Annotated in this window: 93 protein-coding genes and 1 pseudogene; 58 read left to right on the plus strand and 36 right to left on the minus strand. The window is 67.0% G+C overall.

The genetic code is table 11. From position 1 onward, the window contains the following. Nucleotides 1-49: 49 nt before the first annotated feature. The 3 genes and pseudogenes from QRN53_RS20270 to QRN53_RS20280 all read right to left on the minus strand — a co-directional run. Nucleotides 50-751 (minus strand): annotated as a pseudogene (locus QRN53_RS20270) (aminotransferase class I/II-fold pyridoxal phosphate-dependent enzyme); the annotation flags it as partial. 96 nt (nucleotides 752-847) lie between these two features. Further along, the gene (locus QRN53_RS20275; protein ID WP_285245608.1) at nucleotides 848-1,819 is read right to left on the minus strand and encodes a hypothetical protein; all 972 of its coding nucleotides are present in this window, start codon (nucleotides 1,817-1,819) and stop codon (nucleotides 848-850) included. 119 nt (nucleotides 1,820-1,938) lie between these two features. After that, entirely contained in the window at nucleotides 1,939-2,295 is a 357-nt protein-coding gene (locus tag QRN53_RS20280) for a hypothetical protein (protein WP_285245609.1), read from the minus strand. A 198-nt stretch (nucleotides 2,296-2,493) separates the two neighbouring features. Between QRN53_RS20280 and QRN53_RS20285 the strand changes: the two genes are divergently transcribed. Together QRN53_RS20285 and QRN53_RS20290 are read left to right on the plus strand one after the other, a co-directional pair. Beyond that, nucleotides 2,494-3,417 carry an AEC family transporter gene (locus tag QRN53_RS20285; RefSeq protein WP_285245610.1) on the plus strand — a complete coding sequence of 308 codons (924 nt, stop codon included), beginning with the start codon at nucleotides 2,494-2,496 and terminating at the stop codon, nucleotides 3,415-3,417. Nucleotides 3,418-3,466: 49 nt separating this feature from the next. Beyond that, entirely contained in the window at nucleotides 3,467-4,552 is a 1,086-nt protein-coding gene (locus tag QRN53_RS20290; RefSeq protein ID WP_285245611.1) for an ATP-dependent DNA ligase, read from the plus strand. A gap of 112 nt (nucleotides 4,553-4,664) precedes the next feature. On the opposite strand, the gene QRN53_RS20295 is transcribed toward QRN53_RS20290, so the two are convergent. Continuing rightward, nucleotides 4,665-5,984, minus strand: a complete 1,320-nt coding sequence (locus tag QRN53_RS20295; RefSeq protein ID WP_285245612.1) for an MFS transporter — start codon at nucleotides 5,982-5,984, stop codon at nucleotides 4,665-4,667. A 301-nt stretch (nucleotides 5,985-6,285) separates the two neighbouring features. Between QRN53_RS20295 and QRN53_RS20300 the strand changes: the two genes are divergently transcribed. From QRN53_RS20300 to QRN53_RS20375, 16 genes are all read left to right on the plus strand, one after another. Next, nucleotides 6,286-7,092: an IclR family transcriptional regulator gene (locus tag QRN53_RS20300; RefSeq protein WP_285245696.1), complete on the plus strand. Its 807-nt coding sequence runs from the start codon at nucleotides 6,286-6,288 to the stop codon at nucleotides 7,090-7,092. Nucleotides 7,093-7,260: 168 nt separating this feature from the next. Then, a complete protein-coding gene (locus tag QRN53_RS20305) occupies nucleotides 7,261-8,142 on the plus strand; it encodes a shikimate dehydrogenase (protein ID WP_285245613.1) in 882 nt (293 codons plus the stop codon). Further along, nucleotides 8,142-10,010 carry a bifunctional sugar phosphate isomerase/epimerase/4-hydroxyphenylpyruvate dioxygenase family protein gene (locus QRN53_RS20310; protein WP_285245614.1) on the plus strand — a complete coding sequence of 623 codons (1,869 nt, stop codon included), beginning with the start codon at nucleotides 8,142-8,144 and terminating at the stop codon, nucleotides 10,008-10,010. The genes QRN53_RS20305 and QRN53_RS20310 overlap by 1 nt, the downstream gene beginning before the upstream one ends. A gap of 53 nt (nucleotides 10,011-10,063) precedes the next feature. Continuing rightward, nucleotides 10,064-10,936: a protocatechuate 3,4-dioxygenase subunit beta gene (pcaH, locus tag QRN53_RS20315; protein ID WP_285245615.1), complete on the plus strand. Its 873-nt coding sequence runs from the start codon at nucleotides 10,064-10,066 to the stop codon at nucleotides 10,934-10,936. Between the two features lie 4 nt (nucleotides 10,937-10,940). Then, nucleotides 10,941-11,498 (plus strand): protocatechuate 3,4-dioxygenase subunit alpha, encoded by a 558-nt coding sequence (pcaG, locus tag QRN53_RS20320; RefSeq protein WP_285245616.1) that lies wholly within the window; start codon nucleotides 10,941-10,943, stop codon nucleotides 11,496-11,498. Continuing rightward, a complete protein-coding gene (locus QRN53_RS20325) occupies nucleotides 11,495-12,973 on the plus strand; it encodes a lyase family protein (RefSeq protein ID WP_285245617.1) in 1,479 nt (492 codons plus the stop codon). Before pcaG ends, QRN53_RS20325 begins: the two co-directional genes overlap by 4 nt. Further along, the gene (locus QRN53_RS20330; protein ID WP_285245618.1) at nucleotides 12,966-13,784 is read left to right on the plus strand and encodes an alpha/beta fold hydrolase; all 819 of its coding nucleotides are present in this window, start codon (nucleotides 12,966-12,968) and stop codon (nucleotides 13,782-13,784) included. The genes QRN53_RS20325 and QRN53_RS20330 overlap by 8 nt, the downstream gene beginning before the upstream one ends. Then, nucleotides 13,781-14,224, plus strand: coding sequence for a 4-carboxymuconolactone decarboxylase (pcaC, locus tag QRN53_RS20335; RefSeq protein ID WP_285245619.1), 444 nt, complete (start codon nucleotides 13,781-13,783; stop codon nucleotides 14,222-14,224). Before QRN53_RS20330 ends, pcaC begins: the two co-directional genes overlap by 4 nt. Further along, the gene (locus QRN53_RS20340; protein WP_285245620.1) at nucleotides 14,221-15,423 is read left to right on the plus strand and encodes a thiolase family protein; all 1,203 of its coding nucleotides are present in this window, start codon (nucleotides 14,221-14,223) and stop codon (nucleotides 15,421-15,423) included. Before pcaC ends, QRN53_RS20340 begins: the two co-directional genes overlap by 4 nt. A 3-nt stretch (nucleotides 15,424-15,426) precedes the next feature. Then, nucleotides 15,427-16,116, plus strand: coding sequence for a 3-oxoacid CoA-transferase subunit A (locus QRN53_RS20345; RefSeq protein WP_285245621.1), 690 nt, complete (start codon nucleotides 15,427-15,429; stop codon nucleotides 16,114-16,116). A gap of 1 nt (nucleotide 16,117) precedes the next feature. Continuing rightward, nucleotides 16,118-16,801 carry a 3-oxoacid CoA-transferase subunit B gene (locus tag QRN53_RS20350; RefSeq protein ID WP_285245622.1) on the plus strand — a complete coding sequence of 228 codons (684 nt, stop codon included), beginning with the start codon at nucleotides 16,118-16,120 and terminating at the stop codon, nucleotides 16,799-16,801. A 25-nt stretch (nucleotides 16,802-16,826) separates the two neighbouring features. Further along, complete coding sequence (locus tag QRN53_RS20355) at nucleotides 16,827-17,639, plus strand: IclR family transcriptional regulator domain-containing protein (RefSeq protein WP_285245623.1); 813 nt, start codon at nucleotides 16,827-16,829, stop codon at nucleotides 17,637-17,639. A 110-nt stretch (nucleotides 17,640-17,749) separates the two neighbouring features. Then, on the plus strand, nucleotides 17,750-19,282 hold the full coding sequence (locus QRN53_RS20360) for an efflux RND transporter periplasmic adaptor subunit (protein ID WP_285245624.1): 1,533 nt from the start codon (nucleotides 17,750-17,752) through the stop codon (nucleotides 19,280-19,282). After that, on the plus strand, nucleotides 19,279-20,004 hold the full coding sequence (locus QRN53_RS20365) for an ABC transporter ATP-binding protein (protein ID WP_285245625.1): 726 nt from the start codon (nucleotides 19,279-19,281) through the stop codon (nucleotides 20,002-20,004). Before QRN53_RS20360 ends, QRN53_RS20365 begins: the two co-directional genes overlap by 4 nt. Then, nucleotides 20,001-21,242 carry an ABC transporter permease gene (locus QRN53_RS20370; RefSeq protein WP_285245626.1) on the plus strand — a complete coding sequence of 414 codons (1,242 nt, stop codon included), beginning with the start codon at nucleotides 20,001-20,003 and terminating at the stop codon, nucleotides 21,240-21,242. The genes QRN53_RS20365 and QRN53_RS20370 overlap by 4 nt, the downstream gene beginning before the upstream one ends. A gap of 7 nt (nucleotides 21,243-21,249) precedes the next feature. After that, a complete protein-coding gene (locus QRN53_RS20375; protein WP_285245627.1) occupies nucleotides 21,250-21,678 on the plus strand; it encodes a hypothetical protein in 429 nt (142 codons plus the stop codon). 79 nt (nucleotides 21,679-21,757) lie between these two features. Here QRN53_RS20375 and QRN53_RS20380 read toward each other — a convergent pair whose 3' ends face one another. Continuing rightward, nucleotides 21,758-23,095: an MFS transporter gene (locus QRN53_RS20380; RefSeq protein WP_285245628.1), complete on the minus strand. Its 1,338-nt coding sequence runs from the start codon at nucleotides 23,093-23,095 to the stop codon at nucleotides 21,758-21,760. 134 nt (nucleotides 23,096-23,229) lie between these two features. Between QRN53_RS20380 and QRN53_RS20385 the strand changes: the two genes are divergently transcribed. The 6 genes from QRN53_RS20385 (at nucleotide 23,230) to QRN53_RS20410 (ending at nucleotide 28,915) form a co-directional block, all read left to right on the plus strand. Beyond that, the gene (locus QRN53_RS20385) at nucleotides 23,230-24,069 is read left to right on the plus strand and encodes a shikimate dehydrogenase family protein (RefSeq protein ID WP_285245629.1); all 840 of its coding nucleotides are present in this window, start codon (nucleotides 23,230-23,232) and stop codon (nucleotides 24,067-24,069) included. Nucleotides 24,070-24,158: 89 nt separating this feature from the next. Beyond that, nucleotides 24,159-24,932, plus strand: coding sequence for an IclR family transcriptional regulator domain-containing protein (locus QRN53_RS20390; RefSeq protein WP_285245630.1), 774 nt, complete (start codon nucleotides 24,159-24,161; stop codon nucleotides 24,930-24,932). Between the two features lie 116 nt (nucleotides 24,933-25,048). Further along, a complete protein-coding gene (locus QRN53_RS20395; RefSeq protein WP_285245631.1) occupies nucleotides 25,049-26,230 on the plus strand; it encodes a Re/Si-specific NAD(P)(+) transhydrogenase subunit alpha in 1,182 nt (393 codons plus the stop codon). Beyond that, on the plus strand, nucleotides 26,230-26,550 hold the full coding sequence (locus QRN53_RS20400) for an NAD(P) transhydrogenase subunit alpha part 2 (protein WP_285245632.1): 321 nt from the start codon (nucleotides 26,230-26,232) through the stop codon (nucleotides 26,548-26,550). The genes QRN53_RS20395 and QRN53_RS20400 overlap by 1 nt, the downstream gene beginning before the upstream one ends. Continuing rightward, nucleotides 26,547-27,920: an NAD(P)(+) transhydrogenase (Re/Si-specific) subunit beta gene (locus QRN53_RS20405; RefSeq protein ID WP_285245633.1), complete on the plus strand. Its 1,374-nt coding sequence runs from the start codon at nucleotides 26,547-26,549 to the stop codon at nucleotides 27,918-27,920. The genes QRN53_RS20400 and QRN53_RS20405 overlap by 4 nt, the downstream gene beginning before the upstream one ends. A gap of 74 nt (nucleotides 27,921-27,994) precedes the next feature. Continuing rightward, the gene (locus tag QRN53_RS20410) at nucleotides 27,995-28,915 is read left to right on the plus strand and encodes a diacylglycerol/lipid kinase family protein (RefSeq protein ID WP_285245634.1); all 921 of its coding nucleotides are present in this window, start codon (nucleotides 27,995-27,997) and stop codon (nucleotides 28,913-28,915) included. Nucleotides 28,916-28,936: 21 nt separating this feature from the next. Here QRN53_RS20410 and QRN53_RS20415 read toward each other — a convergent pair whose 3' ends face one another. From QRN53_RS20415 to QRN53_RS20440, 6 genes are all read right to left on the minus strand, one after another. Beyond that, on the minus strand, nucleotides 28,937-29,662 hold the full coding sequence (locus QRN53_RS20415) for a maleate cis-trans isomerase family protein (RefSeq protein WP_285245635.1): 726 nt from the start codon (nucleotides 29,660-29,662) through the stop codon (nucleotides 28,937-28,939). An 8-nt stretch (nucleotides 29,663-29,670) separates the two neighbouring features. Further along, nucleotides 29,671-31,095, minus strand: coding sequence for an amidohydrolase family protein (locus QRN53_RS20420; protein WP_285245636.1), 1,425 nt, complete (start codon nucleotides 31,093-31,095; stop codon nucleotides 29,671-29,673). A 28-nt stretch (nucleotides 31,096-31,123) separates the two neighbouring features. Further along, nucleotides 31,124-31,912 (minus strand): aspartate/glutamate racemase family protein, encoded by a 789-nt coding sequence (locus QRN53_RS20425; RefSeq protein ID WP_285245637.1) that lies wholly within the window; start codon nucleotides 31,910-31,912, stop codon nucleotides 31,124-31,126. Continuing rightward, nucleotides 31,909-32,592, minus strand: a complete 684-nt coding sequence (locus QRN53_RS20430) for a GntR family transcriptional regulator (RefSeq protein WP_285245638.1) — start codon at nucleotides 32,590-32,592, stop codon at nucleotides 31,909-31,911. Before QRN53_RS20430 ends, QRN53_RS20425 begins: the two co-directional genes overlap by 4 nt. An 82-nt stretch (nucleotides 32,593-32,674) precedes the next feature. Further along, nucleotides 32,675-34,033, minus strand: coding sequence for an MFS transporter (locus QRN53_RS20435; RefSeq protein WP_285245639.1), 1,359 nt, complete (start codon nucleotides 34,031-34,033; stop codon nucleotides 32,675-32,677). A gap of 266 nt (nucleotides 34,034-34,299) precedes the next feature. Next, nucleotides 34,300-35,133 carry an ACT domain-containing protein gene (locus tag QRN53_RS20440; protein ID WP_285245640.1) on the minus strand — a complete coding sequence of 278 codons (834 nt, stop codon included), beginning with the start codon at nucleotides 35,131-35,133 and terminating at the stop codon, nucleotides 34,300-34,302. A 156-nt stretch (nucleotides 35,134-35,289) separates the two neighbouring features. On the opposite strand from QRN53_RS20440, the gene QRN53_RS20445 reads away from it, so the two are divergent. From QRN53_RS20445 to QRN53_RS20455, 3 genes are all read left to right on the plus strand, one after another. Then, complete coding sequence (locus tag QRN53_RS20445) at nucleotides 35,290-36,354, plus strand: FUSC family protein (RefSeq protein WP_285245641.1); 1,065 nt, start codon at nucleotides 35,290-35,292, stop codon at nucleotides 36,352-36,354. Between the two features lie 68 nt (nucleotides 36,355-36,422). Then, nucleotides 36,423-37,166 carry an IclR family transcriptional regulator gene (locus QRN53_RS20450; RefSeq protein ID WP_285245642.1) on the plus strand — a complete coding sequence of 248 codons (744 nt, stop codon included), beginning with the start codon at nucleotides 36,423-36,425 and terminating at the stop codon, nucleotides 37,164-37,166. Between the two features lie 124 nt (nucleotides 37,167-37,290). Next, nucleotides 37,291-38,478, plus strand: a complete 1,188-nt coding sequence (locus tag QRN53_RS20455; RefSeq protein WP_285245643.1) for a 4-hydroxybenzoate 3-monooxygenase — start codon at nucleotides 37,291-37,293, stop codon at nucleotides 38,476-38,478. 56 nt (nucleotides 38,479-38,534) lie between these two features. Here QRN53_RS20455 and QRN53_RS20460 read toward each other — a convergent pair whose 3' ends face one another. Continuing rightward, nucleotides 38,535-39,074, minus strand: a complete 540-nt coding sequence (locus tag QRN53_RS20460) for a TetR/AcrR family transcriptional regulator (protein ID WP_285245644.1) — start codon at nucleotides 39,072-39,074, stop codon at nucleotides 38,535-38,537. 55 nt (nucleotides 39,075-39,129) lie between these two features. Between QRN53_RS20460 and QRN53_RS20465 the strand changes: the two genes are divergently transcribed. Then, nucleotides 39,130-40,170 carry an FAD-dependent monooxygenase gene (locus QRN53_RS20465; RefSeq protein WP_285245645.1) on the plus strand — a complete coding sequence of 347 codons (1,041 nt, stop codon included), beginning with the start codon at nucleotides 39,130-39,132 and terminating at the stop codon, nucleotides 40,168-40,170. 27 nt (nucleotides 40,171-40,197) lie between these two features. On the opposite strand, the gene QRN53_RS20470 is transcribed toward QRN53_RS20465, so the two are convergent. Then, complete coding sequence (locus tag QRN53_RS20470; protein WP_285245646.1) at nucleotides 40,198-40,701, minus strand: GNAT family N-acetyltransferase; 504 nt, start codon at nucleotides 40,699-40,701, stop codon at nucleotides 40,198-40,200. Between the two features lie 155 nt (nucleotides 40,702-40,856). Between QRN53_RS20470 and QRN53_RS20475 the strand changes: the two genes are divergently transcribed. Both QRN53_RS20475 and QRN53_RS20480 read left to right on the plus strand, forming a co-directional pair. After that, entirely contained in the window at nucleotides 40,857-41,372 is a 516-nt protein-coding gene (locus QRN53_RS20475; protein ID WP_285245647.1) for a MarR family winged helix-turn-helix transcriptional regulator, read from the plus strand. A 415-nt stretch (nucleotides 41,373-41,787) separates the two neighbouring features. Then, nucleotides 41,788-42,720 carry a serine/threonine-protein kinase gene (locus tag QRN53_RS20480; RefSeq protein ID WP_285245648.1) on the plus strand — a complete coding sequence of 311 codons (933 nt, stop codon included), beginning with the start codon at nucleotides 41,788-41,790 and terminating at the stop codon, nucleotides 42,718-42,720. Here QRN53_RS20480 and QRN53_RS20485 read toward each other — a convergent pair. Then, the gene (locus tag QRN53_RS20485) at nucleotides 42,717-43,394 is read right to left on the minus strand and encodes a histidine phosphatase family protein (RefSeq protein ID WP_285245649.1); all 678 of its coding nucleotides are present in this window, start codon (nucleotides 43,392-43,394) and stop codon (nucleotides 42,717-42,719) included. The genes QRN53_RS20480 and QRN53_RS20485 overlap by 4 nt on opposite strands. Nucleotides 43,395-43,534: 140 nt before the next feature. After that, nucleotides 43,535-44,977: an adenylosuccinate lyase gene (gene purB / locus QRN53_RS20490; RefSeq protein ID WP_285245650.1), complete on the minus strand. Its 1,443-nt coding sequence runs from the start codon at nucleotides 44,975-44,977 to the stop codon at nucleotides 43,535-43,537. A gap of 468 nt (nucleotides 44,978-45,445) precedes the next feature. Here purB and QRN53_RS20495 point away from each other — a divergent pair, with 468 nt between their 5' ends. After that, nucleotides 45,446-46,819: a hypothetical protein gene (locus tag QRN53_RS20495; RefSeq protein WP_285245651.1), complete on the plus strand. Its 1,374-nt coding sequence runs from the start codon at nucleotides 45,446-45,448 to the stop codon at nucleotides 46,817-46,819. 1 nt (nucleotide 46,820) lies between these two features. Here QRN53_RS20495 and QRN53_RS20500 read toward each other — a convergent pair whose 3' ends face one another. Next, nucleotides 46,821-47,732 (minus strand): glycoside hydrolase family 25 domain-containing protein, encoded by a 912-nt coding sequence (locus QRN53_RS20500; protein WP_285245652.1) that lies wholly within the window; start codon nucleotides 47,730-47,732, stop codon nucleotides 46,821-46,823. 195 nt (nucleotides 47,733-47,927) lie between these two features. Then, on the minus strand, nucleotides 47,928-48,353 hold the full coding sequence (locus tag QRN53_RS20505; protein WP_285245653.1) for a phage holin family protein: 426 nt from the start codon (nucleotides 48,351-48,353) through the stop codon (nucleotides 47,928-47,930). A gap of 113 nt (nucleotides 48,354-48,466) precedes the next feature. On the opposite strand from QRN53_RS20505, the gene QRN53_RS20510 reads away from it, so the two are divergent. From QRN53_RS20510 to QRN53_RS20530, 5 genes are all read left to right on the plus strand, one after another. Next, on the plus strand, nucleotides 48,467-49,585 hold the full coding sequence (locus QRN53_RS20510; protein WP_285245654.1) for a histidinol-phosphate transaminase: 1,119 nt from the start codon (nucleotides 48,467-48,469) through the stop codon (nucleotides 49,583-49,585). A 150-nt stretch (nucleotides 49,586-49,735) separates the two neighbouring features. Next, nucleotides 49,736-50,968, plus strand: coding sequence for a pyruvate dehydrogenase (acetyl-transferring) E1 component subunit alpha (pdhA, locus tag QRN53_RS20515; protein WP_285245655.1), 1,233 nt, complete (start codon nucleotides 49,736-49,738; stop codon nucleotides 50,966-50,968). After that, a complete protein-coding gene (locus QRN53_RS20520) occupies nucleotides 50,968-51,948 on the plus strand; it encodes an alpha-ketoacid dehydrogenase subunit beta (RefSeq protein ID WP_285245656.1) in 981 nt (326 codons plus the stop codon). The genes pdhA and QRN53_RS20520 overlap by 1 nt, the downstream gene beginning before the upstream one ends. Before the next feature lie 7 nt (nucleotides 51,949-51,955). Beyond that, complete coding sequence (locus QRN53_RS20525) at nucleotides 51,956-53,419, plus strand: dihydrolipoamide acetyltransferase family protein (protein ID WP_285245657.1); 1,464 nt, start codon at nucleotides 51,956-51,958, stop codon at nucleotides 53,417-53,419. 3 nt (nucleotides 53,420-53,422) lie between these two features. Continuing rightward, nucleotides 53,423-54,040 (plus strand): phosphatase PAP2 family protein, encoded by a 618-nt coding sequence (locus tag QRN53_RS20530; RefSeq protein ID WP_285245658.1) that lies wholly within the window; start codon nucleotides 53,423-53,425, stop codon nucleotides 54,038-54,040. A 30-nt stretch (nucleotides 54,041-54,070) separates the two neighbouring features. Here the strand turns inward: QRN53_RS20530 and QRN53_RS20535 are convergent, their stop codons facing one another. From QRN53_RS20535 to QRN53_RS20550, 4 genes are all read right to left on the minus strand, one after another. After that, entirely contained in the window at nucleotides 54,071-54,406 is a 336-nt protein-coding gene (locus tag QRN53_RS20535) for a hypothetical protein (RefSeq protein WP_285245659.1), read from the minus strand. A gap of 159 nt (nucleotides 54,407-54,565) precedes the next feature. Beyond that, nucleotides 54,566-54,994 (minus strand): universal stress protein, encoded by a 429-nt coding sequence (locus QRN53_RS20540; RefSeq protein ID WP_285245660.1) that lies wholly within the window; start codon nucleotides 54,992-54,994, stop codon nucleotides 54,566-54,568. A 44-nt stretch (nucleotides 54,995-55,038) separates the two neighbouring features. Next, nucleotides 55,039-56,331, minus strand: a complete 1,293-nt coding sequence (locus QRN53_RS20545) for an aminotransferase-like domain-containing protein (RefSeq protein ID WP_285245661.1) — start codon at nucleotides 56,329-56,331, stop codon at nucleotides 55,039-55,041. 137 nt (nucleotides 56,332-56,468) lie between these two features. Beyond that, a complete protein-coding gene (locus QRN53_RS20550; RefSeq protein WP_285245662.1) occupies nucleotides 56,469-57,026 on the minus strand; it encodes an NAD(P)H-dependent oxidoreductase in 558 nt (185 codons plus the stop codon). Between the two features lie 120 nt (nucleotides 57,027-57,146). On the opposite strand from QRN53_RS20550, the gene QRN53_RS20555 reads away from it, so the two are divergent. The 6 genes from QRN53_RS20555 to QRN53_RS20580 all read left to right on the plus strand — a co-directional run bounded on the left by QRN53_RS20555 (nucleotide 57,147) and on the right by QRN53_RS20580 (nucleotide 65,271). Then, entirely contained in the window at nucleotides 57,147-57,758 is a 612-nt protein-coding gene (locus tag QRN53_RS20555; RefSeq protein WP_502934868.1) for a TetR/AcrR family transcriptional regulator, read from the plus strand. Between the two features lie 356 nt (nucleotides 57,759-58,114). After that, nucleotides 58,115-59,098 carry an ABC transporter permease gene (locus tag QRN53_RS20560; protein WP_018763683.1) on the plus strand — a complete coding sequence of 328 codons (984 nt, stop codon included), beginning with the start codon at nucleotides 58,115-58,117 and terminating at the stop codon, nucleotides 59,096-59,098. A gap of 2 nt (nucleotides 59,099-59,100) precedes the next feature. Beyond that, a complete protein-coding gene (locus tag QRN53_RS20565) occupies nucleotides 59,101-60,090 on the plus strand; it encodes an ABC transporter permease (RefSeq protein ID WP_285245663.1) in 990 nt (329 codons plus the stop codon). After that, nucleotides 60,087-62,324, plus strand: coding sequence for an ABC transporter ATP-binding protein (locus QRN53_RS20570; protein ID WP_285245664.1), 2,238 nt, complete (start codon nucleotides 60,087-60,089; stop codon nucleotides 62,322-62,324). Before QRN53_RS20565 ends, QRN53_RS20570 begins: the two co-directional genes overlap by 4 nt. 52 nt (nucleotides 62,325-62,376) lie before the next feature. Then, nucleotides 62,377-64,092, plus strand: a complete 1,716-nt coding sequence (locus QRN53_RS20575) for an ABC transporter family substrate-binding protein (protein WP_285245665.1) — start codon at nucleotides 62,377-62,379, stop codon at nucleotides 64,090-64,092. Nucleotides 64,093-64,188: 96 nt separating this feature from the next. Further along, on the plus strand, nucleotides 64,189-65,271 hold the full coding sequence (locus tag QRN53_RS20580; protein WP_285245666.1) for a Gfo/Idh/MocA family protein: 1,083 nt from the start codon (nucleotides 64,189-64,191) through the stop codon (nucleotides 65,269-65,271). Nucleotides 65,272-65,324: 53 nt separating this feature from the next. Here the strand turns inward: QRN53_RS20580 and ald are convergent, their stop codons facing one another. Continuing rightward, nucleotides 65,325-66,443: an alanine dehydrogenase gene (ald, locus tag QRN53_RS20585; RefSeq protein ID WP_285245667.1), complete on the minus strand. Its 1,119-nt coding sequence runs from the start codon at nucleotides 66,441-66,443 to the stop codon at nucleotides 65,325-65,327. Between the two features lie 234 nt (nucleotides 66,444-66,677). Between ald and QRN53_RS20590 the strand changes: the two genes are divergently transcribed. After that, nucleotides 66,678-67,898: a PucR family transcriptional regulator gene (locus QRN53_RS20590; protein WP_285245668.1), complete on the plus strand. Its 1,221-nt coding sequence runs from the start codon at nucleotides 66,678-66,680 to the stop codon at nucleotides 67,896-67,898. Nucleotides 67,899-67,915: 17 nt separating this feature from the next. Here QRN53_RS20590 and QRN53_RS20595 read toward each other — a convergent pair whose 3' ends face one another. From QRN53_RS20595 to ptsP, 3 genes are read right to left on the minus strand one after another with little or no spacing between them, the layout of a single operon-like run. Further along, on the minus strand, nucleotides 67,916-68,734 hold the full coding sequence (locus tag QRN53_RS20595) for an alpha/beta fold hydrolase (RefSeq protein WP_285245669.1): 819 nt from the start codon (nucleotides 68,732-68,734) through the stop codon (nucleotides 67,916-67,918). After that, entirely contained in the window at nucleotides 68,734-69,156 is a 423-nt protein-coding gene (locus QRN53_RS20600) for a helix-turn-helix domain-containing protein (RefSeq protein ID WP_285245670.1), read from the minus strand. The genes QRN53_RS20595 and QRN53_RS20600 overlap by 1 nt, the downstream gene beginning before the upstream one ends. A 56-nt stretch (nucleotides 69,157-69,212) precedes the next feature. Further along, nucleotides 69,213-70,898 carry a phosphoenolpyruvate--protein phosphotransferase gene (gene ptsP, locus QRN53_RS20605; protein WP_285245671.1) on the minus strand — a complete coding sequence of 562 codons (1,686 nt, stop codon included), beginning with the start codon at nucleotides 70,896-70,898 and terminating at the stop codon, nucleotides 69,213-69,215. 161 nt (nucleotides 70,899-71,059) lie between these two features. Here ptsP and QRN53_RS20610 point away from each other — a divergent pair, with 161 nt between their 5' ends. The 6 genes from QRN53_RS20610 to QRN53_RS20635 all read left to right on the plus strand — a co-directional run bounded on the left by QRN53_RS20610 (nucleotide 71,060) and on the right by QRN53_RS20635 (nucleotide 77,500). Continuing rightward, nucleotides 71,060-71,788 (plus strand): TetR/AcrR family transcriptional regulator, encoded by a 729-nt coding sequence (locus tag QRN53_RS20610; protein ID WP_285245672.1) that lies wholly within the window; start codon nucleotides 71,060-71,062, stop codon nucleotides 71,786-71,788. An 87-nt stretch (nucleotides 71,789-71,875) separates the two neighbouring features. Beyond that, nucleotides 71,876-73,939 (plus strand): PTS mannitol transporter subunit IICBA, encoded by a 2,064-nt coding sequence (locus QRN53_RS20615; RefSeq protein ID WP_285245673.1) that lies wholly within the window; start codon nucleotides 71,876-71,878, stop codon nucleotides 73,937-73,939. Next, on the plus strand, nucleotides 73,939-75,102 hold the full coding sequence (locus QRN53_RS20620; RefSeq protein WP_285245674.1) for a mannitol-1-phosphate 5-dehydrogenase: 1,164 nt from the start codon (nucleotides 73,939-73,941) through the stop codon (nucleotides 75,100-75,102). Before QRN53_RS20615 ends, QRN53_RS20620 begins: the two co-directional genes overlap by 1 nt. 175 nt (nucleotides 75,103-75,277) lie before the next feature. After that, complete coding sequence (locus QRN53_RS20625) at nucleotides 75,278-75,769, plus strand: GNAT family N-acetyltransferase (protein ID WP_285245698.1); 492 nt, start codon at nucleotides 75,278-75,280, stop codon at nucleotides 75,767-75,769. 41 nt (nucleotides 75,770-75,810) lie between these two features. Continuing rightward, on the plus strand, nucleotides 75,811-76,248 hold the full coding sequence (locus tag QRN53_RS20630) for a MarR family winged helix-turn-helix transcriptional regulator (protein WP_285245675.1): 438 nt from the start codon (nucleotides 75,811-75,813) through the stop codon (nucleotides 76,246-76,248). Nucleotides 76,249-76,276: 28 nt separating this feature from the next. Next, complete coding sequence (locus QRN53_RS20635; RefSeq protein WP_285245676.1) at nucleotides 76,277-77,500, plus strand: MFS transporter; 1,224 nt, start codon at nucleotides 76,277-76,279, stop codon at nucleotides 77,498-77,500. 113 nt (nucleotides 77,501-77,613) lie between these two features. Here the strand turns inward: QRN53_RS20635 and QRN53_RS20640 are convergent, their stop codons facing one another. The 3 genes from QRN53_RS20640 to rraA all read right to left on the minus strand — a co-directional run bounded on the left by QRN53_RS20640 (nucleotide 77,614) and on the right by rraA (nucleotide 81,538). Next, on the minus strand, nucleotides 77,614-79,053 hold the full coding sequence (locus tag QRN53_RS20640) for a sugar porter family MFS transporter (protein WP_285245677.1): 1,440 nt from the start codon (nucleotides 79,051-79,053) through the stop codon (nucleotides 77,614-77,616). A gap of 198 nt (nucleotides 79,054-79,251) precedes the next feature. Continuing rightward, nucleotides 79,252-80,916, minus strand: a complete 1,665-nt coding sequence (locus tag QRN53_RS20645) for an MDR family MFS transporter (RefSeq protein ID WP_285245678.1) — start codon at nucleotides 80,914-80,916, stop codon at nucleotides 79,252-79,254. A gap of 127 nt (nucleotides 80,917-81,043) precedes the next feature. Continuing rightward, on the minus strand, nucleotides 81,044-81,538 hold the full coding sequence (gene rraA / locus QRN53_RS20650) for a ribonuclease E activity regulator RraA (protein WP_285245679.1): 495 nt from the start codon (nucleotides 81,536-81,538) through the stop codon (nucleotides 81,044-81,046). A gap of 116 nt (nucleotides 81,539-81,654) precedes the next feature. Between rraA and QRN53_RS20655 the strand changes: the two genes are divergently transcribed. From QRN53_RS20655 to QRN53_RS20675, 5 genes are all read left to right on the plus strand, one after another. Beyond that, nucleotides 81,655-82,929 carry an MFS transporter gene (locus tag QRN53_RS20655; RefSeq protein ID WP_285245680.1) on the plus strand — a complete coding sequence of 425 codons (1,275 nt, stop codon included), beginning with the start codon at nucleotides 81,655-81,657 and terminating at the stop codon, nucleotides 82,927-82,929. A 137-nt stretch (nucleotides 82,930-83,066) separates the two neighbouring features. Continuing rightward, nucleotides 83,067-83,675 carry a TetR/AcrR family transcriptional regulator gene (locus tag QRN53_RS20660; RefSeq protein WP_285245681.1) on the plus strand — a complete coding sequence of 203 codons (609 nt, stop codon included), beginning with the start codon at nucleotides 83,067-83,069 and terminating at the stop codon, nucleotides 83,673-83,675. Nucleotides 83,676-83,962: 287 nt separating this feature from the next. Further along, a complete protein-coding gene (locus tag QRN53_RS20665; protein ID WP_285245682.1) occupies nucleotides 83,963-85,162 on the plus strand; it encodes an NAD(P)-dependent malic enzyme in 1,200 nt (399 codons plus the stop codon). A 93-nt stretch (nucleotides 85,163-85,255) separates the two neighbouring features. Then, nucleotides 85,256-85,759 (plus strand): DUF456 domain-containing protein, encoded by a 504-nt coding sequence (locus QRN53_RS20670; RefSeq protein WP_285245683.1) that lies wholly within the window; start codon nucleotides 85,256-85,258, stop codon nucleotides 85,757-85,759. Nucleotides 85,760-85,800: 41 nt separating this feature from the next. Beyond that, nucleotides 85,801-86,778 carry a tetratricopeptide repeat protein gene (locus tag QRN53_RS20675; protein ID WP_285245684.1) on the plus strand — a complete coding sequence of 326 codons (978 nt, stop codon included), beginning with the start codon at nucleotides 85,801-85,803 and terminating at the stop codon, nucleotides 86,776-86,778. Here the strand turns inward: QRN53_RS20675 and QRN53_RS20680 are convergent. After that, nucleotides 86,775-87,416 carry a LysE family translocator gene (locus tag QRN53_RS20680; RefSeq protein WP_285245685.1) on the minus strand — a complete coding sequence of 214 codons (642 nt, stop codon included), beginning with the start codon at nucleotides 87,414-87,416 and terminating at the stop codon, nucleotides 86,775-86,777. The two genes, QRN53_RS20675 and QRN53_RS20680, sit on opposite strands and share 4 nt — an antisense overlap. Nucleotides 87,417-87,522: 106 nt before the next feature. On the opposite strand from QRN53_RS20680, the gene QRN53_RS20685 reads away from it, so the two are divergent. Continuing rightward, nucleotides 87,523-87,978, plus strand: coding sequence for an Lrp/AsnC family transcriptional regulator (locus tag QRN53_RS20685; protein ID WP_285245686.1), 456 nt, complete (start codon nucleotides 87,523-87,525; stop codon nucleotides 87,976-87,978). 7 nt (nucleotides 87,979-87,985) lie between these two features. On the opposite strand, the gene QRN53_RS20690 is transcribed toward QRN53_RS20685, so the two are convergent. From QRN53_RS20690 to QRN53_RS20710, 5 genes are all read right to left on the minus strand, one after another. Beyond that, on the minus strand, nucleotides 87,986-88,135 hold the full coding sequence (locus tag QRN53_RS20690) for a hypothetical protein (protein ID WP_285245687.1): 150 nt from the start codon (nucleotides 88,133-88,135) through the stop codon (nucleotides 87,986-87,988). 63 nt (nucleotides 88,136-88,198) lie between these two features. Further along, nucleotides 88,199-88,639 carry a hypothetical protein gene (locus QRN53_RS20695; RefSeq protein ID WP_285245688.1) on the minus strand — a complete coding sequence of 147 codons (441 nt, stop codon included), beginning with the start codon at nucleotides 88,637-88,639 and terminating at the stop codon, nucleotides 88,199-88,201. 14 nt (nucleotides 88,640-88,653) lie between these two features. After that, nucleotides 88,654-89,166: a hypothetical protein gene (locus QRN53_RS20700; protein WP_350224191.1), complete on the minus strand. Its 513-nt coding sequence runs from the start codon at nucleotides 89,164-89,166 to the stop codon at nucleotides 88,654-88,656. A 170-nt stretch (nucleotides 89,167-89,336) separates the two neighbouring features. Then, nucleotides 89,337-90,827, minus strand: coding sequence for a WXG100 family type VII secretion target (locus tag QRN53_RS20705; RefSeq protein WP_285245689.1), 1,491 nt, complete (start codon nucleotides 90,825-90,827; stop codon nucleotides 89,337-89,339). A 64-nt stretch (nucleotides 90,828-90,891) separates the two neighbouring features. Next, nucleotides 90,892-91,350, minus strand: a complete 459-nt coding sequence (locus tag QRN53_RS20710) for an Lrp/AsnC family transcriptional regulator (RefSeq protein WP_285245690.1) — start codon at nucleotides 91,348-91,350, stop codon at nucleotides 90,892-90,894. A 326-nt stretch (nucleotides 91,351-91,676) separates the two neighbouring features. Between QRN53_RS20710 and gluQRS the strand changes: the two genes are divergently transcribed. Both gluQRS and QRN53_RS20720 read left to right on the plus strand, forming a co-directional pair. Beyond that, nucleotides 91,677-92,567, plus strand: coding sequence for a tRNA glutamyl-Q(34) synthetase GluQRS (gluQRS, locus tag QRN53_RS20715; RefSeq protein WP_285245691.1), 891 nt, complete (start codon nucleotides 91,677-91,679; stop codon nucleotides 92,565-92,567). Between the two features lie 9 nt (nucleotides 92,568-92,576). Further along, nucleotides 92,577-93,179 carry a phosphohydrolase gene (locus QRN53_RS20720; RefSeq protein ID WP_285245692.1) on the plus strand — a complete coding sequence of 201 codons (603 nt, stop codon included), beginning with the start codon at nucleotides 92,577-92,579 and terminating at the stop codon, nucleotides 93,177-93,179. Here QRN53_RS20720 and QRN53_RS20725 read toward each other — a convergent pair. Beyond that, on the minus strand, nucleotides 93,176-94,492 hold the full coding sequence (locus QRN53_RS20725; protein WP_285245693.1) for an ATP-binding protein: 1,317 nt from the start codon (nucleotides 94,490-94,492) through the stop codon (nucleotides 93,176-93,178). The genes QRN53_RS20720 and QRN53_RS20725 overlap by 4 nt on opposite strands. Nucleotides 94,493-94,615: 123 nt before the next feature. Continuing rightward, the gene (locus QRN53_RS20730) at nucleotides 94,616-95,563 is read right to left on the minus strand and encodes an L-lactate dehydrogenase (protein WP_285245694.1); all 948 of its coding nucleotides are present in this window, start codon (nucleotides 95,561-95,563) and stop codon (nucleotides 94,616-94,618) included. An 89-nt stretch (nucleotides 95,564-95,652) separates the two neighbouring features. Between QRN53_RS20730 and ggt the strand changes: the two genes are divergently transcribed. Then, nucleotides 95,653-97,485, plus strand: coding sequence for a gamma-glutamyltransferase (gene ggt, locus QRN53_RS20735; RefSeq protein WP_285245695.1), 1,833 nt, complete (start codon nucleotides 95,653-95,655; stop codon nucleotides 97,483-97,485). The last annotated feature ends 183 nt before the right edge of the window (nucleotides 97,486-97,668 follow it).

A 97,668-nucleotide genomic window follows, 5' to 3' on the forward strand; every position in this document is an offset into this window, starting at 1 on the left:
CAGTCAGAACCCAGAGTCACACCGCAGCACGAGCCAATTCCATCATTACTGTCAGGCAGCAGATGTCTTCGGCCACGGCCGCGGTATGGATGTGCTGGGCGTCCGCGTACAGCACTTTCTCATAGATCTCATCGGAGAACAGGACCAGGTTGTGCTTCCGGGCCAGGGCCGCGAACTGTTCCAGGATGTGGCGCGGGTAGACGGCGCCGGTGGGGTTGTTCGGGTTGATGATCACGATGCCCTTGGTTCGGCGGGTGATCTTCGCTTCGACATCGGCCATGTCCGGCCACCAGTTCTCCGCTTCGTCGCAGAGGTAGTGCACCGGCTTGCCGCCGGTCAGTGTCACCGCGGCCGTCCACAGGGGATAGTCCGGTGCCGGGACCAGTATTTCGTCGCCGTCCTCCAGGAACGCCTGAAGGCACATGTTGATCAGTTCGCTGACGCCATTGCCGATCACGATGTCCTCGACGCCGATATTCATCAGGCCCCGGGTCTGGTAGTACTGCGAGATGGCGGTCCGCGCCGTGAAGATGCCCTTGGAATCGCTGTAGCCCTGGGCGCCGCGGAGGTGGTGGATCATGTCAACCACCACGGACTCCGGCGCCTCCAGCCCGAAAGGTGCCGTGTCCCCGAGGTTCATCTTGAGAATCCGGTGGCCCTCGGCCTCCATGTTCTTGGCCGCCTGCAGGATCGGTCCCCGGAGTTCGTACCGGACGTTCTGGAGCTTGCTGGAGTGTTGCATGGCGCGCATGGTTGATCTTTTCACAGTGCGGGCCTGCGGGTTACCTGTTGGCGGGCGGCAACCTTCTGGGGCGTCACTCAGGCTTGGGGGCGCGTGGGCCGGAAGTCAGTTCCGGGTGCCTTCGCTGGCCGCATGAAACCCACTTGGCCCTTTCTCAAGAACCTGGCAGGGGACTTCTATTCGGGCAAACTTCCACAGGGCGGGCGCCGCCGTCACGGTATCCGAGGCCGGGGAAGAACCCGACCGGCAGTTCTCCCGCGCTTCGGCCACAGCAGGGGACCATCGTGGCCCGTCTTCCCTGAGCGTTGTGGCCGGGAAGAAGCTGACCAGGATGAGCAACGCAAAAATTCCCGACGATACACCTTGGAGCCTCGCAAAGAAATGGGAGTTCCGAGTGGCCGGCATCTCATGGAGAACCGACAATGCGACGGGAATGAGTGCCAGGAGGAACATTCCCGGCGCTGCCGCATAGCGGCTGTAATCGAACATGGTCTGCCAGTCTTCGGCGGTGAAGCGGGCGTAGTCGAACATCGGGTTGGCATTGATAAGCACAGACGCGGACCAGCAGGAGAACGCCGCTGCAACGAGGCAAATGGCACCGGCCTTCCAGCGCTGATGGCCAAATTTCAGGACCATGACGGTGAGGACCGCCAACAAGGCGGAGGGGAAGAGAACAGCCAAACCCCCGAAATTATTGAGATTGGAGATCAGTGTACGGCTGTCCGTCTGCCAGAGCGCCGCGACAGGCTGGACAAAAAATCCTATGAGGACGGACGCGGGCTCGACGCTGTTTTCCACCCGAAGTGATGCGGGGCGGGGATTGAACATAGTGGTCAGAATCTGAAGGGCAACGCCCGCCACCAGGCCAAGAGGGGCGAAATATGACTTGCGTTTCCATGCCATCCACAGGGCGAGGGGCAGGAACATGCCCGCTATGACCTCGCTCAGCGCCACGGCAAAGGATGCTGCAAATGTTGCCAGGCGGCCGCCCAGGCTCGCAGGCTTTGACAACACCAGCCGCGGTGCCAGCCACAACAGATACCAATGGAGGTTGGCCGCATTCCCCAGGGTTTCCATAGGCCCCACCGGGAGGAAGACCGGTATGGCTGCCAGGCACGCCCTGATCCAGGCAACCGGGAACAAGGGTTTTGTGAGGAAAAACACCGCGACGCAAATGCCTGCCACCACGGCGCAGCTCAGCAATGACGCGGCAATAGCGAAAAATCAATGGGAAAAGCGTTATATGCGATGCCGACAACGATCCGTGGAATGACATGCAGATAGCCGTCATACGGTTTCAGGATCGTCGCCAAGGCGCCGTCGGAGAGAATGTCCCGCAAGAAGACGCCGCCATCTTCAGCCCACACCGTTTGTTTCGTTGTTTGTGGCAGCCTGGACCACGTCAACAGCGTCAGAAGTCCCCAAACGGGCACGATCAGAACGGGCAGATACGATTTTGAACGCCGGAGCACGCTAAGTATCAATGTGCCATTTCCCCCATCAAAAGCAGAACCGAGACCAGCGGCAGCGCGGCCCGGAATATCGGCAGACATTGAATGGAACGGTCGCGGCGCAGCAGGGAAGGAGTGCGATGGCGCAAATAGTCCAGAGAATCCCCCGAAATGGGATCCTACCGCACAGGTGGCCGGTAATTGAGCTGCTTATCTTATAAGTTGGGTACCTGTAAAACTGCCGAGGACGGGGGTCTTGCACCGGGCATGAATTCCCGACGGGAAAGGGAAGTACCTCCTATGGGCGGAGTGCTTATTGGCCTCGCCGTGATCGGCGTCGTCATCGCCGTGGGCTACCTCGCCGCACGCTGCGGCCTGGGCGACGAACCCACCATCATGGCCCTGACCCGTACCGCTTTCTTCATCACCAACCCCGTGCTGCTCTTTACAGTGGTGCTGAAATCGGACCTGTCAGTGGTTTTCTCCGCCTACGTTCCGCTGGCCATGATCACGGCCGCCGCCACTGCGCTGCTGTATGTGGCCGCCAGCCGAATCTGGTTTCCGCGGCCGCTCGCCGAAACCGCCGTCGGCGCCATGGCGGGCTCCTATGTCAACGCCAACAACATCGGTATCCCCATCACGCTCTATGCGCTGGGGGACGCCACGCCCGTGGCCCCCGTGCTCCTGGTCCAGCTGCTCCTGTTCGCCCCGCTGGTCCTCACCTTGCTCGACCTGTCCGCCGCCGGCCGGTTCTCGCCCCGGCTGATGCTCACCCAGCCCTTCCGGAATCCCATGATCATCGCCTCGCTCCTGGGTGTGGTCCTGGCCGCGCTGCACGTGGAGCTCCCGGCCCCGGTGATGGCCCCGCTGACGCTCCTGGGCGGGGCCGCCGTTCCGGTGGTGCTGCTGGCGTTCGGGATGTCGCTGCGGGGAACCACGATGCTCCGCAGCGGTGGGCACACAGCGGAAATCCTCACCGCCGCGGCACTGAAGTCCGCCGTGATGCCGGCGGTGGCGTTCGTCGTCGGACGCTTCCTGTTCAACCTTGACCACCACATGCTCCTGGGCGTGGTGCTCATGGCAGCGCTTCCCTCCGCGCAGAACGTGTTCCTGTTCGCCAGCAAGTACGGCCGCGGTGTGGCGGTGGCGCGGGAAACCATCCTGCTCTCCACTGCCGCCGCGGCACCTGTGCTGGTACTGATCGTCTGGCTTTTGGCCGCCTGAAACCCCGACGCCCTACCGTCCTGGGCCCCGGCCGGGCAAGAATGGGCACATGGACCTTCCCGTGATGCCGCCCGTCCCGCCCATGCTCGCCAAGGCCGTCAGCGGCATCGACGGCATTCCAGCGGGAGGGGACCTCAGCTACGAGCCCAAGTGGGACGGCTTCCGCTCCATCATCTTCCGGGACGGCGATGACCTGGAGATCGGCAGCCGCAACGAAAAGCCCATGACCCGGTACTTCCCGGAACTGGTGGCCGCCCTCAAGGAGAACCTGCCGCCCCGCTGCGTGGTGGACGGCGAGATTATCCTGGTAGGCGCCTCCGGAGACCGTCTCGATTTCGATACCCTGCAGCAGCGCATCCACCCCGCCGCCAGCCGGGTGAAGATGCTGGCCCAGCAGACGCCCGCCTCCTTCGTGGCGTTCGATCTCCTGGCCCTGGGCGATGACGACTACACCGGAAGGCCGTTCTCGGAGCGGCGGGCAGCCCTGGAGAAGGCGCTCGCAGGCAGCAGCGCCCCCGTCCACCTGACGGCCGCCACCACCGACAAGGACACCGCAGCGCAGTGGTTTGAGCAGTTCGAGGGGGCCGGCCTGGACGGCCTCGTGGCCAAGCGGCTGGAGGGCAGGTACGAACCTGACAAGCGGGTGATGTTCAAGGTTAAGCACGAGCGGACCGCGGACTGCGTGGTGGCAGGCTACCGGCTCCATAAGAGCGGTCCGGACACCATCGGTTCGCTGCTCTTGGGCCTGTACAAGGACGACGGCGGCCTGGCCAGCGTGGGCGTGATCGGTGCCTTCCCGATGAAGCGGCGCAAGGAATTGTTCGACGAGCTCCAGCCGCTGGTGACAGACTTCGATCACCACCCGTGGGCCTGGGCCAGGCAGGAGGAGGGCGAACGGACCCCGCGGAATGCCGAAGGCAGCAGGTGGAGCGCCGGGAAAGACCTGTCCTTCGTCCCGTTGCGGCCCGAATTGGTGGTGGAGGTCCGCTACGACCATATGGAAGGCGAGAGGTTCCGCCACACGGCCCAGTTCAACCGCTGGCGCCCGGACCGGGACCCGGAATCCTGCACCTATGGGCAACTTGAGGAGCCGGTTAACTTCGACCTCGCCTCGGTGCTGGAGACCGGCAGGTAACCGCGGTGCGTCCTGACAGACTGGCCCAGTTTTAACGGGGGAGAGCCCGCCATTTGGGGGAATGGCGGGCTCTCCGGCCTGAAAACCGGGCCAGTCTGTCAGCTCCAGGCTGTTACTTCAGCCCGAGTTCCCTGGTGGGGGTCCGGAAGGACTCCTTGGCAGTCAGGGCGGACACCGCTGCAACGGCGCAGATAATGCCGGTGAAGATGCTGATCTGGACCCAGCCGCCGGCCTGGATGCCGCCCATGGCCGCGACGATGGCCGGGGCGAAACCTGCCATCAGGAAGCCGAGCTGCGTGCCGATGGCCAGGCCGGAGAAGCGGACCTTGGTGCTGAACATTTCGGCGTAGAAGGAGGGCCAGACGGCGTTGGCTGCCGCGTAGCCTCCGGAGAAGTAGCCGATCGCGGCCAGGAACATCAGCGGGATGCTGTGGGACTCCAGGCTGAGCAGGAAGACGGGCGTGAGGATTGCGCTGGATACCGCGCCGTAGATGAAGACGGGCTTGCGGCCGATCTTGTCAGCCAGCATCCCGAAGAGCGGCTGCGTGCCCAGCGCCACCAGGTTTGCGCCTACGACGAGCCACAAGGTGGTGGTGCCGTCGACGCCGGCCACGGTCTTGGCGTAGCTGATGGCCAGTGTGCCGAACACGGTGGACACGGCGGCGATGAACGCGCAGCAGATCACGCGGAGGACGTCGCGCCAGTGGCCCTTGAGCAGGTCGGCGACGGGCAGCTTAGCGATTTGGGCGGTCTTGCGGGCTTCTTCGAAGGCGGGCGGCTCGTGCAGGGTGCGGCGGATCAGGAACGCCACAATCACCACAACGGCGCTGAGCCAGAACGGGATGCGCCAGCCGATGCCGAACTTGATCTCGTCCGGCAGGGCCAGGACGGGGATGAAGACGAGGGCAGCGAGGATCTGGCCGCCCTGCGTGCCGGTGAGGGTCCATGAGGTGAAGAAGGAGCGGCGGTTGTCCGGGGCGTGCTCGAGCGTCATGGAGGACGCGCCGGCTTGCTCGCCTGCGGCCGAGAGCCCCTGGCAGAGGCGGGCAAGCACCAGCAGGACGGGAGCCCACCAGCCCACGGTCTTGAAGTCCGGCAGGCAGCCGATCACGAAGGTGGAGGCGCCCATCAGCAACAGCGTGAACATCAGGACCTTGCGGCGGCCCACACGGTCGCCGAAGTGGCCCAGGATGATGGCGCCCACCGGCCGGGCCACGTATGCGAAGCCGAACGTGGCGAAGGACATGATCGCCGCGTTGGTGTCTGCGTCGGGGAAGAAGACCTTGGGGAAGATCAGTGCGGCCGCGGAGCCGAAGATGAAGAAGTCGTAATACTCGACGGCGCTGCCGAGGAAGCTGGCAAGGGCTGCCTTCTTGGGCGTCCCGCCGGAGGTGAGGGCACCCGCCCCGGCGGACGGAAGTGTCTGGCTCATGGTGTTCCTTTGTGTGACGACATTGTCGCGGATGGATCTGGGGGTCGCAGCCGCCGCTGCCTGGGTGCGGGCGGGCGCGATGCGGCTGGAGTCCGGAAAAAGACCCGGCAATTTGTAGCCACATGGTGAGAGCTACTTTTGCGATACAGAAACTATGACTGTGAGGGCAGTCACTTGTCAAGAAAATACTCACGATCTAGAAATAGCTCTCACATTGTGGCAACATCGAGATATGAGTGTGAACCAAACCACAGTGGCTGACGACGAATCCACTGTTCCCGGCCCGGCTGTTCCCGGCGCGATGCCCGTGAATGCCCTGCCTCCCGAACCCAAGGCCGCCACCAAGGCCGCCGAGCGCCCGGACATGGTGGGCAAGGCCCTCAGCCTGCTGGTCCTCCTGGGGGATGAACCCCGGGGGGCAAGCGCCGCCGAAATCTCGCGGCGCGCGGAGCTGCCGTTCAGCACCACGTACAGGCTGCTGGGGTCGCTGGCGCGCGACGGCTTCGTTGATTATGAGCCGGAGGGCCGCCGCTACCACCTGGGCCTGCGGATCTTCCAGCTCGGCCAGCGGGTCTCCAACCATCACGGCTTCGCCGGCACCTCCCTGCCCATCCTGCGGCGGGTGACCGAGAGGACGGGGGAGGCCACCATCCTCAGCGTCCGTGACGGCCTCCACCACCTCACGGTCAGCAAGGTGGACGGCCCGCAGATCTTCCGCGTCACCAGCGACCCCGGCCACCTGGGCTCACTCTCCACCACTGCCGTGGGAAAGGCCCTGGTGGCCTTCGCCGACGATGCGGAGCGGGAGCGCCTGCTTTCGGAGCTTCCGTTGGAGGCCCTCACCGAACGTTCCATTACGGACCGGGACGCCTTCCGCGCGGAAATCGACGAGGTGCGCCGCCGTGGTTACGCCGTCATGGACGAGGAGAACGAGGCCGGCATGCGCGCCGTGGCCGTTCCGCTGCTCAACAGCCAGGGGCACGCCTTCGCCTCGCTGGCGACGGCGGTCCCCGTGTTCCGCCTCAGCCTCGAGGAGCTGGTTGCCCACGTTCCGGTCCTCCAGGAGGCGGCCGCGGAGCTGGCTGACCGCCTGCCGCAGCGCGGCTGACCACCTCGAGCCGCGCCAACAAACCCGGGCAATCCATCAAGATTGTTCGTACCCCGAACTAGAGTGCGCAAAGTGAACAAATGCTGTACTGTAATCCCTATCACCGGCCCAGCCGCTCCCCCCGCGTGGACGCAGCTTTCCGGTGCCGTTACCAAAGGAGCTGCACGGATGAGTTATCGAACTGAGTCCTACCTCGTGGGACTGGTCGGAGACGGCGTCATGCCCTCACTCACCCCGCCCATGCACGAACGCGAAGGGGACGTGCAGGGCCTGCGCTACCTCTACCGGCCCATTGACCTCCTCGAACTGGGCCTTCCCGGCGAATCCGTCGGCGCCATCCTGCAGAGCGCCCGCACCCTGGGTTTCAACGGCCTGAACATCACGCACCCCTGCAAGCAGTTGGTCTTGGAGCACCTGGACGAGATCTCCCCGGACGCCCGCCGCCTGGGCGCCGTGAACACGGTGGTCATCCGGGACGGCCGCTTCATCGGGCACAACACCGATTTCTCCGGCTTCGCCGCCGCCTTGGCCTCCGGCCTCCCCGGAGCCCGCTTGGACCGCGTGGTCCAGCTGGGCGCCGGCGGCGCAGGATCCGCCGTCGCCTACGCCCTGCTCACCGCGGGCGTACGGACCCTTGACCTCGTGGACATGGACCCGTCCCGGGCCGCTGCCCGGTCCGCCGAACTGCAGGGCCTCTTCCCGGACAGTGCCATCACCGCAGGCACGCCGGCGGACCTGCCCCGCCTCATGCCCCTGGCCGACGGCCTGGTGCACTGCACCCCCGTGGGGATGGCCGCCCACCCAGGCCTCCCGCTGGACCTGGACCTGCTGGAGCCACGCCACTGGGTCGCGGACATCGTCTACCGCCCCATCGAGACCGAACTGGTCCGCGGCGCCCGCGCCAAGGGCTGCGAGGTCCTGGACGGCGGCCGCATGGCCGTGGGGCAGGCAGCGGACGCCTTCCGGATCTTCACCGGACTTGAAGCGGATCCGGACCGGATGCGCAGCCATTTCCTGGAGCTCGTGGCCGCCGAGGAGGTGGCCGCCTGATGCGCACGGGAATCGCCACCGTCTGCCTGTCCGGCACCCTGAAGGAAAAGATGCAGGCCTGCGCGATCGCGGGGTTCGACGGCATCGAGATTTTTGAGCAGGACCTGGTCACCTCGCCCCTCAGCCCCGAGGACGTGCGGAAAATGGCAGCTGACCTTGGCCTCGGCCTGGACCTCTACCAGCCGTTCCGGGACTTCGACGGCGTCACCCCGGACCTGCTCAAGGCCAACCTCCGGCGGGCCGAAGCGAAGTTCAAGCTCATGTCCCGCCTGGGCATGGACACCATCCTGGTGTGCTCCAACGTTGCCACGGCCACCATCGACGACGACGCCCTGCGCGCCGATCAGCTCGCCGAGCTGGCGCAGCTGGCCGGGGACCACGGCATCAAGGTGGCGTATGAAGCCCTGGCCTGGGGCAAGTACGTCAACGACTACGAGCACGCCTACCGGCTGGTGGAGGCCGTGGACCACCCCAACCTGGGGACCTGCCTGGACTCCTTCCACATCCTCTCCCGGGACTGGGACACGGCGCCCATCGAAAACATAAACCCGGAGAAGATCTTCTTTGTCCAGGTGGCCGATGCCCCCAAGCTATCCATGGACGTCCTGTCCTGGAGCCGCCACTACCGGGTGTTCCCGGGCGAGGGCCAGTTCGAGCTGGCAAAGTTCATGGGCCACGTGGTCCGTGCCGGGTACACCGGCCCGGTTTCCCTGGAGGTCTTCAACGACGTCTTCCGGCAGTCCGACGTGGACCGCACGGCCGTCGATGCCATGCGGTCGCTCATCTGGCTGGAGGAACAGAGCGCCAACTGGCTCGCGGACGCCCCCGCCGCCGGTACCGTTCCCGGCGGCGGCGCGCCCCGCCGTCGTTATCCCATGGAACTGGCCACCCTGCCCAAGGTCAACGAACCTGCCGGCTTCAACTTCGCCGAGGTCAAGGCGGACGATACCGCGCAGCTGGAGAAGCTCCTGGGCCAGCTCGGCTTCGCGTTCGAGGGGCGGCACCGCACCAAGGACGTCCAGCTCTGGACCATGGGCCAGGCCCGCGTGATCATCAACGAACAGGCTGCCAGCCACGCCGAGCCCGCCATCGCCGCGCTGGGGTTCGACGTCGATTCCCCCGTGATTGCCTCGGCCCGGGCCCAGCAGCTCAAGGCCCCTGTGGTTGCCCGCAAAGTGCAGGCTCACGAGGAAGTCTTCCAAGGCATCGCGGCCCCGGACTCCACCGAAATCTTCCTCTGCCAGGGCAGCCCGGACGGCACCGCCGCCTGGACGCACGAATTCGGGGAAGGGCTGCAACACCCGTCCGCTGGAGCCCGGGCCGTGATCGACCACGTCAACCTCGCCCAGCCGTGGCAGCACTTCGATGAGGCCGTCCTTTTCTACACCAGCGCCCTGGCCCTGGAGCCCCAGCCGTTCGCCGAGGTCCCAAGCCCCAGCGGCCTGGTGCGCTCGCAGGTCATGCAGACCTCCGACGGCGCGGTGCGGCTGGTGCTCAACCTCGCCCCGGTGCAGCAGGCGCACGGCCAGAAGACGTACCAGGAACACATCGCCTTCGCCGTGGACGACCTCGTGTCCACGGCCCGCGCCGCCCGGGACAAGGGCCTGGAATTCCTGCAGATCCCCGCCAACTACTACGAGGACCTGGACGCCCGGTTCGACCTCGACCCCGGGTTCCTGGCCACGCTGCAGGAACTGAACCTGCTCTTCGACCGGGACGCGGACGGGGAATTCCTGCACTTCTACACCGCCACCGTGGGCAGCGTGTTCTTCGAAATGGTGGAACGCCGCGGCCGCTACGACGGTTACGGCGCCCCCAACGCCCCGGTGCGCCACGCGGTTCAGTACGACTCGCTGCACCGCACCTGAGCCAACCCAGACCACAGACACTACAAACCCAACAGATGAGAAAGGAGCCAGCCATGCCGGAAGACATCACCGCGGAGCTGGAGTCGGAGGAACTCGTGCCCCCGGCCGAACCGAAGGCTGCCCACCAGCCACTGGACAAGGCCATCGAATCGCAGGCGGACCTCAGTGCAGAGATCAACGCCATCGGCGAGACATACCAGCGGGCCCTCAAAGACGGCGGCCTGCCGGAGACCCAGCCGCGGCTGGACTACCCGCCATACCGCAGCAGCATCCTGCGCCACCCCACCAAAAGCCTGCAGCACGCCGACCCCGAAACCATTGAGCTCTACTCGCCGGCCTTCGGGCACCAGGACGTGCACGCCTTGGAGTCCGACCTGACCATCCAGCACAACGGCGAGCCGCTGGGTGAACGGATCATCGTCGCCGGCAAGGTCCTGGACGGCGACGGCCGCCCGGTGGCCGGGCAGCTGGTAGAGATCTGGCAGGCCAACTCCTCCGGCCGCTACATCCATAAGCGCGACCAGCACCCTGCCCCGATCGACCCCAACTTCACGGGCATCGGCCGCTGCATCACCGGTCCGGACGGTTCGTACCGGTTTGTCACCATCAAACCCGGCGCCTACCCCTGGAAGAACCACCTGAACGCGTGGCGCCCGGCGCACATCCACTTCTCGCTGTTCGGCACCGAGTTCACCCAGCGCATCATCACCCAGATGTACTTCCCGGGCGACCAGCTCTTCCCGCTGGACCCGATCTACCAGACCATCGTGGACCAGGACGCCCGCGACCGGCTGGTGGCCACCTACGACCACAGCCTCACCGAGCCCGAATGGGCGCTGGGGTACAACTGGGACATCGTCCTGACCGGGCCCAAGCGGACCTGGACCGAAAACGAGGCGCTCGGCGCAGAAGGTGACGAGGAGTAGGAATATGAGCACCAAACTTGTTCCCACCCCGGGCCAGACCGTGGGCCCGTTCTACGGCTACGCGCTGCCGTTCGAGAAGGACAACGAGCTCCTGGCCCCCGGCTCGCCGGGCTCCATCCGCCTGCAGGGCACCGTGTACGACGGCGCCGGCCACACCATCCCGGACGCCATCCTGGAGATCTGGCAGCCCGACGCCGGGGGCAACGTTGTCCAGCGCACCGGCTCCCTGGTCCGTGACGGTTACACCTTCACCGGCTGGGGCCGCGGCGCCGTGGGAAACTCCGGCGTCTTCACCTTCACCACCGTCAACCCCGGCCCCACCAAGCCTGGCGCGGCACCGTTCATCTCCGTGGCGCTCTTCGCCCGCGGCCTCACCAACCGGCTGTTCACCCGCATCTACCTGCCGGAGGACACCGAGGCCCTGGCCAACGACCCCCTGCTCAGCTCGCTGGATCCCGAGCGCCGCGAGACGCTCATCGCCCGCCGCGACCCCGACGGCGGCCTCACCTGGGACATCCGCCTCCAGGGCGAGGGCGAGACGGTCTTCCTGGACTTCCAGTGACCCACGCCGCCGCTTTGGGAGACCTGCGCGCCTTCGCGGAAGAGGCCGACGCCGGCCTGCTCAGTCCCGTCTCAGCGTCGCCGTTGGTGGCGGCGCTGACGGGGGACCGGGCAGTGCTGGCGGGCATCCTGGCCGTCGAAGCCGGCTGGGCCGACGTGCTGGAAGAGGCAGGCCTGGCACCTGCCGGTTCCGCCGCCGTCGTCGCTTCTGCCGCTGAGGCGGGGCGCTACGACCTCGCCGATATCGCGCTGCGCGCCCAGGGCGGCGGCAACCCGGTGATCCCGCTGCTGGCGGACCTCCGGAAGAATGCGGCGGCGCTGGATACCGCCGGAGTTGGTGCCGCGAAGGCCGTGCACACCTCCCTGACCAGCCAGGACGTCCTGGACACCGCCCTGATGCTGCTGGCCCGCAACACCGTCCACGCGGTGCTGGCGGACCTGAAAGCCACCACGACGGCGCTGGCTCACCTTGCCGGGCAGCATGCGGACACGCTGTGCGTCGGCAGGAGCCTGACCCAGCATTCGCTTCCCTATACCTTCGGGCTGCGCGCCGCACAGTGGTTCCAGGGCGTTGCTGCCGCTGGGCGGCAACTGGAAAAGCTTGAATTACCGGTCCAGTTCGGCGGGGCGGCGGGAACCCTCGCTGCCGGGACCGTGCTGACGGACGGCGCCGACGCCACGCCGTTCACCCTGGCCGACGCCCTGGCGGCCCGGTTGGACCTGGCCCCGGCCCCGGCTCCCTGGCACACCAACCGCCTGGCCATCACTTCCCTGGGCCATGCGCTGGCATCAGTGCTGGACGCCTTCGGCAAGATCGCCGCCGACGTCCTGTTCCTGAGCCGGCCCGAGGTGGCTGAAGTCGCCGAACCGCGGGCGGCTGGACGCGGCGTGTCCTCGGCCATGCCGCAGAAGCAAAACCCTGTGCTGTCCGTCATGGTCCGCAGCGCCGCGCTGCAGGCATCGCAGCTGGCCGCCCAGCTGCACCTGGCCGCCGCCACCTTCAACGACGAGCGCCCGGATGGGGCCTGGCACACCGAATGGCCGGCCCTCCGCCAGCTCCTGTCCCTCGCCCTCGGCGCCGCAGGCCATCTGCGGGAACTCGCCGAAGGACTCCGGGTGTTCCCGGACGGCATGCGCCGCAACCTCGACCTGTCCGGCCCTCTGCTGCTGGCCGAAGGCGTCACCGCCGCCGTGGCCCCACTGCTTGCGGAGCAGCACGGGCGCACCGGCAAGCAGCAGCTGCAGGACGTGGTGGACCAAACGCTGCAGGCGCCCCCCGCCGAGCAGTCCGCCACCTACCGGAAGCTGCTCCGCGAAGCCGTCCCCGCCGTCGTCGTCCCCGACGCCCGGCTGGAGGAACTCCTGGACCCCGCCAGCTACCTGGGCCAGTCGGCGGAGATCACCCGCCACATCCTTGCTGCCTTCCCCGAATTCACTTCCCCCAAAACCGACGCGAATGGAGCTTCCCGTGGCTAAGCCGGCCTTGAAGGCAGCGCTGCTGTCCCCGCAACGTCCCCTGGGCGACCACCCCCTGATCGTGGCAGGCCCGTCCCTGGGCACCTCCACGATCCTGTGGAACAGGGTGGCGACCCTGCTCGGCAATGATTACGACGTCGTGGCCTGGGACCTCCCCGGCCACGGGGTTTCGCCCGCCGCCGGCGAAGGATTCGACGTCGCCGCGCTCGCTGACGCCGTAGTGGACCTGGTGGACTCCATTGCCCCGGGCGAAAACTTCCACTACGCCGGCGTTTCCTTGGGCGGCGCGGTGGGCCTGCAGCTTGGCACCAAGCACGGGGAGAGGCTGAAGAGCCTGTCCGTCCAAAACAGCGGCGCCAAGATCGGCACCCCCGAGGGCTGGCTGGAGCGCGCGGAAACCGTCCGCACGCAGGGCACGCCCGTGATGATCCAGGGGTCCGCGGAGCGCTGGTTCGCGCCGGGCTTCATGGACCGCGAACCCGAGTTCAGCAGCCGGCTCCTGCACGCCCTGCGCGACGCCGACCGCTTCAGCTATGCCTTCTGCTGTGAAGCCCTGGCTGCCTTCGACATCCGCAGTGAGCTCGGCAGCATCACGGTCCCCACCCAGGTCATCGCCGGAGCACTGGACGGTGTGGCTACCCCGGCCATGGCCGAGGAAGTGGCAGCGGGAATCACCGCCGGGGGCGGAACCGCCACGGCCGTCAGCATCGAGGGGATCGCCCACCTGGCTCCGGCCGAGGCCCCGGCGCACGTCGCCGACCTCATGCGCAGCATGATCAGCTGGGCCGAATCACGGGAGGCCGCCAAATGAGCGGCGATACTGCGCGCCACGGCGTAGTCCAGCCCGGCGCCACCAGCAAGGAAATTTACGACGGCGGCATGGCCGTCCGGCGCGAAGTGCTCGGCGACGCGCACGTGGACCGCGCCAACGCCACCAAGGACGAGTTCACCGACGACTTCCAGGACATGATCACCCGCATCGCCTGGGGCGGCATCTGGACCCGGCCCGGGCTGTCCCGGCAGATGCGGTCGGCCGTGACCATCACCGCCATGGTGGCCCACGGGCACTGGGAAGAGTTGGCCATGCACATCCGCGCGGCCCTCACCAACGGCCTGAGCAGGGACGAAATCAAGGAAATCCTGCTGCAGACCGCCATTTACTGCGGAGTCCCCTCCGCCAACACCGCCTTCAAGACTGCTCAGCAGGTGTTCCATGAAATGGACAACACCGGAATGGATACAACCCCATGAACCAGGCTTTTGTGTACGACGCCGTGCGCACCCCCTTTGGCAAGTTCGGCTCCGGCCTTGGCGGGGTCCGTCCGGACGATCTTGCCGCGCACGTGATCAGGGAGTCCGTGAAGCGGGCTCCGGGACTTGATCCGGAGCGGATTGATGAGGTGGTGTTCGGCAACGCGAACGGTGCCGGTGAGGAGAACCGCAACATTGCACGGATGGGCACCCTGCTGGCGGGGCTGCCGGTCTCGATCCCGGGCACTACGGTGAACCGGCTCTGCGGTTCCTCGCTGGATGCCGCGATTATTGCCTCGCGCCAGATCAATGCCGGTGACGCGGACCTGATGCTCGTGGGGGGCGCGGAGTCGATGTCCCGTGCCCCGTGGGTTTTGCCGAAGACGGAGAAGCCGTACCCGGCCGGTGACATGACCCTGGCGTCCACCACGCTGGGCTGGCGCCTGGTGAACAAGGCGATGCCGAAGGAGTGGACCATTTCCCTGGGCGAGGCCACCGAGCGGCTCCGCGAGAAGTACGGCGTGACCCGGGAAGCGCAGGACGAGTTCGCAGCCGCCTCGCACAACCTGTCCGCCGCCGCCTGGGATGAAGGCTTCTACGACAATCTCGTGGCCCCCGTGCCGGGGACGGACCTGGTCCGCGATGAGGGCATCCGGGCGGGTTCGTCGGCGGAGAAGCTCGCCGGCCTGAAGACGGTCTTCCGTGCCGAGAACGGCACGGTCACCGCCGGGAACGCGTCGCCGTTGTCCGACGGCGCCTCCGCGGCCTGGGTGGGTTCCGAGGCGGCCGCCGGGCTGCTCGGGCTGGATCCGCTGGCCCGCATCGCCGGGCGCGGCGCGCACGCGAATGATCCGCAGTACTTCGGCTACGCCCCGGTGGAGGCTGCGAACAAGGCCCTCGCGAAGGCGGGCATCGGCTGGGACCAGGTGGGCTCCGTCGAACTTAACGAAGCGTTCGCCGCGCAGTCCCTGGCCTGCGTCAACGCCTGGGGGATTGACCACTCGATTGTGAACCGGCATGGCGGGGCGATTGCCATGGGCCACCCGTTGGGCGCCTCGGGCACCCGGATCCTGGGCACCCTGGCCCGGTCCCTGCAGGCGTCCGGGGAGCGGTGGGGTGTGGCCGCGATCTGCATCGGCGTGGGCCAGGGCCTGGCCGTCGTCCTCGAAAACGTGACTGCTTCCAACGGAAAGGCCTAAGCCATGCTGACTTTTGTTGATTCGGTCCAGGAGGCCGTGGCCGGGATCAAGGACGGTTCCACCGTGATGATCGGCGGGTTCGGCAACGCCGGCCAGCCGTTCGAACTGATCGACGCGCTGCTGGAGTGCGGCGCCACGGACCTGACGGTGGTGAACAACAACGCCGGGCAGGGTGACCAGGGCCTGGCCCTGCTGATCAAGGAGGGCCGGGTGAAGAAGATGATCTGCTCCTTCCCGCGGCAGTCCGATTCCTGGCATTTCGACGCCAAGTACAAGGCCGGCGAGATCGAACTCGAACTGGTCCCGCAGGGCAACCTGGCCGAACGGATCCGGGCCGCCGGGGCCGGAATCGGCGGGTTCTTCACCCCCACCGGCTACGGCACCATGCTCGCCGAGGGCAAGGAAACCCGGTTCCTGGACGGCAAATGGCAGGTCTTCGAGACCCCCATCCACGCCGACGTCGCCCTGATCAAGGCCCTCAAGGCCGACGGCAAGGGCAACCTGGTGTACCGCAAGACCGCCCGCAACTTCGGCCCCATCATGGCCGCCGCCGCCAGGCACACCATCGTCCAGGTCTCCGAAATCGTCCCGGTCGGCGGGCTGGACCCGGAGAACGTGGTCACCCCCGGGATCTACGTCAACAGCATCGTCAAAGTTGCCGGCAACGGCAGCACAGCAGAAAAGGCGGCCTGAGATGACCATCCAGTCCAACGAGAAGTCCCTCCAGACCTCCGAAACCCCGCTGGGCCGCGACGACCTTGCCCGGCTCGTGGCCAAGGACATCGCCCCGGGGTCGTTCGTGAACCTGGGCATCGGGCAGCCCACCCTGGTGTCCAACTACCTCACCGAGGAACAGAACATCACCCTCCACACCGAGAACGGCATGCTCGGCATGGGCCCGGAAGCCACGGGCGAGGAGATTGATGAGGACCTGATTAATGCCGGCAAGATCCCGGTCACCGAACTCCCCGGCGCGTCCTACTTCCACCACGCGGACTCGTTCGCGATCATGCGAGGCGGGCACCTGGACATCTGCGTCCTGGGCGCCTTCCAGGTCTCCGCCACCGGTGACCTCGCCAACTGGCACACCGGCGCACCCGGTGCCATTCCCGCCGTCGGCGGTGCCATGGACCTCGCCACCGGCGCCAAGGACGTTTTCGTCATGATGACCCTCCTCACCCGCGAAGGTGCCTCCAAGATCGTGGACGCCTGCACCTACCCCGTCACCGGCGTCGGCTGCGTCACCCGCGTCTACACGGACAAGGGCGTCTTCCTCACCGGACCCGACGGCGTCACCGTCCGCGAAACCTTCGGCTGCACCCTTGACGAACTCCAGGAACTCATCCCCGTCCCCCTCAGGGCCGCCACCGCCGCCTGAGGCCGGGCACCTAGGATTGGTAACCATGACCGACGCCGCAGGTACCGAAACCCAGCCCGGCCCGCAGGCCAGCGACCAGTACGTCCAGTCGCTGGCACGCGGCCTGGCGGTGATCCGCGCCTTCGATGCCGAGCGTCCCGTCATGACGCTCAGCGAGGTCGCGTCCCGCACCGGCCTGACACGCGCCACCGCCCGCCGGTTCCTGCACACCCTGGTGGAGTTGGGCTATGTACGGACGGACGGGAAGACGTTCGCGCTGACGGCCAAGGTGCTCCAGTTGGGATACGCGTACCTTTCCGGGCTGTCCCTGCCGCAGCTGGCCCAGCCGCACCTGGAAGAACTGTCCCTGAAGCTCGGTGAGTCCACGTCCGCCGCCGTGCTTGACGGCACCGACATTGCCTACATTGCCCGGGTCACCACCCGCCGCATCATGACCATCGGGATCACGGTGGGCACCCGCTTCCCGGCGTACGCCACCTCGATGGGCCGCGTGCTGCTGGCCCACCTGCCGGCGTCGGACCTCAAGGCGTACCTGGCATCAGCGGAGGTCAAGCCGCTCACCCCCCGCGCCCTGGGCAGCGTCCCGGAACTTCTGGCCGTGCTGGACACCGTCCGGGCGCAAGGCTGGTGCGTGCTGGACCAGGAGCTTGAGCTGGGCCTGATGTCCGTGGCCGCCCCCGTCTATGACGGTTCCAAAGTGGTCGCGGCGGTCAACGTGTCCCTGCAGGCCCAGTCGGTGGAAGCCAAACCTGACCGGGACGCCTACCTGGCCTCCGTGGCACAGGAAATCGTGGCGACGGCGAAACTCATTTCCGCCGACCTCACAGCCCGCGGGTAGGCCGGTCCGCGGGCCGGACAAAACCGAAAGGGACGACACAAAAGGTCTCTATCGCCCTGCTCCCACCAATTTCCCGGCATTCCTTCAGGTGCCCCTCTTAGGGTCCAGCCATGACCTCAAAATCCCTTGTTATCAACCTGGGCCTGGGCGCCGTCATTCTGGCCCTCGGTGCAGGCACCTACCTCACGGCTACGGCGGCTGGCTCCACCACCCCTGCCTCGGCCGTCCGGACGGTCACGGTGGGCAAGGCGGCGATCTCTTCGGTGGCCACGGCTTCGGGCAATGTCGCCCCGCAAACCACCACCGTGGTCAGCGCCCAGAACTGCAGCGGCGTGATCCAATCGGTGGCAGCAACCTTGGGCCAGCAGGTGACTGCCGGGCAGTTGCTGGTGTCCATCGATCCCACCAACGCGCAGAACGCCTTGAACGCTGCCCAAGCCCAGCTCGATTCGGTGACGGCGCAGGCCAACCAGCAACAGGTCTCCGCCGCCGGCCAGGTGGCTACGGCAAACCAGTCCCTGGTGAACGCCCAGCAGTCCGCCGGCCTGGATTCTTCCCAGCAGTCCGCTGCCGTGGCCGCGGCGCAGAAAGCCGTCGATGCCGACAACGCTGCGGTGACCGCCGCCCAGGCCGTGCCGGTCCCCAGCCCGAAGCCTGTCAACTGGACGGATCCGGTGGCGGCGGCCCAGAACCAGCTGGCCAAGGACCAGGCCGCGCTGACCCAGGCACAGAACCAGGCCGCCTCCACGCAGCTCAAGGACAAGCAGCAGGTTGCCTCCGCCACCACTGCCTTGGGCAACGCCCAGAATTCGGCTGCCTCGGCAGGAGGCACCAACGTCACCAGCGCCCAGCTCGCCGTCGAGACGGACAAAGCGAACCTCGCCGCCTGCAACCTGACCTCGCCGGTGACCGGAACCGTCACGTCGGTCACCGCAACGGCCGGCGCGCTGACGGGATCCTCCTCGGGCGCCTCGGCGTCGTCGTCCGGGGGCACCGCCGGCGGTGGCTCGGGCGGAGCGTCGTCCGCGTCCGCCGGGGCATCGTCCTCCACCGGGTCAAACTCCGGCAGCGGCCTGGTCACCATCAGCGACACCGGGCACCTGCAGGTTGTCGCAGGCTTCTCCGAGTCGGACGTCACCAGCATGAAGCCGGACCAGACGGCCCAATTCACCTTCCCCGCCCTGGCCCAGGATCCGGCCGCGGCGCCGGTCACCGGCAAAGTGGTGTCCATCGCCCAGACCTCGAGCACCACCAACGGCGTGGTCACCTATCCGGTGACGGTCTCCATCGCCAATCCGCCGGCAGGCCTGCGCCTGGGCCAGAGCGCCAACATTTCGGTCACCACAGCTACGGCCGACGACGCCCTGGTGGTACCCAGCCTCGCCATCACCACCACGGGAAACCGGCAGACGGTCAGCGTCCTCAAGAACGGCACCCCGACGCCGGTGACGGTCACCACCGGGATCAGCGCCAACGGACGCACCCAGATCCTGACCGGCCTGGCAGACGGTGACCAGGTGGAACTTCCGGCAATTTCAAGCACCCTTGACACCGGCAGCACCACCACCGGCGGAGGATTCGGCGCCGGCGGACTGGGCGGCGCGGGCACCCGCGGCGGCGGCACCCGGAACGGCGGCCAGTGACCGTGGCCGCCGTCATCGAACTGTCCGGCGTCAGCAAGGTTTACGGCAAGGGCGAGGCGGAGGTGCGCGCGCTGGACAGCGTGGACATTTCCATCGAGCGCGGCGACTTCGTGGCCATCATCGGAGCGTCCGGGTCCGGGAAGTCCACCATGATGAACATCATCGGCTGCCTCGACGCGCCCAGCACCGGAAGCTACCGCCTGGACGGCATCAACACCAGGGAGCTGGACGAGTACCAGCAGGCCCAGATCCGCAACCGCAAGATCGGCTTCGTGTTCCAGAACTTCAACCTGATCTCCAGGACCAAAGCGGTGGATAACGTGGCCATGCCGCTCGCTTACGCGAAAGTGGGACGCCACGAGAGGCGCAGCCGCGCACTGGCCATGCTGGACACCGTGGGGTTGTCCAGCCGCGCAGGCCACAAGCCGTCGCAGCTCTCAGGCGGCCAGCAGCAGCGCGTGGCCATCGCCAGGGCCCTGGTGACCAACCCGGTCCTCCTGCTGGCCGACGAGCCCACGGGCGCACTTGATTCCAAGTCTTCGGCGGAGATCCTGGACCTCTTCGGAAACCTGCATGCCAGCGGACGGACCATCGTGATGATCACGCACGAAATGGATGTCGCCGAGAGGGCGGGCCGGGTGGTGCGGATGCAGGACGGCCGGATCGTCTCCGATATGCGCCAGCAGCCGGTGCCCGCAGGAACCTTCGCGGTGGCGCCGTGAACCTCCTCGAATCGGCGCGGTTCGCCCTCTCCGGGGTGGCGGCCAACAAGATGCGTTCAGTCCTCACCACGCTGGGGATCCTGATCGGCATTGCCGCCGTCATTATCCTGCTCGCGGTCGGGGCCGGGACAAGCAACAACATCAAGGCCCAGATCGGCAAGCTGGGCACCAACGTCCTGACCGTCAGCCGGTCCACCAGCGTGGGCGGCCGGAGCACCGGCGGCCAGGCCGGGACAAGCCGCACCCGCAGCACCAACCTCACCCTCGATGACGAGCGTGCGCTCACGGACGCCGTCCTGGCCCCTGATGTTGCCCGCACCGCGCCGATCGTCCAGGCGCAGGGGGTCACCGCCACCTACACCAGCGCCACCCATTCGGTGGCGAGCTTCCTGGGGACCACGTCCTCGTATTTCGATATCACCAACAGCGCCATGGCGTCCGGGGCGTCCTTCACCGAGGCCGACCAGCAGGCCGGTAACCCGGTGGCCGTCATCGGGAACACCGTGGCCAGCGACCTCTTCGGCACCGCCACCGGTTCCGCGGTGGGCCAGACCATCCAGTTGAACGGCCAGAACTTCACGGTGTCCGGCGTGCTCGCGGTCAAGGGGTCCACGGGCCTGAACGATCCGGATGACATCGTGGTGGTGCCCTTCTCTGCCGCGCAGAACAAGTTCACCGGCTACGCGCCAACGCTCGCGTCGATCACGGTGCAGGCTGCCTCCTCAGACGTCATGAACCAGGCGCAAAACGAGATCCAGATGATCCTGGACGCCCGCCACCACGTCGATTCCACCAACCGCGACTACCAGGTCCGTAACCAGGCGCAGATCCTTACCACCGCCACCAACACCACCCAGACCTTGACCATCCTGCTGGGCGCGGTGGCTGCCATCAGCCTCCTGGTCGGCGGCATCGGCGTCATGAACATCATGCTGGTCACTGTGACGGAACGGACCCGGGAGATCGGCATCAGGAAGGCCATCGGCGCGTCCCGGGGCAGCATCGTGACGCAGTTCCTGATCGAATCCCTGGTGATTTCCGTGATCGGCGGGATAGCCGGGATCGCCGTCGGCTTTGCCGGCAGCGCGTTCCCCTTCCTCGGGGTCCAACCCGAGGTGCAGGCCTGGACGGTCTGGCTCTCCTTGGCGGTTTCGGCCGTCATTGGACTGGTTTTCGGGGTGTACCCCGCCAACAAGGCCGCGAAGCTCCGGCCCATCGATGCCCTCCGCTATGAATAGGAAACCCGTGAACAACTCCAGCCCATACTCTCCGGACACCGCTGACGCCACCGAGGCGCTGACGGTTCCCGTTCCCCTGACAGCCCCGGAGGAGGACCACAGGTCCTTCCCGGACCAGCAGGCAGGGGCCGCGCCCGAGGACGAGCCCTTCATTCCCAAGAAACGGTTCACCCCCGGCCGCACCACAAAGATCCTGGTCTGCGTGCTGCTGGTGGCCGCAGGCTTCTTCGGCGGCACCATGGTGCAGAAGCAGCTTGATCTGGGCGCCCGGGCAGGCCGGGCCAACTTTGGCAACTTCCAGGGGACCAACGGACGCGCGGGCGCTGGGGCGGCCGACGGTTCAGGCGCCCAAACGCCCGGCCAAGGCCGGCGCAACGGCAACAACAACGCCGCCACCGCCCCGGCGGCCGCACCCACAGGCGCAGCCGGCCAGTAACGCAACGCAGCAAAGGCGGGGCCGACGCCGGGAGTTCCCTCCCGTCGCCGGCCCCGCCTTTTGCCGGGTGGGTTTGGCCCTACCGGACCGGGTTGCCGAGCTCCCGCAGCGGGGTCTTGGCGGTTTCGCGGGCCCACAGGGCGCCGGTCACAGCCAGGACGGATGACGCCGCGACAATCCAGGCCGCCGGACCCCAGTTGGCCTTCTCCGCGCCCACCAGGGCGGTTCCCAGCAGCGGGGTGAAACCGGCGCAAAGAATGCCGATCTGGAGGCCGATGGCCATGCCGGAGTAGCGGACCTTGACGTTGAAGAGCTCGGAGAACCACGCCGGGTAGATCGCGTTGGACATGGCGTAGGTGCCTGCCGTGATCAGGGTGCTGGTGAGGAAGATCATCGGGATGTTTCCGGTGGAGATCACCGAGAAGTAGACGAAGATCATGGCTCCGGAGCCGAGGACGCCGCCGATGAAGATCGGCCGGCGGCCATACGTGTCGGACAGCCGGGCCATCAGCGGCTGGCTGGCCATGGCCAGGACATTTCCGAGGATGCTCACCCACAGCATGGTGGACGCGGGCACGCCCACGGACACGGCATAGGCCAGGCCGAACGACTGCATGAAGGTGTTGGTGACCGTCTCGAAGGACATCAGCGCCACCTGGAAGAACTGTGCCGGATGGGTCTGGAACATCTTGGCGAACGGCAGTTTCACCAGTTCACCGTGATCCTGCTTTTCCTCGAAGACCTCCGGTTCCTCCAGCGAGCGGCGAACCAGGTACGCGACGATCAGCACCACGATGGAGAGCCAGAAGGGGATCCGCCAGCCCCACGCGAGCCGGTCAGCTTCGCTCATGGCGGCCACAGGCAGGAACGCCAGGGAGGCCAGGACGATGCCCGCCGAGATGCCGCTCATGGAGAAGCTGGCGAAGAAGCCGCGGCGCCCCTCGGGGGCTTCCTCCGTGGACAGGGCCGAGGCGCCGGCGGTCTCCGCGCCGGCGGAGAGGCCCTGCATCAGGCGCAGCAGCACCAGCAGGGCAGGGGCCCAGTAACCGGCGGCATTGAAGTCAGGCAGGGCGCCGATGAGGAACGTGGCGCTGCCCATGAGGACCAGGGTGAGCACCAGCGTGTTTTTGCGCCCGATCTTGTCCCCCAGGTGGCCGAAAACGACCGCACCGAACGGCCTGGCGACGTAGGCGACGCCAAACGTTGCGAACGAGGCCAGCAGGGCGATGGTGGGGTCGCCCGCCGGGAAGAAGATCTTCGGGAAGACCAGGGACGCCGCGGTGGCGTAGATGAAGAAGTCGTAGTACTCCAGTGCGCCGCCCAGGAAGGCAGCCAGCGCAGCCTTCCGGGCGCGCTTGAGGCGGCGTTGGGCGTCAGGCGTGTACTGGGCCTGGGAGCCTGCTGCGATGTCTGTCATGGGATGTCCTTCCGCGCTGAAGGTAAGTGTGATCTTTATTTTGTACGCATAACGAACAAGTGTGCGATATGCGTTTAGATAGAGAATACTAGCCAGTGAGGCCAATCACAATGGCACTGCGCGAAAGGTGCGTCATGACGAATCCTCCTGTTGCGGCGTCCCGCCTGCTCCTGATCGGGTCCGCTGCGTCCAAGGCCATGTCTCCCGGTCTGTGGAACCCCGTTCTGCAGCAACTGGGCAACGGCTGGACCTATGAACCCTGGGACGTCCCGGCAGGCGGCGACCTGCACACGACCAAGGCCAGGCTCCAGCAGCCGGACATCCTGGCGGCCAATGTCACCATGCCGCACAAGCACTGGGCCGCCGGGGCCGCTGACCGCGTCACCGCCCCGGTCCGGCTGAGCGGCGCCTGCAACCTCCTGGTCAGGGAGGCCGGGGAACTGGTGGGCTACAACACCGACTTCACGGCAGTGGAGATGCTGCTGGACGGGGCGGCCCACCGGCACGCACTGCTTCTTGGTGCCGGCGGAGCGGCCAGGGCAGCCCTGATCGCCCTTCGGGGAAAGGCCGGTGCCGTGTCCATCACCGACCAGGACCCCCGGGCCGCCAAGGACCTGATGGACCTGGGCCTGGAACTTGGCGTTGATACCCGGACCGTCACATGGAGTTCGGCGCAGGACCTCGCCGCCGGCGTATCCCTGGTGGTCAACGCCACCCCCATCGGGAAGGACAGCTCGGACGCCCCGGCCTGGGGCAGCGCCCCGCTGGCGCCGGACGCCGTGCTCTACGACTTCGTCTACGCCCGCCACGCCACTGCAAGCGTGGCCCGGGCCCGAGGCCTGGGCGTCCGCTGCATCGACGGATGGGACCACCTCCGCGAGCAGGCGGTGGCCATGGTCCCGCTCCTGGGCCTGGACGGGCGGGTCCGAGGGCTGCTGCAGGAAAGGCTCCAGCATCTTCGGGAGAGGTCCTGACAGCCGCCACCGATATGATCGGACAGGCGCTGAAGCCCGGCAACCCCGAGCGGTGTGCCACCGACGTCCGGAGAGGAACCGCAACGCCCATGGAGGAGCAGGCAGGCTACTTTGTGAAGTCGGTGGAGAAGGCCTTCGACGTATTGCTCGCCTTCACGCCGGACCAGCCAAGGCTCACCGTTTCCCAGGTGGCGGCCGCGACGGACATGACGCGTGCCTCCGCGCGCCGGTTCCTGCTGACCCTGGCCGATCTTGGCTATGTCCGGGCCGAAGGCTCCGCTTTCGAACTGACCGCCCGGTCCCTCGACGTCGGCCGTTCCTACCTGGCCGGCCTGACCCTGCCCAGGGTGGCGGAGCCGCACCTGAAGGAACTCGCGGAGCACCTCAACGAAACCACCGCGTTGTGCATCCTCGATGGCTGGGACGTGGTTTACGTGGCCTGCGTGCCGTCACCGCGGCTCCTGAGCGTTTCCATCACCGTGGGCACCCGCTTCCCGGCCTGGGCCACCTCCATGGGCCGGGTCCTGCTGGCCGGCCTGCCTGCCGCCCGGCTGGAGGACTACCTTCAGTCGGTCCAGCTGCACCGCTTCACCGACCGCTCCCTGGGCAGCATCGAGGACCTGAGGGCCGAGGTGGAAGCGGCGCGGCGCAAAGGCTGGTCCATGGTGTCGCAGGAGCTTGAGGAAGGCCTCCGCGGCGTGGCTGTCCCCGTGATGCGCGGACACGAGGTTGTGGCTGCGGCCAACGTTTCCCTGCAGACCCACCGCGCCGCCGCCCAGGACATCGAAGCGACAGTGCTGCCCGAGCTGCTGGAAGCCGCGCGGCGGATCGCCCTGGATTACGGCGGCCCGGCGGCCAGGTAACTGTTTGCCATCCAAGCCGGCCACCCTACTCCCGCCGCGGCGCGCAGGGCTCTAGACTCAAGCCAACTGCGTGCAGCAGAGCCGCTGCAACGCCCTTCAGGAAGAGGAGGCTGCGGGTGAAACTGGGCATTCCGCGGGAACGCCGGGAGGGCGAGCGGCGCGTGGCCGCCACTCCCGATACCGTCAGGCAGTTGACCGGAATGGGCCTGGAAGTCCTGGTCGAAGCCGGGGCGGGCACCGCCGCCGGCCATTCCGACCATGACTTCCGGCAGGCGGGCGCGGAAGTCGTCCCGGAACTGGACACCTCCGCCGTCGACATCCTGGCCCATGTCCGCCCGCTGGACCAGGACACCGCCGCGGCCTTGAAAAGGGGAGCCGTCACCGTGGGGCTCGCGTCGCCGTCGTCCGAACTGCCCATGGTGCAGGCGCTCGCGGCCAGCGGGGTGACCTCCTTCGCCCTCGAACTGGTGCCCCGCATTTCCCGGGCCCAGTCCATGGACGCGCTGACGTCCCAGGCGCTGGTGGCCGGGTACCGCTGCGTGCTGGAGGCCGCCATCCGGCTGCCCCGCTTCTTTCCGCTCTACATGACGGCCGCGGGCACCGTCCCGCCGGCCCGCGTGCTGGTGCTCGGCGCAGGCGTGGCAGGGCTGCAGGCCATCGGCACCGCCAAGCGCCTGGGCGCGCGGGTGTTCGCCAACGACATCCGCCCGGCGTCGGCCGACGAGGTGGCGTCCATGGGCGGCACCTTCATCCGGCTGGACCTCGAAACGGCGGAAGCGGCCGGCGGCTATGCCCGGCAGTTGAGCTCCGACGCCGGCACCCGGCAACGGCAGCTGCTGGCACCGCACGTGGCGCAGTCGGACGTATTGATTACGACGGCGGCAGTGCCCGGGCGTCCGGCGCCCCTCCTGGTGACACGGGAGATGGTGCAGGGCATGCGGCCGGGATCGGTCGTCGTCGACCTGGCGGCAGAGTCCGGCGGGAATGTTGAAGGCTCGGTGCCCGGCCAGGACATCCCCATCCCCATCGCGGACGGCTCAGGGCACATCACCCTGGTGGGCTTGAAGGACCCGGCCTCGGCGATGGCGTCGGACGCCTCCCGCCTCTACGCCAAGAACGTGGCCAACCTGCTGGCGCTGATGGTCCGGGACGGCGCGCTGGCCCTGGATTTCGATGACGAAGTGGTGGCCGGAGCCTGCCTGACCCACGACGGCGCGGTGCGGCACCGGCCCACCGCCGAACTGCTGGCGGCCCGGACCGGCGCAGCGGCCGCGGCCCGGCACGACGGAGCACTCTGATGGACGGGACGGCACTGCTGACCATTACCGTGCTGGCGGTGTTCGTAGGCTTCGAAGTGGTGTCCAAGGTTTCCAGCACCCTGCACACGCCGCTGATGTCCGGGGCGAACGCCATCCACGGGATCATCCTGGTGGGTGCCATCATCGTGGCCGGCCAGGCGGCGGACCCGTGGGTCCTGGCGGTGGCGCTGCTCGCCGTCGTCCTCGCCACCGCCAACCTGGTGGGCGGGTTCGTGGTGACCGATCGGATGCTGCACATGTTCCACGCAAAGAAGGACACCGTGAAGGCGGGCGCCCAGCCCAAGGCGGGCAGCAAATGAGCATCCTCGATCCCGTCTGGACCGCCCTGTTGTACCTGGCTGCCGCCGTGTTCTTCATCCTGGCGCTCCGCGGCCTCAGTTCGCCCCGCACGGCACGCCGCGGAAACCTGCTGGGCGCTCTCGGTGCCGTGATCGCCGTAGTGACGGTCTTCCTGTCCGCCCGGCTGGAGAACATCCCGTGGATCCTGGGCGCCATCGTGGTGGGCTCCGCCGTGGCCGCCCCCGTTGCCCGGCGGGTCAGGATGACGCAGATGCCGCAGCTGGTGGCCCTGTTCAACGGGGTGGGTGGCGGCGCTGCCGCGCTGGTAGCCCTTCTCGAACTCGGCCATGCGGGGGATCCGTGGGTCCGCGTGGCCATCGTTTTCACGCTCCTGGTGGGAGCCGTTTCCTTCGCCGGCTCGGGCGTCACGTTCGCCAAGCTGCAGGAGCTGATGACCACCCGGCCCGTGGTGTTCCCCGGGCTCCCCGTGGTGATGTCGGTGGTGCTGCTGGCGGCGGTGGCCTCCGGAGCCGCCGTCGTCCTTTCAGGGTCGCTGCCAATGGCGGTCCTGCTGCTGGCGCTGGGCCTCGCCGCGGGCCTCCTGCTGGTGCTGCCCGTGGGCGGTGCGGACGTGCCCATCGTCATTTCGCTGCTGAACGCCTTCACCGGCCTGGCCGTCGCGGCATCCGGCGTGGTGCTGGGCAATGTCCTGCTGGTGGTGGCCGGAACCCTGGTGGGTGCCTCGGGCACCATCCTCACGCGGGCCATGGCGGCTGCCATGGGGCGCAGCGTGGCGGGCATCCTGTTCGGTGCCTTCCGGGGAGGCTCGACGGCGGGGTCCACTGCGGTGAGCGAGCGTCCCGTCCGGTCCTCCTCGCCGGAGGACGTGGCGGTGCTGTTGGGGTATGCCCAGCGGGTGATTATCGTCCCCGGGTACGGCCTGGCGGTGGCCCAAGGGCAGCACACCGCCGCCGAGTTGGCCCTTGCCCTGGAAGCCCGGGGCATCGAGGTGGCTTTTGCCATCCATCCGGTGGCCGGCCGCATGCCCGGGCACATGAATGTGCTCCTGGCGGAGGCGAATGTGCCGTACGAGTCGCTCAAGGAAATGGGGGAGATCAACCCCGAGTTCAAGACGACGGACGTAGCCCTGGTGGTGGGCGCCAACGATGTGGTGAACCCGGCGGCCAAGACCTCTTCCGGGTCCCCGATCTACGGGATGCCCATCCTGGAGGTGGCGGAGGCACGGCAGGTGGTGTTCCTTAAGCGCTCCATGCGTCCGGGGTTCGCCGGCATCGAGAACGACCTCCTGTACCAGCCGCAGACGTCCCTGCTGTTCGGGGATGCCAAGGACTCGCTGGCCCAGGTGCTGGGCGCCGTCAAGGCACTGTAGGCGCGGAACCGCGGCCGCGACGGGTTACTCTTCTTTCAACAGCCTGCTTGCTTTCCACCCCATCAGAGGACGCCATGACTGACAACAGCTCCACTTCCCCCAAACGTGCCGCCATCATTGTCAATCCTGCCAAGCCGGTGGACTTCGACGTGCGCGGCCTGGTGGCCAAGCACTGCGTCGAGAACGGCTGGGGCGAGCCCATCTGGCTGGAGACCACCAAGGAGGACCCCGGCGTCGGCCAGGCAAAGGAAGCCCTGGCGCAGGGAGCCGACCTGGTCATCGCGGCCGGCGGCGACGGCACCGTGCGGTGCGTCGCCGAGGTCCTGTCCGGCGGCGACATCCCCATGGGCCTGCTGCCGTTGGGGACGGGGAACCTGCTGGCGCGCAACCTGGGCATGGACGTGACCGATTACGACGGCGCCATGGCCGGCGCCCTGACCGGCGCCGAGCGGAAGATCGACGTGGTCCGCGCCAAGCGCAGCGACCCGGACCAGGACCAGCTCTTCCTGGTCATGGCCGGCATGGGCTATGACGCCACCATCATGGGCGACACCAACGAGGACCTGAAGGACAAGGTGGGCTGGCTGGCCTACGTCGATGCCGGAATCCGGAACCTGCCCGGCAAGCCGGTGAAGGCAACGGTGGCCATTGACGGCAAGGACGTGCTGCACCGCGGTGTGCGCAGCGTAATGGTGGGCAACTGCGGCAAGGTCCAGGGCGGACTGGAGATCTTCCCCGACGCCAAGATCGACGACGGCCTGCTGGACATCGCGGTCCTGGCACCCCACCACGGCAAGCTCGGCTGGCTGTCGGTGCTGGCGGGCATCATCGGCAAGGGCCGGAACCGGGATACGGCGGTGGAGTATTTCCAGGGCAAGACGGTCGAGATCACCCTGGAGCACAAGGACGACTACCAGCTGGACGGGGACCACGAGGGCGAGGGCAAGCACGTGCTGATGAGCATTGAGCCCGGAGCCCTGACCCTGCGGATGTAGGGCCCCGCTGGGGCAGGCCGGCTATGCCAGGAGCCTGCCCCAGCGCGGATCCAGCAGCGGAGCACCTGCCAGTTTCAGCGCGTGCCACAGCGTGACCGCCACGGAATCAAGGACCGGCACCCCGGTGCCCTCCTCGATCTCCGCGGTGATGTTTGCCCCGTAGAGGTTGGTGCACAGGTACACCAGGGCGTCGGGAGCGGTGGCGGCGAGTTCCCGTGATCCCGGCAGCATCTCCTCATCGGTGACCCGGGCAAAGGACTCGTTGTCGCTGAGTCCGAGCGCCCGGTGGTCCACGGTTTTGATCCCTTCGCGCTCGTAGGATGCGATGACCTGGTGGTTCACATCCTCCGTGTACGGGGTGAACAGGCCGATCCGTTCGGTGCCGAAGGCCTGGAACGCCTCAAAATAGGCCAGCGTGGAGGTGGTGGCCGGGATGCCGGTGGCGCCGGTAATTTCCGCTGCCAGCTCCCGGTCGTGCGCCGGGCCCAGCCACGAACCCGAGGTGCCGTTCCAGGCAATCACGTCCACGTCCGCCGTCGCCAGCAGCTGTGCGGCCTCCCGCATGACGGCGGGGTCGAACTGGCGGTTGGAGGAATCGTCCAGGGCGATCCGGGTGACGGGAATCCGGGTGAAATGGACGGTGACGTCGGTCCGGGCGCCGAGGATGCGGTAGGTTTGCGGCTCCAGGCAGGTGTTGGAGGACGGCACGATCATGCCGATCCGGCGGGGGCGGGTGGTTGCAGGCATGGGAACTCCTAGTGGGCGGCGGCGTGCGCCACGCCGGCGGGAAGGGACTGGTGTTCGCGGAAGCCGTTGCGGCTGATGAACCGGCCCGCGGCGCCGGGGTCGTGGAAGCCGTCAGCGTCCAGCACCACCCTGCCGTTGGAAACCACGACGGCGGGCCAGCCCCTGAGAGCCTTGCCGTCGAACGGCGAAAAGTCAGTTCCCATGTGCAGTGCTTCGCCGTTCACCGTGCGCTCTTCGGCGGGGTCGAAAACCACCAGGTCCGCGTCAAACCCCTCAGCGATGCGGCCTTTGCCGGGGACTGCGTTGATCCTTGCGGGTTCGGCGGAGAAGGCGCTGACGAACTGTTCCACGGTGGCGCCTGCGGACGTCATGGCGGTGAAGGTGACCGGCATGCGCGTTTCAACCCCGGGGAGGCCGTGCGGCATGGCGCGCACGTCATCGGTGCGCTCGCGCTTCTGGGACAGGTCGTAGCAGGAGTGGTCCGAGGACATGGTGTGGATGTCGCCGGACGCCAGCCGCTCCTTGAGGGCCGCCACGGTTTCGGCGCTGCGCATGGGCGGGCAGCAGGCGAACCACTCCGGGAACCTGGAGGCGTAGACGGTGTCGTCCAGCGTGACGTAGTGCGGGCAGGTCTCGGAGTAAGCCTCAAGCCCACGCTCCCGTGCCTGGGAGACCAGGTCAACTGCTCCCGGCGTGGACTGGTGGACAAAGTAGACGGGTGCGCCGGTGTATTCGGCCATGGCCAGGGTTTCCTGCACCGAGACCTCCTCGGCCAGCTCCGGCCGGGTCCGGTGCAGGTGTTCGATCCCGATCCGGCCGTCCTGGGCGTGCTGTTCGGTGCAGTCGGCAATGATGGGGTCGTGCTCGGCGTGGATGTACGCGAGCCCGTCCAACCGCACCATTTCCCGCATGACTTTGAGGATGGTGTCGCCGTCGGCCATGGTGGTGCCGCGGTTGGTGGTGTACATCTTCACCGAGCGGACGCCTTCCGCTGCCAGCTGCTCAAGCTGCCACGGCACTGTTTCGTCCCAGCTGACCACTGCGCCGTGGAGCGCCACGTCGCAGCGGGATTCGGTGGCGAGTTCCTTCTTGTTCAGGACCGCGGCGAGGGGGGTTTCCTGGGCATCCCGGGGGATCCCGAAGTCGATGATGGTGGTGGTGCCGCCCCACAGTGCCGCGGTGGACGTGGTCCGGTAGTCGTCAAGGGTCCGGAAGCGTCCGGTGACCTGGGCGACGTGGCAGTGACCGTCAACGCCGCCGGGGATGACGAGTTTGCCGGCGGCGTCAATGGTGCGGCCGGCCGCGGGGACGGGCTGGTCGGCGTCGATGAGGGCAGCGATGCGGCCCTCGTGCACCACGATGTGGGCGTCCTGGCGTCCTGTGCTGTTGACGACCGTGGCGTTGGCAATGACAAGTTCTGGGTGTTGGGACATCGGTGTCCTCCTTGTGGGTGTGGTGGCGTTAGGCGGCAGGCTGGGGCGTGCCGGCGGGCTCCTGGCGGGCCGCAAGGGCTGCGTCCAGGGCGCCGGAGAGGCCTTTGCGGTCCTTGGTCGGGGGAGGCGCGAATGCACCGGCGCGGTGCGGCCCGGACCGCAGTCCGGCCACCGCTTCGGCCATGCGGATGCCGGCGGAGATTCCGTCCACAACCGGCACGGGGATCTGTCCGTCGAGCTCGCGGGCGAGCCCGGCCAGCGGGGCTCCGGCGAGGATGACGACGTCGGCCCCGTCCTCCGCCACGGCCTGCCGGCTGAGTGCCAGCAGGGTTTCCTTGAAGTCCTGCTGGACGGAGGCGATGCTGTGGAGGGAGTCGTTGATGGAGCGAATGGAGGCCAGCCGGCCGGCCAGCCCGAAGTGTTCCACGCACTCGCGGTACCAGGGCTTGATCCGGTCCGAGATGGCAATGATGGAGAACCGGTGGCCCTGCAGCGCCGCGGCGCAGAGCGCGGCCTCGGTGATGCCGATGACGGGGACATCGGCCAATTCCTTCAAGGCGGGCATGCCGGGGTCGCCGAAGGCTGCCACCACGATGGCGTCAACCGGGTCCGCGCCGGGGCGGGTGTGCTCGGCGATGATTTCTGCGAGGGCACCGGCGGCGATGAGGGATTCGAACCTCGTCTCGATGTATTCGACGCCGTGGCCGGCCGTCCGCACTTCCAGGCGGGTGCCGGGGGAGGCCGAGCGGAGCGCCTCGGATTCGATCAGGGCCGTGACGTCGGCGCTGATGTTGGGGTTGATGACCAGGAGTTTCATTTTCTCTTCCGGTGGAATTCTGGTTCGGTCTTCTGGAAGTCCTCGGGGAACTGCTCCCGGTACTTCCCGATGTGGGAGGCGGATTGCGCGGCCGCCCGGTCGGGATCGCCGCTGGCAATGGCGGTGTAGAGCTCCCGGTGTTCGCTGATCAGTTCGGGCAGGTCGCTGACGTGCCGGAACAGCCAGTGCATCCGGCCCTGCAGGGGTTCCAGGGCCGATTTGAGGAAGTTGTTGTCCGCGATGCCGGTAATGGCGTCGTGGAACTCGCTGTTGGAGCGGTGCGCTTCCATCACCGCCCCCTTGGCCAGGAAACCCTCGGCGTTGTCCAGCAGTCCCTTGAGGTAGGCGAGGTCCTCCGCGGTCGCCCGCCGCGCGGCGAGCCGGCAGGCCAGCACCTCGAGGGACTGCCGGACGTCGAAGAGGTCCTCGACATCCTTGGGGCTGAGGCTGCTTACTTCCGCCCCGCGGGCCCCGCGGTCGCTGATCAGGCCTTCCTGGCGGAGCATGCGGAGGGCTTCGCGGACCGGCAGGCGGGATACGGAGAATTCGGCGGCGAGGTCGCGTTCCACCAGCCGCGTGCCGGGAGCGTAGTGTCCTTCGAAAATGCGGGTGCGGAGTGTGTCCCGGACGGTCTCGCGGAGGGGGCGGTCCTTGTCCTGGGTCTCTTCTGCGGTCAGCATGGTGCTCCATTTTCGATTTCTTGTATGGCACTGCTCCCGGCTGCGGGGGCGTGGTTTGCAGGTTTTCCCTGCGAGGGCCAGCTTAGACAGGAAGCCGCTTGTTGTAGTTCAGGGTGAGGACCGAGACGCCCATGATCACCGCGGAACCGACGAAGTACAGCAGGGCCCAGGTGTAGGAACCGGTGGCCCCGACGATCAGGCCGACGACGATCGGGGTCACGAAACCCGAGATGTTGCCGCTGAGGTTCATGGCGCCGCCCAGGACGCCGGCGTTGGTACGTCCGCCAAGGATGGCCGGGATGCTCCAGAACAGGCCTACCCAGCGCAGGAAGAACAGGACGAGCGAGAGCAGCACCACGGCGGTGGTTGCGTCCGGGACCACGGTGACGCCCACGAGGCCGGCGACCACGATGGCGCTTGAGATACCCAGGAGGGTTCGCATCACCAGGTTTGCCGAGGCACCGGACGCCCGCCATTTGTCGGCAATGGTGCCGCCGATGATTTCCCCGACGAAGCCGGCGCCGAAGATGACCAGCGTGGACCAGCCGATGGTTTTCAGGTCGAAGCCCTTGGCTTGGGCCAGGTACAGCGGGCCCCAGGTCAGCAGGCCGTAGAAGACTCCGTTGAATCCCAGCCAGCCCAGGCACATGGCCCAGAAGGAACGGAACTTGAGGTAGGGGAGCAGGCCGCGCTTGCCCTTGCTGCCATCCACGGCCGCCTCGGCGTCCTCGGCGGCATGCGAGGCTTCAATGTAGGAGGCCTCGGCGTCGTTGACGCCGCGGTGCTGGCGGGGGTTGTCCCGGACGTACCACCAAACGGCGAGGCCCATGAGGACGGTGGCCGCGCCGGCGATGACGAAGGACCAGCGCCAGCTCCCGGTGGAGGCGATGAGGCTGGCGATGATGATGCCGCCCAGCCCGGCACCCAGGGGGGCGCCGGCGTCCAGGATGGTGGCGCCGCGGCCGCGTTCGGACCGGTGCATCCAGATGGCGTTGAGTTTGCCGCCGGCCGGCATCACGCCGGCTTCGGTGACGCCGATCCCAAGCCGGGCGATGAACATGCTCAGGAATCCACCGGCCATGCCGGAGGCTGCCGTGGCGACGCCCCAGCCGAGGCAGGACGCGGTCATCACCTTGCGGGGGCCGAACTTGTCGATCAGCCAGCCCACGGGGACCTGCATGAGGGCGTAGGTCCAGAAGAAGGCGGACAACAGCAGGCCCACCAGTTCGGGGGCCAGGTTGAATTCCTTTTGGATGATGGGCAAGGCCACGGAGATGGAGCCGCGGTCGATGTAGTTGACGGACACGAGGACCAGAAGCAGCAGGAAGAGCTTCCAGCGGACGGCAGTGCGCCGTTGCGTGCCGCCCTTTCCGGATTGTTCGGTGGTCAGGGATGCGGCCTCGTCGGGCGTGGCCGCTGTTTCAGTGTTTGGGATGGACACAGCTTCTCCTTCACGGGGAAGTTTACGGATGGGGAGGGAAACGAAAGGCAGGGAGTCCGCCCGGCAGGACAGTCAGCCTGCCGGGCGGGAAAACGGTGCGTGGGGCGATCCGGAGCGCCCGGTGCTGCCGCAGTTTTGGGATCCCAAAATGGGATCCCAAAATCAAAGGTAGAAGTGACTCCCGCCACTGTCAAGGGTTTTTTGTCCGGCAGCGTCCGGCGGGACCCTGCCAACGGATTGTGACTGGTGCCGGCTCCGGCCGGACGCTACGGGAAAGTGTCCGCCCGGCGGTGGGACAGCGTCTCGGCCAGCTCGGCGAGCCGGTGTGCCCGCGCTGATTCGGCGAGGGTAAATGGCTCGCCCGGCCGGGAAAAGGTGATGGGACCCTCCCACGCGGTGGGGATCTTCAGGCGTGTCCCGTCGTCGGCCATCGCCCCGGCATCCTGCGCCGGCACGATCCGGGCGCGCAGGAGCTCGGCCACCGCCAGCGGCAGCTCGTCCGGGGCGGCCGCGATCCGCGCGGCGAGGCTGAGCGCTTTCGTCTGCCCGTCCGCCATAGCCAGGGAAGTGGTGGGCCACACGTGCGAACGGCTGCCGCCGCCGTCGTGCAAGGCCGCCAGCAGCTCTTGGTCGCCCACCTCGCCAGGGACCGCGAGGACGAACTCGTCCAGGACCCCGTCCGGGGCCGGGTGCACATGCAGGCCCAGGATGTTGGCGTCCAGCTTGGCCAGTGCCCGGGTCATCCTCTGCAGCGACCCCGGCTGGTCCGCCAGCAGTGTCCGCGCGCGCCACAGTGACGGGGCTGCCGCCAGCTGGCGGCGGTGCCGCAACGCCGGGGCATGGAGCCAGCTGCGCAGGATCCTTGCCGCCGACGGTTCGGCCACCCAGATCACCAGGACCGTTGCCGTGATGGTCAGCACCAAAACCTTGGCCACGTAGGGAAGATGGGTCTCCACCACCAGGGCGTGGACCAGCAGTTCGATGGGCAGCATCACGGCCACGTTGGCCACTGTGAGCCGCGCCTTGGGCGGCTCAGGCATTCGGCCGCAGACTTCGCAGCTCAGGCCGGCGGCGGGCGAGTTCTGCGGAGGGCGCTTCATGACTCAAGCATCACGGGGTGCTGTTTCGGCCGCGTTGCGTCCTGATTCCATTCATGGGAACGTGCCGGGCGTTCCCGGCGCCTCCACCGTAGGATTTAGCAGGAACGTCAGCGCGGCCGCCCGACCCACCCCACCCCCAAGGAAGGCGCTGCCCACGTGAAGATGTTTGCCGAGATGTTCAGCATTGGCCCCGGCAACAAGGACCACCATCCTGCGCTTCGGTGCGCCGTCGGCGTCTTCGTGCCGCTGATCACCCTCGTGCTCCTGGGCCGGCTGGACCTGGCGATTTTCGCGTCCTTCGGCGCATTCACGGGGATCTACGGCCGCGGCGAGCCGCACGCCGTCCGGTGCATGCTCCAGTTGCGCGCCGGGCTGCTGATGCTGCTGGTGATCTTCCTGGCGGCGCTCGCTGCACGGATGGAATCCGCCTGGGGCCTGGACCGCTCCTCCACAACCTGGCTCCTGGTCCTGGCCACCACCCTCGTTGCCGGAGCCTGTTCGGTGGCCATCTCGTGGCTGAGGCTTCGCCCGGCGGGCTCTCTTTTCCATATTTTCGCCTTTGCCGCCATCGCTTCCATTCCCAACCAGCCGCCCCTGTGGCAGGGAATGCTGGTGGCGGTCCTCACCACGGTGTTTGCCCTGCTGATCGGGTTTTCGTCCCGGATCCTTCCCAGCCACCGCACTCCCTGGACCCGGCCGCCCCGGATCCGCCGCACTCCCGCCGAGAGGCGTGCGGCGTGGCTCGAGGGCTTCGGTTACCTCATCGCCGCGGGACTTGCCGGTTCATTGGCAACCTGGGCCGGCAGCCGGCTGGGGTTTGGGCACAACTATTGGGCCATGGTGGCGGCGGTGGTTCCCCTGGTGGGCCACAGCACACGCCACCGGGTGCGCCGGGGTTTCCAAAGGATCATCGGCACCGTCCTGGGCCTTTTGGTGCTGGCCGCTGTCCTGCTCCTCGGCCTGCAGCCCTGGCAGACCGTGCTCGTCATGGCGCTGTGCCAGTTCGGCGCCGAAATGTTCATCCTCCGCCAGTACCTGCTGGCCCAGGTGTTCGTTACGCCCCTGGCGCTGGTGTCAACGCTGCTGGTGGTGCCGGCCTCGCCAACCCTTTTGCTGCGCGACCGCATCATCGAGACCGTCATTGGGGCCGCCGTCGGCATTGCCGTGGTCCTGGCTCCCGGCGCGTGGCGCCGCCTCAGGCGGGGTACGACGCCGGCCTGACCGCCTTCCCTGCGTGGCCTCCACGCGGGCACGGTACGCTGGACTTCCCGTTGAACGGAAGGACTGGCGTGGCGAACTCGAGCTCTGGCGACTCGGTGGTGGACCGGATTGTGCGCCTGATCTCTGCCTTTCCCCAGGACGTGGGTGACCTCCGGTTGTCCGATCTCGCGGAGCGGGCCGGCCTTCCGCTGACCACCACCCACCGGCTGGTAGGCCAGCTGGCCGGGCACGGGCTGCTGGAAACCGCCCCGGGTGGACTGGTCCGCCCCGGGCTCCGGCTCTGGGAACTGGTAAACCGCGCCTCACCCGCCCTGGCGCTGCGGCAGGCCGCCATGCCGTTCATGGAGGACATCCAGCAGGTGCTGAACCAGAACGTCAATCTGGCAGTGCTTGATGGCTGGGAAGCGCTCTTCGTGGAGCGCCTGTCCCGGCGTGGCTCAGTGGCCAACCGGGCCCAGGTGGCGGGCAGGATGCCCATCCACATTTCGTCCGCAGGGCTGGCGTTGATGGCCCATCAGGACAAGGCCGTCCAGGCCAGGTACCTGGCGGCGTTCACCGACCCGGACGGCAGGCTCACCGCGGACGGCGTCCGGACGCTGCTGGCCGAAACCTCCCGCCAGGGCTACGCGCAGCTGAAGGGCGTGGTTGACCCGGACACTTGGGGGATCGCCGTGCCGGTCCTGGACCGCCGGAAGCGGGCGGTGGCGTCGCTGGGTGTGGTGGTGCCCCTGCAGGAGATGCGCCTCCAGGCCCTCGTTCCCGCGCTGCAGACCGCAGCCCGGGGCATCGCGCGCGGCCTGGCCGGGACCTGATTCCATCCCTATTGCTTCTGTTGAACGGAATTGCTGTAACGCCAGTCACCCTTGCGGGCCCACACTGAATGCCAGGCAACCACTCCGGCCCCTCCCGGGCCCCGCAACGAAGCGAGACGCAGTCATGGCACGAAAAATCATCACCACGCAGGTAGCCATCATGGGTGGCGGACCGGCGGGCCTCATGCTCTCCCACCTGCTGTCCACCGCCGGAATTGAGTCCACGGTGGTCGAGGCCCGCAGCCACGAGGAAATCTCGCACACGGTCCGGGCCGGCATCCTGGAGCACGGCACGGTGAACCTGCTGGTGGACAGCGGGGTTTCGGACCGGGTGCTGCGCGACGGCGACCGGCACGACGGCATCGAGCTCCGGTTCAACGGCGAGAGCCACCGCGTCGATTTCAAGGAACTGGTGGGGGAGTCGGTGTGGCTCTACCCGCAGACCGACGTGTTCCTGGACCTGGCGGCACGCAGGAAGGCCGACGGCGGCGACGTCCGCTACAGCGTCAGCGACACCTCGGTCCATGACCTGGAGGGCAAGCCGAAGGTCTGGTTCACCGATTCCGACGGGACCGAATTCGAAATCCAGGCCGATTTCCTGGTGGGGGCGGACGGCTCGCGCAGCCACTGCCGCGTCCAGATCCCGGAGGCGCACCGCAAGTGGTATTTCCACGAGTATCCCTTCGCCTGGTTCGGCATCCTGGCCGAGGCGCCGCGCAGTTCCGATGAACTGATCTACGCCAACTCCGCCAACGGGTTCGCCCTGATCAGCCAGCGCACCGAAACGGTCCAGCGGATGTACTTCCAGTGCGATCCCAAAGAGAACGTGGCGGAGTGGGACGACGAGCGGATCTGGGCTGAATTCCGTGGCCGGGTCAACGGCAACGGGTTCGAACTCAAGGAGGGCCCGGTCCTGGAGAAGATGGTGCTGCCCTTCCGCAGCTTTGTCCACACGCCGATGCGGCACGGCAACCTGTTCCTGGCCGGCGACGCCGCGCATACGGTCCCGCCCACCGGAGCCAAGGGCCTCAACCTGGCCATCCATGACGTCAAGGTCCTCTTCGAGGGGCTGGACAGCCACTACAACGCCGGGTCCGGCCGCCTGTTGGAGACGTACAGCGACCGTGCCCTGGACCGGGTGTGGAAAGCGCAGCAGTTCTCCTACTGGATGACCACCATGCTGCACACCCCCGCGGACGCGGACGACTTCTCCCGCGCCCGCCAACTCGGCGAGCTGAACTCCGTGGTTTCGTCCCGGCACGGCATGGCCTACCTTGCCGAGGCCTACACCGGCTGGCCGGGCCGCGCCTGACGCTGCGGAGGGCCAGGGGGTGGGGCGCGCCGGGCACGACGGCGGGCGGCCGGGCTTCAGGGGCCCAGCAGCCTTTCGATGGCTGCGGCAATGGACACCGGGGCGGGCTGTTCGTCCCGCCTGACCGTCAGCAGGTGCAGCAGGAGGCCGTCGCAGTAGTCCGCCACATCCCGGGCCCGCGCCTGCGCGTCCGCCACTCCCAGGCCTTCAAGGGCCTCCTGTAGTCCGGACACCAGCAGGTGATGGCCGGCTGTCACCGCTGCGGGGCGGTCCAGGGACAGGGCCATGCGCGCCCGCGTGAGGCCCGCGTGCTCCCGTGCCAGGCCGAGGACCAGAGCGGCCAGCCCCGCCGCCAGCTCACTGCTGCTCGACGGCGGCCCCGCCGGGCCGGCGTCCTGGAGCAGCCCGGAATCACGCTCCAGGAGGCGGCCCACGGCGGCCTGGACCAAGGCCGCACGGCTGCGGAAGTAGTTTGACGTGGTGCCCTCGGGCAGGCCTGCGGCTGCGTCTACAGCGCGATGCGTCAGGCCTTTCATCCCCTTCTCTGCCACCACCCCGAGTGCGGCATCCATCAGTTCGGTTCGGCGGTCAGGCATGCGGTCAGTGTAATTGCCCCTTCCCAGCCACTACAAAAGTAGTAAAATCGGCCGCATGGAAGCGATCTCGATTGTCGGCGGCGGCATCGCGGGCTTGGCCTTGGCGGCCTGCCTGGACCCTTCCCGCTACGAGGTGTCCGTCTATGAAAAGCGTCCGGAATTACCCTCAGTGGGCACGGTGCTGGCCATGTGGCCCAATGCCCAGCGCGCCTTGGCGCGGATCGGCATCCTGGCGGGGGCGCGGGCGGTGAGCACCGTGCTGGGAAATGGCTCCATCCGCAATGCCGCCGGCCGGCCCTGGATCACCATCCGCGGCGGAGAACTGTTCGGAATCTCCCGTGTGGACCTGTTGCGGCTGCTGGACGGGGCTGTGCCGCGCAGCGTCCGCAGGGTGGTCGCCCAAGTGCGGGAGGTTCCTGGGAGTGGCGCCTTGGTGGCAGGCGCTGACGGCGTCCACAGTGTGGTCCGACGGGAGGTGTGGGGCGCGGCGGCGGACGCCAGGCTGAGCCCCGTCATCGCCGTCCGCGGCACCATCCCGTCCTCCGTCGACGTGGCAGTGGTGGGGGAGTACTGGGGCCGGGGAGACTTGTTTGGCATTGCAGCCGCCCCGGGCGGCACCAACTGGTACGCCAGCTGGCGCTCGGAGCTGGGCCCCGCGGACATCGATGTGGACGAGGCTCTGGGGCAGGCGCGGCGCCGCTTCGCCGCCCACGCTCCCGCCATTGGGCGGGTGCTGGCCGCTGCGAGTCCGGAGTGTTCCTTGGCCCAAAGGATCTGGACTGCGCCCCCACTGCAGTCCTATGTCCGCGGTGCGGCGGTGCTGGTGGGGGACGCGGCCCATGCCATGACGCCCAACCTCGGCCGGGGCGCTTGCGAGTCGCTGGTGGATTCCGTGGTCCTGGCGGATCTGCTGAACAGCCTGCCGCGGGACAAGGCGCTTGCTGCCTACGACCGGCAGCGTCGACTGCGGACGCGCGCCCTCAGCGTGGGGTCCGCGGCGATGATGAAGATGGCTTTAGCGGACGGCGCCCAACCCTTCCGTGACGGCCTGCTCAACCTCGCCGCGCGGCTGGGTCCTGCTGCATCGCACCCGTGAGCCAGGGGTGGGCTCCGCGCAGCCGCCCTATGCCATGGCCGTCTGGGCGGCGCTGCGCGCGTTGATGCTCTTGGCATAGCAGTAGGAGTATTGCACCCCGATATAGGGCCCAAAATTCGGGATCGCCTCAAAGCCGGAATTCTCATAGAAGTTCCTGCCGTCAGGCTGGGCTGATCCGGCTTCTGCCTTGATACGGGTGATGCCCTGGCTGAAGGCCTCTGCTTCGAGGGCCGCAAGAATGGAGCTGGCCACCCCTGAACCGCGCGTGTACGGCAGGACGTAGAGCCGTTTGATCTCTGCGGTCGCCCCGTCCAGGAGCCGGAGCCCGCCGCAGCCCACGGGCTGGCCCGAGCTTTTGTCGTATGCCACCAGGAAGACGGCGCAGTCGGCGCCCGACGGCGGCGGGCCGGGTTCGTGGTCCGGCCGGCCAAAGCGGGCATCGAGTTCGGCCTGCTGGGCGCGGCGAAGATCGGCTCCCACCGGGTTGGACCAGGGGACCTGCCTGATGTTTAGCCTGGGGTTTGTCTGCATATCTGCCTCGATTCGCCGGAGGGGTATGCATGACAAGGCTAGGTGCCGGGGATTACGCGGGTGTTTCCTGGCGGTAAGCACCTGGATAACGCCGGACCGCCGTGTCCAGTTAAGTTACTTGGCAGGCTAGTTATCAGGTGGTCTAAAATGATTTCATGGTTTCTTCAGGCAATGAGGGCTCTGGCTACTGGTACGGACCTGACGGGCAGCTGGACTACAGCGCAGCGGTGTTGAAGTCGCTCCGGGACTACCGGTCGGCCGAGACGGAGATCCGCCGCACCACCAGGGACTCCATGGGCATGGGGGAAACGGACATCCTCGCGCTCCGGTACCTGCTGCGGGTGCAGGCGTCCGGCAAAAAAGTGGTCCCCAAGGACCTCAGCCAGTTCCTCAATATTACTAGTGCTTCCACCACATCTTTGATAGACCGGCTGGTTGCCAGTGGCCACGTCCGGCGTGAAGCGCACCCCACGGACCGGCGCTCCGTGGTGGTTATCCCCACCGGGGAGTCGGATAAGGAAGTCCGCGAAACGCTGGGGGCCATGCACCGCCGGATGATGTCCGTGGCGGAAAGCCTTTCGGCAGAGGAAGCCCGTGTCGTGGTGGATTTCCTGCGGCGGATGACGGAGGCGCTCGCCGCACACGACGGGGAAGAGAAAAAGATTAGCTAGGCGTACTAGCTAGATTGACTAGTTATATGTAAGCTTACGATTGTTCCCCGAAGCTGCTTCCCAACGGAGTCGTGAGTGAGTTGGTTACTTTCACCGAAATTTCACCGCCTGATCCCCGCGACGACGCGGCCGTCCTGACCAGTGCCTATCTGCTCCGACCTACCCTGGACGGCAATTCCGCGCCGCAGGGAAAGTCCGCGGTCCACTGTGGAACGGCAATGCAGCTGGTAACTCCCGCCGTAGGGCCCGAAGGCGCCAGCTACACGTTCGCGCCAGCCGGCGCCGGCGGCATTGAACTTCCGCCAGTGTGGCGCTGCGGCTGCGGATTCCAGCTTGATGCGTGGCCCGCGAGCGGTGCCCACAAACGATCAGCGGGTGCTTCTCGCCAGGGATCCTCCTCAGCTGCCCTTCCGGCATGACCGCCGTCGGGACGGTAATGCCCGCGGCAGGGCAGCAGCCCCCCGGTCCCGCCGCAGGCGTCGTATTGGCAGGCCGGTACCGGCTGGGCGAACGGCTGGGCCGCGGCTCTGGCGCCGAAGTCTTCCGGGCCGTTGACCTGGCTGGCGGCCCCGATGCAGCTGTCAAGATCGCCACTGCCGGCCACCGCAGGCACCAGCAGCGGATCCACAATGAAGCGGCAGTCCTGGCCGGGCTGGACCACCCCTCAATCGTGAGGTTTATTGCCGGCGGCGTCATGCCTGCCGGCGGCCCCTCCAGCGGGCATGCCTTCCTGATCGAAGAGCTGGCCCTCGGGACGAGCCTCGCGGAGGCCATCCGGGTGCAGAGCCCGCGCCCGGCAGATGTCGCAGGGTGGGCGCGCGGCCTCTTCGGTGCGCTGGCCCACCTTCATTCCCGGGGCCTGGTGCACCGTGACATCAAACCGGCCAACCTGATGCTGAGCGGCCTGCGGAGGAGCCCGGTCCGCATTATCGATTTCGGTATCACTGCTGCGGCGGGGTCAGCCCCCGAACCGGGGATCTCCTCGGGAACAGTGCACTACATGAGTCCGGAGCAGGCCTCCGGCCAGGTGGCCGACCCGTCGTGGGACGTTTACGCCATGGGCCTGGTCCTGCTGGAACTCCTCACCGGGACCAAAGCGTTCCCGGGGACGGCGATCGAGTCTCTCGTGGCACGGACCCTGAGGTCCCCGCAGGTCCCTGACCACCTGGGCGACTGGGGTGTCCTGTTGCGCGCCCTGACCGCCATGGACGCCGCAGCGAGGCCGACGGCGGCGGATGCCGCCGCGATGGCGGCGCAGCTGGTCCCTGCGGTTCCGCGGGGCGACCAAGGCAGCCCGTGCAGGACGCGGCGGATCTTCCCAGGCCGGCGGCACCGGCAGGAGCTCTAGGGAGCTGTGATATCCCGGCCGGTCGGATCCTCTGCGGTCGGATCGGCCAAAGCGAGCCCGCCTACCGGGCTGCCATCCCAGTGGATCAGGTTCCACCCGGTGTCCAGGCTGCCTTCGACTGCCACGATTCCAGTGTTCGCCAGGATGTGCCGTGCCGCGAACTCGTGGCCTGCACCCCGGGCCCGCAGGCCCGCCCACGTGCGGATGGCGGCGCCGTGGCTGACCACGGCCGCCGTGCCGTACCTTTCGCGCATCGCCCGCTCCGCCACGTCTGCGATCGCAGCGTCGAAGCGTTCGAAGAAGGCGTGGCCGTCCGGTCCCGCCGGCATGCGCTGGTCCAGGTTCCCTGCGGCCCAGGAGATGACCGTCCCCATGTAGCGCTTGTGGGATTCGTGGTCCGTGAGCTTCTCCAGGGAGCCGGCCTCGATTTCATGCAGGCCGTCCAGGACCTCGATATCCAGGGAATGCAGCCGGGCCAGCGGGGCCGCGGTGATTTGCGTCCGGATCAGGGTGGAGGCGTAGAGTGCCCCGATGCGCTCGTTGGCCAGCGCCCGTGCCATGGCCTCGGCCTGGCGTTCACCCAGTTCGGTCAACCCTGGGCCGGGGTGGTCGGTGTCCAGTTGGCCCAGGACGTTGCCGGGAGTTTCGCCGTGTCGGATCAGGAGCAGCCTCATGATTCCAGTTTCCCACCCGATCGGAAACCGGATTACCTGCGCTGCATCGGCAGGCCTGCGCGCGAGCCGGGATGCACGGACGGCGCCGGACCCTCCCGGGCCCGGCGCCGTCGTCGTACGTTCCTGCCCTGCTGAGGGCTTTACTTCAGGTGGTCCACCAGCTGGTCCGCGATGCCGGTGTACTTGCCGGGCGTGAGGGCCAGGAGCCGGGCCTCGGCGTCGGGGGACAGGCCCAGGCCCTGCACGAATTCCTGCATGCGGGCGGCGTCCACGCGCTGGCCGCGGGTCAGGTCCTTCAGCCGTTCGTACGGGTTCTCCATGCCTTCGACGCCGGCGATCGCCTCGGCGCGCATGACCATCTGGATGGCCTCGCCCAGGACTTCCCAGTTGGTATCCAGGTCGCCGGCCAGCACGTCCTCGGCAACGTCCAGGCGCTCCAGGCCCTTGGCAACGTTGGAGATGGCGAGCAGGGAGTGCCCAAAGGCGACGCCGATGTTGCGCTGGCTGGAGGAGTCGGTGAGGTCGCGCTGCCAGCGGGAGGTGACCAGCGTGGAGCCCAGGACGTCCAGCAGGCCGGAGGAGATCTCCAGGTTGGCTTCGGCGTTTTCGAACCGGATGGGGTTGACCTTGTGCGGCATGGTGGAGGAGCCCGTGGCACCGGCGACGGGGATCTGCGCGAAGTAGCCGATGGAGATGTAGCTCCAAATGTCGGTGCAGACGTTGTGCAGGATCCGGTTGAAGCGGGCGACGTCGGCGTACAGCTCGGCCTGCCAGTCGTGGCTTTCGATCTGGGTGGTCAGCGGGTTCCAGGTGAGGCCCAGCCCCTCGACGAACGACTTGGACACCTGCTGCCAGTCAGCACCCGGGACGGAGGCCACATGGGCGGCATAGGTGCCGGTGGCGCCATTGATCTTGCCGAGGTATTCGGTCCTGGCGATCCGGTCCAGCTGGCGGGTCAGGCGGTGCGCGATGACGGCCAGTTCCTTGCCCAGGGTGGTGGGGGTGGCAGGCTGGCCATGCGTGCGGGACAGCATGGGAACCGCGCGGTTCTCTTCTGCCATCGTGCTGATCTGCGCCACGAGCGTGCGGGCAGCGGGGAGCCACACGTCCTCCACGGCACCCTTCACGCCGAGGGCGTAGGACAGGTTGTTGATGTCCTCGGAGGTGCAGCCGAAGTGGACCATGGCGGTCAGGTTTTCGATGCCGATGGCGGGCAGGCGGCGCCCGATGTAGTACTCCACGGCCTTCACGTCGTGGACCGTGACGGCCTCGATCTCTGCGAGCTCGGCCACGGAGGCGGCGTCGAACTCCGTGACGACAGCGCGGAGATGCTCCTGCTGTTCCGTGCTCAGCGGGCCGGCGCCCGGAAGGACGTTGTTGCTGGTCAGGTGGATGAGCCATTCCACTTCAACGGCCACGCGGTCCCGGTTCAGTGCTGCCTCGGACAAGTAATCGACCAGGGGCGCGACGGCGGGCTGGTAGCGGCCGTCGAGGGGTCCGAGCGCGATTTTTTCCGGCGACGCGGCAAGGGCCAGGCGTCCAGAGGGCGTACGGGTGTCAGCTGTGGCAACAGTTTCAGGCATGTGCTGATTCTTTCACGAAGTCACGCGGCGCCTTAAGCGGGCAGCGCAGGTTACTTGTCCACATAGCCGACGGCGGCGCTTACCCGGGGCGGACGGTGTCCCTAGCGTGGGGATGGCAGGTGGTGAGGGGCGGGTATCAAAACCCGGAGGCAAGGCAGGAGAGGGCATGGGGAACGATCTGGCGGACGGGATCTGGGGCAGCGGGCAGCGCACCGGCAATGAGCTCCAGCAACTGATAGGGCGGGTCGCAGTTTGCGAGGGGAGGGTCGAACAAGTCCTGGCGGGTATCCGCGATACCCAACTGCTCAACTGGGAGTCACCGGCCGGCCGTGCCTATAGGGACGCGCTGTCAGCGCAGGCTGGCGCGCTGCGTTCTGCACGGGGGCGGCTGGAGGATGCGCGGCAAGCGGTGGCCCGTCGTGCAGGGGAGGGTTCCCACGTTCTCTCCACTGGCTCGAGTTGGCCGGGATGACCGCTGACTTCCCGCCCGGTTCCGAAAGTATCAGGCTGACCCACTCCTCCCGGGACGGAGATCTGACGGTGCGGGGCGGTGTGGGAGGCATCAGCGTACAGCTCGAGGAACTTGGTACGGGCGCCCGGAGGATTGATGACCTTGCCGGGGATCTCCTGAAGGCGGAGACGGAAATTGGACGTGTCCTGGATGACCTGTGCCTGCTCGATCATCAGCCCCCTTGGTCTAATGCGCAGCATGTGGTGGCTGTGCGGGAAAGCCACACACAGCTTCGCGCGGTGCGCACCGGGATGCAGGAGATAGCCGCCAGTGTTCGAGCCTGCATCCGTGACTACTCTGAAGCCGAACATTGGGCCGCAGAGGGCAGACGGGTCGGCATCAACTGGTCCAGGGACGCCGTACCTTCATTGGAGGTCATGACGAAGGCCGGTGCGGTGGACCGGTGGACGATGGAATCAATCATCGTGGGCCTGGGACTTCGTGCCCCGGAAATGCAAGAGGTCATTGACAAGGCGCCCTATGCCAGGGACCTCGGCATGAAGCTCTTTGCCGGCAATGCGGTTCCACGGCCCATCTCTGTGCGGCAGGAAGAATCGCTACAGGTGGACCTGGATACGTCACCGGCCGGTCTCCTGGAACAGGTCCGGCTCATCGATGCACGCGGGCCGGGCTGTGTCGAGGTCATCGAGGTTGACAACGGCGGCCAGAAGACGTTCGTCGTGGTTCTTCCCGGAACCCAAGCCGCCGGAAAGAACGCCGGCCGTTCAAACCCCTTTGATGAGGCCGGAATCGCCGAGGGCATGCTCTATGACTCCGAGCAGATTAACGCTGCCGTGCTCCAGGCGCTGGCTGCCGCCGGGGCCGAGAAGGGCGCGCCAGTCGTGGCGGTGGGATACAGCCAGGGTGGCATCCACGCCATGAACTTCGCTTCCGACCCTCGGGTTGGACAGGAGTACGACGTCAAGTATGTGCTGACGGCCGGGTCGCCGGTGGCGGGTATCAGTGTTGACGCACAGATTTCGACGCTTCACCTGGAGCACCAGGCCGACTGGGTGCCGGGGGCGGACGGTGCAGCCAACCCAGAAACCCGCAATCGCGTGACTGTCTCCATCAACACTCCGCTCCGTGAGGTCGAGGGGGAAGGCGCTCTCGGGCTTGGCCACGGGTTGACTGGCTACCAGGAAAGTGCGCGTCTGGTCACGGCAAGCAGTGATCCTTCGCTCGTTCAGTCAACGGCTGCGTTGGGCGGCGTCTTGGGAGCCGGCGGCGTCGCCACTGCCACGCGCTACTCCTTGACCCGGGCGAAAGCGCCGACAGCCCTTGTTCCACGTGACGCCCGTACCCAGGAGCTGCACCGCGGCGGCCGCTGACTCATGAGATCTCGGCGGCGCGCAGCTCTCCGTACAAATTCGCGTGCTTCTTCTCCGGTTGTGGAGCAGGCTCGGGTGGTGCTTGCGGCGCCGGGGCTGGAGCAGCGGCGGGGCACCGCACGTTGTAGTCGAGGTCCCCGTCGGTGAACTGGACCAGGGCTACCGTCCCGCCGGCGGTGAGGGGGGCGGCCCCGCACAGCTCCTGCGCTGTGGAAGTGGATTCCGCACCTGCCAGCCAGCTCTTCAGGCCGGAGAGCTTGCTTCCCGGATTGAGGGCGCCGACGATTTCGCCGAATTGATACGCCGTGGAGTAGATCCCGACCTCCGCGCCGGTGCTTTCCAGATACGAAGCCATGCCTTCCAGCTCGGCTGCGTTGGCGCCAGTGTCCCAGAGCCAGCTGTTTTCGGTTTCGACATCCAGCCACCACATGTGCCGCACCGCGGCGTCGCCCGCTTCTTGCAGGATCACCACGTCGTTGAACGCCATGGCGTACCCGTGGACGTAGGCGCAGGCCGGGGATGCCGTGCCGTCGCACACTCCGTAGGGGTCGCCCACGTCCTTGCCCAGGTAAGTGTTGCCGGCCGGCCACCACAAGGATTCCACTGGTCCGGTGGCGGCGGTGTTAACGTACACCGCCGCCGGAATTCCCGCGATGGCGTCGGAGGTGCTGTTCGCCCAAGCCAGCTGGGCGGACAGGCACGGATTGACCGTGTCCGGCCGTCCGCCGTTCACCCCAACCACCGCGAAGGCGGGCGGTCCAGGCAGCCCGCCGCCGCATTGCGGCCAGGAGATGTCGTTGCCGAGCACCGCCGCGTCCCCAGGGGCCGCCCCTGATGCGACTGCCCCGTGTGCCGGGGCCGCCTGCCAGGCGAACAGCAGGCAGGCGGCAACCAGGATCCTTATGGCCTTCACTGATGGCCCCCGTTCCAGAAACTGACAGCTACGGGCCGCTGGGCGGCCCAACTGGCAGCAGCCTAGGAGGCGGCGTTCCGGGGGTCATGGGTGGCCGGTACTGCACTTTCGGCGGGTTTCAGCCGATGCGCACCTGCCGTGTACTTGTTTCGGGGCGTACCCCTACTTGGGCGGCCGGCTGCGGGACTGCCGGGATCAGCGCCGCCCGCCCGGCAGGATGGCCGCCACCATGGAGACCAGGGAGATGATGATGGCGGCCAGCACCGCGGTCCAGAAGAAGGAATCAATGGTGAGGTGCACGGGGGTGTAACTGCTGATCCATGCCGTCAGGTAGAGCATGGCGGCATTGATGACGATGGCGAACAGGCCCAGCGTCAGGATGGTGATGGGCAGGGCCAGCAGCCTTACCAGCGGCCGTACAAAGGCGTTGACCACCCCGAAGATGAGGCCGATGAACAGGTAGGCCAGGACAACCCCGATGGTGCCGGTATCCTGCGATATCCCGGACCGAGCCACCGCGTCGGATGTCGCGGTGCTTGAGATGTCCATTCCCGGCAGTATCCAACTGGCCACCCAAAGAGCTGCGGCGTTGACGATGACGCGAAGGATGAATGAACCCATGCCACCATGCTTCCACATGGCCCGCGCGGCGGCTTGCGGTGCTGGCCCGGATTTTGGGTTGCCTCCGGGATGCCTCCCGGGTGCCCCCGGCAGCCGCGAAGTAGGCTGGAACCATGACCTCATCTGAGACCAGGGCAGGCGGAATCGCGCCGCGCCCGGTGCTGGACCGGCTGCCCCGTTACGCCGCAGGAAAACCGCCCGCCGCCGTCAGCGGCATGGCCAGTTACAAGTTGTCATCCAACGAGAACCCGCTGCCGCCCATTCCTGCTGTCCTGGAAGCGATCGCCCGGCAGGATGACTTCAACCGGTACCCGGACCCACTGAGCAGTAAGCTGCGGGCTGCGCTCGCCGGGTTCCTTGGCGTGCCGGCGGAGGACATTGTGACCGGGGCGGGAAGCCTGGGGGCACTCAGCCAGATCCTCGCGGCCTTCGCCGGGCAGAACGAGGACGGCAAAGCAGATGAAGTGATCTATGCGTGGCGGTCCTTTGAGGCCTACCCCATCAGTGTGGGCCTTGCGGGCGCGGAGAGTGTGCGTATCCCCGTGCTGCCGGACGGCCGGCATGACCTGGACGCCATGGCGGCCGCAGTCACCGCCCGCACCCGGGTTATCCTGCTCTGCACCCCCAACAACCCCACCGGACCTGCCCTCACGGCAGCCGCGACCGAGGCCTTCATCCGGTCCGTTCCCGCCGATGTGGTGGTGGTGGTCGACGAGGCCTACCAGGAGTTCGTCAGGGCGTCGGATGCCGTGGACGGGATTGACCTCTACCGCAAATACCCCAACGTGGTGGTGCTCCGGACGTTCTCCAAGGCGCACGGCCTGGCAGGACTCCGGGTTGGCTACAGCGTGTCCCATCTCGAACTGACCCAGTATCTTCGGGTTGCCGCAACGCCGTTCGCGGTGTCCCAAATTGCGGAGCGGGCGGCAATTGTTTCGCTCGAGAACTACGGCCAGGTTGTGGAAAGGGTACAAACGCTCGTCGATGAGAGGACACGCGTTACCGCCAGCCTGCGGGAGCTCGGCTGGGACATCCCCGATGCGCAGGGCAACTTCGTGTGGCTCGCCCTCGGTGCTGAAAGTACGGCGTTTGCCGAGCTGGCGGGGACGCGGGCCCTTTCCGTGCGGGCGTTTCCCGGCGAGGGTGTGCGGGTAAGTATCGGGGAGGCCGAAGCCAACACGCGTTTCCTCCAGTTGTGTGCCGACTATACAAAGGCGCCGGCCAGTTCCTAGCACTTAACAAGTAGCCCTTCTGCTACCTACCGAAGATAAAGTTAGGATCAGTAAGCCAATGTATATGCCGGAAGCGGAATGTATTCCCTTCGCGGCATATATCCCAGCGACATTCGCATTGCATCCGGATGCGGCAAGCAAGGAGACGGTATGGGCACTCATCTGCCTTCCACCGAGTTCGACGGAACAGCGGTAGACGACCAGCGGGAAGCTGATGCTGAAGCTGTCTTGGGCGAGCCCGCGGCCCACATGGTGCAGCTGCTCGGCCCTGACGGAAAGCTGGGCGCCGATCCGGTGTTCAGCAGCTACGCGGACAAACTCACCCCGGACGCGCTGCGCGGTCTTTACGCCGACATGGCCGCGATCCGCCGGTTCGACGTCGAAGCCACCGCCCTCCAGCGCCAGGGCCAGTTGGCATTGTGGGTGCCGCTCACGGGCCAGGAGGCCGCGCAGATCGGCTCCGGCCGTGCCAGCCAGCCACAGGACTACATCTTCCCCACGTACCGCGAGCACGGCGTTGCACTGACCCGCAACGTGGACCTTGCCGAACTGCTGCGGCAGTTCCGCGGAGTTTCCAACGGTGGCTGGAACCCCAAGGACACCAACTTCCACCTGTACACGCTGGTCCTGGCCGCGCAGACCCTCCACGCCGTGGGCTACGCGATGGGAATCCAGCGCGACCAGAAGCTCGCCGCCGCCACCGGTGGCGCAGGCAAGGAGCCGGACGCCGCCGTGATCGCCTACTTCGGCGACGGCGCCAGCTCTGAAGGGGACGTCCACGAATCCATGGTGTTCGCCTCCTCCTACAACGCCCCGGTGGTGTTCTTCTGCCAGAACAACCACTGGGCCATCTCCGTGCCCACCAACGTCCAGACCCGGGTCCCGCTCTCCAACAGGGCCAAGGGCTACGGCTTCCCGGGCATCCGGGTGGACGGCAATGACGTGATCGCCGTGCACGCGGTCACCGAGTGGGCGCTCGAGCACGCCCGCCAAGGCAAGGGGCCGGTCCTGATCGAGGCCTTCACGTACCGGGTGGGGGCCCACACCACCGCTGACGATCCCACCAAATACCGCCAGTCCGCCGAAGAGGACGCTTGGCGGGCCAAGGATCCCCTGGCGCGGCTGGAGAAGTACTTGCGTGCCGAAGGCCTGGCGGATGAGGGCTTCTTCGCCAAGGTCAAGGCCGACGGCGACGAGCTCGCCTCCTACGTCCGGCGCACCGCCCACGATCTTCAAGACCCGGACATCCGGCAGGCCTTCGCCAACGTCTACAGGGAGGCCCACCCGCTGGTGGCCGAGGAACTGGCGTGGTTCGAGGAATACAGCGCAGGATTCGCCGGCGGGGAAGAATCCGCCGGGCACGCAGCAAAGGCAGGCCACTGATGACCACCATGACCATCGCGAAGGCCATCAACGAAGGCCTCCGCGCCACCCTGGCCGCCAACCCCAAATCCTTGCTGATGGGCGAGGACATCGGGCCCCTGGGCGGCGTCTACCGCGTAACCGACGGACTGATCGGCGAATTCGGCCCGGACCGCGTGGTGGACACCCCGCTGGCCGAGTCGGGAATCATCGGCACCGCCATTGGCCTTGCCCTGCGCGGGTACAGCCCGGTCTGTGAGATCCAGTTCGACGGGTTTGTCTTCCCCGGCTTCAACCAGATCACCACCCAGCTGGCCAAAATCCACTCACGCAGCAACGGCAACCTCAGCGTGCCCGTCGTCATCCGGATTCCGTACGGTGGCGGCATCGGCTCCATCGAGCACCACTCCGAGTCCCCCGAGGCCCTGTTCGCGCATACGGCCGGCCTGCGCATCATCACCCCGTCCAACCCGCATGACGCCTACTGGATGATCCAGCAGGCCGTGAAGTGCCAGGACCCCGTCATCGTTTTCGAACCCAAGCGCCGCTACTGGCTCAAGGGCGAGGTTGACGTCGAGGGCCCCGGCCTTTCGGAAGACCCCTTCCAGGCCCATGTCCTCCGGGAGGGAACCGATGCCACCGTGGTGGCTTACGGCCCCCTGGTGCCCGTGGCCCTGGCGGCCGCGAATGCCGCGGAGGAGGACGGCCGGAGCCTTGAGGTCATCGACCTCCGGTCCATTTCCCCCATCGACTTCGACACCGTCACCGCCTCCGTCCAGAAGACCGGCCGGCTGATCGTGACACACGAGGCGCCCACATTCGGCGGAATCGGGGGCGAAATCGCCGCCCGGATCAGCGAGCGGGCATTCCACTCCCTCGAGGCGCCGGTGATCCGCGTCGGCGGCTTCCACATGCCCTACCCCGTTGCCAAGGTGGAGGAAGACTACCTTCCGGACATCGACCGCATCCTGGAGGCGCTGGACCGCGCCCTCTCCTACTGAGGACACCATGACCCTTAATAAGTTCAACCTGCCCGACGTCGGCGAGGGCCTTACCGAGGCCGAAATCGTCTCCTGGAAGGTCAAGCCCGGCGATGCTGTCGCCATCAACGACGTCATCTGCGAGATTGAAACCGCAAAGTCGATCGTGGAACTGCCGTCCCCCTTCGCCGGGACCGTCAGCGAGCTGCTGGTGGGGGAGGGTGTGACCGTCGACGTCGGCACCGCCATCATCAGCGTCAGCGACGAAGTCGCCGGCGATCCCACCCCGGCGGACGTCCGCGCGCCGGAAGCCCCGGCGCAGCCGCTGTACGGCAAGCTCCCGGAGGACACGGCGGAACAGCCGACGGCGGCCGGCAGCGGAAGCTCCCCGGCCACCGCTCCGTTGGTGGGTTCCGGACCCAAGGCGGACGCCGTCAAGCGGCGTCCCCGCAAGAACTCACCCGCCGCTTCCGTGACGCGCAACGCTCCTGAAGTCGAGCCGGTGCAGCCGCGGACGGCCGCGGAGGTGTCCGGCAAGGACACCGGCGACGTGGACAACCGCCCCACCCTGGGCGGCACCATCACGGGCCTGGTCAACCGGGTCCTGGCCAAGCCGCCGGTCCGCAAGATTGCCCGCGACCTCGGCATCGACCTCGCGGATGTGGTGGCCACCGGTTCCCGCGGTGAGGTCACGCGCGAGGACCTGGTCAGCTACCAGGCGCAGCGCGATGCGGAACTGGACAAGGCTGATGGCTTCTGGGGCAAGGCCGGAAAGCCGCAGGACCAGCGCGTGGAGCGGATCCCGGTCAAGGGCGTCCGCAAGGCCACGGCCAAGGCCATGGTGGAATCGGCGTTCGCCGCGCCGCACGTCAGCATCTTCGTGGACGTCGATGCCAGCCGCACCATGGAGTTCGTGAAGCGGCTCAAGGCCTCCCGGGACTTTGAGGGCATCAAGGTCTCCCCGCTCCTCATCCTGGCCAAGGCGGTCATCTGGGCGGCGGCCCGGAACCCCAGCGTGAATGCGTCCTGGGTGGACAGCGAAGACTCCGACACCGCCGAAATCCACGTCAAGCACTTCATGAACCTGGGCATTGCCGCAGCCACCCCGCGCGGCTTGATGGTGCCGAACATCAAGAACGCCCAGGACCTGTCCCTGAAGGAATTGGCCCTCGCGCTGAACAACCTGGCCACCACTGCCCGCGCGGGAAAAACCCAGCCGGCGGAGATGCAGGGCGGCACGCTCACGGTCACCAACATCGGTGCCCTGGGCATCGACACCGGAACGCCCATCATCAACCCGGGCGAGGTAGCCATCGTCGCGTTCGGCACCATCAAGCAGAAGCCCTGGGTCCTGGACGGCGAGGTGATTCCGCGTTGGATCACCACGCTGGGCGGGTCGTTCGACCACCGCGTGGTGGATGGTGATCTGTCCGCCCGCTTCATGGCCGACGTCGCGGCCATCCTGGAAGAGCCCGCGCTCCTCCTGGACTAGCCCGTGCCCGTCAACACCGTGCCGCTGCGGGCAAAGAACCGGGCGGCCACCTGGGTCACGGAGGTGTTCCAGCCTCCGGTGGTGGTGAGCATCCAGCTGTTGATCAGCCCCCTGGCCGAGCCGGGATTCCCCGGCACCGTCGGCTACGGTGCACTCGCGGCGCTGTTTGTCTGCGTGCTTCCGCTGATCGTGCTGCTGGTCCTGGTCCGGCTGGGGAAGGTCACGGACCACCACGTGAGCGACCGGAAACAGCGCGCACCCGTGCTCCTGATGGCGCTGGCATGCATCGCCGTCGGGCTTCTGGTGCTCACCGCCGCAGGCGCTCCGCACAGCGTGATTGCCATGGTCCTGGCAGTGGTGGGCGGTGTGGCCGTCCTGGCAGCGGTCAGTCCGTTCTGGAAGATGAGCGGCCATGCCGCCGCCGTGTCCTGCGCCGCCGTCGTATCGGTGCTGATGCTTGGTGCCGCGTGGGCGCCGCTGCTGGTGCTGGTTCCGGCGGTCTGCTGGTCCCGCGTCGTGCTCCGGGCGCATACCGTCGCCCAGGTGGTGGCCGGTGCGCTTTTCGGCGGAGTGGTGATGGCTGGGGTCTGGTGGCTGCTGCGGGGCTGGCTGGTGGGCTGAGCCTCCGCGCGGCCGAGGGGAATTACCGGCTTAGTAGGCGGCGTAGGCAGTGAAGGCTTCGAGGACGGCCGGATCCGCGGTGGTTCCCAGCACAACAGCGGCTGCGGTCATCAGGCCTCCGAGCAGGGCGGCTGCACCGGCCCAGGCGCTCAGGAGCTTCCAGTCCTCGCGCAGGACGCTGCGCACGGTCTGGGGCAGCTGCAGTCCGGGGGCGATCAGGTTAGGCGCGCTGTCCAGGCTGCCGTCGTCAAGCAGTGCCACCACCCTGCCGTTGCTGCGGTCCACCCGCATGGAGGAGATGTGGTTCCCGTGGCGGGCCAGGAGGATGTCGTGGCCGACGAGCTGACGGCGCTGCAGAGTAATCAAGGGGAAGGCCTTTGCTGGAGGTGGCTTGGACGTGTCCACGCCTTTGGGGGCCTCTCCAATTTTATCGTTGCAGACCGCGCCGGACCGCCGTTTCGGCGGTGAGAACGGACACCCCCCGCCGCGATGTCCGCCACCACGGGGAGTGTCCGCCGTTACGCCCTAGTCGGCGTCGTAGGTGTTGGCGATGTAGACATCGCAGGGTGCGTTGTGCGCCACGCTGTTGGCCACGCTGCCAAGGACCCGGCCGATTCCGTGCATCCGCCGGTTTCCCACAACGATCATGCGCGCGTCCACGCGCAAGGCTTCTTTGATGAGGGCGTCAGCGGGCCGTCCGCGCGCGGCCGAGTAGGTCACGGTGATGTCCCGGCCCAGGGATTCGGCCACGGTCCGGGCTACCTGCTCGGCGGCATCGGCGTCGGACACGATCCAGCGGTCGCTGCCGCTGCCGAACACCTCGGTCTTGTCGCTGTCGAACGCCGAGACGACGTGCAGCGTGCCGCCCAAGGCCTCGGCCAGCTCCTTGGCCGACTCGGCCGCTTTCTTTGCCGTTGCGCTTCCGTCAACCCCTACAACGATGATTCCACCCATATGCATGCTCCTTTGCTCGGTTTTCGGCACTCGTGAGCCTTACGCTACAGCCCGGCAATCGCTTCCCGAAGCACCGGCGCCAATCGCCGGACGCCCTCTGCGATGGCGTCCGGCGGGACGGCGCTGAAAGCAAGCCTCAGCTTGTTGGACGGCTCGTCCGACGGCGTGAAGGCGGCTCCGGGGATGAACACCACGCCGGCGTCGATCGCCTTGTGCAGCAGCGGGTAGGTGTCCACGCCTTGGGGCAGCGTCACCCACACGAAGAAGCCGCCCTGCGGGCTGGTCCAGGTGGTTCCGGCCGGCATGTACTCCTTAAGGGCGGCCAGCATGGCACGGCAGCGTTCGGCGTACAGGCCGCGGTAGGTTTCGATCTGGCCCTTCCAGTCGTACTCACGCAGGTACGCGGAGACCAGCATCTGGTTCAGGGCCGGCGGGCAGAGGGTGACGGCCTCGGCGGCGAGGTAGTAGCGCCGCTGCAGGTGTTCCGGGACCAGGGCCCAACCGATCCGCAGCCCGGGGGCGAAAATCTTGGAAAACGAGCCCAGGTAAATAACGTCGTCGGGATTGTCGGCGCGCAGGGGTGCCAGCGGTTCGCCCTCGAAGCGGAGGAGTCCGTAGGGGTTGTCCTCGAGGATCAAAATATTCGCCCTGCTGCATATATCCACCACCTGCTGCCGGCGTTCCTTGGCCAGCGTGATGCCTGAGGGGTTGTTGAAGTTGGGGATTGTGTACAGGAACTTGATGCTTTTGCCGGCGAGCTGGAGGGCCGCGATCCGTGCTTCCAGCAGCTCGGGGACCAGGCCGTCCTGGTCCATCTCCACTGTTTCCACCTGGACCTGGTAGGCCTCGAACGTGTTGAGTGCGCCGACGTAGGTGGGGTCCTCCACCAGGACCACGTCGCCGGGATTGCAAAAGAGCTTGGTGGCCACGTCCTGTGCCGACTGCGACCCGGCGGTGATCACCACGTTCTGTGGCTTTGCATCCAGGATGCCTTCCGCGGCCATGACCTCGCAGATCTGTTCCCGGAGCTCCTGGGTGCCTTGGCCGGCCCCGTACTGGAGAGCCGTCAGGCCGTCGTTGGCGATGATCGCTGCCGCTGTATCCGCCAGCCGGGCCAGTGGCAGCGACTGCAGGTAGGGACTGCCTCCGGCCAGCGACACCAGGCCCGGGCGCAGTGAAATGTCGAAGACATCCCGGACGGCTGATTGGCGGATGTTTGCCGCCCGTTCGGAGAAAAGCTCCTCGTGGCGGTGTGCCGAGGTGGCGGCACGCTCAATCGCATCGATGGCCTCCGCGGGCAGCGTGCCGGCGGATGCGTCAAGTGTTTCGTGGGTCACAACAGCCAGAATACAACCAGCCGTTGCTCACAGGGCAACATCTGTTGATTCCTTATTTACGGGGGCGGGAGCCTCCGGAGACGCCGATGCCCGGCACGCCTGACGCGAACCGGGCACCACAAGAAGGCTTGGCTGCGTCAGGCTGCCGGGGTGGAAGCGGCGAGGGAGTCGAAGATGCCCTTGATCTGTTCCACAACCTCTGCGTCGTCCTTGGGGTGGACTTCGGCGAACCGGACCATCGAGCCCGGCACGGCAAGCTTGACGTCTTCCAGGATCCTGGCTCCGGCGATGCCTGCGGCCTTGCGGGCCTCGTCCTGTGCCCAGACGCCGCCGTACTGCCCAAAGGCGGTTCCGACGACGGCGGTTGGCTTGCCTGCCAGCGCACCGGCACCGAAGGGGCGCGACAGCCAGTCGATGGCATTCTTCAACGGCGCGGTCACCGTGCCGTTGTATTCCGGCGTGACCAGCAGGATGGTGTCGGCCTCCGCGGCGGCGGCGCGCAGGGCCGCGGCTGCGGCCGGAACCTGGCCTTCGACGTCGATGTCCTCGTTGTAGAAGGGGATGTTGCCCAGGCTCTCGTGGATCACCACATCCACCTGCTCCGGTGCGTTGAGCTGGATCGCTTCCGCCAGTTTCTGGTTGGTGGACTCGGCGCGGAGGCTGCCGACGAGGGTCAGTACTGTGCTCTTGGTCATGGGAACTCCTGGCTAGGGGCGCGGCGGGGGCCGCGATCGGTCAAACGTCAGGCTCAGGGAGCCTTCACCAGAGTAAACGGACCGCAGTCCGTTTATATTCCCCATGGCTAGACTGTCTGTGTGAGTTCCATCCCAGTGCGGCCGGGAATGACACCGGTGACGGCCGCGGAACGCAGCGATGCTGCCCGCAACCGGGAGCGCCTCCTGCTCGCTGCCCGTGAACTGATCGAACAGGGGGGCGCCGCGGCGCTCACCATGGACCGCCTGGCCGAACACGCCGGAGTTGGCAAGGGGACGGTCTTCCGGCGTTTCGGCAGCCGCGCGGGACTCATGCTGACCCTGCTCGACGACTCTGAAGCCGCCTTCCAGGCCCGCTTCCTGTTCGGGCCGCCGCCCCTTGGGCCGGGCGGCACGCCCCTGGACCGCCTGATTGCCTTTGGTGCCGAGAGGATCGCCTACGTGGTCGAGTACGGGGACCTGGTCCTCGAGGCCGGAAACGCCTCCCGGGGAAGGTTTGAAGTCCCGGCCGTGGCCCTCTGGAACCAGGATGTGGAGATGCTGCTGCGCGCCGGTGGCGTCGAGTCCCGGGAGCCGGGACTGCTGGCCGGTTCCCTGACGGCGGCCCTGGACCCCGAGCGGCTCCTGCACCTTATCCGCGATCATGGCGTGACGCGGGAACGCCTCGCTGCATCCTGGTGCGAACTTGTCACACGGGTGGCGGGCGGAGCGTAGATTACGCGGTGGGATGACCTTCCGTCCAGTCAAGCCAACTTCACAGAACTATTCATAACGATCTGATACGGCCCGCGGTATTTCGCTGGACTACGTCGCTTCCGGGCTTATTGCTTGTGATAGTTTCCTCTGGAATGTGACCCGCAACATAGTCCACCAGGACATGCCCCAGTGGCGGCGGGAGGCCAGCTATCCGCTGGCTGCAGGTCCCGGGGAGGCCGGCACAACCCGTGCACCCCCGGGGAAGACGGAAGGATCCAGCAGTGATGGTAAATGTGGGCGGCACGGCATACCAGCGGACACCGGAGTGTTTTTCCATTCAGCACACGGCGGCACCGCGGAAGAAATAGCGCCCCATGCTCAAATACCTCGCCAAGCGCGGCATTACCTACGTGGTGATGATCTTCCTCACCACGTCCGCCGGCTACTTCCTGGCTGTCAGTTCACTCAAGCCGGCACTCCTCGAGCAGGAACGCATCCCCCGGCCCACCCCGGAACAGGTCGCCAACTCCATGCGGCTCAAGGGCCTGGACCCGGACCTCAGCCCGTGGGAGCGTTACGTTGACTGGCTCACCGGCATCATCACCCGCTGGGACTGGGGCCGGAGCCCCAACGGCGCCTACATCAACGCCGAGTTTGGGGACCGCGTCTGGATCTCCACCCGCCTCTTCCTGGCCTCGATCATCCTGACCCTGGTCATCGGCGTCGCCCTGGGCGTGTACTCGGCGGCGCGGCAGTACAAGTTCCAGGACCGGGTCATCACGTCCTACAGCTACCTCGCCTACATCGTGCCCGCACCCATCGCCTACTTCCTGGTGCAGCTCGGTGCCATCAACATCAACGAATCCGTCGGTGACCGGATCTTCTTCGTCACGGGCATCTCAACCCCCGGTGTTGCGCCCGGCTGGCCGCAGTTCGCCGACCTGATGGCGCACTACGTGGTGCCGACCGTGGCCATCACCCTGGTGGGCTGGGGCGCCTACCAGATCGCCCAGCGGCAGTACCTGCTGGACAACGTCAACGCCGATTTCGTCCGCACCGCCCGGGCCAAGGGCCTGAGCCGGAACCAGGCCATCGCACGGCACGCGCTCCGGGTTTCCTTCATCCCGGTGGCCCAGAGCATCGCCTTCACCATCCCGGCCATCTTCGCCGGCGGTTTCTTCGCCGAGAAGATCTTCGCGTGGCCCGGTGTGGGGTCCTGGAGTATCGACGCCATCTCGCTGCAGGACGTCAATGCCGCCACCGCCACGCTCGCTTACGGCTCAGTGATCTTCGCCCTGGGCGCCATCCTGGCGGACTTCGCCACCACGCTTGTCGACCCGAGAGTGCGGGTGCAGTAGCCATGACCAACCTGAACGCCGTTGACCCGGCAGCCGTGGCGCAGGACGCGCACCTGGAAAGCGCCGACGTCGTCATTGGCAAGACCACCATCATCATCCGCCGGTTCCTGCGCAACAAGACGGCCGTGGCCGGCCTGGCCATCTTCGTTGCCCTGACCGTCTCCTCGTTCATCGGGGGATTCTTCACCCAGTGGGACAAGGAGACCATCGATCCCTTCAACATCGGGATGCCGCCCTCCGCCGACCACTACCTCGGCACCTCCCAGGCGGGGATCGACCTCTACGCCATGACGGTCGAAGGAACCAGGATCTCCATCCTGATCGGCCTGGTGGTGGGCCTGGTATCGGTGCTGATCGCCGCCGTCTACGGCTGCACCATGGCCTACTTCGGCGGCAAAGTGGACAAGGTCATGCTCTTCATCCTGGAGGCGCTGATCATGATGCCGGCGCTCCTGGTGGTGGCCGTCGCCACCAGCGGCGGAGCGGCGGGCCTCAAACGCGACCTCCCCTCCTGGCTGCTCCTGATCATCGTCCTGCTCGTGTTCAGCTGGATGGGAACCGCCCGGCTGATCCGGTCCATGTCCATGTCCCTCATGCAGCGCGACTTCGTCAAGGCGGCCCAGTACATGGGCGTCCCGCCGCGCCGCATCGTGTGGCGGCACCTGGTTCCCAACATCGGCTCGCTGCTGATCCTGGACATCACCCGCGGCGTCACCGCAGCGATCCTGGCCGAGGTCGCCTTCTCCTTCATCGGCATCGGCATCAAGGTACCGGACGTGAGCCTGGGCGTCCTGATCGGCCAGGCCACCTCCCAGGTCTCAACCTTCCCGTGGATGTTCTGGGTGCCGCTGACCGTAATGTTCCTGCTCACAGGCTCGCTGGCCATGATGAACGACGGCCTCCGCGACGCCTTTGACCCCAGCTCCACTTCCAGCGGCAAAGCCAAAAAAGCCAAAGCCCGGACTATCCGTGCGGAGAAGAAGACGCCATGAGCAGCGAAACCACCACCGGAGCCACGGACCCGTCACGTTCAACCGTGGAGCGCCTGCACGTAGCAGGGCTGCACGCCCCCGGCGACGCCGTCCTGTCCGTCCGCGACCTGAACGTCCGGTTCAATACCGAAAACGGTGTTGTACACGCCGTCCGGGGCATCGATTTCGACCTGCTGCCCGGCCGCACCCTGGGAATTGTCGGGGAATCGGGCTCCGGCAAATCGGTCACATCGCTGGCCATCATGGGCCTGCTCGCGCCCACTGCGGAGGTCACCGGGTCCGTCCGGCTCAAGGGCCGTGAGCTGCTTGGGCTGAGCGACAAAGCCATGTGCGAATACCGGGGCAACGAGCTCGCCATGGTCTTCCAGGACCCGTTGTCATCCCTCACCCCGGTGTTCACCGTGGGCACCCAGATCATCGAAGCACTCACCATCCACAACCCCACGATGAGCAAGAAGGCCAAGGAAGCCCGCGCCGTCGAACTCCTGGCCATGGTGGGAATCCCCAGCCCCAAGGACCGGCTCAAAGCCTTCCCGCATGAATTCTCCGGCGGCATGCGCCAGCGGGTGATGATCGCGATCGCCATCGCCAACAACCCGCGCGTCCTGATCGCTGATGAGCCGACGACGGCACTTGACGTCACCATCCAGGCCCAGGTCCTCGAGGTGTTGCACACCGCGCAGGAGGAGACCGGCGCGGCCGTCGTCATGATCACCCACGATCTGGGCGTGGTGGCCGGGATGGCCGACGACATCATGGTCATGTACGCAGGCAAGCCCGTGGAAACCGGGGCCGTGGACCACATTTACTACAACCCGCGGATGCCGTACACCATGGGCCTGCTCGGCGCCGTCCCGCGTGTGGACGTGGCCGAGAAATCCTCGCTCGTGCCCATCGAGGGGATGCCGCCGAACCTGCTCCAGGCCCCCACCGGCTGCTCGTTCGCGCCCCGCTGTCCCTTGGCCTCGGACGCCTGCCTGGACGGCGAACCAGGCCTGGAGCCCGTGGACGGAGATGGCCTGCACCGCGCCGCCTGCATCAAGTCCGGCTCCCTCGGCGGCACGGTTGACGTGCACGATGTCTTCGCCGCCCCGCCCGTACCCGTCTCACGCTTTGACGCCATCCCCCGGGCGGAACGGGCCACCGTCCTGCAGCTCACGGACGTCCGCAAGCACTTCCCGCTGACCAGGGGAGCGCTGATCAAGCGCAGGATCGGCACGGTCAAGGCGGTGGACGGCCTGAGCTTCGATATCCGCGAGGGCGAATGCTTCTCCATCGTTGGCGAGTCGGGCTCGGGAAAGACCACCACCCTCCTGGAAATCATGGAGTTCCACCCGGACCAGGACGGCGAGGTGGTGATCGGCGGCCTGAGCAACAAGCAGGCGGCTGATGCCAAGACCAAGGGCAAGATGCGCCGCGAACTCCAGATGGTCTTCCAGGACCCCACAGGTGCCCTGGACCCGCGCTTCACGGTCTATGAAGTCCTTGCCGAACCACTGCAGAACGCGGGAATGGACCGGGGCGCCATCAAGAAGCGGGTGATGGAGCTGATGAAGCTCGTGGGCCTGCAGCCGGACCACGTCAACCGTTTCCCCAACCAGTTCTCCGGTGGCCAGCGGCAGCGGATCGGGATCGCCCGGGCCCTGGCGGTGAACCCCAAACTGGTGGTCCTGGACGAGCCCGTCTCCGCCCTGGACGTATCGGTGCAGGCCGGCGTCATCAACCTCCTGGACCAACTCCGCGCTGAACTGGGCCTGAGCTACCTGCTGGTCGCCCACGACCTCTCGGTAGTACGCCACATTTCCAACCGCGTGGCGGTGATGTACCTCGGAAAGATCGTGGAGATCGGAGCCGTGGACCGGGTTTTCGACAACCCCCGCCACCCCTACACCCGCGCCCTCCTGTCCGCCATCCCGGTACCCGATCCGCAACTGGAGAAGACCCGCGAACGCATCATCCTCCAAGGCGACCTGCCGTCTCCGCTGCAGGCCCCCAAAGGCTGCAACTTCGCCACCCGCTGCCCGGTGTTCGCCGCGCTGCCGCCCGCGAAGCAGGAAAAATGCCTCACCCTGGAACCGCTCCTGGAAGCCGCTGCGCCCTCGGCGGCCGTGCAGGCCCTGGAGCAGGCTCCCTTGCCTGCGCCGGACCAGCAATTCGCCTGCTTCTACCCGGACGGGGAAATTGATGAGGACATGCTGGTGGTCCACGAACCGGCGGACCACCTTACGCCCTAGGATTTTTTTCGACCCCACCCGCACCACCACTCGCACCAATGAAGGGAAAACCATGAGGAAACTGAACAGGATCGGCGGGGCAGCAGCCATTGCTGCTGCACTGACGCTGACGGCCTGCGGCGGTGGCGGTGCCAGCGGCCCCGAAACAGCCAAGGGGCAGGAGGCAGGCAGCGACCTGTCCAAGCTGATCAGCATCAATGAGAAGCCGGCAGCCGACCTCCAGCAGGGCGGCAAGGTGACCCTCCCGCTGGGCAATATCGGCCCGGACTTCAACGGCTTCTCCAACAACGGAAACAGCGCGGACAACTCCGCCCTGCAGATTCCCATGAACCCGGTCGCCATGAACAGCGGCGGCATCGGCGGCTGCTGGAAGGTGGACTTCAAGGGCAAGGTCACCCCTAACACGGACTTCTGCGAGTCCGTGAAGAGCGAGGTGAAGGACGGCAAGCAGACCATCACCATCGAGGTCAACCCCAAGGCCACCTACAACGACGGCACCCCAATTGACGTCAAGGCCTTCAAGAACACCTGGAACATCCTCAAGAGCCCGGACGCCGGCTACGACATCGTCAGCTCCGGAGCGTACGAATTCGTTGATTCCGTTGAGGCCGGCAGCAGCGACAAGGAAGTCATCGTCAAGACGTCCCGCCCGGTCTTCCCGGTGGATTCACTGTTCTTCGGACTGATCCACCCCGCGGTCAACACCCCTGAAATCTTCAACAACGGCTTCAACGGCAACCTGCACCCGGAGTGGATGGCCGGACCCTTCAAGCTGGACCAGTACGACACCGCCGCCAAGACCGTAACCCTGGTTCCGAACGAGAAGTGGTGGGGCCAGAAGCCGGTCCTGTCGAATGTGACCTTCCGCCAGCTGGAAACCAGCGCCCAGATCGCCGCCTTCAAGAACGGTGAAATCGATGCCATGTCCGCCAACACCATCTCGCTGTACAAGCAGCTGGACGGCACCAAGGACTCGGACATCCGCCGCGGCCAGCGCCTCTTCGCCGGTGGCCTGAACCTCAACGCCCAGCGCATCACGGACGTCAACGTGCGCAAGGCCATCTTCGCCGCCGTCGACCGCGAAGCAATCCGCAAGGTCCGCTTCAACGGCCTGAACTGGGAGGAACCCAGCTCCGGTTCCATGATGCTCCTGCCGTTCTCCGAGTACTACCAGGACAACTACCCGGTCAAGGAAACCGGCCCCGACGCCGCCAAGAAGGTCCTCACCGACGCCGGCTACAGCCCCAACGCCAGCGGCATCATGGAAAAGGACGGCAAGCCCGCCGCCTTCAAGATCAGCAACTTCGGCGACGATCCCACCACCCTGGCCGTGGCACAGACCCTGCAGAAGCAGCTCCAGGCCGGCGGCATGGATGTGGGCATCGACCAGCGCGCGTCCGCCGACTTCGGCAAGGTCCTGGGCAGCCGCGAGTTCGACTTGAGCATCTCCGGCTACACCGTAGGCCCGGATGCCACCGACGCCGTCAAGCAGTACTACGACTCCAAGGTCAACGAGAACAAGCTCGGTGACGCCGACCTGGACAAGAAGATCGCCGACCTCGCCTCCATCGAGGACAACGCAGCGCGCAACAAGGCTGCCATGGACGTGGAGAAGGAACACATGGCGAAGTACTACTCCATGGGCGTGGTCTTCAACGGCCCGCAGATCTCCTTCGTCCGCACCGGCCTGGCCAACTACGGCCCGTCGCTCTTCCAGAGCACCTCGCAGGTCCCGGACTGGACCACCATCGGCTGGGAAAAGAAGTAACCACCCGCAACCCGATCGAGAAGCCGGCACCCCTGGTCACGCACCAGGGATGCCGGCCCCGTTTAACGCTGCCTACCCCGGGGTAGCGTAGCTTCCATGACCGGAACTGAAGGCAGCCCCCGCACCATCCGCACCGCCGTCGTCGGCTACGGGCTGGCAGGGAGCGTGTTCCACGCCCCGTTGCTGGCGGCCAACGGCAGCTACTCACTGGACGTCATTGCCACGTCCGACGCCGGGCGGCAGGCGGCTGCCGCATCCCGGCATCCGGGGGCGGACATCGTGCCGGATGGCGCCGCCGCCCTGGAGCGGGCAGCGGTCCTTGACCTGGTGGTCCTGGCAACCCCGCCGGAGACGCACTATCCGCTGGCCAAGGCTGCGCTGCAGGCGGGACTGGATGTGGTGGTGGATAAACCGTTCGCCGTGACCAGTGCCCAAGGGGAGGAACTGGTTGAGGCGGCACGGCAGCTGGGCCGGGTCCTGACGGTGTTCCACAACCGGAGGTGGGACGGTGATTTCCTGACGTTGCGGAAACTGCTGGCCGCCCGGGCCCTGGGCGGGGTGACGCGCTTCGAGTCCAGGTTCGAGCGCTGGCAGCCCACCATCGCCAAGCCCTGGAAAGCGCGGGCCACCGCCGCGGACGGGGGAGGGGTCCTTTTCGACCTTGGCAGCCACCTGGTTGACCAGGCGCTGCAGCTGTTCGGTCCCGCTACGGTGGCCCACGCCGAGCTGGCGGCGCGGCGGTCCGATGAACGGGCGGATGACGACGTCTTCCTGGTCCTGCGGCACCATTCGGGCGTGACCAGCCACCTGACCATGAACATGCAGTGCGCGCAGCAGGGGCCGCGCTTCCGGGTGCTGGGTTCGGTGGGCGGGTACACCAAGAACGGGGTGGACCCGCAGGAGCCCTACCTTGCCGCCGGCGGCAGCCCCCTGGATCCCGGGTACGGGCAGGAAGCGCTGGAATGGGCGGGGCAGCTGGGCCGTGACGGCCACCTGGACGCCCTGCCCACCGAGCGCGGAGCCTATCCGGAGTTCTACCGGATCCTGGCCGAAAAGATCCTCGACGGCGGCGCGCAGTCATCCCTGCCCCTTCCGGTCGATCCGGAAGACGCCGTCGAGGTCCTCAAGCTGATCGAGGCCGCCCGGGAACTGGTTAAAAACCAATCGATTGCTCCGTAGTTGTCGTTCTGGGGGTCCAAAACGACAAGTACGGAGCAATCGATGAAGGGTGACTAGGCGGAAACCAGTTCGTGCCAGTCGGAAACGAGGGGCAGGTTGTGGGCCTCGGACACGGAGTGGTGTGCCACGTGGCCGGCGGCGATGTTGAGGCCGGCGGCCAGGGCGGGGTCGCGGTCAAAAGCGGCTTTGACGCCCAGGTTGGCCAGGGACACCGCGTAGCGCAGCGTGACGTTGGTCAGTGCGTAAGTGGAGGTGTTGGGGACGGCGCCGGGCATGTTGGCCACGCAGTAGAAGATGGTGTTGTGCACCTTGTAAGTGGGTTCCTGGTGCGTGGTGGGGTGCGTGTCCTCGAAGCAGCCGCCCTGGTCCACGGCGATATCCACCAGGACCGAGCCGGGCTTCATGCGGGCCACGAGGTCGTTGGTGACCAGCTTGGGGGCCTTGGCGCCGGGGATGAGGACGGAACCGATCACCAGGTCTGCGTCAACCACTGACTTTTCGATCTCGTACTTGTTGGAGGCAACGGTCTTCAGCCGGCCCTGGTACTGGGCATCGAGTTCGCGCAGCCGGTTGATGTTGATGTCCAGGATGGTCACGTCAGCGCCGAGGCCCAGGGCCATGGCGGCGGCGTTGGTGCCGGCCACCCCGGCGCCCAGGACAACCACCTTCGCGGGGCGCACGCCCGGGACGCCGCCCAGCAGCACGCCCTTGCCGCCGGCCGGTGCCATCAGCGAGGTGGCGCCCACCTGGACGGACAGGCGCCCGGCCACCTCGGACATCGGGGCCAGCAGCGGCAGCGAGCGGCCCTCCTGCACGGTCTCGTAGGCGATCGCGGTGACGCCGGAGTTGATGAGCGCCTGGGTCAGTTCGGGCTCGGCCGCGAGGTGCAGGTAGGTGAAGAGGATCAGGCCCTTGCGGAAGCGGTGGTACTCGGACTTGATGGGCTCCTTGACCTTCATCACCATGTCGGCGCGGGACCAGACGTCGTCAGCCTCATTGACGATCTCGGCACCGGCGATCGCGTACTCCTCGTCGGTGATGCCCGAGCCCAGGCCGGCACCGCGCTCCACCAGTACGGTGTGGCCGTGGGTGCGGAACTCGTGGACGCCGGCCGCGGTGATGGCCACGCGGAATTCGTTGTTCTTGATTTCTTTGGGGACGCCGATGATCATCGTCTGCTCCATTTTTTGGGGCCGGTGGGCCGGTTAATGCGGAAGGATTTGCGTGTTTCAACGATAAATCCGCCTGTGAGCCAGGCGACATGGGCCCGCTGCAGGCTGGATGGATGAACCGCGCCATTCCGGTGTTTTTACCGTGCGAGGCTCGACACGTGTCGAGTCCTGAAGCGTCAGGTGTCGCCTCGTGTTGGTTCGTCTGTCGGGCGGCGCAAGCAGTAGTGTGAGCCCATGCAGCAGCAGGGTGTGGAACAGCTCGTCGAACAGGTGGCACAGAAGCTTGGCCGCGGCCTGTCCCTCGAGGACCTGGACGGCCTGCTGCTCGCTTACAGCTCCAACCAGTCGCACGCAGACCGCGTGCGGGTGAATTTCCTGCTGAGCAAGAAGGTCCCGGCGGATGTCAGTGCCTGGCAGCTCTCCCACGGGATCGCCACCGCCGTGCGGCCGGTGGTGATCCCCGGGAATCCGGAGCTCGGCATGCTGGGCCGTGTCTGCGTCCCGCTGATGGTCCGGGGGTTTCGGGTGGGCTACCTGTGGGTGCAGCAGGACTCGGCAGAGGAAAGTCCGACGGCGATCCTCACCCAGCTGCCCGGCGTCAACCATGAGCTTGAGCTGCTGTCAGGCCTCCTGCTCGACTCGAACACGGCTGAATCCGAGTTCCGCCGGGGCCGTGAACGGGAGTTTCTGCTGGCCTGTTCCGGGGAGCCCAATGCGGTGGCCGCGGTGGCGGGCTGGAAGGAAGTCCAGGGCCGGGGTCCATGGCAGATGGTCACGGTGCTGGACGCGGACGGATGGGCCAGCGGACCTGACCCCATCGCGTCCACCCTGATCCATCGATCCACCGCCCTGCAGGCAACCGTGGGTGTGGATGCCGCCCTGTTCAGTGCCGGCACCGAAACCCATTCGGTGGTGCTGTTCCGCGAATCGACCGGCCGCGCCAACCACGCCCAGGTTCTGGTGCACTACCAGCTGGAGCTGGCCAAGCGCTCGGGCCGGCCGGTCCACCGCATCATCCTGGGGATCAGCGAGGGTTTCGCCAGGACGCGCCAGCTCGCGGAGGCGTACCGGCAATCCCGGATGGCAGCCCAGGCGGCCGCCGTGGACCCGCAGCTGGGCGAGCTCGTGGACTGCCGCGCCACCGGCGTCTACCAGCTGCTCGCGTCCGCGGGCGGGGGAGTGGGGGCATGGGCGGACTCCGGGTCCGTGTACTTCCGGATGCTTGAGGACCACGACCGCAACGGCGAGCTCATCCCCGTCCTGGAGCTGCTGTATGACAATGACGGCTCCGTCCAGGACGTGGCCTCCCGGCTCCACCTGCACCGCAGCAGCATCTACAACCGGTTGGGGCGGATCCGCCAGCTGCTGGGGGTGGACCCGCTGAAGGGATTGCCCCGGCTGGAACTGCACGCCGCGCTCAAGATGCGCCGCTGGGCGGCAAGGCCCAGGATCTGACGCAGGGAAATCCGGGCTTACCCGGAGGCGGCCCCGGCAAAGGACCGGATGGCGTCCGCCACCTGCCGCGGGCGCACATGCTGGACCACGTGGCCTGCCCCCGGAATTTCAGCGAAGCTTCCCTGCGGTACGGCCTGGGCGAGCCGAATGCACCACTCCGGCCCTGCCACCTGGTCATGGTTGCCGCGGAGGACCAGGATGGGAACGTTGATGCCGCCCAGCCGCTGCTCCGTGGGGTAACCCATCATCACCGGCACTTCGGTGAAGTACCAGCGCGGGCCGCAACGGAAGTAGTCCGTCAACACGATCCAGTTGGACGAGGCACTTTCCCGGAGCAGCGCGTCGAGGGTGAGGGCCATGCCCTGCCGCAGGACGCTCCGGTGCCGGGAGTCCACCACGGGTCCCATCAGGACCAGCCGGCGTGCCCGTTCGGGGGCGTAGAGTGCGGCCTCGATGGTGAACTGCGTGCCCATTGAGTGACCTACCAGGATGTACGAGTCGATGCCGCTCGCTTTGAGCGCCTGGGCGATGAAGGAGCCGTAGTCCGCAACGGAGAGCTGCCTGCCGGGCCGGGGGGTGCCGGCGAAACCCGGCAGGTCCAGCGAGTAGGTGGGGGCGCCGGCCAGTTCGTTGTGCAGGCGGCGGAGGTAGCGGTGGGAGACGCCGATGCCGTGGATGAGGACATACGCCGGTCCGGCCGGGTTGCCTGCGGCGTCCTGTCCTGGCGCGGGAGTACCGTCAGCCCAGAGCAGCCTGCCCGTCAGGCCGTTGGCTTCCACCTCCGTTGAGTGCAACCTGGCGTCTTTCCGGTCCCGCCGGCCAAGGGGAAACCGCACTACTCTGCCACGCCGGCGTGGTCGCGGGCGGCCTTGTCCTGTTGGCGTTTCTGGTCTTCGAGTTTCTGGTGCTCCAGCCACGCCATGATGTCAGCCTGCCGGATCCTGCGGTGCGAGCCGCGGTACTCCACAGGGATTTCCCCGCGGTCCGTCATGTTGCGCAGGTACGTGTGCGAGATCCCCGCCAGTTCCGCAGCCTGGGAGGTGGTCAACATTTCCTCCACGCTGCCCACGGTCACCGTTTCGCCGCGTCCCAGCCGTGCCAGGAGATCGACGACGGCGTCCCTCGCCTGCGCGGGCAGGCGGTGGACGGTGCCGTCCACGAAGACGGTGATGTCGTTGCTGTCCTCGAGGGCGCGCGCAAGGCTGCCGGCCTCACCTGCGGGCAGGCCGGCCGTAACGCGGGGGGCTATCAATGCCATGGACGTAGCCTATCCCGCGTCGGACGGGTGCCCGCAGGCCGGGCGGTTCCTCCGGATCAGAGGCCCAGTTCCTCCAGGACCGGCAGTTTCTCCCGCACCCAGGCCCGGGCTTCCGTGGCGCTCGGCGCGGAGAGGGCCAGCTTGGCCAGTTCCTGGGCTTCGGAGAGGGTTACCGTCTTCAGGACGGCCGCCACGGCGGCCAGCGAGCGGGCCGTCATGGAGAGGGTGGTCACGCCAAGGCCGGTGAGGACGACGGCGAGGGCCGGGTCCGCGGCAGCCTCACCACAGACGCCAACGGGTTTGTTGTGGCCTTCGGCCCTGGACCCCTCAACCGTGAGCCCTACGAGGCGCAGGACTGCGGGCTGCCAGGGGGTGTTGAGGTTGGCCAGGGGGCCAAGTTGGCGGTCGGCGGCCATGGCGTACTGGGTGAGGTCGTTGGTGCCCAGGCTCGCGAAGCCCACTTCGCGGAGGATTGATTCCGCGGTGAGGGCGGCGGACGGGACTTCCACCATGACGCCGGGGGTCTTGATGCCGGCGTCGGCGCACATGGAGGCGAAACGCGCGGCTTCCTCGGCGGTGGAGATCATGGGCGCCATGACCCAGACGTCGGCCTCGGACTGCTGCTCGGCCAGGGCGATGGCTTCAAGCTGCCGGTCCAGGACGCCGGGGGTGGTGAAATCGGTGCGGTAGCCGCGGACGCCGAGGGCCGGGTTGGGTTCCGTGGAGTCGGTGAGGAAGGGCAGCGGCTTGTCGGCGCCCGCATCCAGGGTGCGCAGGACCACCTTCTTGCCCGGGAAGGCATCGAAGACGCTCTTATAGGCGGCCGCCTGTTCCTCAATGGACGGTTCGGTGTCCCGCTCCAGGAAGCAGAACTCGGTGCGGAAGAGGCCCACGCCCTGCGCTCCGAGCTTGGCTGCGGCTTCGGCGTCCTTGCCGCCGCCCACGTTGGCGAGCAACGGCACTTCGTGGCCGTCCGCCGTCGTGCCCGTGCCGGTGAACTCAGCCAGCAGTGACGCCGTGGCAGCCCAGGCCTCTGCCGTCGCGCGAAGGGATTCGTCGGGCTCGGCGGTGATGAGGCCGGCTGCGCCGTCCACATACACCTCGGTGCCGTCCGCCAGTTCGTCGACGCCCACGGCGGCCACCACGGCCGGCAGGCCGAGGGAACGGGCGATGATCGCCGTGTGGGACTGGGGGCCGCCGCCGGCGGTGACCAGCGCCAGGACCTTGTTCGGGTCAAGGGTGGCCGTGTCCGCCGGGGCAAGGTCCTCCGCCACGAGGACGAACGGGGTGTTGGAGGCAGGGATGCCGGGCGCGGGAACGCCCCGCAGCGCGGCGACAATCCGGGCGCGGACGTCCAGGACGTCGGTGGCGCGCTCGGCCATGTAGCCGCCCAGGTTATGCAGCATCTCAGAGACCGAGGAGCCGGATTCCCAGATGGCGCGTTCGGCAGAAACACCCCGGGCCACCAGTTTGGCGGCGCCCTTGATCAGCATGGTGTCCTTGGCCATCAGTGCCGTGGCTTCCAGGACTGCCTTGCCGTCCCCTACGGCGTGCGCGGCGCGCTCCTTCAGTTCGTCATGGACGGCCTGGGAGGCCGCCTTCAGTGCTGCGGTGGCTTCCTCGGCAGTGGTGTCCGGCGCCAGCTGTTCACCGGCGGGAGGCTCACTGATGGGTTTGGGCATCTGCCGGATGGTGCCGATGACGCGGCCTGGGCTGACGCCTACTCCTGGGAAGTTCTGCACTGAAGGTCCTCATTCTCTGCCGGTAGACAGGCCCGCCAAGTTCTCCGGCGCCGTGCCGGGTCCGCCGGAGGACTGCTACGTCCAGGGGCAGGAAACGTGCCTGAAAAAATTGTATGTGATTCAGTTCATATAGCAACGCTATAGGTGCTAGGGTAGCGGTTATGAGTTTGGATGGCCAGCTTCCCCCCAAAATGCGGCTGCTCCGTGCTGCCGCGGAACTGCTGGCAAAATCCGCGGGAGCTCCGGTCTCCACCCGCCAGATCACCCAGCTGGCAGGGGTTTCCGCCCCCACCCTGTACCACCACTTCGGTGACAAGGAAGGTCTTTTCGACGCCGTCGTCGCCGCAGGGTTTGAGGAATATGTCGCGGGCGAACGGGACTTCGCCCCCTCCGGGCAGCCTCTTGAGGACATCCGGAGAATGTGGGACAACCACGTGCAGTTCGGTCTGAACCAGCCCGAGCTGTACCTGGTGATGTTCGGCAACATCCGCCCCGAAAGCCGGCCAGCCATCGTGGCCGACGCCGAGGCGCTCATGGAAGAGATGCTGAACAAGGCAGCGGCAGCGGGCCAGCTGAACGTCCAGCCCAGGGAAGCGGCCAGGTCCATCCTGGCGGCCAACGTGGGTGTCACGCTGATGCTGATTGCGGAGCCCGCCGCCGAACGCAACCTCGAACTGTCCACCATGACCCGGGACGCCATGATTTTCGCGGTGTCCGCCGAGCCCGCCAGCGGCCCGGCCCCGGGCGGCGCCGGGAAGTCCTCGGTAGTGGTGGCAGCGATCGCCCTGAATGCCGCACTTCAGGCCTCGCACTCTGACCAGCTTTCCAGCTCGGAACTCAAGCTTTTCCTCGAATGGCTCCACCGGATCTCCACCAGCCCGGCCGGATAGCCCACAACACCGCGTTACCCAGCAGTACGTCGTCGTAATCATCGGACCAATCCTGCGGAGCAGCAGGAATGACGGTTAGGAAATCACATGGCAACAGAGACAGTTGCAAAACCCCGCACCAGCGCGCGCGTGCACGTCCAAAAGTTCGGGACATTCCTGTCCGGCATGATCATGCCCAACATCGGTGCGTTCATCGCCTGGGGCATCATCACCGCCCTCTTCATCGAGAAGGGCTGGCTGCCCGTTCCGCAGCTCGGTGGTTTCGGCGAGACTGACGGAAAGCCCAACATCGGCCTGGTAGGCCCCATGATCACCTACCTCCTGCCGCTGCTGATCGGCTACACCGGCGGCAAGATGGTCTATGACGTCCGCGGTGGCGTGGTGGGTGCCATCGGCACCATGGGCGTGATCGTGGGCGCCGGCATCCCGATGTTCATCGGCGCGATGATCATGGGCCCCCTGGGCGGCTGGACCATGAAGAAGATCGACATGATCTGGGACGGCAAGATCCGCCCCGGCTTCGAAATGCTGGTCAACAACTTCTCCGCCGGCATCTGGGGCGCGCTCCTGGCCTTGCTGGGGTTCTACGGCATTTCGCCGCTGGTGACCGCCTTCAGTACTGCCGCGGGAAACTTCGTGCAGTTCCTGGTCCACAACGGCCTGCTGCCCCTGACCAGCATTTTCATCGAGCCGGCCAAGGTCCTGTTCCTCAACAACGCCATCAACCACGGCGTGCTCACCCCGCTGGGTGTGCAGCAGTCCCTGGATCAGGGCAAGTCCATCCTGTTCCTGCTGGAAGCCAACCCCGGCCCCGGCCTGGGCCTCCTGCTCGCGTACGCTTTCTTCGGCCGCGGCGCCGCCAAGGCATCGGCCCCCGGTGCAGCCATCATCCAGTTCCTGGGCGGCATCCACGAGATCTACTTCCCGTACGTCCTGATGCGCCCGCTGCTGATCCTGGGCACCATCGCCGGCGGCATGACCGGCATCGCCACCCTCGCCGTCACCAACTCCGGCCTGGTCGCCCCGGCCGCCCCTGGCTCCATCTTCGCCGTGCTGGCGCAGACGTCCCGTGACAGCTACTTCGGGGTGATCCTCTCCGTGGTGCTCGCGGCAGCCGTTTCCTTCCTGGTGTCCTCGGTCATCCTGAAGACCACCAAGCACAGCGATGAGGACGACCTTGGCGACGCCACCGCACGGATGGAGGCAATGAAGGGCAAGAAGAGCTCCGTGGCCTCCACCCTCGCAGGTGCCGGCGGAGGCGTCGCAGCGGGTGCCGCTGCAGGCGGCCGCGGCGGCGTGGGCGTCCTGGCAGGCCCCGTGCGCAACGTCGTGTTCGCGTGCGACGCCGGCATGGGCTCCAGCGCCATGGGCGCCTCGGTGCTGCGGAACAAGATCAAGGCGGCCGGGTTCCCCGACGTCAAGGTCACCAACGCCTCCATAGCCAACCTCACCGACAGCTACGACGTCGTGGTCACCCATCAGGACCTCACCGAGCGGGCCAAGCCGGCCACGTCCAGCGCCGTGCACTACTCCGTCGACAACTTCATGAGCAGCCCGCGGTACGACGAGATCGTCGAGCTGGTCCGTGAAAGCAACACCGAACGCGGTGACTCGGCCGACGCCGGCGCCGCCCACGGTGCGCACGCCGCCGATGCCCCGGTGGATGCTGCGCCCGCTGCCGCGGCAGGAACTCAGCCTGCGGCTTCCGCTGCCGGAAGCTCCGAGATCCTGGCCCGGGAGAGCGTGGTCCTGACGGGTTCGGCCACCACCCGGGACGCCGCCATCGACGAAGCGGGCAGGCTCCTGCTGGCCCGTGGCGCCGTGGACGAAGGCTACATCGCCGCCATGCACGAGCGCGAGGAATCGGTGTCCACCTACATGGGCAGCTTCCTGGCCATCCCGCACGGCACCAACGCCGCCAAGGACCACATCCGCAAGTCCGCGGTGTCCGTCATCCGCTACCCCGAAGGCATCGACTGGAACGGCAAGGAAGTGAAGTTCGTGGTGGGTGTCGCAGGCATCAATAACGAACACCTGCACATCCTGTCCTCCATCGCCAAGGTCTTCACCAACAAGGACCAGGTGGCCCGGCTCGAGGCTGCCACGTCCGAGGATGAAGTCCTGGAGCTCTTCGGAAAGGTCAACGCATAGTGAAGGCAGTACATTTTGGCGCCGGCAACATCGGGCGCGGCTTTGTGGGCCTGCTCCTGCACGATGCCGGCTACGAGGTGGTGTTCGCGGACGTGGCCGAGGAACTGATCACCCGCCTGGCCGCTGCGGACAGCTACGCGGTCCACGAGGTGGGGGAGAACCCCGCCGTGCGGACGGTGGACAACTTCCGGGCGCTGAACTCCAACGCCCAGGAGGCCGAGCTGGTCGCGGAGATCGCGACGGCGGACATCGTCACCACGGCGGTGGGCCCGCACATCCTGAAGTTCGTGGCGCCCGTGATCGCCAAGGGCATCGTGGCCAGGGAACCAGGGCGGGCACCCCTGCAGGTGATGGCCTGCGAGAACGCCATCAACGCCACGGACATCCTGGCCAAGGAGGTGGCTGCCCAGCCGGGGGCCGCCGCCGGGGCCCTGGACGGGAAGGTGGTGTTCGCGAACACCGCCGTGGACAGGATCGTGCCCAACCAGGAGCCGGGCCAGGGCCTGGACGTCACCGTGGAGACCTTCTTCGAATGGGTCATCGACCGGACCGCCTTTGGCGACTCCGCCCCGGTGATCCCCGGTGCCACCTTCGTGGACGACCTCTCGCCGTACATCGAGCGGAAGCTGTTCACCGTCAATACCGGGCATGCCTCTGCGGCTTACCTGGGGTTTGAGGCGGGGCTGGAGAAGATCTCCGACGCCATGGCGGACCAGGATGTGGCTGAGGACGTCCGGGCGGTGCTCGAGGAGACCAAGCAGCTCCTGGTGGCCAAGCACGGCTTCAGCAATGACGAGCAGGAAGCGTACGTCCAGAAAATCCTGGTCCGGTTCTCCAACCCGTACCTGCCGGACACCGTTAACCGGGTGGGCCGCGCGCCGTTGCGGAAGCTGAGCCGCCACGAGCGGTTCATCGGCCCGGCGGCGGAGCTGGCAGAACGCGGCGTGGTGCCGGAGGCCCTGCTGGGTGCCATTGCTGCAGCGCTGCGCTTCAACGACTCCGCCGATGCCGAGGCCACCGAACTCGCGGTTATCCTCGGCTCCGCCAGCCCGGCTGACGCCACGGCCCGGATCACCGGACTCGAGCGGGACCACCCGCTGTTCAACGCCGTCGCCACCCTCGTGGAGGAGCGGCAGGCGGAACTGGCAGGCACCCCCGCCTGACGCCGCCCCGGCACGCGCCATCACTTCCTGCACCCCCTGACGCAACGCCCCATCAGAACCTGCAGGAATTCCGGGAACGCCCCATCACCACGACGCCGGCACTTTCCCAAGTGCCGGCGTCGTTGTTTGTTTGTGCCAAGCTGGGCAGGTGATTCCTTCCGAAGAAGCCGGGCCGTTGTTCGCTGCCGACATCGACGGCGGGACGTTCCGCCTCCGCCACGCCACCCCCGCCGACCTCCCGGCCATGGTGCGGCTGCTCGCCGACGACGCGTTGGGCGCCGGCCGCGAGACCGCGCGGGACATGGAGCCGTACCAGCGGGCCTTTGACGCGATCGACGCCGACCCCGCCCACCTCTTGATCGTCGGCGACACCGTGACGGCAGGGGGCCAGGCCAGGCCGGTGGTGGCCACCTTCCAGCTCAGTTTCCTTCCCGGCATCTCCCGGCGGGGTGCGTGGCGCTCGCAACTCGAGGGTGTCCGCGTGGACGCCTCCCTTCGGGGCCACGGTCTTGGGAAGCTCATGGTGGGCTGGGCCATCGCTGAGTCCAGGCGGCGGGGCTGCACCCTGATGCAGCTGACCACGCACCACAGCCGCTCCGCGGCACACCGGTTCTACGAGCAGCTGGGCTTCGAGGCCAGCCACGTCGGGATGAAGTTGACGCTCTGAACCTTGACTGTTAGGTGCCCTAAATGTTAGGCTACCTAACGATGAACGACGATAAAGCACTCCAGGAACTTGCCAGCGGATTCCGTGAAGCCCTCCGCCACAGCGTCTACCTGGTCCGGCGCCTCGACGCAGACGGTGAACTCAGCGCCGCCCAGCTCAGCACCCTCAAGATGCTGCTCAACGAGGGCCAGCGCGTCGGCGAGATTGCGCGGAACCTCGGCGTCCGCGTCCCCAGCGCCACCGAGCAGATCATCAAGCTCGAACGTGCCGGGCTGGCCCGCCGCGAGCCGGATCCCAAGGACTCCCGCGCCGTCAGGGTGATCCTGACCCCCGAGGGCCGGGACGCCGTCGACTCCGCCAACCGGCGCCGCAACCAGGTGATGGCGGGCATCCTGAGCACCCTCAGCGACCAGGACCGCAAAGCCCTTGCGGACGCGCTGCCGGTGATCGACAAAATCAACGCTTCCCTCCAGAACTGAACCAGTGACGAATTTAGGAGTACCCTCCATGAACCGCCAAGCAGAAACCCTGCCGGCACCGGAAAACACCCTGCAGGCTGAAAAGGCCTCATTCCTCAAGCAGCCCAAGGCGGTGTGGGCCACCGCGCTCGCGGCAGTGTTCGCCTTTATGGGCATCGGACTGGTGGACCCGATCCTTCCCGCCATTGCCACCAACCTGCAGGCGAGCCCCAGCCAGGTTTCACTGCTGTTCACCAGCTACTTCCTGGTTACCGCCCTGGCTATGTTGATCACCGGGTACGTCTCTTCCCGGATCGGCGGGAAAAAGACCCTCCTGATCGGCCTGGCCGTCATCGTCGTCTTCTCCTCACTCTCCGGCCTGTCCGGAAGCGTCAGCGAGCTGGTGGGCTTCCGCGCAGGCTGGGGCTTGGGCAATGCCCTGTTCGTGGCCACGGCCCTGGCAGTCATCGTCGGTGTGGCCAGCGGCGGCGCCGGTACAGCGATCATCCTCTACGAAGCCGCCCTGGGCCTGGGCATCTCGCTTGGCCCGCTCCTGGGCGCCCTCCTTGGCGGCTGGCAGTGGCGCGCACCGTTCTTTGGCACCGCGGTCCTCATGGCGGCCGCCTTTATCGCCCTGATCGCCCTGCTGCCCACAACGCCGTTGCCCGAGCGCAAGGTACGCCTGCGCGACCCCCTGCTGGCACTGGGCCACAAGGGACTGCGGACGACGGCGGCGAGCGGCCTGTTCTACAACTACGGCTTCTTCACCATCCTGGCTTTCACCCCGTTCATCCTGGGCATGAACGCTTACGGAATCGGCGGTGTCTTCTTCGGCTGGGGCGTGGCAGTGGCTGTCTTCTCCGTCTTCGTGGCACCGCCCCTGCAGGCCCGCTTCGGTGCCGTCAAGGTACTGACCGGAACGCTGTTCCTGCTCATGCTGGACCTGGCCGGGCTGGGCCTGGCGGCGGGCCACTCGGTGCCGGCCGTCGTCGTCCTGGTGATCGTTGCCGGTGCCCTGCTGGGCGTCAACAACACCATCTACACCGAACTGGCCATGGGGGTCTCCGATTCGCCCCGCCCGGTGGCGTCCTCCGGCTACAACTTCGTCCGCTGGATGGGTGGCGCGCTGGCCCCGTTCGCGGCAGCACAGCTTGGTGAGCACTTTGGCCCGCAGGTTCCGTTCTTTGCAGGCGCGGCAGCCATGCTGGTCGCCATCCTGATCGCCCTCGGCGGCCGTTCCTACCTCTCCTCGCACGAACCGCACGTCGTGTAGGCGGCGGCTCAACAAACAAACCCTCCATCACTTCAGGTGATGGAGGGTTTGTTGTTTTCCGGCGAAAGCTGATGGCGCGTCGCGGGAGAGACGGCGGGAGGTGGTGGGGCGTCCTAGGCCTTGGCGGATCCCTTGGGGACGAACAGCGTTTCGGCCTGCTCCAGGGACATCCCGTTGGTCTCCGGCACCTTGAACATCACGAAGAAGAAGGACGCCGCGGCGAACAGCGCGTACATGGCGTACGTCAGGGGCAACGAACCGGCAGCCATCACCGGGAAGCTGAGGGTGATGGCAAAGTTCGCCACCCACTGCGCGGCAGCGGCCAGGCCCAAGGCCCGGGCACGGATCTTGGACGGGAAGATTTCACCCAGGAGCACCCACACCAGCGGCCCCCAGGACGCGCCGAAACTGATGACGAACACGTTTGCCGCCACCAGCGCCACCGGACCCCAGGCGCCCGGCAGGGTGATGTTCTCGCCGCTGCCCGTCGCCGAGGAGAATGCCAGCGCCATGGCACCGAGGGACACAGCCATGCCCACGGAGCCGGTGAGGAGGATCGGGCGGCGCCCCACGCGGTCCACCAGGGCGATGGCCACCAGCGTGACCAGGATGTTGGTGACGGCCGTTGCCACGGAAATGGCCAGGGAGTCCTGTTCCTGGAAACCGACGGCCTTCCACAGCGTGGTGGAGTAGTAGAAGATCACGTTGATGCCCACGAACTGCTGCAGCACGGAGAGGATGATGCCCACCCACACCACCGCTTGCAGGCCAAAGGTCTTGCCGCGGAGGGAGCCCTTCTGCCCGGCCAGCTTGTCTTCCTCGATGGCTTCCCGGATGTCGCGGATGTGCCGGTCGGTGTCCTCGGCGGGCGCAATCGAGTCGAACACCTTCCGGGCCTGCTCTTCCTTGCCTTGGAACACCAGGAAGCGCGGGGATTCAGGCAGCGTGAAGGCTACCCAGCCGTAGACGATGGCCGGGACGGCGGCGGCGAGGAACATCCACCGCCAGGCTTCGATGCCGAGCCAGAACTGCTGGTCTGCCCCGCCGGCGGTGGTTGCCAGCAGCGCGTCGGAGAGCAGGGCGGCAAAGATGCCCGTGGTGATGGCCAGCTGCTGCAGCGAGGCCAGGCGGCCGCGGACCTTGCGCGGCGATATCTCGGAGATGTACGCGGGGGCGATCACGGAGGCCAGGCCGATGCCCAGTCCGCCCACGAGGCGCCAGAAGATCAGGTCCCAGACACCAAAGCAGAAACCCGTCCCCACGGCGCTGACCAGGAAGAGCAGGGCGCCGAGCTTCATGGCGGGAATGCGGCCGTACCGGTCGGCCACCTTGCCGGCCAGGAAGGCGCCGGCGGCGCAGCCCAGCAGGGCGATGGCCACTGCGAAGCCGGTCACGGCCTCGGACAAGGCGAATTCTTCCTTCATGGCGTCTACGGCGCCATTGACCACGGACGAGTCGAAGCCGAAGAGGAATCCACCCACCGCCCCCGCGAGCGCCAGCCAGATCACCCGCCGCGGAATCCGGGTGGTTGTCTGCTCCTGTGCAGTGGGCATGGTTCTCCCTGGTGTTGGAGGTTTATGGATGCGGTGCGGACGTCGTCGGCTGCGGTACCGGCCGAAAGGGCCGGCGCACACGCGCTAAACAGTGTGGCACGTCACCGCCGCAGGTTCCACTTGGCGCCCGCAGCCGGAAAGCACAACGACGACGGCGGGCAGTGCCGCCGTCGTCGTTTGTTCCCTGCGCTTCCGGGGTTAGTGGGCCGGGATCTGGATGTCGTCCTTATCCTGCGGCGAGGCCTTCTGGTCCGTCAGCTTCTTCCGCGGCAGCGCGAAGCTGATGAGGAACGCCAGGCCCGTCAGGGCTGCGGCGGTCAGCATCACGGTGTCGATCGAGGTGGCGAAGCCTTCGGTGATGGGCCGGGTCAGGGTGGAGTTGGCGGTGTGCAGCCAGCTGGTGTCGTTCAGCGAATCGTTGGAGGCGCCATTCTTGAAGAAGTCGTACAGCTTGGCGTTGGCAGGATCGGACGCTACGGCAGGGTCCTTCAGGACGGCGAGGTAGGCAGGATCCGTGGTGGCACTCTTCATGCCGTCGGCGATCCGGCTGGCGGCCAGGCTGAAGAGCATGGAGATGAAGACGGCGGTCCCCACGGCGCCGCCCATGGAGCGGAAGAAGGCCGCGGAGGAGGTGCCCACGCCCATGTCGCGCGGCGGGACGGAGGTCTGCATGGCAAGGGTGAGCGGCTGCATGCAGAAGCCCAGGCCGATGCCGAAGAACACGGCGATGAGGCCGGGAACCCACAGCCCGGTGTCCACTCCCAGGGAGAAGCCCATCACCAGGGCGGCGGCGGTCAGGATGCCGGTGCCCATGATGGGGAAGATGCGGAACGTCCCGGACGCCGAGATGGTGCGGCCGGCGGTGATGGAACCGAACAGGATGCCCACCGTGAAGGTGATCATCATCAGGCCCGCCTGCGTGGGGGTGAGGCCCTTCACCAGCTGGAGGTACATGGGGAGCATGGCGATGGCGCCGAACATGCCGATGCCGATGATGAAGTTCAGCAGCGAGGACAGCCCGAACGTGACGTTGTGGAAGAGCCGCAGGGGGATGAGGGCGTAGTCGCCGGCCCGTTTTTCGGCCAGCAGGAACCAGGCAATGCCCACTACGCCCAGGCCGTAGCAGAGGAAGGAGTTGACCGAGGTCCAGCCCCAGGAGCGGCCCTGCTCGGCCACCAGCAGGAGCGGAACGATGGCCACCGTGATGGCCGCGGCGCCCCAGTAGTCGATCTTTTGCTTCAGGTGCTTCGAGGGCAGGTGCAGGAACAGGAACACCACTGTCAGGGCGGCGAGGCCGATGGGGATGTTGATGAAGAAGACCCAGCGCCAGCCGTCAAAGCCCAGGATGTTGGCCGAACCGGCGAAGGCACCGCCCACCACGGGACCCAGCACTGAGGAAATGCCGAAGACTGACATGAAGTAGCCCTGGAATTTGGCGCGGTCCTTCAGGGAGACGATGTCGCCGATGATGGTCAGCGCCAGCGCCAGCAGGCCGCCGGCGCCGAGGCCCTGGATACCGCGGGCGATGGCCAGTTCGGTCATCGAGTGCACCGAGCCCGCGTAGAGCGAACCCACCAGGAAGATGGCGATTGCCGTCAGGTACAGCGGACGGCGGCCAAAGATGTCGCTCAGCTTGCCGTACAACGGGGTGCTGACGGTGGAGGTGATCAGGTACGCGGTGGTGGCCCACGCCTGCAGCGAGAGCCCGTCGAGATCGTTGGCGATGGTGTAGATGGACGTTGAAACGATGGTCTGGTCAAGGGATGCGAGGAACATGCCCAGCATCAGACCGACCATTACCGTGACGATCTGGCGTTGCGTCAGGGTTTCTCCGGCGCGGGGCGCGGCAGAGGCTTTAGACATGAAGGCTCCAGGGGAGAGAAAAGGATATAAGCAGCGATAGTTGCTTTCAGTAACTATCTTACTCGCACTTTTTATTCCCCGCCCTGCCAACTTTTTGCGGTGCCCGTGGCCGGGACGCGATCCTCGCCTACGCCTCCACGAGAATGCCGTCGGTGTCGCACCAGATGGCGGCCCCCGGGCGGATGGTGACGCCGTCGATCACCACATCCACGTCAACCTCCCCGGCGCCCTCCTTCAGGCTCTTCTTCGGGTTGCTGCCGAGTGCCTTGACCCCAAGGTCCAGCCGGGCAAGGGCCTCCCGGTCCCTGATGGCGCCATTGATCACGACGCCGGCCCAGCCGTTCGCCACGGCGCTTTCGGCGATTATGTCCCCCATTAGGGCCGTGCCCAGCGATCCGCCGCCGTCCACTACCAGGACGGCGCCGTTCCCTGGGGACGCGAGCGTCGATTTCACCAGGGCGTTGTCCTGGAAGCACCGGATGGTCCGGGCCGGTCCGTTGAAATGCGAGCGGCCGCCCAGGGATTGGAACTGCAGGGAGATCGATGCCAGTTCGGAGCCCCGCTCGTCATAGAGGTCTGCGGTTTTCACGGCTGCGTTTTGTGCGGGGGTGGATGCGCTCATCTGCTGCTCCTGGGTCTTCGGCGACGGGGCGGCCGGGGCGGTGCCCGGCGGCCAGGTACGGCCCACGATAGTCTGATTCCCACCGCCAACCGGCCGCACCAGGGGGAGCCAAGCCAATGAGTCTGTCCAAGAAGCCGTCGCCGCTGGACGGCACGGCTGCCGCGGCGGCGCTTGCCGAGCCGGTGCAGAAGGTCACCGCGCGGTGGGTGACCGGCCTGGTGCTGGTGAATGTGGGCATCAATGCCGCCTTCTTCGGCCCCATCAACGTATTTATCGGCCAACAGGCCATCAGCATCGACGCGCCCGGCAAGGAAGCCATCCTTTCCCTGGTCACGGCCTGCGGTGCCGCCGTGTCCCTGGTGGCCAACCCGCTTTTCGGCGCTCTCTCTGACCGGACCACCTCGCGCCTGGGCCGCCGCTCTCCGTGGGTGCTGGCAGGGGCTGTACTGGCCACTGCGGCACTGCTGGCGATGTCATTTTCCAGTGCCGTGGCGCTCATGGTGCTCTTCTGGTGCCTGGTGCAGCTGGGCGCGAATGCCGCCTACGCCGCCATCACCGCCGCCGTCCCGGACCGGGTGCCTGTGGCCCAGCGCGGCGGAGTGGGCGGGCTCGCGGCGATGGGCCAGACCCTGGGTATCCTCACCGGCGCCGTTTTCGGTGCGGTGGTAACCGGCAACTTCATGGTGGGCTACTGGTTGTGCGCCGCCGCCCTGCTGCTGTCAGTCCTGCCGTACCTCTTCCACCGGAATGATCCCGCCCTGCCAAAGTCGGAACTGGAGGCTTTCCGCCCCCGCGCTTTCATCAACGGCTTCTGGATCAGCCCGCTGCGGTATCCGGACTTCGCCTGGGCCTGGCTGACACGGTTCCTGGTGAACGTGGGCAACCAGCTCACCATCGTGTACCTGCTGTTCTTCCTGCGGGATGTGATTGGCTACCCGGATCCGGCTGCCGGAGTCCTGGTCCTGACGGGCATCTACGCGGTGATGGTGATGATTACCGCCGTGCTGGCCGGTCCCTGGAGTGACAGGGTGGGCCGGCGGAAGCCGTTCGTCATCGGCTCCTCCGCCACGATCGCCATGGCGGGGGCCATCATGGCGTTCTTCCCCGTGTGGCCCGGCGCCCTTGCCGGGGCAGCGGTGCTGGGCATCGGCTTCGGCGCGTACCTCGCGGTGGACTTCGCGCTGCTGACCCAGGTCCTCCCGTTCGCCGTCAGCAGGGGCAAGGACATGGGCGTCATCAATGTGGCCAACTCCCTGCCGCAGGTGGTTGCCCCGGCCCTGGCGCTGGTGGCCGTAACGTTTGCGGGCGGCTACCGGACACTGTTCCTCGCTGCCGCCGTCATCGGTCTTTTGGGTGCTTTTTTCGTGGTCAAGATCAAGGGTGTGGACTGACCCGCAGGAGGCGGAAAGTAAGCCCGCTGACCAACCTGCTCCGCGCGGTTGCCGTATAGTTGAACCGGGCTGCAGGGTGGTACGGAAGTGGGGGCACTCCTGGCCGCAGTCCCCTAAAACACAACCCCGGAATGCTGATGCCCGAGACTTTTTCAGACCATCCGCCCATGGCCGCCCGGCCTTCCGCTCCCCGCCAGCGCCTCCGCTACGCGCGGATCCTCGACACCGCCGCAGGGTTTGCCCGCAAGGGGCTTGACGCCGTGGAGCTGTCCGAAGTCGCAGAAAAAGCCGACGTGCCGCTGGGTACGCTCTACCGGTATTTCCCGTCTCCCACCCACCTGATGCTCGCGCTCTTCCGGCAGCAGCTGGACGAGCTGCAGGCCGGCGCCCGCGGATCGTCTCCGCGTTTCCGTGGCCGCGCCCTCTCCGGCCTCGTGATGGAGATTTTCCACATGCGCGTCATGCAGCCCGCAGTGGAACAGTGCCTGAGCCGGGGTGTCTACCTGCCGGAGCGTGATACCACCGAGCTCCTGCGCGAGATCGATGCCCTCAGTGAGAAGCTCGTAGCCGGCGCCTGCGGCGATGCGGTGGGCGCGCGGGTCCTCCTCCTGACCGTCACTGGTCTGGTCCAGTCCGTGCGGAATCGCCGCCTTTCCCTCTTCGAGGCCGAGGAAGACCTCAAAAAGGCGTGCGGGCGGTTGTCTCCGGGAGCCGAATCCGGATTCACAGTGACCAAAACCGCGTAACTGGTCTAGACCAATAGGCATTTAAATACGCCATAATGCCGTGATCTGAGTCACTAAAGTGGCTGGTTAAACCTTTTGGCAGCGGACTAGGCGTTCTCCAACGTCCCGCGGGGACTTTGGGTGCTGCCTAACATGGGGTCACCGGAGCGGCAGGGCGGAAACACCCCCGGCGTTCCCCCTGGACCCGCCACCCTTGGGTTTCCTGTCGCACTACTTTCCCCGCTGGGCCCGGCCGGGCTCCAGCTCCATGTGCCGTGCGCCCACGGCGAGCACCAGGAGACAACGACGTGTCCATTGACGCAGTTACCGCCACCGACAATTCAGCAGCAACAGCCCTGACCGACGACGAAATCTTCGGCGCGCACCAGGGCGGCAAGCTGTCCGTGACCAGCACCGTTCCGCTCTCCAACAAGCGGGACCTGTCCATCGCCTACACCCCGGGTGTAGCCGAGGTCAGCCGCGCCATCCACGCCAAGCCTGAACTGGTTCGCACCCTCACCTGGGCGGAGCGCCTGGTGGTCGTGGTCAGCGACGGCACAGCCGTCCTGGGCCTGGGCAACATCGGCGCCAGCGCCTCCCTGCCCGTCATGGAAGGCAAATCGGCGCTCTTCAAGACCTTCGGCGACCTCGACTCCATCCCGCTGGTCCTCAATACCACCAACGTGGACGAGATCGTGGAGACCCTGGTCCGCCTGCGCCCCAGCTTCGGCGCCGTCAACCTCGAGGACATCTCCGCACCGCGCTGCTTTGAACTCGAGGAAAAGCTGATCGAAGCGCTGGACTGCCCCGTGATGCACGATGACCAGCACGGAACCGCCGTCGTGGCCCTCGCGGCCCTGACCAATGCCGCCAAGGTGACCGGCCGGAGCCTCGAAGGGCTCAAGGTGGTGGTGTCCGGTGCAGGCGCCGCAGGCATTGCCGTCGCTGAGATCCTGCTCGCCGCAGGCGTCACCGACGTCGTCCTGCTGGACTCCCGCGGTGTCATCAACAGCAGCCGTGCCGACCTCGCCGCCGATACCGCCAGCAAGAAGGCGGACATCGCAGCGCGCAGCAACCCCCGCGGCATCACCGGCGGCCCCGCCGAAGCACTGGCCGGCGCGGACGTTTTCATCGGCGTTTCCTCCTCCAAGCTCGCCGAGGAGCACCTGGCCCTGATGAACCAGGACGCCATTGTGTTCGCACTGTCCAACCCGGACCCCGAAGTCCTGCCCGAGGTAGCCGTGAAGTACGCCGCTGTGGTGGCCACCGGCCGGAGCGACTTCCCCAACCAGATCAACAACGTCCTGGCCTTCCCGGGTATCTTCCGCGGCGCCCTGGACGCCGGCGCGCGCCGCATCACGCCGGCCATGAAGCTGGCCGCCGCCCGCGCCATCGCCGAGCTCGCCGCAGAGGACCTGTCGGCGGATTACATCGTGCCCAGCCCGCTGGACCCGCGCGTTGCCCCCGCGGTCACCGCGGCCGTCGCCGCGGCAGTGGAAGCGGAGTAGGTCCGCGCCTGGGGACAGGCAACGACGGCGGTGCCTCCTTGCGGAAGGAGGGGCCGCCGTCGGGCTTTTAACGGGCGCCCCTAGACTGGGGCCATGACCTCCGAAGCCGTGGTGACCATCCTGTGTGGCCTGGGAATCCTGGTGGGCGTGGCGGGCACCATCATCCCCGTCCTTCCCGGCAGCGTGCTGGTGGGCATCAGCCTCCTGGCCTGGGCCATTTGGGGCGGCGCGGGGACCGCAGGGTGGGTGGTCTTCGCGGTGGCCATGGTCTTTGTTGCTGGCGGCATGACTGCCGGCGCCGTGCTCACAGGCAGGAAGCTCAAGCAGCATGCCATCCCCAACCGCAGCATTGTGGTGGCGCTTGTGGCGGCCGTGGTGGGGATGTTCATCATTCCCGTGCTGGGACTCTTCGTCGGTTTCGCGGCCGGGCTGCTGGTCAGCGAATTCCTCCGCACCGGCAATTTTCCGACGGCGGCCAGGTCCAGCTGGGCTGCCTTGAAGGCCACCGGCCTGGGGATGCTCGCCGAATTCGGGCTGGACTGCCTGGCCGCCAGCACCTGGGTGGTGGGGGTGTGGATTACCGCTGCCGGCCGCTGACCGCCGGGCCGCCCCCGCCCCTTCCCGGTTAGCATGGAACGATGAGCGCCGGGGACACCGCACCGATCTACTGGGACAGCCGCGACCTCACACCGTTCGGGCACGCCCAGCTGCGGACCCCGGTCCACGACCTCGCCGGGGGAGTGGGCGGCCTGCTCACCGGGGTGCTGGGCGGACGGAACCCGGCCCTGCTGTCCATCGACGGAGAGGTGCCGCGGCTCAAGAGATTGCCGTCAAAACCGGCCAGGGCCGTCCATGAGGCCGTCTTCACCAGCCGGGAACCCGAGCGGCTGATCTACCTGGCCCGGACCTACCCTGGCTGGGCCGGGCTGTGTTACCTGATGGCCGGCCTGCTCGAGTACAAGCACGGCGGCTACCTCCGCGCCTCCGAGCTCCTCCAGCGCGGCCTGACCACCAGGAACGACGAGGAGGCCAACCGCTACTCATCGACCTACCTCACCAGGATCCTCACCCGGATCGAGCTGGCCGAACGGGTGGAAATCCCGGTGCTGTTCAGTGAGGAATCTGTATTCCTGGCCTTGGCCCACTCCCTGCGCGAGACAGGCCGCACGGAAGCTGCCCTGGACGCCCTGGCCGGCCTGCCGCCGTCGCTCCCCATGGCCCTGGCCCGCTGCTCGCTGGCCCTGGACCTGGGCCGGAGCCGCACGGTCATCGACTGGACGGAAGGGTTGCTGAATGCTGATGACCTCTCCGCCGCCCTGCTCCTGGTCCGTGCCCGGGCGCTGCGCCGGGAAGGGCGGCTGGACGCGGCACACCAGTCCATCGCCGAGGTCCTGCGCCGCCGCAAAACGCACCTGGCGCTCCGCAACGATGCGCTGACGGACCGTGCGTTGCTGGTGCTTGATTCAAGCCGGCGGTCCCTGAACCCGCGCGACTGGGGACGCCGGCGCGGGGACCCGGAGCCGCAGCGGGAAATCGGGGCGCCGGTGCCCATCCGCAAGGATGAGGAAATGCGGCGGATGTGGGAACAGGACTGGAAGGAACTCAGCGGGGACTAGGCGTGGCCTGCCAGGAAGGGCACCAGCTGTTCACCGAGAAGCAAGCCCCCCAGCGCCACCATGATGATGCCGCTGGCAAGGGTCACCACGCGCGCAGCGCCCGGCCTGCTCTGCAGCAGCGTCCTCGAAAGGAGCGCCACCGCCGTGTACACCAGCCCCGCCAGGGCCACGAATGTCATGCCCAGCAGTCCCGATTGCACCGGCACCGGCAGGGCGGCATCGGCGCTGACGAACTGCGGGATCAGCGCCACATAGAACAGCAGCCCCTTGGGGTTGATCCCGCTGGTGCCCATGCCCTGCAGGAAGGTGCGCAGCTGGGTTCCTGAGCCGCCTGCAGCCGCGGCGCCAAAGGTGGCGCCCCGCCAGGACCGGAGGGTTCCAATGCCGAGCCAGAGAAGGTATGCCGCGCCGGCAAGGGTAATCCAGCCCAGGAGGCCTGGCATTCCGGCGAGCAGGGCTGCCAGGCCGGCCACCAGCAGGACGGTGTGCAGAACGTAGCCGCCGCATAGCCCGGCCACTGCCGGCACGAAGCTGCGCTGCCGGAGGCCGGCGGCGATGGTGTAGGCCCAGTCCACTCCCGGCGTGCAGGCCAGGGCTGCGGCCACCACGATAAAGGCCAGGAACAGCTGGGGATTCACGTGGTTCTCCTGTCGACGGTGTCTCAAGAGCAACCATAGGGAGAATCGCGCCATAAGTGCTGTCCTGTTTTCGCTCGCCTCGCGGTAACCGCAGTATGTTTATTGCGTGATAGATCGCATCGACAGAAATATTTTGCGTTACCTCCAGGAGGACGGCAGGATGACCGCCACCGCGCTCGCCGCAAAGGTGGGCCTGACGGTGGCGCCGTGCCACCGCCGGCTGCGTGACCTGGAGCAGTCCGGCGTGATCCGCGGCTACAAGGCGGACATTGACCCGGCCGCCGTCGGCCTGGGCTTCGAGGCGATCGTGTTCGTCACCCTGCGGCAGGTGGACCGTCCCACCATGGAGATCTTCGAGAACCGGGTGGCGGACAACCCCAACATTGTGGAGGCGCAGCGGTTGTTCGGTTCCCCCGACTACCTGCTGAAGATCATCGCCGCGGACCTGCCTGCCTACCAGCGCTTTTACGACACCGAACTCACCTCTTTGCCCGGGGTGGAGCGGCTGACGTCAACGCTGGTCATGAAGAACCTGAAGTCCAATGCGGGGCCGCCCGTGTAGGAACGGCCTACGGCCTGCCCGTGGACGCGATGCCGGCTTCGGCGTCAGGGGTGTAGTACTTGTCGGCAAGCTGCACGGAGTAGACGAACGTCATCCGGCCGGTGTCGTGGTTGGAAAGAATCTCTGCGGAAAAGACAGTCCCCGTTTTGTTGCCCATCCCGGGAATCCACTGCTCCTTGCCGGCGCCGTCCTTGAAATCGGCGCCGATGGGCTCGGCGTCCTAGAGAATGACGAAGCCCAGTTCATCTGCGGCCCGCTTGATTTCCCGGTTCGCGTCCTGCGCGTCAGGGTAGTTGACGAAGATATCCACGTGGTCAACCATGTTGTCCGCACCGGGCCGGATACGGATGGTGTCTGTTGACATCTCAACCACGCCGTTGGGGGCGGTCATGCTGACATCAATGAGCTTGCCGGAGTCAGCCGCGACCAAAGCCCCGTCCGATCCTGCCGGAAACCCTAAGGCAGACATCCCCACCGGCCGTTTGGTGAAATCGAAGAAGGCCGTTCCGCTGCTCTTGATGGCATCGATGCCCTCCGGGGTGAACTGGGAGTTGCCGTTAGCCACGATCGCTTCTTTTTCGATCGGATCTGTTCCTGGGACCACGCCGCAGGCGCTCAACAGTGCAGCAACGAGGAAGGTCAGGATGAGGCGGAACTTCATGGCGCACCGACGCCCTACGCCAGTGGGTTGACGTGGACGATGATGACCTGAACGTCCTTCGAGCCGTCATAGCGGAGGTCGTAGTTCACCTCCAGCCCGGTGCTGGTACCGGAGGTGATGGAGAAGTCGCTCTTGGTGCCGGGGTTCCCCTCCACGCTGCTGATCCAGCGTTCGGCGGACGCCGGGTCCACCCCGTACTTCTCCACGCCGTCACGGATGAGGCGGATGTATTCCTCCAGCGACGTGGCGGTGAGGAAGTAGGTCACTTCCCGGAAGTCCGGCCGCGACTGGGTGGTATTGAAGCGGATGCGGTCCGTTTCGCCTTGGATGTCGCCGGATGGACCCGCGATGGTGAGGGATATTTTCCCGGTGTCCCGCATGTTGATTTCGGGCCCGAAGCTGTCTTCGGCCAGCAGCACGGAGGCTTTTTGGAGCGTTCCGGACCGCATGTCCAGCCGCGCGGTCCTGCTTTCCCGGATGGCGTCCACGCCGGCGGCGTCGAGGGTGGAGAAGTCGGAGGTTTTCACGGTGCTCCCTGCGGAAGGTTGGACGGTGGACGTTGGACTGGCCGGTGTGGGGGCGGCTGGAGTGCAGCCTGCCAGGGCAACGGCCGCGAGAAAGGCAACGCCTGCACCGTGGGCACGGGCGACGGCGGGTATGCGCCTGCGTGCCCGGGCCAGGGCTGGGTGCGGCGCCGTCACTGGTGGACCTCGGCGTCGAACCCGTTAAGGAACCGGTCCATGATGTGGGGAATGTTGTTGGTGGGCCGGTACTGGTCCACCCGGCCGTCGAAGTCCGAGCCGATGATCTGCGCGGCGCGCGCCGGATCGGAAGCCAGCAGCCGTTGGTAGGCCGGGAGGGTGTCCTGCCGGATCAGTTCCCACCGCTGGTCTGCGTTGGCGATGTTGCCGTCGGGGAACCCTGTGGTGAAGTCGGTGCGGAACTGCGCGGGGTTGTCCCATGAGGTGAAGGGAATGTTCTCCGGACCGGGGCTTTCGACGCTGAAGCTGTATGGGAAGACCTCCGGGTAGCTCCTGGCGCCGGGGATGGAGGGTTCGCCCGCGAGTGTCACCATGTACGTAACCGCTTCGCCGCCGGGGTGGGCGCGCATCCTGTCGTAGTCGTCCGCGATGATGTCGTTCTGCTCCCGGTAGAGCAGGGCGGTGTTGCCTTCCTGCACTCGGCCCGGGTCCCCGGAGTCGATGTCGGCCCAGGCCCGTGCCGTCTCCGGATCGATGGCGCCGGAGTCGCGCAGCCGGTTGATCTCGTCGAGGCCGCCAGTAAGGTAGGCCTGGTGCTGCCGGGCCTGGTCAAGGAAGATTTCCTTGTTCATGTCCAGCATGCTGGTTTCGTAGAAGCGGATCTCCTGGTCTGACATGCCGGCAAGCTGCTCCAGCTGGTCCAGGACGGGCAGGGGAATGTCCGCGGCCGGGTTGTTGGCGATTTGTTGTGCAAGATCGCGCAGCATGGCCATGTCGCGGAATCCGCCGGCGAAGGACGGCCCGATCATGTTGGCCATTCCCGCCCACTGCAGGTCCGGGTTGGCCAGGTACGCCTGGCCATAGAAGTCGTAGACGCTGCGGATGGTCTCCCAGTTGTACTCGGTGCCCTTGGCGGTATCCCAGTGGGACGGGTCGATGCCCAGCTGCTGCATGGCCTGGTTGTTCCAGTAGGAACCCAGGAAATCCGCGTACTCGGGCGATTTCTTGTCGATCAGCCCCGAGTCAGCGGCGGCGTCCATGGCCGCCTTGGCTGCGTCCGGGTTCTGGAGTGCCCATTGTTTGAACGCGTCACTTTGCAGGTACTGGAGCCGCTCCGCGGGTGTCATGGAGGTGAGCAGGTCTGTCAGTTCCTGGCCCGTCCCGCCGCCGGAGCCGCCTGTTCCCCTGCCGCCGGAGTTGCCTGCGCCGCCGGATCCGGCGCTGCTGGCCTTTTCCTGCTCGTCGGCATTCGCCAGCAGTGCCTTGGCGGCCGCTTCGAGCCCTGCAGTCGCCGACTTCAGCAGCTTTGCGTGCGAGGAAGTCCAGTCATTGCGGAACCTGTCGCCGTCGCGCCCTTTCCAGAGCCCGGAACCAACGCTGCTGCCAAGTTGCTGGCCCAGGGCGTTGAGCCTGTTGGCGCCGGCGCCAAGGTCTTTCGCCAGCTGCCGGAGCTGCGCCACATCGGCGCCATAAAAGTTCCCCGCCACATTTCCCCCCGTTGAATCCTCCTGCCAGCCTAACCGGGCTGCCGCGCCCCGGCGATGGGGAGGACTATCCTCCCAGCAGGCCGGTGGTTCGGTACGGGATGACTTCGCGCAGGAACATGCTGGTGGACGTGCGGACGATGCCCGGGCAAAGGCGGATCTCCTCCGAGACGCGGTAAAGATCGTCAGGGCTTTTCGCCACCACCCGGATGAGGAGGTCCGTGTCTCCCGCCGGCGCGTGGCACTCCAGTACCTCTGGGATCTTGCGCAGCGCCGCGATGGCCTCGTTGAGGTGGCTCTGGTCCAGTTCGGCGCTGACGGCTGCGGCCACTCCCCGGCCGAGGGCTGAAGGGAGGACACGGCTGCTGTTGGGGCGGAGCGCGCCTGATGCCGTCATCCGTTCCAGCCGTGACTGTACAGTTCCGCGTGCCAGGCCCAGCTTTTGCGCCAGCACCAGGATGGGGACGCGGGGGTCGTCGTCCAGGGCGGCAAGGATCCGCTTGTCCGTTGTGTCGAGTTCCTGCATTCTGACCACTCCCTGCCCACCGCGCCCTCAGAAATTGATCAGACTGATCAACAGATGGCCTGCTTGTTGTTCCAACTGTATGAGGTCTGCTGGAATAGTGGCAACAAGGGCAAAAGCTACCGCTGGTCCCCGCAGGCTACAGGTTTCCCGGCACACCACCCGGCAGCTTGGACACCGCTTCCCGCAAGGAGGCCGCCGCTGAATGAGGCTTGTTCACACCATGCTCACTCCGCAAACACGGCAAGAGCCCCTGAGCTACCGACGTCGGATTTCCGCAGTCATCGGTAGCTGAGGGGCTCTTGTGTCGTTCCGTTTAGGGTTGGTTCATGACCTCCGCCGGCCGCTTTGCCCCCAGCCCCTCCGGTGAGCTGCATGTGGGAAACCTGCGGACCGCCATCCTTGCCTGGCTGTTTGCCCGATCCACCGGGCGCAAGTTCCTCTTGCGCGTGGAGGACTTGGACCGCGCCCGTGCCGGAACGGAAGCGGTGCAGTTGCGCGACCTCTCGGCGATCGGCGTGACCTGGGACGGTGACGTAGTCCGGCAGACCGAACGCGGAGCGGTGTATGACCGGGCGATCGCCCGCCTCGAAGACGCCGGACTGACATACGAATGCTTCTGCACCCGCCGGGAAATCCAGGAGGCCGCCTCCGCACCGCATGCGCCCCAAGGCGCGTATCCGGGAACCTGCCGGAACCTTGACCGGGCCGAGCTGGAATTCAGGCGCTCCACCCGGCCCGCGGCCCTCCGGCTGCGCGCGGACGTGGCCGAATTCACGGTCCACGATGCCCTGCACGGCGAGTTCACCGGGGTGGTGGATGACCTGGTGCTGCGCCGCAATGACGGGGTGACCGCCTACAACCTCGCGGTGGTGGTGGACGATGCCGCGCAAGGCATAGACCAAGTGGTCCGGGGTGAGGACCTCCTCCCGTCCACGCCGCGTCAGGCCTACCTGGCCTCCCTCCTGAGTATTCCCGTTCCGGAATATGCCCATGTGCCCCTGGTGGTCAACCGCGACGGCGCGCGGCTGGCGAAACGCGACGGCGCAGTGACCCTGGCGGACCTGGCAGCCACCGGGATGGACGCAGCCCGGGTCCGGGACCTCCTTCTAACCTCCCTGGGGCTGACCCCCGGCCCGCTCGCGAACGCACTGGCGGCCTTCAGCCCCGCCGCGCTGCCGCGGGAGCCCTGGGTGTGGCCGGGGATGGCAGACGCGTAGGCTGATCCCATGCCCGAAACAGAGCCTTCCGCACCGCGCTTCACCGTCGAGACCGCCAAGGTCCTCGCCGAAGTTGCCCACAACCGCCAAAAGGACAAACTCAAGCGGCCATACCGCGAGCACGTCCTGGCCGTAGGGGACGCGCTGGCGGATTTCGACGACGACATCCGGATCGCCGGCTACCTCCACGACATTGCGGAGGACACCCCGATCACCCGGCAGGCGCTGCTGGACATGGGCGTCTCCGAGCGCGCCGTGGACATCATTGAACGGGTCACCAACCGGCTGCACGCAAACCCTGATGACTACCTGTCCGGCATCCATGAGATAGCCGAGGACCACGACGCGACGCTGGTCAAGATTGCCGACAACGCCCACAATTCGCTGCCCGAACGTGTGAAAGCCCTCGCAGAAAAGTGGCCCGACAAGCCGCCGGTCACCCGCTACGACGACGCGCGGCCGGTGCTGTACGCCGCGGTTCCGGTGGAGGAAACCCGCAAGATCCTGGCCCGGATCAACCCCTGGCTGCTGGAGGAATTCGACGCCATGCTGGATGAGGACGACGACACCGACTACGAGAACCTCTCCTACGACGACGTTTCCGGGGACTAGACCCGGCCCAGCGTTCCGATGTCCTCCAGGAAGTCCGCCTGCACCTCCGCGCTGACGGTGGTGCGGGTATCGCCGATGGCATCAAGGTAGTCCTGGGTCGAGGGACCCTTCCTGACCGCCTCCCGGACGGAGACCTCGCCGCCGGACGCCAGCCCGCCGTCGTCGTACACCGCTTTCTCCAGCGCCCGCTGGGAAGCACTCCGCGCGGCGTACTCGATGTCCGCCGGGGAGAAGCCTTCGGTCCGTTCCACCAACAGCTCCACGTCCACGGCGTCCACCACGGCTGCCGGGATGAACCGCTGCCACATCGCTTCCCGTGCCTGCCGGTCCGGCAGGCCGATCGGAATCACGTAGTCGAACCTGCCGTGGCGCAGGAAGGCGGAGTCCAGCGCCCGGATGAAGTTGGTGGCGCACACCAGCAGCCGGCCGGGCTGTTCCCGGAATGCCGGAATAATCTTGAGCAGCTCGTTGGTCACGCCCTGCAGCGGAGACGGCGGATCCCCGGCCCGCTGGGAGGCGATCTCCTCCACCTCGTCGATGAACACCACGGCGTGCTCCAGCTCGGCGATTTCCAGGAACGTCTCGCGCAGCGCTCCCGCCAGGCCCTGGGGATCGCCCGCCAGCCGGGACGGGAACACCTCCACGAACGGCCACTCGAGCCGGGACGCGATGGCCTTGGCGAAGGTGGTTTTGCCGGTGCCGGGAGGGCCGAAGAGGACGACGGCGCGCGGCGGCACCACGCCGAATTCGTCCGCCAGGTCCGCCTCGGCCAGTGGAAGCACCAGGCGGCGTTCCAGCAGCTCCTTTTCCTTGCGCATGCCGGCCACGTTTTCCCACAGGTCGCGGGCCAGGACCCGGCCGCCCAGCTGGCCCAGGGCGCCAAGTTCCTGGCGCTGGACCGGGATGGTGCGCTCGAAGTACCGCAGGTTCTTCTTCAGTGCGAAGCCCCTGCCCAGGAAGGCCTCCACCCGGGTTTCGGACTCCGGCATCAGCGCCGAGAGCTTGTTCAGCCCGTGCGGGGCCATGCGGTTCTCGACGGCGGCCAGCAGCGAGGTGCCGATGCCCCGGCCGCGGTACTCGGGCAGGGTGGCAAGGAACACGATCCAGCCTTGGTCGTGCGCGGCGCGTCCGACGGCGGCACCCACCACCTGCTCACCCTGCACCGCCACCACGGCGTGGTCCTTTTCGCAGGACGCAAGGACCTCGGAGAGGGCGTACACGGGTTCGACGTTGTCCGCCTTCAGGGTCTCCCAGAGGTGCAGGATCCCGTCCAGGTCCGCCGAGTGGAAATCCCTGATCCGCCAGTTGGTCATCGCTTGCTCCTGTTGGTTCGTCGTTGAGCCAGTGTGGACATCTCAGGTGAGCATATGTGAAGCGCGCAGCGGGAGGGTTGCGGCGGCGTTGCATGACGCCGCCCGCCCGCACGCCTGCACCGCTTAGACCCCCAGCCGGTCCATGGTGTTCCGCAGGGTGTCGGCGGAAAGCTGCAGGGCTTCCAGTTCACCGCTGTCCATGGGTGTGTCCAGGACCCGGTGCACTCCGCCTCGGCCCACCACGCTGGGAAGGGACAGTGCCACGCCCGAGATGCCGTACTGCCCGGACAAGACCGTGGAGACGGGCAGGACGGCATTGTCGTCCCGAAGCAGCGCCTCCACGATGCGGGCGCCGGAGAGGCCGATAGCGTAGTTCGTCGCTCCCTTCCCGGCGATGACCTTGTAGGCGGCCTGCACCACGTCCCGGGCCGTGGCGGCGAGGCTGTCCGAGGTGAAGACCGGGCCGGCGTCGTCCGTCCAGTCGCGGATGGGGACGGTCCCGATCGTGGCACCGGACCACAGCGGAAATTCGGTGTCGCCGTGCTCGCCCACCATGCTGGCATGCACGCTGGTGACGGAAATACCTGCCCGGCGGGCCAGCAGCCACCGCAGCCGGGACGTGTCCAAGACGGTGCCGGAAGAGAAGATCCGCTCCGGTGGAAGCCCCGAAATGCGCTGGGCGGCCACCGTCAGGACGTCGCAAGGGTTGGTGACCAGGACGTAGACGGCGTCCGGAGCCCGCGCAAGCAGCGGCGGCATCAACTGCTCGAGAATCCTGACGTTGGTGCCGGCCAGGTCCAGGCGGCTTTGGCCGGGGTTTTGCTTGGCGCCCGCGGTAATCACCACCACGTCGGCGCCCTCCGTGACGGCGATGTCCCCGCCGCCGTCCACCGTTGCCGAGGCCGCGGCGAACTGGCTGCCGTGGGCAAGGTCCAGGGCCTCCGCCTCAGCCTTGGAGGCATTGACGTCGAACAGGGCGATGCTGCTGGCCGAGCCGCGGATCAGCGCGGCATAGGCCAGCGATGTGCCAACGCTCCCGGCCCCCACCACTGCGAGTTTGGATCCTGCCATGGTTCCCCGTCCTTCCCGGAGTCGTTGAGTGTGTCGTACCCGGAGGGTAGCGTGGCCCACATCACGCAAACCCCCACTTAGGAGCCACCATGCCACATTTCGGACGCCGGCTCGCCGCTGTTACTGCGGCGCTTGCCATCGGCGTGACCACCGGGGCCGTCAGTCCCGCTGCAGCGGACCCCCGGCAGACCGACAAGAATCCCACGGCCACCGGTTACGGCGGCGCGGTCAGCACAGTGGACCCGGAAGCATCGGCAGCAGCCATCGAGGTCCTCCGGAAGGGCGGGAACGCGGTTGACGCCGCTGTTGCCGCCGCAGCCACGCTGGGCGTCACCGAGCCCTACAGCGCCGGCATCGGCGGAGGTGGCTATTTTGTCTACTACGACGCCAAGTCCGGAAAGGTCAGCACCATCGACGGCCGCGAAACGGCGCCCGCGGGGATCAAACCGGATGCCTTCATCAACCCCGCCACCAGCAAGCCCTACCCTTTCACCCCGGAACTGGTCACCAGCGGCGTCTCCGTGGGCGTCCCCGGAACGCCTGCCACGTGGGAACGCGCCCTGGAACGGTGGGGGAGCATCAGCCTCGGGGACGCTCTGAAGCCGGCTATCAAAGTCGCCGACCGGGGCTTCGTGGTGGACGATACGTTCCGCAACCAAACCAAGGACAACCAGACCCGGTTTGAGGCGTTCACGTCCACCAAGGACCTGTACCTCCAAGGCGGCAAGCTGCCGGAAGTGGGTTCGGTCTTCAAGAACCACGATCTCGCCGACACGTACCGGATGCTGGCCCGCGACGGCATGGACGCGTTCTACACCGGCCCTCTCGCGGAAGAAATCGCCAACACCGTCCAGAATCCGCCGAAGTCCCCGGACACCAAGCTTCCCGTGCCCGTGGGGTCCATGACGGCGGAAGACCTGGAGAACTACAAGGCCGTGGACCAGGACCCCACCCACGTGAACTACCGCGGCTATGACGTCTACGGCATGGCGCCGTCCAGCAGTGGCGGCACCACCGTGGGGGAGTCCCTGAACATCCTGGACGTGTTCGACCTGCCGGCGTTGAAAGCTGACCAGCCGGCCGTCCTGCACCACTACCTCGAAGCCAGTGCCCTGGCCTTCGCGGACCGTGGGAAGTACGTTGGCGACCCTGCCTTCGTGAAGGTCCCGACGAAGGCCCTGACGGATCCCGTTTTCGGCAAGGAACGAGCCTGCGAGCTGGATCCCAACCATGCGGCACCCAAGCCGGTGCTGCCCGGCGATGTCACGTCCTACGACGGCACCTGCCCGGCCGGCCCGGCCGCGGCCGCCGACGAGAAAGACACCGAAAACATCTCCACCACCAACATGACCGTCTCGGACAAGTGGGGCAACGTGGTGGAGTACACGCTGACCATCGAGCAGACCGGCGGGTCCGGCATGGTGGTTCCCGGCCGCGGCTTCCTGCTCAATAACGAGCTCACCGACTTCTCCACGGTGTACAGCGCCACTGATCCCAACCGCATCGAGCCGGGCAAGCGGCCGCGGTCGTCCATGTCGCCCACCATCCTCCTGGAGGACGGCAAGCCCTTCCTGGCCTTGGGCTCCCCGGGCGGCTCCACCATCATCACCACGGTGCTGCAGACCCTGGTCAACCGCATTGACCTGGGCATGAGTACGCCGGACGCCATCGCGGCGCCCCGCGCCTCCCAGCGGAACACGGCCAGTGTCACCGCTGAGCCCGCCTTCATCGACAAGTACGGCACGGCGCTGACGTCCCGCTTTGGCCACAAGCTGACTCCCTCCGGCGACTCGTTCACGTCCGCTTCGGAGATCGGGGCAGCCACCGCCATCGAGTTCCTGAAGGACGGACGCACCCTGGCTGCCGCGGAACCCGTCAGGCGCGGCGGCGGCTCGGCCCTGGTGGTTACGCCGTCGAAGTGACGGGCAGGAACCGCCGTTAAACCCCGACGGCGGCACCCAGGTTCCATAATTCCGGAACCCGGGTGCCGCCGTCGGACGTTCTAGGGCACTACTTCTTGAAGGTGTCAGCCGCCGCGTTGGCAACCACCGGGGAGGTGCCGGTGTAGCCGTCGCGGGTTTCGGCGATTTGGCGGATGCGGTGGC

It is taken from the genome of Pseudarthrobacter sp. fls2-241-R2A-127 (assembly GCF_030209355.1).
In the GTDB taxonomy this organism is placed as follows: domain Bacteria; phylum Actinomycetota; class Actinomycetes; order Actinomycetales; family Micrococcaceae; genus Arthrobacter.

Excerpts from the sequence above, each read along its gene's own strand:
- QRN53_RS20635 (WP_285245676.1), top strand. The coding sequence starts at position 76,277 with ATGAACCGCCAAGCAGAAACCCTGCCGGCACCGGAAAACACCCTGCAG.
- QRN53_RS20460 (WP_285245644.1), bottom strand. The coding sequence starts at position 39,074 with ATGCCTGACCGCCGAACCGAACTGATGGATGCCGCACTCGGGGTGGTG.
- QRN53_RS20290 (WP_285245611.1), top strand. The coding sequence starts at position 3,467 with ATGGACCTTCCCGTGATGCCGCCCGTCCCGCCCATGCTCGCCAAGGCC.
- QRN53_RS20355 (WP_285245623.1), top strand. The coding sequence starts at position 16,827 with ATGACCGACGCCGCAGGTACCGAAACCCAGCCCGGCCCGCAGGCCAGC.
- QRN53_RS20285 (WP_285245610.1), top strand. The coding sequence starts at position 2,494 with ATGGGCGGAGTGCTTATTGGCCTCGCCGTGATCGGCGTCGTCATCGCC.
- QRN53_RS20275 (WP_285245608.1), bottom strand. The coding sequence starts at position 1,819 with ATGGAAACCCTGGGGAATGCGGCCAACCTCCATTGGTATCTGTTGTGG.
- QRN53_RS20405 (WP_285245633.1), top strand. The coding sequence starts at position 26,547 with ATGAGCATCCTCGATCCCGTCTGGACCGCCCTGTTGTACCTGGCTGCC.
- rraA (WP_285245679.1), bottom strand. The coding sequence starts at position 81,538 with ATGAGCGCATCCACCCCCGCACAAAACGCAGCCGTGAAAACCGCAGAC.
- QRN53_RS20360 (WP_285245624.1), top strand. The coding sequence starts at position 17,750 with ATGACCTCAAAATCCCTTGTTATCAACCTGGGCCTGGGCGCCGTCATT.
- QRN53_RS20560 (WP_018763683.1), top strand. The coding sequence starts at position 58,115 with ATGCTCAAATACCTCGCCAAGCGCGGCATTACCTACGTGGTGATGATC.
- QRN53_RS20615 (WP_285245673.1), top strand. The coding sequence starts at position 71,876 with ATGGCAACAGAGACAGTTGCAAAACCCCGCACCAGCGCGCGCGTGCAC.
- QRN53_RS20730 (WP_285245694.1), bottom strand. The coding sequence starts at position 95,563 with ATGGCAGGATCCAAACTCGCAGTGGTGGGGGCCGGGAGCGTTGGCACA.
- pcaC (WP_285245619.1), top strand. The coding sequence starts at position 13,781 with ATGAGCGGCGATACTGCGCGCCACGGCGTAGTCCAGCCCGGCGCCACC.
- QRN53_RS20570 (WP_285245664.1), top strand. The coding sequence starts at position 60,087 with ATGAGCAGCGAAACCACCACCGGAGCCACGGACCCGTCACGTTCAACC.
- QRN53_RS20710 (WP_285245690.1), bottom strand. The coding sequence starts at position 91,350 with ATGCAGGAACTCGACACAACGGACAAGCGGATCCTTGCCGCCCTGGAC.
- QRN53_RS20540 (WP_285245660.1), bottom strand. The coding sequence starts at position 54,994 with ATGGGTGGAATCATCGTTGTAGGGGTTGACGGAAGCGCAACGGCAAAG.
- QRN53_RS20415 (WP_285245635.1), bottom strand. The coding sequence starts at position 29,662 with ATGCCTGCAACCACCCGCCCCCGCCGGATCGGCATGATCGTGCCGTCC.
- QRN53_RS20675 (WP_285245684.1), top strand. The coding sequence starts at position 85,801 with ATGAGCGCCGGGGACACCGCACCGATCTACTGGGACAGCCGCGACCTC.
- pdhA (WP_285245655.1), top strand. The coding sequence starts at position 49,736 with ATGGGCACTCATCTGCCTTCCACCGAGTTCGACGGAACAGCGGTAGAC.
- QRN53_RS20505 (WP_285245653.1), bottom strand. The coding sequence starts at position 48,353 with ATGGGTTCATTCATCCTTCGCGTCATCGTCAACGCCGCAGCTCTTTGG.
- QRN53_RS20310 (WP_285245614.1), top strand. The coding sequence starts at position 8,142 with ATGCGCACGGGAATCGCCACCGTCTGCCTGTCCGGCACCCTGAAGGAA.
- QRN53_RS20630 (WP_285245675.1), top strand. The coding sequence starts at position 75,811 with ATGAACGACGATAAAGCACTCCAGGAACTTGCCAGCGGATTCCGTGAA.
- QRN53_RS20670 (WP_285245683.1), top strand. The coding sequence starts at position 85,256 with ATGACCTCCGAAGCCGTGGTGACCATCCTGTGTGGCCTGGGAATCCTG.
- QRN53_RS20550 (WP_285245662.1), bottom strand. The coding sequence starts at position 57,026 with ATGACCAAGAGCACAGTACTGACCCTCGTCGGCAGCCTCCGCGCCGAG.
- QRN53_RS20465 (WP_285245645.1), top strand. The coding sequence starts at position 39,130 with ATGGAAGCGATCTCGATTGTCGGCGGCGGCATCGCGGGCTTGGCCTTG.
- QRN53_RS20610 (WP_285245672.1), top strand. The coding sequence starts at position 71,060 with ATGAGTTTGGATGGCCAGCTTCCCCCCAAAATGCGGCTGCTCCGTGCT.
- QRN53_RS20345 (WP_285245621.1), top strand. The coding sequence starts at position 15,427 with ATGCTGACTTTTGTTGATTCGGTCCAGGAGGCCGTGGCCGGGATCAAG.
- QRN53_RS20475 (WP_285245647.1), top strand. The coding sequence starts at position 40,857 with ATGGTTTCTTCAGGCAATGAGGGCTCTGGCTACTGGTACGGACCTGAC.
- QRN53_RS20725 (WP_285245693.1), bottom strand. The coding sequence starts at position 94,492 with ATGACCAACTGGCGGATCAGGGATTTCCACTCGGCGGACCTGGACGGG.
- QRN53_RS20565 (WP_285245663.1), top strand. The coding sequence starts at position 59,101 with ATGACCAACCTGAACGCCGTTGACCCGGCAGCCGTGGCGCAGGACGCG.
- QRN53_RS20430 (WP_285245638.1), bottom strand. The coding sequence starts at position 32,592 with ATGCTGACCGCAGAAGAGACCCAGGACAAGGACCGCCCCCTCCGCGAG.
- pcaH (WP_285245615.1), top strand. The coding sequence starts at position 10,064 with ATGCCGGAAGACATCACCGCGGAGCTGGAGTCGGAGGAACTCGTGCCC.
- QRN53_RS20690 (WP_285245687.1), bottom strand. The coding sequence starts at position 88,135 with ATGGGCAACAAAACGGGGACTGTCTTTTCCGCAGAGATTCTTTCCAAC.
- QRN53_RS20350 (WP_285245622.1), top strand. The coding sequence starts at position 16,118 with ATGACCATCCAGTCCAACGAGAAGTCCCTCCAGACCTCCGAAACCCCG.
- QRN53_RS20495 (WP_285245651.1), top strand. The coding sequence starts at position 45,446 with ATGACCGCTGACTTCCCGCCCGGTTCCGAAAGTATCAGGCTGACCCAC.
- QRN53_RS20390 (WP_285245630.1), top strand. The coding sequence starts at position 24,159 with ATGGAGGAGCAGGCAGGCTACTTTGTGAAGTCGGTGGAGAAGGCCTTC.
- QRN53_RS20640 (WP_285245677.1), bottom strand. The coding sequence starts at position 79,053 with ATGCCCACTGCACAGGAGCAGACAACCACCCGGATTCCGCGGCGGGTG.
- QRN53_RS20455 (WP_285245643.1), top strand. The coding sequence starts at position 37,291 with ATGGCACGAAAAATCATCACCACGCAGGTAGCCATCATGGGTGGCGGA.
- QRN53_RS20420 (WP_285245636.1), bottom strand. The coding sequence starts at position 31,095 with ATGTCCCAACACCCAGAACTTGTCATTGCCAACGCCACGGTCGTCAAC.
- gluQRS (WP_285245691.1), top strand. The coding sequence starts at position 91,677 with ATGACCTCCGCCGGCCGCTTTGCCCCCAGCCCCTCCGGTGAGCTGCAT.
- QRN53_RS20655 (WP_285245680.1), top strand. The coding sequence starts at position 81,655 with ATGAGTCTGTCCAAGAAGCCGTCGCCGCTGGACGGCACGGCTGCCGCG.
- QRN53_RS20575 (WP_285245665.1), top strand. The coding sequence starts at position 62,377 with ATGAGGAAACTGAACAGGATCGGCGGGGCAGCAGCCATTGCTGCTGCA.
- QRN53_RS20510 (WP_285245654.1), top strand. The coding sequence starts at position 48,467 with ATGACCTCATCTGAGACCAGGGCAGGCGGAATCGCGCCGCGCCCGGTG.
- QRN53_RS20660 (WP_285245681.1), top strand. The coding sequence starts at position 83,067 with ATGCCCGAGACTTTTTCAGACCATCCGCCCATGGCCGCCCGGCCTTCC.
- QRN53_RS20295 (WP_285245612.1), bottom strand. The coding sequence starts at position 5,984 with ATGAGCCAGACACTTCCGTCCGCCGGGGCGGGTGCCCTCACCTCCGGC.
- QRN53_RS20470 (WP_285245646.1), bottom strand. The coding sequence starts at position 40,701 with ATGCAGACAAACCCCAGGCTAAACATCAGGCAGGTCCCCTGGTCCAAC.
- QRN53_RS20520 (WP_285245656.1), top strand. The coding sequence starts at position 50,968 with ATGACCACCATGACCATCGCGAAGGCCATCAACGAAGGCCTCCGCGCC.
- QRN53_RS20480 (WP_285245648.1), top strand. The coding sequence starts at position 41,788 with ATGACCGCCGTCGGGACGGTAATGCCCGCGGCAGGGCAGCAGCCCCCC.
- QRN53_RS20600 (WP_285245670.1), bottom strand. The coding sequence starts at position 69,156 with ATGGCATTGATAGCCCCCCGCGTTACGGCCGGCCTGCCCGCAGGTGAG.
- purB (WP_285245650.1), bottom strand. The coding sequence starts at position 44,977 with ATGCCTGAAACTGTTGCCACAGCTGACACCCGTACGCCCTCTGGACGC.
- QRN53_RS20580 (WP_285245666.1), top strand. The coding sequence starts at position 64,189 with ATGACCGGAACTGAAGGCAGCCCCCGCACCATCCGCACCGCCGTCGTC.
- QRN53_RS20385 (WP_285245629.1), top strand. The coding sequence starts at position 23,230 with ATGACGAATCCTCCTGTTGCGGCGTCCCGCCTGCTCCTGATCGGGTCC.
- pcaG (WP_285245616.1), top strand. The coding sequence starts at position 10,941 with ATGAGCACCAAACTTGTTCCCACCCCGGGCCAGACCGTGGGCCCGTTC.
- QRN53_RS20720 (WP_285245692.1), top strand. The coding sequence starts at position 92,577 with ATGCCCGAAACAGAGCCTTCCGCACCGCGCTTCACCGTCGAGACCGCC.
- ggt (WP_285245695.1), top strand. The coding sequence starts at position 95,653 with ATGCCACATTTCGGACGCCGGCTCGCCGCTGTTACTGCGGCGCTTGCC.
- QRN53_RS20280 (WP_285245609.1), bottom strand. The coding sequence starts at position 2,295 with ATGTCTGCCGATATTCCGGGCCGCGCTGCCGCTGGTCTCGGTTCTGCT.
- QRN53_RS20410 (WP_285245634.1), top strand. The coding sequence starts at position 27,995 with ATGACTGACAACAGCTCCACTTCCCCCAAACGTGCCGCCATCATTGTC.
- QRN53_RS20440 (WP_285245640.1), bottom strand. The coding sequence starts at position 35,133 with ATGAAGCGCCCTCCGCAGAACTCGCCCGCCGCCGGCCTGAGCTGCGAA.
- QRN53_RS20340 (WP_285245620.1), top strand. The coding sequence starts at position 14,221 with ATGAACCAGGCTTTTGTGTACGACGCCGTGCGCACCCCCTTTGGCAAG.
- QRN53_RS20400 (WP_285245632.1), top strand. The coding sequence starts at position 26,230 with ATGGACGGGACGGCACTGCTGACCATTACCGTGCTGGCGGTGTTCGTA.
- QRN53_RS20590 (WP_285245668.1), top strand. The coding sequence starts at position 66,678 with ATGCAGCAGCAGGGTGTGGAACAGCTCGTCGAACAGGTGGCACAGAAG.
- QRN53_RS20485 (WP_285245649.1), bottom strand. The coding sequence starts at position 43,394 with ATGAGGCTGCTCCTGATCCGACACGGCGAAACTCCCGGCAACGTCCTG.
- QRN53_RS20525 (WP_285245657.1), top strand. The coding sequence starts at position 51,956 with ATGACCCTTAATAAGTTCAACCTGCCCGACGTCGGCGAGGGCCTTACC.
- QRN53_RS20695 (WP_285245688.1), bottom strand. The coding sequence starts at position 88,639 with ATGAAGTTCCGCCTCATCCTGACCTTCCTCGTTGCTGCACTGTTGAGC.
- QRN53_RS20300 (WP_285245696.1), top strand. The coding sequence starts at position 6,286 with ATGCCCGTGAATGCCCTGCCTCCCGAACCCAAGGCCGCCACCAAGGCC.
- QRN53_RS20380 (WP_285245628.1), bottom strand. The coding sequence starts at position 23,095 with ATGACAGACATCGCAGCAGGCTCCCAGGCCCAGTACACGCCTGACGCC.
- QRN53_RS20305 (WP_285245613.1), top strand. The coding sequence starts at position 7,261 with ATGAGTTATCGAACTGAGTCCTACCTCGTGGGACTGGTCGGAGACGGC.
- ald (WP_285245667.1), bottom strand. The coding sequence starts at position 66,443 with ATGATCATCGGCGTCCCCAAAGAAATCAAGAACAACGAATTCCGCGTG.
- QRN53_RS20425 (WP_285245637.1), bottom strand. The coding sequence starts at position 31,912 with ATGAAACTCCTGGTCATCAACCCCAACATCAGCGCCGACGTCACGGCC.
- QRN53_RS20645 (WP_285245678.1), bottom strand. The coding sequence starts at position 80,916 with ATGTCTAAAGCCTCTGCCGCGCCCCGCGCCGGAGAAACCCTGACGCAA.